The 111,528-nt window shown below is 60.0% G+C and carries 111 protein-coding genes, 2 tRNA genes and 1 pseudogene (2 of these 114 running past the window's edge); 66 read left to right on the top strand and 48 right to left on the bottom strand.

Features of this window, described 5'->3' with window-relative positions:
* Nucleotides 1–178, bottom strand: the 5' end (the start) of a protein-coding gene (mntR, locus tag ACJ8MK_RS01480) for a manganese-binding transcriptional regulator MntR (protein WP_060429075.1). It extends 311 nt beyond the left edge of the window; only the first 178 of its 489 coding nucleotides appear in the window; its start codon is at nt 176–178; its stop codon lies beyond the left edge, outside the window.
* A 230-nt stretch (nt 179–408) separates the two neighbouring features.
* On the opposite strand from mntR, the gene ACJ8MK_RS01475 reads away from it, so the two are divergent.
* Nucleotides 409–1,713, top strand: coding sequence for an Nramp family divalent metal transporter (locus tag ACJ8MK_RS01475; protein ID WP_019455828.1), 1,305 nt, complete (start codon nt 409–411; stop codon nt 1,711–1,713).
* Nucleotides 1,714–1,750: 37 nt separating this feature from the next.
* Here ACJ8MK_RS01475 and ACJ8MK_RS01470 read toward each other — a convergent pair whose 3' ends face one another.
* Nucleotides 1,751–2,500: an SDR family oxidoreductase gene (locus tag ACJ8MK_RS01470; RefSeq protein WP_060429077.1), complete on the bottom strand. Its 750-nt coding sequence runs from the start codon at nt 2,498–2,500 to the stop codon at nt 1,751–1,753.
* Between the two features lie 99 nt (nt 2,501–2,599).
* Between ACJ8MK_RS01470 and ACJ8MK_RS01465 the strand changes: the two genes are divergently transcribed.
* Entirely contained in the window at nt 2,600–2,977 is a 378-nt protein-coding gene (locus ACJ8MK_RS01465; protein ID WP_072265263.1) for a winged helix-turn-helix transcriptional regulator, read from the top strand.
* On the opposite strand, the gene ACJ8MK_RS01460 is transcribed toward ACJ8MK_RS01465, so the two are convergent.
* On the bottom strand, nt 2,974–3,879 hold the full coding sequence (locus ACJ8MK_RS01460) for a transporter substrate-binding domain-containing protein (RefSeq protein ID WP_033655056.1): 906 nt from the start codon (nt 3,877–3,879) through the stop codon (nt 2,974–2,976). The two genes, ACJ8MK_RS01465 and ACJ8MK_RS01460, sit on opposite strands and share 4 nt — an antisense overlap.
* 221 nt (nt 3,880–4,100) lie before the next feature.
* On the opposite strand from ACJ8MK_RS01460, the gene hinT reads away from it, so the two are divergent.
* The 9 genes from hinT (at nt 4,101) to ACJ8MK_RS01415 (ending at nt 11,271) form a co-directional block, all read left to right on the top strand.
* Nucleotides 4,101–4,451, top strand: a complete 351-nt coding sequence (hinT, locus tag ACJ8MK_RS01455) for a purine nucleoside phosphoramidase (protein WP_004928776.1) — start codon at nt 4,101–4,103, stop codon at nt 4,449–4,451.
* Between the two features lie 11 nt (nt 4,452–4,462).
* On the top strand, nt 4,463–4,852 hold the full coding sequence (locus ACJ8MK_RS01450; RefSeq protein WP_033646437.1) for a YcfL family protein: 390 nt from the start codon (nt 4,463–4,465) through the stop codon (nt 4,850–4,852).
* 26 nt (nt 4,853–4,878) lie between these two features.
* Nucleotides 4,879–5,469: a penicillin-binding protein activator LpoB gene (lpoB, locus tag ACJ8MK_RS01445; RefSeq protein ID WP_033646436.1), complete on the top strand. Its 591-nt coding sequence runs from the start codon at nt 4,879–4,881 to the stop codon at nt 5,467–5,469.
* Nucleotides 5,450–6,316, top strand: a complete 867-nt coding sequence (gene thiK, locus ACJ8MK_RS01440; protein ID WP_060425623.1) for a thiamine kinase — start codon at nt 5,450–5,452, stop codon at nt 6,314–6,316. The genes lpoB and thiK overlap by 20 nt, the downstream gene beginning before the upstream one ends.
* Nucleotides 6,317–6,354: 38 nt before the next feature.
* Complete coding sequence (gene nagZ, locus ACJ8MK_RS01435) at nt 6,355–7,374, top strand: beta-N-acetylhexosaminidase (RefSeq protein WP_442517449.1); 1,020 nt, start codon at nt 6,355–6,357, stop codon at nt 7,372–7,374.
* A 79-nt stretch (nt 7,375–7,453) separates the two neighbouring features.
* Entirely contained in the window at nt 7,454–7,996 is a 543-nt protein-coding gene (gene ycfP, locus ACJ8MK_RS01430) for an alpha/beta hydrolase YcfP (protein ID WP_015377468.1), read from the top strand.
* A 332-nt stretch (nt 7,997–8,328) separates the two neighbouring features.
* A complete protein-coding gene (locus ACJ8MK_RS01425) occupies nt 8,329–9,633 on the top strand; it encodes an NAD(P)/FAD-dependent oxidoreductase (RefSeq protein WP_442517448.1) in 1,305 nt (434 codons plus the stop codon).
* Nucleotides 9,634–9,990: 357 nt separating this feature from the next.
* On the top strand, nt 9,991–10,527 hold the full coding sequence (locus ACJ8MK_RS01420) for a glycine zipper 2TM domain-containing protein (protein ID WP_004928798.1): 537 nt from the start codon (nt 9,991–9,993) through the stop codon (nt 10,525–10,527).
* A 264-nt stretch (nt 10,528–10,791) separates the two neighbouring features.
* Entirely contained in the window at nt 10,792–11,271 is a 480-nt protein-coding gene (locus ACJ8MK_RS01415; RefSeq protein WP_025302433.1) for an RrF2 family transcriptional regulator, read from the top strand.
* Nucleotides 11,272–11,336: 65 nt separating this feature from the next.
* Here the strand turns inward: ACJ8MK_RS01415 and sdeB are convergent, their stop codons facing one another.
* Both sdeB and sdeA read right to left on the bottom strand, forming a co-directional pair.
* Nucleotides 11,337–14,480, bottom strand: coding sequence for a multidrug efflux RND transporter permease subunit SdeB (sdeB, locus tag ACJ8MK_RS01410; protein ID WP_442517447.1), 3,144 nt, complete (start codon nt 14,478–14,480; stop codon nt 11,337–11,339).
* 24 nt (nt 14,481–14,504) lie between these two features.
* Nucleotides 14,505–15,692 carry a multidrug efflux RND transporter periplasmic adaptor subunit SdeA gene (gene sdeA, locus ACJ8MK_RS01405; protein ID WP_079656424.1) on the bottom strand — a complete coding sequence of 396 codons (1,188 nt, stop codon included), beginning with the start codon at nt 15,690–15,692 and terminating at the stop codon, nt 14,505–14,507.
* Nucleotides 15,693–15,986: 294 nt separating this feature from the next.
* On the opposite strand from sdeA, the gene ACJ8MK_RS01400 reads away from it, so the two are divergent.
* Nucleotides 15,987–16,343 (top strand): helix-turn-helix domain-containing protein, encoded by a 357-nt coding sequence (locus ACJ8MK_RS01400; RefSeq protein ID WP_004928813.1) that lies wholly within the window; start codon nt 15,987–15,989, stop codon nt 16,341–16,343.
* A gap of 219 nt (nt 16,344–16,562) precedes the next feature.
* On the opposite strand, the gene ACJ8MK_RS01395 is transcribed toward ACJ8MK_RS01400, so the two are convergent.
* Both ACJ8MK_RS01395 and ACJ8MK_RS01390 read right to left on the bottom strand, forming a co-directional pair.
* Nucleotides 16,563–16,652: transfer RNA gene (locus tag ACJ8MK_RS01395), tRNA-Ser, on the bottom strand.
* Between the two features lie 310 nt (nt 16,653–16,962).
* A tRNA-Ser gene (locus tag ACJ8MK_RS01390) sits at nt 16,963–17,052 on the bottom strand.
* Nucleotides 17,053–17,499: 447 nt separating this feature from the next.
* Here ACJ8MK_RS01390 and ACJ8MK_RS01385 point away from each other — a divergent pair.
* From ACJ8MK_RS01385 to ACJ8MK_RS01360, 6 genes are all read left to right on the top strand, one after another.
* The gene (locus tag ACJ8MK_RS01385; RefSeq protein ID WP_039567114.1) at nt 17,500–18,966 is read left to right on the top strand and encodes a peptide MFS transporter; all 1,467 of its coding nucleotides are present in this window, start codon (nt 17,500–17,502) and stop codon (nt 18,964–18,966) included.
* A gap of 126 nt (nt 18,967–19,092) precedes the next feature.
* Nucleotides 19,093–20,034, top strand: a complete 942-nt coding sequence (gene ghrA / locus ACJ8MK_RS01380; RefSeq protein ID WP_033646429.1) for a glyoxylate/hydroxypyruvate reductase GhrA — start codon at nt 19,093–19,095, stop codon at nt 20,032–20,034.
* An 89-nt stretch (nt 20,035–20,123) separates the two neighbouring features.
* Nucleotides 20,124–20,861: a phosphatase gene (locus ACJ8MK_RS01375; RefSeq protein WP_033638063.1), complete on the top strand. Its 738-nt coding sequence runs from the start codon at nt 20,124–20,126 to the stop codon at nt 20,859–20,861.
* Between the two features lie 42 nt (nt 20,862–20,903).
* Nucleotides 20,904–21,482, top strand: coding sequence for a TorD/DmsD family molecular chaperone (locus ACJ8MK_RS01370; protein ID WP_033646428.1), 579 nt, complete (start codon nt 20,904–20,906; stop codon nt 21,480–21,482).
* A 150-nt stretch (nt 21,483–21,632) separates the two neighbouring features.
* Entirely contained in the window at nt 21,633–22,286 is a 654-nt protein-coding gene (locus ACJ8MK_RS01365) for a tellurite resistance TerB family protein (RefSeq protein WP_033638740.1), read from the top strand.
* A gap of 68 nt (nt 22,287–22,354) precedes the next feature.
* A complete protein-coding gene (locus ACJ8MK_RS01360; protein WP_103829400.1) occupies nt 22,355–24,388 on the top strand; it encodes a S9 family peptidase in 2,034 nt (677 codons plus the stop codon).
* Between the two features lie 35 nt (nt 24,389–24,423).
* Here the strand turns inward: ACJ8MK_RS01360 and exoX are convergent, their stop codons facing one another.
* A complete protein-coding gene (gene exoX / locus ACJ8MK_RS01355; protein WP_004928833.1) occupies nt 24,424–25,092 on the bottom strand; it encodes an exodeoxyribonuclease X in 669 nt (222 codons plus the stop codon).
* 423 nt (nt 25,093–25,515) lie between these two features.
* Here exoX and dksA point away from each other — a divergent pair, with 423 nt between their 5' ends.
* On the top strand, nt 25,516–25,941 hold the full coding sequence (gene dksA / locus ACJ8MK_RS01350; protein WP_033653830.1) for an RNA polymerase-binding protein DksA: 426 nt from the start codon (nt 25,516–25,518) through the stop codon (nt 25,939–25,941).
* 192 nt (nt 25,942–26,133) lie between these two features.
* Nucleotides 26,134–27,087: a prolyl aminopeptidase gene (pip, locus tag ACJ8MK_RS01345; protein WP_033646426.1), complete on the top strand. Its 954-nt coding sequence runs from the start codon at nt 26,134–26,136 to the stop codon at nt 27,085–27,087.
* Nucleotides 27,088–27,118: 31 nt separating this feature from the next.
* On the opposite strand, the gene ACJ8MK_RS01340 is transcribed toward pip, so the two are convergent.
* Complete coding sequence (locus ACJ8MK_RS01340; protein ID WP_033642715.1) at nt 27,119–27,349, bottom strand: DNA polymerase III subunit theta; 231 nt, start codon at nt 27,347–27,349, stop codon at nt 27,119–27,121.
* Nucleotides 27,350–27,694: 345 nt separating this feature from the next.
* Between ACJ8MK_RS01340 and ftnA the strand changes: the two genes are divergently transcribed.
* The 4 genes from ftnA (at nt 27,695) to ACJ8MK_RS01320 (ending at nt 30,216) form a co-directional block, all read left to right on the top strand.
* Nucleotides 27,695–28,213 (top strand): non-heme ferritin, encoded by a 519-nt coding sequence (gene ftnA, locus ACJ8MK_RS01335; protein WP_025302449.1) that lies wholly within the window; start codon nt 27,695–27,697, stop codon nt 28,211–28,213.
* A gap of 324 nt (nt 28,214–28,537) precedes the next feature.
* Nucleotides 28,538–28,921: a CopC domain-containing protein YobA gene (yobA, locus tag ACJ8MK_RS01330; protein WP_004940886.1), complete on the top strand. Its 384-nt coding sequence runs from the start codon at nt 28,538–28,540 to the stop codon at nt 28,919–28,921.
* A gap of 2 nt (nt 28,922–28,923) precedes the next feature.
* Nucleotides 28,924–29,805: a copper homeostasis membrane protein CopD gene (gene copD, locus ACJ8MK_RS01325; protein WP_060438795.1), complete on the top strand. Its 882-nt coding sequence runs from the start codon at nt 28,924–28,926 to the stop codon at nt 29,803–29,805.
* Nucleotides 29,806–29,874: 69 nt separating this feature from the next.
* A complete protein-coding gene (locus ACJ8MK_RS01320) occupies nt 29,875–30,216 on the top strand; it encodes a YebY family protein (protein WP_025302452.1) in 342 nt (113 codons plus the stop codon).
* 316 nt (nt 30,217–30,532) lie between these two features.
* On the opposite strand, the pseudogene ACJ8MK_RS01315 reads toward ACJ8MK_RS01320, so the two are convergent.
* Nucleotides 30,533–30,805: pseudogene (locus ACJ8MK_RS01315) on the bottom strand (tyrosine-type recombinase/integrase); the annotation flags it as partial.
* Between the two features lie 43 nt (nt 30,806–30,848).
* Between ACJ8MK_RS01315 and ACJ8MK_RS01310 the strand changes: the two are divergent.
* From ACJ8MK_RS01310 to ACJ8MK_RS01290, 5 genes are all read left to right on the top strand, one after another.
* Nucleotides 30,849–31,430, top strand: coding sequence for a DUF1367 family protein (locus ACJ8MK_RS01310; RefSeq protein ID WP_243403423.1), 582 nt, complete (start codon nt 30,849–30,851; stop codon nt 31,428–31,430).
* A 154-nt stretch (nt 31,431–31,584) separates the two neighbouring features.
* A complete protein-coding gene (locus ACJ8MK_RS01305) occupies nt 31,585–32,751 on the top strand; it encodes a hypothetical protein (RefSeq protein WP_442517446.1) in 1,167 nt (388 codons plus the stop codon).
* Between the two features lie 31 nt (nt 32,752–32,782).
* Entirely contained in the window at nt 32,783–32,932 is a 150-nt protein-coding gene (locus tag ACJ8MK_RS01300) for a nuclease domain-containing protein (RefSeq protein ID WP_243403424.1), read from the top strand.
* Nucleotides 32,933–33,097: 165 nt separating this feature from the next.
* Complete coding sequence (locus ACJ8MK_RS01295) at nt 33,098–33,697, top strand: hypothetical protein (RefSeq protein ID WP_133160382.1); 600 nt, start codon at nt 33,098–33,100, stop codon at nt 33,695–33,697.
* 84 nt (nt 33,698–33,781) lie between these two features.
* The gene (locus ACJ8MK_RS01290; RefSeq protein WP_243403425.1) at nt 33,782–34,126 is read left to right on the top strand and encodes a VRR-NUC domain-containing protein; all 345 of its coding nucleotides are present in this window, start codon (nt 33,782–33,784) and stop codon (nt 34,124–34,126) included.
* A gap of 306 nt (nt 34,127–34,432) precedes the next feature.
* Here ACJ8MK_RS01290 and ACJ8MK_RS01285 read toward each other — a convergent pair whose 3' ends face one another.
* Nucleotides 34,433–34,558, bottom strand: a complete 126-nt coding sequence (locus ACJ8MK_RS01285) for a hypothetical protein (RefSeq protein WP_279338330.1) — start codon at nt 34,556–34,558, stop codon at nt 34,433–34,435.
* A 148-nt stretch (nt 34,559–34,706) separates the two neighbouring features.
* Nucleotides 34,707–35,294 (bottom strand): DUF6338 family protein, encoded by a 588-nt coding sequence (locus ACJ8MK_RS01280; RefSeq protein WP_103829404.1) that lies wholly within the window; start codon nt 35,292–35,294, stop codon nt 34,707–34,709.
* An 888-nt stretch (nt 35,295–36,182) separates the two neighbouring features.
* Here ACJ8MK_RS01280 and ACJ8MK_RS01275 point away from each other — a divergent pair.
* The gene (locus ACJ8MK_RS01275; protein WP_133160383.1) at nt 36,183–36,587 is read left to right on the top strand and encodes a DUF6979 family protein; all 405 of its coding nucleotides are present in this window, start codon (nt 36,183–36,185) and stop codon (nt 36,585–36,587) included.
* Between the two features lie 146 nt (nt 36,588–36,733).
* Complete coding sequence (locus ACJ8MK_RS01270; RefSeq protein WP_133160384.1) at nt 36,734–37,222, top strand: hypothetical protein; 489 nt, start codon at nt 36,734–36,736, stop codon at nt 37,220–37,222.
* A gap of 464 nt (nt 37,223–37,686) precedes the next feature.
* Here the strand turns inward: ACJ8MK_RS01270 and ACJ8MK_RS01265 are convergent, their stop codons facing one another.
* Nucleotides 37,687–38,340 carry a hypothetical protein gene (locus tag ACJ8MK_RS01265; protein WP_133160385.1) on the bottom strand — a complete coding sequence of 218 codons (654 nt, stop codon included), beginning with the start codon at nt 38,338–38,340 and terminating at the stop codon, nt 37,687–37,689.
* A 287-nt stretch (nt 38,341–38,627) separates the two neighbouring features.
* On the opposite strand from ACJ8MK_RS01265, the gene ACJ8MK_RS01260 reads away from it, so the two are divergent.
* On the top strand, nt 38,628–39,032 hold the full coding sequence (locus tag ACJ8MK_RS01260) for a hypothetical protein (RefSeq protein WP_049235094.1): 405 nt from the start codon (nt 38,628–38,630) through the stop codon (nt 39,030–39,032).
* On the opposite strand, the gene ACJ8MK_RS01255 is transcribed toward ACJ8MK_RS01260, so the two are convergent.
* Together ACJ8MK_RS01255 and ACJ8MK_RS01250 are read right to left on the bottom strand one after the other, a co-directional pair.
* Nucleotides 39,029–39,247, bottom strand: coding sequence for a hypothetical protein (locus ACJ8MK_RS01255; RefSeq protein ID WP_004940942.1), 219 nt, complete (start codon nt 39,245–39,247; stop codon nt 39,029–39,031). The genes ACJ8MK_RS01260 and ACJ8MK_RS01255 overlap by 4 nt on opposite strands.
* A 73-nt stretch (nt 39,248–39,320) precedes the next feature.
* On the bottom strand, nt 39,321–39,665 hold the full coding sequence (locus tag ACJ8MK_RS01250; protein WP_060438791.1) for a hypothetical protein: 345 nt from the start codon (nt 39,663–39,665) through the stop codon (nt 39,321–39,323).
* A 292-nt stretch (nt 39,666–39,957) separates the two neighbouring features.
* On the opposite strand from ACJ8MK_RS01250, the gene ACJ8MK_RS01245 reads away from it, so the two are divergent.
* From ACJ8MK_RS01245 to ACJ8MK_RS01225, 5 genes are all read left to right on the top strand, one after another.
* Nucleotides 39,958–40,308: a DUF4377 domain-containing protein gene (locus tag ACJ8MK_RS01245; RefSeq protein ID WP_033638116.1), complete on the top strand. Its 351-nt coding sequence runs from the start codon at nt 39,958–39,960 to the stop codon at nt 40,306–40,308.
* A gap of 183 nt (nt 40,309–40,491) precedes the next feature.
* The gene (gene fabV / locus ACJ8MK_RS01240) at nt 40,492–41,691 is read left to right on the top strand and encodes an enoyl-ACP reductase FabV (RefSeq protein ID WP_033638117.1); all 1,200 of its coding nucleotides are present in this window, start codon (nt 40,492–40,494) and stop codon (nt 41,689–41,691) included.
* Between the two features lie 227 nt (nt 41,692–41,918).
* Entirely contained in the window at nt 41,919–42,137 is a 219-nt protein-coding gene (locus tag ACJ8MK_RS01235) for a hypothetical protein (RefSeq protein ID WP_033646423.1), read from the top strand.
* A gap of 171 nt (nt 42,138–42,308) precedes the next feature.
* Nucleotides 42,309–42,614: a hypothetical protein gene (locus tag ACJ8MK_RS01230; protein WP_049196550.1), complete on the top strand. Its 306-nt coding sequence runs from the start codon at nt 42,309–42,311 to the stop codon at nt 42,612–42,614.
* A 43-nt stretch (nt 42,615–42,657) separates the two neighbouring features.
* Nucleotides 42,658–42,993 (top strand): hypothetical protein, encoded by a 336-nt coding sequence (locus ACJ8MK_RS01225; RefSeq protein ID WP_033653833.1) that lies wholly within the window; start codon nt 42,658–42,660, stop codon nt 42,991–42,993.
* A gap of 37 nt (nt 42,994–43,030) precedes the next feature.
* On the opposite strand, the gene dcuR is transcribed toward ACJ8MK_RS01225, so the two are convergent.
* The 3 genes from dcuR to ACJ8MK_RS01210 all read right to left on the bottom strand — a co-directional run bounded on the left by dcuR (nt 43,031) and on the right by ACJ8MK_RS01210 (nt 46,324).
* Nucleotides 43,031–43,750, bottom strand: coding sequence for a two-component system response regulator DcuR (gene dcuR / locus ACJ8MK_RS01220; protein ID WP_033638121.1), 720 nt, complete (start codon nt 43,748–43,750; stop codon nt 43,031–43,033).
* Complete coding sequence (locus ACJ8MK_RS01215) at nt 43,743–45,356, bottom strand: sensor histidine kinase (protein WP_442517445.1); 1,614 nt, start codon at nt 45,354–45,356, stop codon at nt 43,743–43,745. The genes dcuR and ACJ8MK_RS01215 overlap by 8 nt, the downstream gene beginning before the upstream one ends.
* Before the next feature lie 125 nt (nt 45,357–45,481).
* Nucleotides 45,482–46,324, bottom strand: a complete 843-nt coding sequence (locus ACJ8MK_RS01210; RefSeq protein ID WP_197805872.1) for an aldolase — start codon at nt 46,322–46,324, stop codon at nt 45,482–45,484.
* Between the two features lie 484 nt (nt 46,325–46,808).
* On the opposite strand from ACJ8MK_RS01210, the gene ACJ8MK_RS01205 reads away from it, so the two are divergent.
* From ACJ8MK_RS01205 to ACJ8MK_RS01185, 5 genes are all read left to right on the top strand, one after another.
* Nucleotides 46,809–47,738 (top strand): sugar ABC transporter substrate-binding protein, encoded by a 930-nt coding sequence (locus tag ACJ8MK_RS01205; RefSeq protein WP_103773949.1) that lies wholly within the window; start codon nt 46,809–46,811, stop codon nt 47,736–47,738.
* 75 nt (nt 47,739–47,813) lie between these two features.
* Entirely contained in the window at nt 47,814–49,298 is a 1,485-nt protein-coding gene (locus ACJ8MK_RS01200) for a sugar ABC transporter ATP-binding protein (RefSeq protein ID WP_033638125.1), read from the top strand.
* A gap of 15 nt (nt 49,299–49,313) precedes the next feature.
* Nucleotides 49,314–50,354, top strand: a complete 1,041-nt coding sequence (locus tag ACJ8MK_RS01195; RefSeq protein ID WP_025160279.1) for an ABC transporter permease — start codon at nt 49,314–49,316, stop codon at nt 50,352–50,354.
* 63 nt (nt 50,355–50,417) lie between these two features.
* On the top strand, nt 50,418–51,338 hold the full coding sequence (locus tag ACJ8MK_RS01190; protein WP_033638126.1) for a sugar ABC transporter substrate-binding protein: 921 nt from the start codon (nt 50,418–50,420) through the stop codon (nt 51,336–51,338).
* Nucleotides 51,339–51,477: 139 nt separating this feature from the next.
* Entirely contained in the window at nt 51,478–52,242 is a 765-nt protein-coding gene (locus ACJ8MK_RS01185) for an SDR family oxidoreductase (RefSeq protein WP_442517444.1), read from the top strand.
* 29 nt (nt 52,243–52,271) lie between these two features.
* Here the strand turns inward: ACJ8MK_RS01185 and lhgO are convergent, their stop codons facing one another.
* The 5 genes from lhgO to metQ all read right to left on the bottom strand — a co-directional run bounded on the left by lhgO (nt 52,272) and on the right by metQ (nt 58,182).
* The gene (gene lhgO, locus ACJ8MK_RS01180; protein ID WP_033638128.1) at nt 52,272–53,462 is read right to left on the bottom strand and encodes an L-2-hydroxyglutarate oxidase; all 1,191 of its coding nucleotides are present in this window, start codon (nt 53,460–53,462) and stop codon (nt 52,272–52,274) included.
* Nucleotides 53,462–54,181 (bottom strand): FadR/GntR family transcriptional regulator, encoded by a 720-nt coding sequence (locus ACJ8MK_RS01175; RefSeq protein WP_033638129.1) that lies wholly within the window; start codon nt 54,179–54,181, stop codon nt 53,462–53,464. Before ACJ8MK_RS01175 ends, lhgO begins: the two co-directional genes overlap by 1 nt.
* Nucleotides 54,178–56,133 carry a TRAP transporter permease gene (locus ACJ8MK_RS01170; RefSeq protein ID WP_060420644.1) on the bottom strand — a complete coding sequence of 652 codons (1,956 nt, stop codon included), beginning with the start codon at nt 56,131–56,133 and terminating at the stop codon, nt 54,178–54,180. The genes ACJ8MK_RS01175 and ACJ8MK_RS01170 overlap by 4 nt, the downstream gene beginning before the upstream one ends.
* 13 nt (nt 56,134–56,146) lie before the next feature.
* Nucleotides 56,147–57,181 (bottom strand): TAXI family TRAP transporter solute-binding subunit, encoded by a 1,035-nt coding sequence (locus tag ACJ8MK_RS01165; protein ID WP_033638131.1) that lies wholly within the window; start codon nt 57,179–57,181, stop codon nt 56,147–56,149.
* Nucleotides 57,182–57,366: 185 nt separating this feature from the next.
* Complete coding sequence (gene metQ / locus ACJ8MK_RS01160; protein ID WP_442517443.1) at nt 57,367–58,182, bottom strand: methionine ABC transporter substrate-binding lipoprotein MetQ; 816 nt, start codon at nt 58,180–58,182, stop codon at nt 57,367–57,369.
* A 236-nt stretch (nt 58,183–58,418) separates the two neighbouring features.
* On the opposite strand from metQ, the gene ACJ8MK_RS01155 reads away from it, so the two are divergent.
* Together ACJ8MK_RS01155 and ACJ8MK_RS01150 are read left to right on the top strand one after the other, a co-directional pair.
* Complete coding sequence (locus ACJ8MK_RS01155) at nt 58,419–58,937, top strand: hypothetical protein (RefSeq protein ID WP_033638133.1); 519 nt, start codon at nt 58,419–58,421, stop codon at nt 58,935–58,937.
* Nucleotides 58,938–59,084: 147 nt separating this feature from the next.
* Nucleotides 59,085–59,510, top strand: a complete 426-nt coding sequence (locus ACJ8MK_RS01150; RefSeq protein ID WP_033638134.1) for a universal stress protein — start codon at nt 59,085–59,087, stop codon at nt 59,508–59,510.
* A 43-nt stretch (nt 59,511–59,553) separates the two neighbouring features.
* Here ACJ8MK_RS01150 and ygjK read toward each other — a convergent pair whose 3' ends face one another.
* On the bottom strand, nt 59,554–61,929 hold the full coding sequence (gene ygjK, locus ACJ8MK_RS01145; RefSeq protein ID WP_103798630.1) for an alpha-glucosidase: 2,376 nt from the start codon (nt 61,927–61,929) through the stop codon (nt 59,554–59,556).
* 17 nt (nt 61,930–61,946) lie between these two features.
* Complete coding sequence (gene ygjJ / locus ACJ8MK_RS01140) at nt 61,947–63,017, bottom strand: protein YgjJ (RefSeq protein WP_103798629.1); 1,071 nt, start codon at nt 63,015–63,017, stop codon at nt 61,947–61,949.
* A 337-nt stretch (nt 63,018–63,354) separates the two neighbouring features.
* Here ygjJ and ebgR point away from each other — a divergent pair, with 337 nt between their 5' ends.
* From ebgR to ACJ8MK_RS01105, 7 genes are all read left to right on the top strand, one after another.
* On the top strand, nt 63,355–64,335 hold the full coding sequence (ebgR, locus tag ACJ8MK_RS01135) for a transcriptional regulator EbgR (RefSeq protein ID WP_047568001.1): 981 nt from the start codon (nt 63,355–63,357) through the stop codon (nt 64,333–64,335).
* 165 nt (nt 64,336–64,500) lie between these two features.
* A complete protein-coding gene (gene ebgA / locus ACJ8MK_RS01130) occupies nt 64,501–67,590 on the top strand; it encodes a beta-galactosidase subunit alpha (RefSeq protein ID WP_103798628.1) in 3,090 nt (1,029 codons plus the stop codon).
* Nucleotides 67,587–68,039, top strand: coding sequence for a beta-galactosidase subunit beta (locus ACJ8MK_RS01125; protein ID WP_033646409.1), 453 nt, complete (start codon nt 67,587–67,589; stop codon nt 68,037–68,039). The genes ebgA and ACJ8MK_RS01125 overlap by 4 nt, the downstream gene beginning before the upstream one ends.
* Nucleotides 68,040–68,097: 58 nt before the next feature.
* Nucleotides 68,098–69,600 carry an amino acid permease gene (locus ACJ8MK_RS01120; RefSeq protein WP_041034703.1) on the top strand — a complete coding sequence of 501 codons (1,503 nt, stop codon included), beginning with the start codon at nt 68,098–68,100 and terminating at the stop codon, nt 69,598–69,600.
* Between the two features lie 102 nt (nt 69,601–69,702).
* A complete protein-coding gene (locus ACJ8MK_RS01115) occupies nt 69,703–70,017 on the top strand; it encodes an ArsR/SmtB family transcription factor (protein WP_033646407.1) in 315 nt (104 codons plus the stop codon).
* Complete coding sequence (locus ACJ8MK_RS01110; RefSeq protein ID WP_033646406.1) at nt 70,014–70,343, top strand: SRPBCC family protein; 330 nt, start codon at nt 70,014–70,016, stop codon at nt 70,341–70,343. The genes ACJ8MK_RS01115 and ACJ8MK_RS01110 overlap by 4 nt, the downstream gene beginning before the upstream one ends.
* A 43-nt stretch (nt 70,344–70,386) precedes the next feature.
* On the top strand, nt 70,387–70,980 hold the full coding sequence (locus tag ACJ8MK_RS01105) for an ATP-dependent Clp protease proteolytic subunit (protein WP_033638144.1): 594 nt from the start codon (nt 70,387–70,389) through the stop codon (nt 70,978–70,980).
* A gap of 5 nt (nt 70,981–70,985) precedes the next feature.
* On the opposite strand, the gene ACJ8MK_RS01100 is transcribed toward ACJ8MK_RS01105, so the two are convergent.
* The 6 genes from ACJ8MK_RS01100 to ACJ8MK_RS01075 are packed head-to-tail and all read right to left on the bottom strand — an operon-like array spanning nt 70,986 to nt 77,916.
* Nucleotides 70,986–71,852 carry a hypothetical protein gene (locus tag ACJ8MK_RS01100; RefSeq protein ID WP_033638145.1) on the bottom strand — a complete coding sequence of 289 codons (867 nt, stop codon included), beginning with the start codon at nt 71,850–71,852 and terminating at the stop codon, nt 70,986–70,988.
* A gap of 44 nt (nt 71,853–71,896) precedes the next feature.
* Nucleotides 71,897–72,646 (bottom strand): fimbrial biogenesis chaperone, encoded by a 750-nt coding sequence (locus ACJ8MK_RS01095; RefSeq protein ID WP_103798627.1) that lies wholly within the window; start codon nt 72,644–72,646, stop codon nt 71,897–71,899.
* Entirely contained in the window at nt 72,646–73,986 is a 1,341-nt protein-coding gene (locus tag ACJ8MK_RS01090) for a fimbrial protein (RefSeq protein ID WP_043147257.1), read from the bottom strand. The genes ACJ8MK_RS01095 and ACJ8MK_RS01090 overlap by 1 nt, the downstream gene beginning before the upstream one ends.
* 29 nt (nt 73,987–74,015) lie before the next feature.
* On the bottom strand, nt 74,016–76,550 hold the full coding sequence (locus ACJ8MK_RS01085; protein WP_103798626.1) for a fimbria/pilus outer membrane usher protein: 2,535 nt from the start codon (nt 76,548–76,550) through the stop codon (nt 74,016–74,018).
* A 20-nt stretch (nt 76,551–76,570) separates the two neighbouring features.
* Entirely contained in the window at nt 76,571–77,323 is a 753-nt protein-coding gene (locus ACJ8MK_RS01080; RefSeq protein ID WP_223182005.1) for a fimbrial biogenesis chaperone, read from the bottom strand.
* A gap of 59 nt (nt 77,324–77,382) precedes the next feature.
* Entirely contained in the window at nt 77,383–77,916 is a 534-nt protein-coding gene (locus ACJ8MK_RS01075) for a fimbrial protein (RefSeq protein WP_015377562.1), read from the bottom strand.
* A 375-nt stretch (nt 77,917–78,291) separates the two neighbouring features.
* On the opposite strand from ACJ8MK_RS01075, the gene ACJ8MK_RS01070 reads away from it, so the two are divergent.
* Nucleotides 78,292–78,975: a helix-turn-helix transcriptional regulator gene (locus ACJ8MK_RS01070; RefSeq protein ID WP_243403111.1), complete on the top strand. Its 684-nt coding sequence runs from the start codon at nt 78,292–78,294 to the stop codon at nt 78,973–78,975.
* Nucleotides 78,976–79,154: 179 nt separating this feature from the next.
* Here ACJ8MK_RS01070 and ychF read toward each other — a convergent pair whose 3' ends face one another.
* On the bottom strand, nt 79,155–80,246 hold the full coding sequence (gene ychF, locus ACJ8MK_RS01065; RefSeq protein WP_033646394.1) for a redox-regulated ATPase YchF: 1,092 nt from the start codon (nt 80,244–80,246) through the stop codon (nt 79,155–79,157).
* A 334-nt stretch (nt 80,247–80,580) separates the two neighbouring features.
* On the opposite strand from ychF, the gene ACJ8MK_RS01060 reads away from it, so the two are divergent.
* The gene (locus tag ACJ8MK_RS01060) at nt 80,581–82,110 is read left to right on the top strand and encodes a SulP family inorganic anion transporter (RefSeq protein ID WP_164096380.1); all 1,530 of its coding nucleotides are present in this window, start codon (nt 80,581–80,583) and stop codon (nt 82,108–82,110) included.
* Between the two features lie 37 nt (nt 82,111–82,147).
* Here ACJ8MK_RS01060 and pth read toward each other — a convergent pair whose 3' ends face one another.
* Nucleotides 82,148–82,738, bottom strand: coding sequence for an aminoacyl-tRNA hydrolase (gene pth, locus ACJ8MK_RS01055; protein ID WP_004941053.1), 591 nt, complete (start codon nt 82,736–82,738; stop codon nt 82,148–82,150).
* Nucleotides 82,739–83,039: 301 nt separating this feature from the next.
* Here pth and ychH point away from each other — a divergent pair, with 301 nt between their 5' ends.
* Complete coding sequence (gene ychH, locus ACJ8MK_RS01050) at nt 83,040–83,318, top strand: stress-induced protein YchH (protein WP_025302491.1); 279 nt, start codon at nt 83,040–83,042, stop codon at nt 83,316–83,318.
* Between the two features lie 185 nt (nt 83,319–83,503).
* On the opposite strand, the gene prs is transcribed toward ychH, so the two are convergent.
* The 3 genes from prs to lolB form a co-directional block, all read right to left on the bottom strand.
* The gene (prs, locus tag ACJ8MK_RS01045; protein WP_004941061.1) at nt 83,504–84,451 is read right to left on the bottom strand and encodes a ribose-phosphate diphosphokinase; all 948 of its coding nucleotides are present in this window, start codon (nt 84,449–84,451) and stop codon (nt 83,504–83,506) included.
* A 174-nt stretch (nt 84,452–84,625) separates the two neighbouring features.
* Nucleotides 84,626–85,492, bottom strand: coding sequence for a 4-(cytidine 5'-diphospho)-2-C-methyl-D-erythritol kinase (ispE, locus tag ACJ8MK_RS01040; protein WP_060420667.1), 867 nt, complete (start codon nt 85,490–85,492; stop codon nt 84,626–84,628).
* Nucleotides 85,489–86,112: a lipoprotein insertase outer membrane protein LolB gene (gene lolB, locus ACJ8MK_RS01035; protein WP_442517442.1), complete on the bottom strand. Its 624-nt coding sequence runs from the start codon at nt 86,110–86,112 to the stop codon at nt 85,489–85,491. Before lolB ends, ispE begins: the two co-directional genes overlap by 4 nt.
* Nucleotides 86,113–86,580: 468 nt before the next feature.
* On the opposite strand from lolB, the gene hemA reads away from it, so the two are divergent.
* The 6 genes from hemA to kdsA are packed head-to-tail and all read left to right on the top strand — an operon-like array spanning nt 86,581 to nt 91,955.
* Complete coding sequence (gene hemA, locus ACJ8MK_RS01030; protein ID WP_033638164.1) at nt 86,581–87,843, top strand: glutamyl-tRNA reductase; 1,263 nt, start codon at nt 86,581–86,583, stop codon at nt 87,841–87,843.
* Between the two features lie 31 nt (nt 87,844–87,874).
* Nucleotides 87,875–88,960 carry a peptide chain release factor 1 gene (gene prfA / locus ACJ8MK_RS01025; protein WP_033646391.1) on the top strand — a complete coding sequence of 362 codons (1,086 nt, stop codon included), beginning with the start codon at nt 87,875–87,877 and terminating at the stop codon, nt 88,958–88,960.
* Nucleotides 88,960–89,793 carry a peptide chain release factor N(5)-glutamine methyltransferase gene (gene prmC, locus ACJ8MK_RS01020; protein WP_033646390.1) on the top strand — a complete coding sequence of 278 codons (834 nt, stop codon included), beginning with the start codon at nt 88,960–88,962 and terminating at the stop codon, nt 89,791–89,793. The genes prfA and prmC overlap by 1 nt, the downstream gene beginning before the upstream one ends.
* Before the next feature lie 41 nt (nt 89,794–89,834).
* Nucleotides 89,835–90,236 carry a SirB2 family protein gene (locus ACJ8MK_RS01015; protein ID WP_170310367.1) on the top strand — a complete coding sequence of 134 codons (402 nt, stop codon included), beginning with the start codon at nt 89,835–89,837 and terminating at the stop codon, nt 90,234–90,236.
* The gene (sirB1, locus tag ACJ8MK_RS01010; RefSeq protein WP_033646388.1) at nt 90,233–91,042 is read left to right on the top strand and encodes an invasion regulator SirB1; all 810 of its coding nucleotides are present in this window, start codon (nt 90,233–90,235) and stop codon (nt 91,040–91,042) included. The genes ACJ8MK_RS01015 and sirB1 overlap by 4 nt, the downstream gene beginning before the upstream one ends.
* A 58-nt stretch (nt 91,043–91,100) precedes the next feature.
* Nucleotides 91,101–91,955: a 3-deoxy-8-phosphooctulonate synthase gene (kdsA, locus tag ACJ8MK_RS01005; RefSeq protein ID WP_004941087.1), complete on the top strand. Its 855-nt coding sequence runs from the start codon at nt 91,101–91,103 to the stop codon at nt 91,953–91,955.
* 47 nt (nt 91,956–92,002) lie between these two features.
* On the opposite strand, the gene dauA is transcribed toward kdsA, so the two are convergent.
* The 4 genes from dauA to ACJ8MK_RS00985 form a co-directional block, all read right to left on the bottom strand.
* Nucleotides 92,003–93,691, bottom strand: coding sequence for a C4-dicarboxylic acid transporter DauA (dauA, locus tag ACJ8MK_RS01000; RefSeq protein ID WP_033646387.1), 1,689 nt, complete (start codon nt 93,689–93,691; stop codon nt 92,003–92,005).
* Nucleotides 93,692–93,923: 232 nt separating this feature from the next.
* Nucleotides 93,924–94,409 carry a heme-degrading domain-containing protein gene (locus ACJ8MK_RS00995; RefSeq protein ID WP_060420679.1) on the bottom strand — a complete coding sequence of 162 codons (486 nt, stop codon included), beginning with the start codon at nt 94,407–94,409 and terminating at the stop codon, nt 93,924–93,926.
* A gap of 138 nt (nt 94,410–94,547) precedes the next feature.
* Complete coding sequence (gene mfd / locus ACJ8MK_RS00990) at nt 94,548–98,021, bottom strand: transcription-repair coupling factor (RefSeq protein ID WP_047567961.1); 3,474 nt, start codon at nt 98,019–98,021, stop codon at nt 94,548–94,550.
* Between the two features lie 22 nt (nt 98,022–98,043).
* Nucleotides 98,044–98,292, bottom strand: coding sequence for a hypothetical protein (locus tag ACJ8MK_RS00985; protein WP_060430037.1), 249 nt, complete (start codon nt 98,290–98,292; stop codon nt 98,044–98,046).
* Between the two features lie 38 nt (nt 98,293–98,330).
* On the opposite strand from ACJ8MK_RS00985, the gene lolC reads away from it, so the two are divergent.
* Genes lolC through cobB form a run of 5 tightly spaced genes read left to right on the top strand, consistent with a single transcriptional unit; the run spans nt 98,331 to nt 103,299 of the window.
* Entirely contained in the window at nt 98,331–99,533 is a 1,203-nt protein-coding gene (gene lolC, locus ACJ8MK_RS00980) for a lipoprotein-releasing ABC transporter permease subunit LolC (protein WP_048321472.1), read from the top strand.
* Nucleotides 99,526–100,230, top strand: coding sequence for a lipoprotein-releasing ABC transporter ATP-binding protein LolD (lolD, locus tag ACJ8MK_RS00975; protein WP_033638178.1), 705 nt, complete (start codon nt 99,526–99,528; stop codon nt 100,228–100,230). The genes lolC and lolD overlap by 8 nt, the downstream gene beginning before the upstream one ends.
* On the top strand, nt 100,230–101,477 hold the full coding sequence (lolE, locus tag ACJ8MK_RS00970; protein WP_033646382.1) for a lipoprotein-releasing ABC transporter permease subunit LolE: 1,248 nt from the start codon (nt 100,230–100,232) through the stop codon (nt 101,475–101,477). Before lolD ends, lolE begins: the two co-directional genes overlap by 1 nt.
* A gap of 53 nt (nt 101,478–101,530) precedes the next feature.
* A complete protein-coding gene (gene nagK, locus ACJ8MK_RS00965) occupies nt 101,531–102,451 on the top strand; it encodes an N-acetylglucosamine kinase (protein ID WP_060418454.1) in 921 nt (306 codons plus the stop codon).
* A gap of 11 nt (nt 102,452–102,462) precedes the next feature.
* Nucleotides 102,463–103,299: a Sir2 family NAD+-dependent deacetylase gene (gene cobB / locus ACJ8MK_RS00960; protein ID WP_033638183.1), complete on the top strand. Its 837-nt coding sequence runs from the start codon at nt 102,463–102,465 to the stop codon at nt 103,297–103,299.
* A gap of 48 nt (nt 103,300–103,347) precedes the next feature.
* Here cobB and potD read toward each other — a convergent pair whose 3' ends face one another.
* A complete protein-coding gene (potD, locus tag ACJ8MK_RS00955) occupies nt 103,348–104,391 on the bottom strand; it encodes a spermidine/putrescine ABC transporter substrate-binding protein PotD (RefSeq protein ID WP_033638184.1) in 1,044 nt (347 codons plus the stop codon).
* The gene (locus ACJ8MK_RS00950; protein WP_442517441.1) at nt 104,321–104,638 is read right to left on the bottom strand and encodes a hypothetical protein; all 318 of its coding nucleotides are present in this window, start codon (nt 104,636–104,638) and stop codon (nt 104,321–104,323) included. The genes potD and ACJ8MK_RS00950 overlap by 71 nt, the downstream gene beginning before the upstream one ends.
* On the opposite strand from ACJ8MK_RS00950, the gene ACJ8MK_RS00945 reads away from it, so the two are divergent.
* On the top strand, nt 104,628–105,329 hold the full coding sequence (locus ACJ8MK_RS00945; protein ID WP_033638186.1) for a MurR/RpiR family transcriptional regulator: 702 nt from the start codon (nt 104,628–104,630) through the stop codon (nt 105,327–105,329). The genes ACJ8MK_RS00950 and ACJ8MK_RS00945 overlap by 11 nt on opposite strands.
* 17 nt (nt 105,330–105,346) lie before the next feature.
* Here the strand turns inward: ACJ8MK_RS00945 and ACJ8MK_RS00940 are convergent, their stop codons facing one another.
* The 6 genes from ACJ8MK_RS00940 to ACJ8MK_RS00915 form a co-directional block, all read right to left on the bottom strand.
* Nucleotides 105,347–106,732, bottom strand: a complete 1,386-nt coding sequence (locus tag ACJ8MK_RS00940; RefSeq protein WP_033646380.1) for a family 4 glycosyl hydrolase — start codon at nt 106,730–106,732, stop codon at nt 105,347–105,349.
* A gap of 24 nt (nt 106,733–106,756) precedes the next feature.
* Nucleotides 106,757–108,316, bottom strand: a complete 1,560-nt coding sequence (locus tag ACJ8MK_RS00935; RefSeq protein WP_033638189.1) for a PTS transporter subunit EIIC — start codon at nt 108,314–108,316, stop codon at nt 106,757–106,759.
* 218 nt (nt 108,317–108,534) lie between these two features.
* Nucleotides 108,535–109,317, bottom strand: a complete 783-nt coding sequence (gene potC / locus ACJ8MK_RS00930; protein ID WP_033638190.1) for a spermidine/putrescine ABC transporter permease PotC — start codon at nt 109,315–109,317, stop codon at nt 108,535–108,537.
* Nucleotides 109,314–110,174, bottom strand: coding sequence for a spermidine/putrescine ABC transporter permease PotB (potB, locus tag ACJ8MK_RS00925; protein WP_442517440.1), 861 nt, complete (start codon nt 110,172–110,174; stop codon nt 109,314–109,316). The genes potC and potB overlap by 4 nt, the downstream gene beginning before the upstream one ends.
* Complete coding sequence (gene potA, locus ACJ8MK_RS00920) at nt 110,158–111,273, bottom strand: spermidine/putrescine ABC transporter ATP-binding protein PotA (RefSeq protein ID WP_033653862.1); 1,116 nt, start codon at nt 111,271–111,273, stop codon at nt 110,158–110,160. Before potA ends, potB begins: the two co-directional genes overlap by 17 nt.
* 25 nt (nt 111,274–111,298) lie before the next feature.
* Nucleotides 111,299–111,528 carry the 3' portion of a hypothetical protein gene (locus ACJ8MK_RS00915; protein WP_101456414.1) on the bottom strand. Its footprint extends 43 nt past the window's final position, so the window shows 230 of its 273 coding nt (coding positions 44–273); its start codon lies off the right edge, out of view; its stop codon occupies nt 111,299–111,301.

The raw sequence follows: 111,528 nt of genomic DNA, 5'->3' as shown, positions 1-111,528 counted from the left end.
CGGTGGTTCTGGCTTCGCGGGTGCTTTGCAGCAAATCGGCGATCAGCTCAACGTAATCTTCGATCAGCGCATTGGACTGCGCTTCGCGGGCGCGGCTAAAACGCAGGGCGTGCTCGGCCTCGTCCGGCATGTCGGTCTGGGCGTGGCGGTCGGCGTTATCTGGCGCGCGGGTAACCATAGCGTGGGGCGTCCTGTAAGCATAAAAATGGCGTCTCCCGGCAATGCGGGGAGGGTTGCCCTAAGTTAGTCCAAATAGCACACATTATCAATTCGATGCCACGCATTGTGGTAGTTAGAAATATCTCTACACAAAGCCAATGAATTTCGCCTGTTGCATAAAGTGTAGCCGATGCTACATTGTCGGCATGGTAGGTGGAAAAATAACCAGTAAAAGATTGAGGGTACTTCATGCGTGATGCGGCAACCACTCCATCGTTAACCGAACGGACCAACATTGCGATTGGCGCCGCCCTTGCCGGACGCAAGCGCGGCGCCTTTACGCCGTTGCTGTTCGCCGGCCCGGCGGTGATTGCCTCTATTGCCTATATGGATCCCGGCAACTTCGCCACCAATATTCAGGCCGGGGCGAAATACGGCTACAGCCTGCTGTGGGTGGTGGTGATGGCCAACCTGATCGCCATGCTGTTCCAGGCGCTGTCGGCCAAGCTCGGCATCGTCACCAACCGCAATCTGGCGGAGATGTGCCGCGACCAGTTTTCACGGCCGGTCGTGATCGGCATGTGGCTGCTCAGCGAAGTGGCGGCGATGGCCACCGATCTGGCGGAGTTTCTCGGCGGGGCGATCGCGCTGGCGCTGCTGTTCCATATGCCGCTGTTGGCGGGAATGGGGGTGACGGCGGTGATCACCTATGCGCTGTTGATGGTGGAAAAAAAAGGTTTCCGCCCGGTCGAGCTGATGATCGGCGGCCTGGTGGGCATCATTGCGCTGTGCTACCTGGTGGAGATGTTCATCGTACCGGTAGACTGGCAGGCGGCCGGGATCGGCATGGTGACGCCGCAGTTGCCGGACGCGCAGGCGCTGACCATCGCCGTCGGCATTATCGGCGCCACCGTGATGCCGCACGCCATTTTCCTGCACTCGGGGCTGACCCAGCACCGCAGCCCGGCCAGCGATAACGGCGAACGGCGCAAGCTGCTGCGTTTCTCCAATATTGAGGTGGTGATCGCGCTGGCGCTCGCCGGGTTGGTGAATATCGCGATGGTGATCATGGCCTCGAGTGCCTTCCACGCCGGTAACAGCGACGTGGCCGAAATTGGCACCGCCTACCATACGTTGACGCCGCTGTTCGGCGCGGCGGCCGCCGGTATCTTCCTCGCTTCGCTGATCGCCTCCGGCATTTCCAGCTCGGTGGTGGGCACCATGGCCGGGCAAATGATCATGCAGGGCTTCGTCGGTTTTCGCATTCCGGTGTGGGTGCGCCGCCTGGTCACCATGGTGCCGGCGTTTATCGTGGTGGCGATGGGCGTCAACGCCACCGACGCGCTGGTCTATAGCCAGGTGGTACTGAGCCTGGCGCTGCCGGCGCCGATGATTGCGCTGGTGATGTTCACCCGCCGCCGCGACATCATGGGCGAGTTCGCCAACGGCCGCTGGACCAGTCTGGCGGCGGTGGTCGGCACGGTGGTGATCGTGCTGCTCAACGTGGTGCTGCTGTTGCAGACCTTCGGCGTCGATATTCCCGGTTTGGGGTGATCTTGCGAGCCGCGCGGGGCGCGGCCGCGTCGCTAAATTATAAATTTCCCACACCACCGTCCATCTGCAGCTCGGCGCCGACCATAAAGGCCGACTCGTCCGCCGCCAGAAACACCGCCGCTTTGGCCAGCTCCAGCGCGCTGCCCATGCGGCCGATCGGTACCAGCGCGCGGATATCGTCGCGTAATGCCTGTTCATCTGCTTCCGCCAACCCCAGCTTACCCAACGCCGGGGTTTCGGTCGGGCCGGGGCTGAGGCCGTTAAGGCGAATGCCGCGCGCGTGCAGCTCGCCGGACAGCGTTCTGGCCAGCGACAGCAAGCCGGCTTTGCTGGCGGCGTAGGCGCTGCTCTGCGGCAGGCCGATATGGGCGCTGACCGAACCGCACAGGATCACCGAAGAAGGGTTGGCCAGCAGCGGCAGCAGCGCCTGGATCAGAAAAAACGGCCCCTTCAGATTGATGTCCATCAGCCGCTGATAGCTCTGCTCATCCCATTCCTGCAGCGGGCGATGCGTAACGTCGCCGGCGTTGATGTACAGCACGTCCAGCCGCGGCCACCGTTGCCCCAGCCGCTGCGCCAGTTCGCGCTGCTGCGGAATATCGCCGGCGTCGCTCAGCAGCAACAGCGTCTTGCCACCCAATGCCTGGCCCGCCGCGTCCAGGGCGCTTTGGCTGCGCCCGGTGATCGCCACCGTTGCGCCCTCGGCGATGAACTGGCGGGCGGTTTCCAACCCGATGCCGCTGGTGCCGCCGGTAATCAATGCGTATTTGCCTTGCAGTCGTGCCATAACCGATTCCTCTTTAGTGTCAGTTGCGGCATTATTTGCGCTATAGTTACTTTTGCATAGTAGGCACCTTTTGGATACTAAAGGACGAGGTGGGATGAAATGACGGCGCAAGCGCCATTTGCGGCGGAAAATAATTTGGCGGCGTTGCCGCCGGCGGGCGAACCCTGCCCGATGGTGGACTTCGTCAATCTGGTGTCGGGCAAGTGGGCGATACCCATCCTGTACCGACTGATAATGATCGACGGCCCGGTGCGATTCAGCGAGCTGCAGCGGGCGGTGGCGCCCATTGCGCAAAAAGAGCTGACGCGTCAGCTGCGGCTGTTCGAGCAGCGTGGCCTGGTGACGCGGCAGGTGTTTCCCGAAGTGCCGCCGCGGGTGGAGTATCAGGTCACCGCGCTCGGTAAATCGCTGCGGCCGACGCTGGATTCGCTGGCCGAGTGGATGCGCCGACACGCGCCGCAGCTGATCGGCGGCTAGTCGCCGATGCCCGGCGGGTTGATGGCGGAGCGCTCGACCTTTTCATCGCCTTCGCCCCAGCGCTCCAGCACCTGCGCGTATTCGCCGCTGACGATGACGCCGTTGATGGCGGCGTTGATGGCGTTCACCAACCCGTTGCCTTTTTTGGTGGTGACCGCGACGTAGGCCACGTTGGGGCCGATGCCGACCATTTTGGTCTTGCCGGTCAGCGCCGCCTTGTAGGCGCCGGTGGAGTGGGGGCCGAAGAACGCATCGGCGCGCCCGGACTGAATGCTCAGGTTGGTGGCGGCGTCGTCGGTCACGTAGATCGGCTGCACCGGCGGCAACCCGGCGGCGCGGTTTTGCTTATCCCATCCCAACAGTATGTTTTCCTGATTGGTGCCGGATCCGACGATGACCCGCAGCCCGGCGACGTCCTGCGGCCGGTTGATCGAGGTGATGTGGCTGGTGGATTTGACGTAAAAGCCCAGCGTGTCCACCCGATAAGTGGCGAAGTCGAATTTGGTCTTGCGCAGTTTGGTGACGGCGATGTTGAAGATCGCCGCGTCGTATTTGCCGGTGCTGATGCCCAGCGGCCAATCTTCCCACGAGGTAGGCACCAGATTCAGCTCCAGCCCAAGGCTGTCGGCCACCAGGCGGGCGATGTCCGGATCGCTGCCGATCAGCGTTTTATTGTCCTCGGCGAACAGCGCCAGCGGCGGAGAGTTCTCGAACGCCACCGCCACCGTCAGCTTGCCGGGCACCGCGAAGTGAAAGTTTGCCGGAATCAGTGCGATAGCGGCCGGGTTTTTCTCCGCGCGTATCGGCTCTCGGTTAGCCTGCAGGTCGATACCGCCCGCCGTGGCCGCCTGCACGGCGGCGCTCAGCAACAGCGCGCACAGCGCCGAAATTCTCAGTGGCATAGCACCCTCTATCCTTTGTTAATCATGGGGTTACTATTGGCGGCGGCGCGGGGCAAGTAAAGCAACAATAGTGAATAACCAAAGTGAAAAGATGCACAAGCGCGGCGCCGGGCTGCGCGAATCTGCAGCACTCGACGTGGAAAGTGCGCAATCAGGTTGAAAGCAGTAGAATTTGTCACTCATACTGCGTACAGCTAATTGTGTAAAACAAGGAACGCCAGATGGCCGAAGAAACGATTTTCAGTAAAATTATCCGCCGCGAAATCCCTGCTGATGTGGTTTATCAGGACGAACTGGTCACCGCTTTCCGTGACATCTCTCCCCAGGCACCCACCCATGTGCTGATCGTTCCCAACGTGCTGATCCCAACCGTCAACGACGTGACCGTGGAGCATGAAGCCGCGCTGGGCCGCATGATCACCGCCGCGGCGAAGATCGCCGAACAGGAAGGCATCGCCGAGGACGGCTACCGCCTGATCGTCAACTGCAACCGCCACGCCGGTCAGGAGGTCTATCATATTCACATGCACCTGGTCGGTGGCCGCTCGCTGGGGCCGCTGCTGTCACGTTAAGCGAGGAAATCATGCGCGGTAAAAAAACTCTCCGTGGTCTGATGGCGTTGGCGCTGCCCGCCGCGTTGCTGATGGGATGCAGTTCATCGCCCGGCATCGCGGTCAACCAAGGGCAGACGGTGGTGATGGATCCTTCGGTGCTGACCGCCGGCATTTTGGCCGATACGCCCTCGATTTCGAACGCCTCCGGGCGGGTGATGGCGACCTCGGTGCTCAACAACAGCCAAATGACGCCGGTCACCGTACATTACCGCTTCTATTGGTACGACGCGCAGGGGCTGGATATTCGCCCCTTCGAGAAACCGCGCGAGATCGTGGTGGCGCCCGACTCGGACGCCAAAATTTACTCGATTAACGGCAATCTGGACGCTAAAAGCGCGCGTCTGTATCTGTACCTGTAAGCGCTTGCCAGGTTTGGAGAAAAAGCATGAAAAAGTACGTCTTAGTGGCGCTGGCCGCATTAACCCTCAGCGGCTGTCTGTCGCGCCCGCCTGAGCCGGAACAACCGTTGCCGCCGGTCACCGTCGAACCGGAACAGCCGACGCCGCCGGTCGAGCAGCCACAGCCGCCAACCACCGAGCCGGTGCCGCAGCCGCCGAAAATCCAGCAGCTTGACTGGCTGGGCAGCGTTCAGCCGCTGGTGGGGCAGATGCTGAAGGCCGATGGCGTCACGGCCGGCAGCGTGCTGCTGCTGGACAGCGTCAAGAACAACACTAACGGTTCGCTGCAGATGGGCAAAGCTACCGCGGCGCTGTACAAGGCGCTGGCGTCGAACTCCACCTTCAGCGTGGTGCCGGAAGCGAAGCTGACCAGCGCCAGACAAACGCTGGGCCTGTCGGCGGATGACAGCTTCGGTTCGCGCAGCAAGGCGATTGGCCTGGCGCGCATCGTCGGCGCGCAGTACGTGCTGTACAGCGACGTCAGCGGCGACGTGAAGTCGCCGGCGTTGGATATGCAGCTGATGCTGGTGCAAACCGGCGAGATCGTCTGGTCGGGCAATGGCGCCGTTAAACGCTGAGGCCGCGCTGCGACGATTGATGGAAACCAGACTGCCGGCGGTGAATACCGCCGGTTGTCATTTCAGCCCGGTGCAGGGGCTGACCGGCGAGAGCTGGCGCATCGACGGCGCGGGCATCACGCTGTTGGCGCGCCAGCACAGTGCGGAAAAACGCGCGCTGGGCGTGAGCCGACGGCGCGAAGCGCGGGTCTTGCGCCGCTGCGCGCCGGGGCTGGGGCCGCGGGTTTTCGCACAGAATAATCAGTGGCTTATCCTTGAATGGCTCGAAGGTGACGTCGTCACAGATGCCGAGTTTGCGGCGCTGAATCAGCGCGGCGAGCTGGCGGCGATGGCGGCGGAACTGCATCGGCGGCCGCTCAGCGGTTACCGGCTGGATCTGCGGCGGCAGTTCCTCCGCTACTGGCCGCAGCTGGATACGCGGCGTGTAACCCCCGCCTGGCTGCGCCTGCAGCGCCATTTTTTGCTAAGTGTGCCGCCACGGCCGCTGCGCCTGGCGCCGCTGCACATGGACATCCACCCGGGCAATTTGCTCGCCACCGGTGAGGGGCTGCGATTGATCGACTGGGAGTATGCCGCCGACGGCGACGTGGCGCTGGATATCGCCGCGCTGTTTCGCGGCAATGGTTGGTCGGCCGGGCAGCAGCAGCGCTTTTTGCAGCACTACGCGCGCCAGGGCTATCACGACGCCGCCCGGCTGCAGGCCCAGGTGCGGGGCTGGCTGCCGTGGGTGGATTATCTGATGCTGCTGTGGTTTGAAGTGCGCTGGCAACAGAGCGGCGACGCCGAATTTTTACGCTGGGGCGCTGCAGTGCGCCGGCGATTCTGTTTATCATCATCCGAATTCTGAACGAACAATAATGAAGTGAGGTGCCCGTGGGCCCAGTAATGCTAGATGTCGCCGGCTATGAGCTGGATGCAGAAGAACGCGAGATTTTGAAACACCCGCTGGTTGGCGGATTGATCCTGTTTACCCGCAACTTCCACGATGCGGAGCAGCTGCGTGAGCTGGTGCGCCAGATCCGCGCCGCCTCGCACGATCGGCTGGTGGTGGCGGTAGACCAGGAGGGCGGGCGCGTGCAGCGCTTCCGCGACGGCTTCACCCGCCTGCCGGCGGCGCAGTCGTTCGCCGCGTTGCACAATGCGCAGGAAGGCGGCCGGCTGGCGCAGGAGGCCGGCTGGCTGATGGCGGCGGAAATGATCGCGCAGGATATCGACATCAGCTTCGCGCCGGTGCTGGACATCGGCCACGGCAGCGCGGCGATCGGCGAACGTTCGTTCCACAGCGATCCGCAGCAGGCGCTGGCGATGGCCGAACGCTTTATCCTCGGCATGCACAGCGCCGGCATGAAAACCACCGGCAAACACTTCCCTGGGCACGGCGCCGTCAGCGCCGATTCGCACAAGGAAACCCCGCGCGATCCGCGGCCGCTGGCGCAGATCCGCGAGCATGACATGGCGATCTTCCGCGAGCTGATCAACCGCCAACTGTTGGACGCCGTCATGCCGGCCCACGTCATCTATACTGAAGCGGACCCACGCCCGGCCAGCGGCTCGCCTTACTGGCTGCAGCAGATCCTGCGTCGGGAGCTGGGCTTCGACGGCGTGATTTTCTCCGACGATCTGTCGATGGAAGGCGCCGCCATCATGGGCAGCTACGCCGAGCGCGGCCAGGCGGCGCTGGATGCCGGGTGCGACATGATCCTGGTGTGCAACCACCGCGAAGGTGCGCTCAGCGTGTTGGATAACCTGTCCCCGGTCAAAGCAGAGAAGGTGAAGCGGTTATATCATCGCGGTCAGTTCACCCGTCAGGAACTGCGCGACTCCGAGCGCTGGCAGCAGGCGCACAAGGCGCTTAGCGCGCTGAGCGAACGCTGGGAGGAGCACAAGCAGCGTTCGCAGGGGTGAATCCAGGCGCCGCATCGCGGCGCAGAGCGGAAATGATGAGGGCCGCGCCCGCGGCCCTTGGCTTGTTGCGAGGATCCACATGATTATCTATTTGCACGGCTTCGATTCCACCAGTCCCGGAAATCATGAAAAGGTGTTACAGCTGCAGTTTATCGATCCGGACGTGCGCTTCATCAGCTACAGCACGCTGCATCCGCGTCACGACATGCAGCATCTGTTGAAAGAGGTGGACAAGGCGGTGCAGCAGGGCGGCGACGCGCACCCATTGATCTGCGGGGTCGGCCTCGGCGGTTTCTGGGCGGAGCGCATCGGCTTCCTGTGCGGCATTCGCCAGGCGATGTTCAACCCGAACCTGTATCCGGAAGAGCACATGCACGGCAAGATAGACCGGCCGGAAGAGTATCGCGATATCGCCACCAAGTGCGTGGAGGATTTCCGCGAGAAGAACCGCGATCGCTGTCTGGTGGTGCTGTCGCGGCACGACGAGGTGCTGGATAACCGGCGCAGCGCCGAATTGCTGCATCACTACTACGAGATCGTGTGGGATGAACAGCAGACGCACAAGTTCAAAAACATCTCCCCCCATCTGCAGCGGCTCAAGGCGTTCAAGGCGCTGGGTTAACAGTTTCATAACGCCGCCGCGAGCCGCGCTTCCCGTTTTTCACCGGCGGAAAGTGCGGCTTTTTTGTGCGCCCAGGCAAGATCTTGCGTGGCAATCGGCAAAATTTAAAACTGTGACTCAGCGCTAACTATTTGAATCACAATCGCCAAAAAATCCTCGCGTCCAGCCTTTAACCAAAAAAATTTGATGTACATCAATTTTGGTATGACCAAATAACCTCACATGTTATTCTGGCCTCAGAGAGCCGATTTATTTTAAGCGAACCCTATGTATTCTAAGGATATTATTTATTTACCCTGGAATAACAAATGGTTCACATTTAGGGGGGTATTTTGACAACGCCAAAGAAGAAAATCGTTATTGTTGGCGGCGGCGCCGGTGGCTTGGAGCTGGCGACCAGCCTGGGCCATAAACTTGGCCGCAAGAACAAAGCGGAGATCACGCTGGTGGATCGCAACCACAGCCATTTGTGGAAACCGCTGTTGCACGAAGTGGCGACCGGTTCCCTCGATGACGGCGTGGATGCGCTCAGCTACCTGGCGCACGCGCGCAACCACCATTTCAGCTTCCAACTGGGGTCGTTGACCAACATCAACCGCGAGACGCAAACGCTGCAGCTGGCGCAGATCTGCGACGAGCAGGGCGGTGAGCTGGTGCCGGCGCGCGAATTGCCGTACGACATCCTGGTGATGGCGCTGGGCAGCACCTCGAACGATTTCGGTACGCCGGGCGTGAAAGAGCACTGCATCTTCCTGGATAACCCGCATCAGGCGCGTCGTTTCCACAACGAAATGCTCAACCTGTTCCTGAAGTTCTCGGCGCAGCCGGGGCAAAAAGAGCGGGTCAACATCGCCATCGTCGGCGGCGGCGCCACCGGCGTCGAGCTGTCCGCCGAGCTGCACAACGCGGTGAAGCAACTGCACAGCTACGGTTTCGAAGGCCTGGACAACAGCGCGCTCAACGTGACGCTGGTGGAGGCCGGCGAGCGCATTCTGCCGGCGCTGCCGCCGCGCATTTCCGCTGCGGCGCACCAGGAGCTGATCAAACTGGGCGTGCGCGTGCTGACCAACACCATGGTGACTAGCGCCGATGCCAAAGGCCTGAGCACCAAGGGCGGCGAATTCATCGACGCCGATCTGATGGTGTGGGCGGCCGGCATCAAGGCGCCGGACTTCATGAAGGATATCGGCGGCCTGGAAACCAACCGCATCAACCAGCTGGTGGTGGAGCCGACGCTGCAGACCACGCGCGATCCGAACATCTTCGCCATCGGCGACTGCGCCTCCTGCCCGAAAGAGGGCGGCGGTTTCGTGCCGCCGCGCGCCCAGTCGGCGCACCAGATGGCCTCGCGCTGCGCCACCAATATCCTGGCGCTGATGAACGGCCAGACGCTGAAGCCATACGTGTATAAAGACCACGGCTCGCTGGTGTCGCTGTCGCGCTTCAGCACCGTCGGCAGCCTGATGGGCAACCTGATGCGCGGCTCGATGATGGTGGAAGGGCGCATCGCGCGCTTCGTCTACATCTCGCTGTACCGCATGCACCAGGTGGCGTTGCACGGTTACATCAAAACCGGTCTGATGATGCTGGTGGGCGGCATCAACCGGGTGATCCGCCCACGTCTGAAAATGCACTGATCCCGCCTTTGTCGACCAACCCGCGCCGGTTCGCCCGCGCGGGTTTTTTTATGGCGGCGCGAGGCGATCGGCGGCGGTTGCTTGATTCTTCAGCATAAGCTGTCGTTGGTATGGGTAAAATTCTTAAGATTCCTCCTAAACAGCGGAAAAACGGCCGTTTTCCCGCATTTTTGGTCCCCTTGTCTTATTGCGGGGCTTCAGATCATTGTGCAGACTTTACCTCGTTTACAGACGGCGCGTCGCGCACGCCGTAAACCGGGATACCGCAAGCCGCCCACGCGCAAAATAATAAGCGCGGTGCCATGCCGGTAACAGACCCCGGAAAAAATGCGTGGTAACACTTTCAGGAGGTTTCCTGTGAACAAGTCAATGTTAGCCGGTGTTGGGATTGGTATCGCTGCCGCTCTGGGGATTGCCGCGGTAGCCAGCCTGGACGTCTTTTCTGCCGGTCCGCAATATGCGCAGGTGCTCGCCGCAACGCCGATTAAAGAAACCATCAAAACGCCGCGTCAGGAATGCCGCAACGTCACCGTTACGCACCGTGCGCCGGTGCAGGATGAAAACCGCATCGCCGGTTCAGTGCTGGGCGCAGTGGCGGGCGGCGTGATCGGCCACCAGTTCGGCGGCGGCCGCGGGCGCGACGTGGCGACCGTGGTCGGCGCGCTGGGCGGCGGCTATGCCGGTAACCAGGTGCAAGGGGCGATGCAGAATAACGACGTCACCACCAGCGTGCAGCAGCGTTGCAAAACGGTCTATGACAAGTCTCAGAAAATGCTGGGCTATGACGTGACCTACAAGATCGGCAATCAGCAGGGCAAGATCCGCATGGATCACGATCCGGGCACGCAAATCCCGTTGGATAAAAACGGCCAGCTGGTGCTGAACAGAGCCTGATCGCCACATTCGAATTAAGCCCGCGGGCAGTGTTAGTTCTGATCGTTTAACCCGGTTAAGCGAGCGGCGTTAACATTGACGCGGGTTTCTGTTTTCTGCCCGCCCAACAATTTGCGATCGTTCTAATGTCTGCGTGCGATATCACTGGGCAAAACTTCAAAAAAGCCCCCGCGTTTGTTATATTATTGTGCAATTAAGCGGTGTTATCGGCGCCAATCGCCACACCGGCCAAACCTGAGTATTTCGTCTCGCAGAGATAACGACATGTTAGATTTTCGCTTTCCGACAGCGTTGCAAATGGTCCTTAGCGTCGCCGTAGCTGAGAAGCAGGGCATGCGTTCGACGAGCGCCACCCTTGCCGCCGCTCTGGAAGCCAACCCCAGCTTTATCCGCAAACTGATGGTGCCGCTGACCAAAGACGGCATCATCGTTTCCACCCTTGGCCGCAACGGCTCTATCCACCTCGGCCGCCCGGCGGAAGAGATCACCCTGCGGGACATCTATCTGGCGGTGATCGACGACAAGCGCATCTGGGCTTCCCGTCCTGAAGTGCCGGCCCGTTGCCTGGTGAGCGCCAACGCCTGCTGGTATTTCAAATCGGTGGTGAACGAAGCCGAACAGGCTTCGCTTGCGGTGCTGGCGCGCCATACCGTGGCCGATTCGCTGGCCGAACTGGAGCGGGGCGACAAGCGCGCCTGCGCGGAGTACGCCGCCGCGCAAGAGGCTGAAACCGCCGACAAATAATCGCGGTTCGCATGCATAAAAAAAGGTCGGGCAATGCCCGACCTTTTTGCATTTTAACGCCGCGTTCAGACGGTCTGCGGCTGCGCTTTGCGCGCCACCAGGCGCCGCAGCGTGACGTAGAACACCGGCGTCAGGAACAGCCCGAACAGGGTGACTCCCAACATGCCGGAGAACACCGTGATGCCGGTGACGCCGCGCACCTCGGCGCCGGCACCGTGGCCGAGGATCAGCGGGATGGTGCCGGCGATGAAGGCGATGGAGGTCATCACGATCGGCCGCAACCGCAGGCGACAGGCCTCCAGCGCTGCCTCGACGATGCCTTTGCCCTGCATTTCCAGCTCGCGGGCGAACTCGACGATCAGAATGGCGTTCTTGCAGGCCAGCCCCATCAGAACGACCAGCCCGACCTGCACGAACACGTTGTTGTCGCCGCCGGTCAGCCACACGCCGAACAGCGCCGACAGCATGGTCATCGGCACGATCAGGATCACCGCCAGCGGCAGCGTCCAGCTTTCGTACAGCGCCGCCAGCGCGAGGAACGCCAGTAGCACCGCCACCGGGAACACCACCAGCGCGGCGTTGCCCTGGGTTGATTGTTGGTAGCTCAGATCGGTCCACTGGATGTTCATGCCGTTCGGCAACAGCTTGCCGGCCATCTGCGTCAGCGCGCCCATCGCCTGGGTAGAGGAAAGCACGCGCGGATCGGCGTCGCCGATCAGATCCGCCGCCGGGAAGCCGTTATAGCGGATCACCGGATCCGGGCCGTAGGTAGTGCCGATGTTGACCATGCTGCCGATCGGCACCATTTCACCCTTGTCGTTGCGGGTACGCAGGTTGGCGATGTCCTCTACGCTGTCGCGGAACTGGCCGTCGGCCTGCGCCATCACCTTCCAGGTGCGGCCATAGCGGTTGAAGTCGTTGATGTAAGACGAACCGAGGTAGGTCTGCAGCGTGCTGAACAGCGCATTGAGCGGCACCCCCTGCGCCTTGGCCTTGTCGCGATCGATTTTGGCGTCCAGCTGCGGCACGTTGGCCTGATATGAGGAGATCGGGAACCCCATCCCCGGCGTTTGCATAATGGCGCCGGACATGGTGTTGATCGCCGTTTGCAACGCGCCGTAGCCCAGCCCGGCACGATCCTGCACGTACAGCGAATAGCCGGAGCCCTGGCCGATGCCGAGGATCGGCGGCGGCATGATTGAGAAGGCGAAGCCTTCCTGGATCTGTGAAATGCGCGCGTTGATCTCGGTGTTGATCTGCGCCGCGGTGCGGGTACGGGTGCTCAACGACTCCAGCGCGAAAAACACCGTGCCGGTATTCGGCGTATTGGTGAACTGCAGCGCGTTCAGGCCGGGGAAGGCCACCGCATCGGTGACGCCGTCCACGCTCAGGCCGATGGCGCTCATCTTGCGGATCACCGCATCGGTGCGTTCCAGCGAGGCGCCTTCCGGCATTTTCACGCCGCCGATCAGGTACAGCTTGTCCTGCGTCGGGATAAAGCCGCCGGGCACGGTCTTGAACATCACCCCGGCGGCGGCCAGCAGCAGCAGGTAGACGACAAACACCGCGCCGCGCCGGCCCAGCACGCGGGAGACGCCGCGCTGGTAGCGTTGCGAACTGCTGGCGAAGAAGCGGTTGAACGGCCGGAACAGCCAGCCGAACAGCCGGTCGATCAGGCGCGACGGCAGATCTTTCGGCGCGCCGTGCGGTTTGAGCAAGCGTGCCGCCAGCGCCGGCGACAGGGTCAGCGAGTTGATGGCGGAGATCACCGTCGAGATGGCGATGGTGACGGCGAACTGCTTGTAGAACTGCCCGGTAACGCCGGAAAGGAACGCCATCGGCACGAACACCGCGCACAGCACCACGGCGATGGCGATGATCGGGCCGGAGACCTCGCGCATCGCCTGGTGCGCCGCCGCCAGCGGCGACAGCCCCTCTTCGATATTACGCTCGACGTTTTCCACCACCACGATGGCGTCATCCACCACGATGCCGATCGCCAGCACCAGCCCGAACAGGCTGAGGGTATTGAGCGAGAAGCCCAGCAGATATAGCGCGGCGAAGGTGCCGACCACGGAGATCGGAACCGCCAGCAGCGGAATGATCGAGGCGCGCCAGGTCTGCAGGAACAGTATGACCACCAGCACCACCAGGATCACCGCTTCCAGCAGCGTATCCACCACCGCGCGGATCGAATCGCGCACGAACACCGTCGGATCGTAAGGCGATTTCCAGCTCATGCCGTCCGGGAAGCGGGTCGCCAGCTCGGCCATCTTGCCGCGCACCGCGTCCGACAGCTCGATGGCGTTGGCGCCCGGCGACTGGAAGATACCGATGCCGACCGCATCCTTGTTATTGAGCTGGGCGCGCAGCGCGTAGCTGCCGGAGCCCATTTCGATGCGTGCCACGTCGCGCAGCCGCACGATCTCGCCGTTGTCGCCGCTCTTGAGGATGATGTTGCCGAACTCTTCTTCGGTTTGCAGGCGACCCTGGGCATTGATCGACAGCAGATAGTCGCTGCGCGTCGGCATCGGCTCCGCGCCGAGCTGGCCGGCGGAGACCTGCACGTTTTGCTCCTGCATGGCGCTCACCACGTCGGAGGCGGTCAGCCCACGCGCGGCGACCTTGTTCGGATCGAGCCAGATGCGCATCGCATACTCACCGGCGCCGAAGATCTGCACCTGGCCGACGCCCGGCAGGCGGGCCAGCTCATCCTTGACCTTCAGGGTGGCGTAGTTGCGCAGGTACAGCGAATCGTACTTGCCGGAAGGCGAGACCAGATGCACCACCAGCGTCAGCGCCGGGGACTGTTTCTGGGTGGTGATGCCCTGGCGGCGCACGTCTTCCGGCAGGCGCGCTTCGGCCTGCGCCACGCGGTTTTGCACCTGCACCTGGGCCTGATCGGGATCGGTGCCGGGGCGGAAGGTGACGGTGGTCACCAGCACGCCGTCGGAACCTGCGACCGATTTCATGTACATCATGTTTTCGACGCCGTTGATCGCTTCTTCCAGCGGCGTGGCCACCGTTTCAGCGATCTCTTTCGGGTTGGCGCCCGGGTATTCTGCGCGCACCTGCACGCTGGGCGGCACCACGTCCGGGTACTCGCTGATCGGCAGCAGCGGGATGGCTATCACCCCGGCGACAAAAATCAGTATCGACAGCACCGCGGCAAAGATCGGTCGGTCGATGAAAAAGCGGGAAAAGTCCATGGGTCAGAAGTCTCTGCTGGGAGCTTAGTTAAGTGCGGAGGCGATAGGGTTCATGGCGACGGTTTTCGCGTCGACCGGCATGCCCGGCATAAACACTTTCTGCATGCCGTCGACGATCACCCGATCGCCGTTTGCCAACCCTTTCTGCACGATGCGCAATCCTTCGGCCATGCGGCCCACGTCGATGTCGCGGCGCTGCGCCTTGCCGTCTTTATCGACGATGTAAACGAACTTGCGGTTCTGGTCGGTCATCACCGCTTTATCGTCGATCAGCATGGCGTTGAACTCGGCGCTGCCGGGCATCTGTACCCGGGCGAACAGCCCCGGCGTGAAGCGGCGCTCGCGGTTATCGAGCAGGGCGCGCATGCGGATGGTGCCGGTCCCGGCGTTCAGCTGGTTATCGGTGAAATCCACCAGCCCCTGATGCGGGGTGCCGTCTTCGCCTACCAGGCCGACTTTCACCGGCAGGCGCGCGTCGTGGCGGCCCTGCTGCTGATAGCGCAGGAAGGTGGCTTCATCCACATCGAAATAGACGTAGACCTTGTCGAGCGACACCAGCGTCGTCAGCACGCTGGCGCTGTCGCCGGCGGTGACCAGGTTGCCGGCGGTGATCATCGCGCGGCTGGCGCGCCCGTCAATCGGCGCGGTAACGCGGGTAAAGTCGAGGTTCAGCTGCGCCATATCGAGCTGGGCCTGCGCTGCCAGCACGTTGCTTTGCGCCTGCGCGGCGGACGACCGGCGCTGTTCCCAGACTTCCTGAGAGATGGCCTGAGTGCCGATCAGTTTCTCGGTGCGCGAGGATTCGCTGCGCGCCAGGGCGGCCTGGTTGCGAGCCCGCACCAGCTCGGCCTGCGCCTGTTCGCGTGCGGCGCGGTAGGTGCGATCGTCGATGGTGAACAGCACCTGGCCTTTTTTCACCTCGTCGCCTTCGGTGTAGTTGACCCGTTCGATGTAGCCGGAGACCCGTGGGCGCAGCTGCACGCTCTGCACCGCTTCGACCCGGCCGTTGAAGGCATCCCACTGGCTGATCGGTTTGACCACCACGCTGGCGGCGCTGACCACCGGCGGCGGTGGCGGGGCGTTGTGCGCGACGCTGTTGTCGCACCCGGCGAGCAGGGCGGCCAGCAGCGCCACCCCGGAGAGCCGCTGGCCCAGAGCGACGGCGCGCGAGCGGCCGCCGGCGTTGAACGATGAGTTTGGTTGATTTGCCATTATTTTTATTCCGATAAGTAAGCGCGGTCAGGCCCCATACCCGGCCCTGTTCTCCGGGATTCGCCCCGCGCCGGCGTGCGGTGAGGGGGCGGCTGCGCCATGCAGCGGCGCAACGTTAGGTTTTGAAACACATTGGTGTCACATTAATGTATCAATATCGGTTACATTAATTGGGTGGAGTATAGTGGCGGCTTTCCGGTAAATGCAATAATAAAAATTGCATTTAAAGCGAAACTGTTGCAACGTATGTGCATCGGGCAGAGGGGAACCCTGCCAAATGATGGGAGCATCAGCATGAACACTACGGGCTTTATTACCGATTTGAAGGCGTGGATCGACAACAATCTGGAAGAGAAACTGGATATCAACACCGTGGCGGATCGAGCGGGCTATTCCAAATGGCACCTGCAGCGCATGTTCAAACGCCAGACCGGCTACGCGCTGGGGGAGTATATCCGCATGCAAAAACTGAAAGTGTCGGCGGAGCGCCTGGCCAACAGCGGCGAGCCTATCGTCAGCGTGGCGATTTCGCTCGGCTTCGACTCACAGCAGTCGTTCAACCGCAGCTTCAAACGCCAGTTCGGCCAAACGCCGGGCGACTGGCGCCGCGCGTTGGCGCAGCCGGCGTCTATGGGGCGCACGCACCACTGAGCGGTTGGCGAGTGGGGATAAAAAAGCCTGAATTTGCGTTCGGGCTTTTTTGTCTATGTGGAAGGAGGGATAGATTCGCTGCGCTCACCCTGCGGGCCGCCGTTGGCGGTCCAAAACGCAGGCGTTTTGTCGAACCCAGTCGAGGGTTCTCACCCTCCCGGTCGGTGCGCTATGCATACAAAAAAGCCTGAACGTGAGTTCAGGCTTCTTCGTAGAATATGGCGGTGAGGGAGGGATTCGAACCCTCGATACACTTTCGCGTATACACACTTTCCAGGCGTGCTCCTTCAGCCACTCGGACACCTCACCATATTTTTTTGTTGCGAAATCATCGCTGCAACGGGGCGCTACTATAGGGAGTGGGGCCGATCCGGTCAAGAATAATTTCAGTGTTTTTGTTCGTCCGCTCAAGCCGTGCGCACTTTGCTGAAAACTGCGGCGAACGGCAGGGCAGATGTCATGAATAGGCGAGAAAATCAGCGGTAAGGTTCGTGGATAACCGGCGGAAATGAGAATCGCGGTCACAGAGCGGGGGGAGATGCGCTGCGCGCACCCCTCTCGGCGGTGCGCCATGCAAATAAAAAAGCCTGGACGCGAATCCAGGCTTTCTCTTTGAATTTGGCGGTGAGAGAGGGGTTCGAACCCTCGATACACTTTCGCGTATACACACTTTCCAGGCGTGCTCCTTCAGCCACTCAGACACCTCACCGTTTTATTGTCGAAAACGCTTTGCGCTGTCGACGGGCGCTAATGTAGGAGAATCTGATCTCAGCGTCAACCCTCTTATTTCATTCTCATGACTGTTTAGCCAAACTTGCAGCAATTTGCTGATTTACCGAACGATATTCCCACTCGCGGCCGCCAGCGGGCAGGGCTGGCAGCGGTAAGAATCCATGAAAGACGATCGCTTGACCTTTTTCTGTGCAGATAGCTCAATATATCGCCATTGAGGTTGGGTTGTTTGCTGTTATATGCATTAATACTGGATTATTAGTCAGATGTGTCGCTAAATGGAATCATGTCGGCGCGGCGTTTTTGGCAAGGAACATCACGTCGCCGCGCAGATTGCCGGGTGACAGGCCGGCGATATCGCAGACAGGGACAGACTCATTACATAATAATGCAGTAGAGGTTCGTTGTGACTCCTTCAGATGCCATACCGGCGCCGCAAGCGCGCCATGCCATTCCCCCCGGTGCGGGGGCGCTGTTCTTCATCCAAATCTTCGCCACGCTAGGCTTCGCCGTGCTCTACTCCACGCTGGTGCTGTACGCCACCAAGCGATTGGGTTTCAACGAAAGCAGCGCCAACGCCATGATGGGCGTGTTCGGCGCCTTCAACTATGGCCTGCACATGTTCGGCGGTTACCTCGGCGGCCGATTCCTCAGTAACCGCAATCTGTTCGTGCTCGGCATGGTGCTGCAGGTGATCGGCTGCGCGCTGATTGCCGTCGCGGGCGTGTGGGGGCTGTACTGGGGGCTGGCGATGTTCCTGACCGGCAGCGGCCTCAACGTTACCTGCATCAATATGATGCTCACCCAGCGTTTCAAGCCGGACGATGATCGGCGCGAATCGGCGTTCCTGTGGAACTACGCCGGTATGAACCTCGGGTTCTTCGTCGGCTTTACCGTCGCCGGGTATTTCCAACTGACGGAAAACTACCGCGCGCTGTTCCTGTTCGCCACGCTGGGCAACGCGGCGGCGATCGTTGTCGCCGTCTGCCGCTGGCGCATTCTGGCGGATCTCAATACGCCGCTGCGCGACGCCAGCCGCAGCCAATACCGTTGGCGCATGCTGGTCGGGCTGGCGGTACTGGTGGCGCTGGTGCCGATCATCCGCGTGATGCTGACCCACGCCGAGTTCAGCGGCCACTTCGTGATCGTGCTCGGCGCGCTGATCTTCCTGATGCTGTGCGTGGTGACGCTGCGCCACCATCCGCGCGATGAGCGCCGCAGAATGGCGGCCTATCTGATTCTGGCGCTGGGCTCGCTGGTGTTTTGGGCGCTGTATCAGCTGGCGCCGATGGGGCTGATGCTGTTCTCCGAGCACAATATCAACCTGAACGTTTACGGCATTCAGGTGGCGCCGCAGTGGATCCAGAACATCAACACGCTGGTGATCGTGGTGGGCGGCCCGCTGCTGGCCTGGTGGTTCAACCGCTTGCGCGCTCGCGGTTGCAACATCGACATTCCGCTGCAGTTCTCCGGATCGCTGTTCTGTATCGGGCTCGGCATGCTGGTGCTGCCGCTGGGCATCAGCATGGCGGGCGGCGATGGGCTGGTGGCGTTTAAATGGATCGTCATCAGCTATGTGCTGCAAAGCGTCGGTGAATTGATGATCTCGCCGATCGGTTACGCCATGATCGGCAAGTTGGCGCCGCCGCGCTATCAGGGCGTGATGATGGGCTGCTGGATGATGGTGACCGGCGTCGCCTCGGTGCTGGCGGGCTACGTCTCCGGCCTGATGCCGGAAAACAGCGGCAGCACGCCGCTGCAGACCAACCCCGGCTACAGCGAAATCTTCAGCGCGCTGGGTTGGGGGGCGACGGGCGTCGGCGTCGCGATGCTGATTCTCATTCCGCTGCTGCGGCGCCTTATCCGGCGCGACGGCCCGTCTGCCGCCTGATTGGCTAACATGCACAACAGCCCCACTGGTCGGGGCTGTTTTTATTTTGGGCTTTAACGCTTGCATCCGGCGGCGAATCACGGAAGGCTGGAGGTAAACCAATAAAAACAAACGGGAGCCCGCAGTATGAACATCATTTATTACCACCCCTTGTTTAACGCCCAGGAATGGCTGGCCGGCATCAAGCAACGCCTGCCGCAGGCCGAGATCCGCGAATGGCAGCGCGGCGACGAGCGGCCGGCCGATTACGCGCTGGTGTGGCGCCCGCCGCACGAGATGCTGGCCAACCGCCGCGATCTGAAAGCGGTGTTCGCCCTCGGCGCCGGCGTTGACGCGATCCTCGATCAGGAGCGCAAACACCCCGGCACGCTGCCTGCCGGCGTGCCGCTGCTGCGGCTGGAGGATACCGGCATGGCGCAGCAGATGCAGGAATACGCGCTGAGCTATGTGCTGCGCTATTTCCGCCGTTTCGACGAGTATCAGGCGCTGCAGCAGCGGCAGGAGTGGCAGCCGCTCGATCCGCACTCGCTGGATGATTTCACCATCGGCATCCTCGGCGCCGGCGTGCTGGGGCAGAGCGTGGCGCGCAAGCTGACCGAGTTTGGCTTCAGCGTACGCTGCTGGAGCCGCAGCGCCAAGCAGATCGATGGCGTGCAAAGCTTCGCCGGGGAGGCGCAGCGCGCTGCCTTCCTCGACGGCGTCAAATTGCTGATCAACCTGCTGCCCAATACGCCGGAGACCGTCGGCATCCTCAACCGCGAGCTGTTCGCGCAGCTGAGTTCGGGCGCCTATCTCATCAACATCGCGCGCGGCGCGCACCTGGTGGAAGCCGATCTGCTGGCGGCGCTGGAGCAGGGGCAGCTGGCCGCCGCCACGCTGGACGTGTTCGCCCGCGAGCCGCTGCCGCAGGATCACCCGTTCTGGCGTCATCCGCGTGTCACCATTACCCCGCATATTGCTGCCATCACGTTGCCGCAGCAGGCGATGGATCAGATCGCCGCCAACATCCGCGCGCTGGAGGCTGGGCATGCCCCGGCCGGCGTGGTCGACAGGCAACGGGGGTACTGATCCTTCTGCCGCCGTTCGGTAGCTGATAAGCTGTTATCGTCATCGCGCCTGCCCGTGCCTTTGCGGGCGGCCCTCTGGAAGGAGAAACAATGTACCCCGTTGATTTGCATATGCACACCGTCGCCAGCACCCACGCTTACAGCACGCTGCACGATTACATCGCCGAAGCCCAGCAGAAGGGCATCAAGCTGTTCGCCATCACAGATCACGGCCCGGACATGGCCGATGCGCCGCACTACTGGCACTTTATGAACATGCACGTGTGGCCGCGCCTGGTGAACGGCGTGGGCATCTTGCGCGGCATTGAAGCCAACATCAAAAACCTGCAGGGCGATATCGACTGCACCGGCCCGATGTTGACCGCCACCGACGTCATCATCGCCGGTTTCCATGAGCCGGTGTTTGCGCCGCAGGATAAAGCGTCCAATACTGAAGCGATGATCGCCGCGATGGCGCAGGGGGACGTGCATATCATCAGCCACCCCGGCAACCCGCGCTACCCGATCGACATTCCCGCCGTCGCGGCGGCGGCGGCCAAATACGAGGTGGCGCTGGAGCTGAATAACTCGTCGTTCACCCACTCCCGCAAGGGCAGCGAGGCCAACTGCCGGGCGATCGCCGCCGCGGTGCGCGATGCCGGCGGCTGGCTGGCGCTGGGCTCGGATTCACACGTCGCCTTTTCGCTGGGTAACTTTGAGCACTGCGAGCGCATTATCGAAGAGGTGGGCTTCCCGCAGGCGCGTATTCTCAACGTCAGCCCGCGCCGGTTGCTGGACTTTCTCGAGCGGCGCGGCAAGCCGGCGATTGCGGAATTGGCCGATTTGTGACATCGTCCCGGCAAAATTTTCCGTATTGTATAAGGCATTATCATGAATGAGTTTTCCATTGTCTGCCGCGTGCTGGGTACGCTGTTCTACCGTCAGCCGCAGGATCCGCTGTTGGTGCCGCTGTTCGCGCTGATCAAAGAGGGCAAGCTGCAGCAGCACTGGCCGCTGGAGCAGGATGATCTGTTGAAGCGCCTGCAGCAGGGCTGCGACGTCAACCAGCTGGCGACCGATTTCAACGCGATGTTCGTCGGCAGCGAGTGCAGCGTGTCGCCGTTCCGCTCCGACTACGTCGAAGGCGCCAGCGAAGCGGACGTGCGCACCTTCCTGCAGCAGCGCGGCATGCCGCTGGCGGAGGCGCCGGCCGATCATTTCGGCCAGCTGCTGCTGGCGGCGTCCTGGCTGGAAGATCAATCGCAGGAAGATGAAGCGCAGGCGCAGATCGCCCTGTTCGACGAGTTCCTGCTGCCGTGGTGCGGCCGCTTCCTCGGCAAAGTGGAAGCCCACGCCACCACCGGTTTTTACCGCACGCTGGCGCTGATGACCCGCGACGCCATCCAGGCGATGCGCGACGAGCTGGCGGAGTACGAGCAGGACGACGAAGCGGGCGACGAAGAAGCGTAACGCCGCAGCTTACCCAGGCGGGCCGCCCGGCCCGCTAAACACAGGTTTGCATCCCCCAGACGTAAATTGACAAAAGATCCCTTAATCTGGCGGTTTACCGACGGCTCGGCCGCGCCTGCGCGCCGCGCTTTTTCACGCAAGGGGCAGATGATGAAAAGTAACTGGATGCAGCAGATTCAAACGTTGATCGGGCAGAAGGCCGGCGCGATGGGCGGGGCGGAAGGCATCGGCAAGCTGCTGGCGCCCACGGCGCTGGGCGGCCTGGTCGGCGTGCTGTTGGCCAACAAGTCCTCGCGCAAGCTGGTGGGCAAGTTCGGCAAGAATGCGCTGATCATCGGCGGCAGCGCGGCGGTGGGCGCAGTGCTGTGGAACAAGTATAAGCAGCGGGTGAAAGAGACCCATCAGGACGAACCGCAGTTCGGCCTGCAAACCACGCCGGTGGATCTGCGCGCCAAACGCCTGGTGCAGGCGCTGGTGTTCGCCGCCAAGAGCGACGGCCATATCGATGCCGACGAGCAGCGCGCCATCGATCACAGCCTGGCGCAGCTGCAGGTGGGGGAAGAGGCGCAGGGCTGGGTGCAGGAAGCGATCGAGCAGCCGCTCAACCCGGAATTGATCGCCCGCAGCGTGCAAAACGAAGACGAGGCGCTGGAGGTTTACTATCTGAGCTGCCTGGTGATCGACGTCGATCACTTTATGGAGCGCGGCTACCTCGACGCGCTGGCGCAGGCGCTGAAGATCCCGGCGGACGTCAAGCAGGGCATCGAGAGCGACGTCAACGAGAAAAAGCGCGAGCTGGCGTAGCGCCGCTTGGCAAGCCGGGGGGAATCGTGTCACTCTTGCCGCAATCTATGTAAGCGGATGATTTAGCAATGATGACCCCACCGAAAGCGGAAAAACGCCCTTATCCCATCACCATCCACGGCGACACGCGCGTGGATGACTACTACTGGCTGCGCGACGACGAGCGCGCAGACCGCCAGGTGCTGGACTACCTGCAGGCGGAGAACGCCTACACCGATGCGATGCTGAAGCCGCAGCAGGCGCTGCGCGAAACCCTGTACGAAGAGATGGTGGCGCGCATTCCGCAGCAGGAACATTCGGTGCCTTACGTGCGCCACGGCTATCGCTATCAGACGCGCTATGAGCCGGGCAATGAATACGCGATTTCCGTGCGCCAACCGCAGGCCGAGAGCGAGCGCTGGGAGGTGCTTATCGACGGCAACCAGCGCGCCGAGAATCACGAGTTTTACACCCTGGGCGGGCTGGACGTCAGCCCCGACAACCAGCGGCTGGGGGTGGCGGAGGATTTCCTGTCGCGCCGCCAGTATGATATTCGCTTCAAGAACCTGGCCGACGGCAGTTGGGCGGACGAAGTGCTGGAGAACACTTCCGGCAGCTTCGAATGGGCCAACGACTCCTCGACGGTGTACTACGTGCGCAAGCACGCCAAGACGCTGTTGCCGTATCAGGTTTATCGCCACGTGGTGGGCAGCGATCCGCAGCAGGACGAGCTGATTTACGAAGAGCTGGACGATACCTTCTACGTCGGGCTGGAGAAGACCACCTCCGAGTGCTTTATCCTGATCCACCTGAGTAGCACCACCACCTCGGAGATCCTGCTGCTGGACGCCGACCGTGCGGACGCCAAGCCGCAGCTGTTCGTGCCGCGCCGCAAGGATCACGAATACGCCATCGATCACTATCACCAGCATTTCTACATCCGCTCCAACAAGGATGGCAAGAACTTCGGCCTGTACCAAAGCGAACAGGCGGACGAAGCGCAGTGGCAGACGCTGATCGCCCCGCGCGCCGACGTGATGCTGGAGGGCTTCAGCCTGTTCCGCGACTGGCTGGTGGTGGAGGAGCGCAGCGCCGGCCTGACGCTGCTGCGCCAGATCCACTGGCAGACTGGCGAAGAGAAGCGCATCGCCTTCGACGATCCGACTTACACCACCTGGCTGGCGTACAACCCGGATCCGGAAACCGCGCTGCTGCGTTACGGATATTCGTCGATGACCACCCCGACCACGCTGTACGAGCTGAATATGGACAGCGGCGAGCGGACGATGCTCAAACAGCAGGAAGTGAAGAACTTCACGCCGGAAAACTACCGCAGCGAGCGAGTATGGGTGAAGGCGCGCGACGGCGTCGAGGTGCCGGTATCGCTGGTGTATCGCCAGGACAGCTTCCAGCGCGGCGCCAACCCGTTGATGGTGTACGGCTACGGTTCCTACGGCAGCAGCATGGATCCGGCGTTCAGCGCCAGCCGCCTGAGCCTGCTCGATCGTGGTTTCGTGTTCGCGCTGGCGCACATTCGCGGCGGCGGCGAGCTGGGGCAGCTGTGGTATGAAGACGGCAAGCTGTTCAACAAGCAGAACACCTTCAACGATTTTATCGACGTGACCGAAACGCTGATCGCCCAGGGTTACGGCGACGGCAAGCGGGTGTTCGCCATGGGCGGCAGCGCCGGCGGCCTGCTGATGGGCGCGGTGATCAACCAGGCGCCTCAGCTGTTCCACGGCGTGGTGGCGCAGGTGCCGTTCGTCGACGTGGTGACCACCATGCTGGATGAGTCGATCCCGCTGACCACCGGCGAATACGACGAGTGGGGCAACCCGAACGAGCAGGCCTATTACGACTACATCAAGCAGTACAGCCCGTACGATCAGGTGAAGGCGCAGGCATACCCGCATCTGCTGGTGACCACCGGCCTGCACGATTCGCAGGTGCAGTATTGGGAGCCGGCCAAGTGGGTGGCCAAGCTGCGTGAGCTGAAAACCGACGATCGGCAGCTGCTGCTGTATACCGACATGGATGCCGGCCACGGCGGCAAGTCCGGGCGCTTCAAGGCCTATGAGGATATTGCGCTGGAGTACGCCTTCATTCTGGCGCTGGCGGAGTAACGACATTCGGCGGGCGGCCTGCGCCGCCCGCCATGTTAGCCAATCAGATAGTATTTCAGCGTGTGTTTCATGTCCGGGCTCAGATCGTCGATGGATTTCAGCATCCAGCGCAGATAGCCGGGATCTTCCTGGGCGATGCGATCGATCTCCTGCCCGCGATACTTGCCGAATTTGAACTTCTTCAGCAGCACCGGTTGTTCGGTGATCTGCACCATTTGCTCCGGCGTCCAGCCCGAATCCTTGATGATGCGTTGCAGCAGCGCGGCGGTGACGTAGCAGTCGTACAGCGCGCGGTGCGGGTACAGCGTGGCGTCTGCCGGCAGCTGCACGTCCAGGTTCAGCGCGTAGCGCAGATATTGGTTGCCGTACTTGATGTCCGGATACAGCGTGCGCGCCAGCTTGAGCGTGCAGATCCAGGCGCCGTTCATCTCCGGCAGCACGCCGCGATCGAAAGCGGCGTTGTGCGCCACATAGTAGGGGCTGCCCTGATAGCGGCCGATCGCCACCGCAATGCGCGGTTTGCCTTCCACCATCTGTTCGGTGATGTGATGAATCGCCATCGCGTCGAGGCTGATGGGGCGATCCGGGCTGACCAGATCGCTCATCGGGTTGGTCAATTGGCCGTCGAGCAGATCGAGGGAGGCCACTTCCACCACGCCGCCGTCCAGCCCGCAGGTCTCGGTATCTATTACGCGTAACGTCATGCTTTCCTCCGCGTTGCCGTCAGGCTTCAGCTTAACCGCCGCAGGCGGCCGTGCCAACCGCGCCTTGCTGCTGGCAATAAAAAACCCGCCTTGGCGGGTTTAATGACGGATGGAAGGGCGCTTACTCACCAGACGGATGCGCTTTTTTGGCGCGTTTCTCCGCACGTTTCTCAGCTGGGGTTTTCAACGGCTTCTTCTTCGCATTCTTTTTGCTATCCATTCCCTTACTCATGATGGCCTCTCGTTACCTATGATTGGGTGGCTTGCTCAGCCATTAACCGCCTAAAGTCGGCAGGATGCAAGCGACAAAGTGCGAATTGTGTTTAACCGGCTGTTTGTGCGTGAAATTTTGTTTTTGGATGACCGGGTGCTAAAAATAAATATTATGTTATAATGTTACACTTTTGGTGTTGGGAGAGCGCAATGACAGTCATGACGTTACCGGATGCGCAGCAACTGCTGGCCATGCCGGATTCTGATTATATGAACTCGGTTCAACGGGCGTTTTTCCGCCAGCTGCTGCAAGATGAGCGGCAAAAGCTGCTGCTGCACATCGATGAGCTGAAAAAAGAGATCGACGGCGGTGAAGCGACGGGCGATGAAGCCGACAAGGCGGCGCGCGAAGAGGATCTGCGCCTGCTGTTCCGCCAGTTGGATCGCGAAAGCCGCCTGCTGCCGAAAATCGATGCGGCGCTGGCAAGGTTGCAGAACGGCGAGTACGGCTACTGCCGGGAAACCGGCGAACCTATCGGGCTGGCGCGCCTGCTGCTGCGCCCGACGGCGGAACTGAGCATCGAGGCGAAAACCGCGCAGGAGATGCGCGAGCCGCATATGCGCAAAGGTGGCTAACTGAGTTCCCGGGGGGCGAATGCGCCCCTCAACCGATAGGGCCTGTGGGCATTTTGCCGGCAGGTCGTTGCGATTTTGAGCAAACGCGCGCCGAGTTCTCGGCGCGCGTTCTAGTTTTCGGGTTTTACCGTTGACCTGCCGGGCGGCTTCCGCTTTGATGAAAGCATGACTCACAGAGAGACGGAAAGCGCCATGGAACAATTACGAGGTTTGTACCCGCCGTTAGCGGCATACGACAGCGGTTGGCTGGACACTGGGGATGGCCACCGGATCTACTGGGAGCTGAGCGGCAACCCGAACGGTAAGCCGGCGGTCTTCATTCACGGCGGGCCGGGCGGCGGCATTTCTCCGCATCATCGCCAGTTGTTCGATCCCGAACGCTACAAGGTGCTGCTGTTCGATCAGCGCGGCTGTGGCCGCTCCCGTCCGCACGCCAGCCTGGACAACAACACCACCTGGCATTTGGTGGCCGATATCGAGCGGCTGCGCGAAATGGCCGGCGTCGATCAATGGCTGGTGTTTGGCGGTTCCTGGGGGTCGACGCTGGCTCTCGCCTATGCGCAGACCCACCCGGAGCGCGTCAGTGAAATGGTGCTGCGCGGCATCTTCACCCTGCGCAAGCAGGAGCTGCATTGGTATTACCAGGACGGCGCGTCACGCTTCTTCCCGGACAAATGGGAGCGCGTGCTGTCCATTCTGTCGGATGAAGAGCGTAAAGACGTGATCGCCGCCTACCGGCAGCGGCTGACCTCGGCCGATCCGCAGGTGCAACTCGAAGCGGCCAAGTTGTGGAGCGTGTGGGAAGGGGAGACGGTCACGCTGTTGCCGAGCCGCGAATCCGCTTCGTTCGGCGAGGATGATTTCGCGTTGGCGTTCGCCCGGATTGAAAACCACTATTTCACCCATCTGGGCTTCCTGGAGAGCGATGACCAGTTGCTGCGCAACGTGCCGCTGATCCGCCATATCCCGGCGGTGATCGTCCACGGCCGCTATGATATGGCCTGCCAGGTGCAGAACGCCTGGGATCTGGCCAAGGCCTGGCCGGAAGCGGAATTGCATATCGTGGAAGGGGCGGGGCATTCGTATGACGAGCCGGGCATCTTGCACCAGCTGATGATCGCCACCGACCGGTTCGCCGGCAAGTGACGCAAAAAACCCGCCGTAACGGCGGGTTTTGTTATTTGGCCTTCGGCTCGTACGGCAGGCGCGAAAACTTGTGGGATTCCGCGCGGTAGTGCGCCACACGCTCGCGAAAATAGTCGCGCAGCGGTTCCGGCTGCTCGCGCTCCACCACTTCCGGGATCACCGGCATGTTGTAGCGCTCTTTATACGCCACGCCTGAGGCGGCGAGATCCACGTTCACCCTGTCCATCTCTTCTTTGGACAGCTCGGCCAGATTATAACCCACGCTATGCTCCTTACTTACTTTGCCGCATTGAACCTGCGCAGAAGGTAATCCACCCGGCGACGCTTGGCAAGCCCGTAGCGCCGCCGCGGCGGACGATATTTTCCAAAGAGTAATGCAATCTATTTATTCTTTTAAATAAGAATGATTCGCTTTTTGATTAAAATAAAAGATGGGAATAATTATCATAATAATTAGCGTGAATCTCTATATGTTTATATGTGATTGATTTTAATAAAATAAACAATTAATATTGATCGGATGTGAATAAGGTGTTTTTATTTTTACGGCAGCAGGGCATAATGCGCGGAAATTAAATTCATGACCTGCAAAATAAAAGGAATCATTATGCTGACGCAAGAAATGACTCAAAAGCTGAATGAGCAACTGAATCTGGAGTTCTACTCCGCCAACCTGTACCTGCAAATGAGCGCATGGTGCAGCGATAAAGGCTTTGAAGGCGCCGCCGCATTTCTTAAAGAGCACTCTCAGGAAGAGATGCAGCATATGCAACGTCTGTTCGACTACCTGAGCGACACCGGCTCTTTGCCGCTGCTGGGCAGCATCGCCGCGCCGCCGGTGGCGTTCGAATCGCTGGCGGACGTGTTCCAGCAGACCTACGAACACGAACAGCTGATCACCCGTCAGATCAACGAACTGGCGCACGCCGCCATGACCGCACACGATTATTCCACCTTCAACTTCCTGCAGTGGTACGTGGCGGAGCAGCACGAAGAAGAGAAACTGTTCAAATCCGTGCTGGATAAGCTGGCGCTGGTGGGCACCAGCGGCAAAGGCCTGTTCTTCATCGACAAAGATCTGAAGAAAATGGGCGCGATGGGCCAGGGCGGCAACGGCCAGGCTTAATCTGCAACAAAACACCGAAAAACCGCGCGCGGGCGAGCCTGACGCGCGGTTTTTTTTACCCTGCGTTTATCGCGGTTATGCGGCGATACGTGCTGCCGGATCGCAAAATGCCAGCGATGCGCTCGACTTGCCGCAGCACGGTCGTTATGATTTACCGCGATACGCTACAGGGATGGTAGAGTCAAAACAGCGGGTTAGCCGATACAACCCGTTTTTCTGTTTACCCGTGGCGCAATCATTTGCGGTGGGTTGGGGCCGCTGATACATCGCCTTGGCTGTGGCCTTAACCCTTATGACCCTCTTTTACTGTTAAGGGATACCACTGTGATCGGTAAAATTCGTTCCTCTTGTCGCCTGCTTTCCACCGTTTTCGTCCTGTTCGTCGGCCTGTCTTCGCAGCAAGCGCTGGCGCACGCCCACCTGAAAGTGGAAACGCCGAAGGCCGACGCCAGCGTCAGCCCGGCGCCGAAGGCGCTGACCCTCAGCTTCTCCGAAGGCATCGAACCGAACTTCAGCGGCGTGAAAATCACCGGCCCGGACAACGCCGTGGTGAAAACCGGCAAACTGCAGCTCGATCCGAACAACAACACCCAGGTCAATGTGCCGATCGAAGGTGAGTTGAGCGCGGGCAAATACAACGTCAGCTGGCATGTGGTTTCGGTCGACGGGCATAAAACCAAAGGCCAGTACAGCTTCACCGTAAACTGATCGTGAGTCTGGCGACCCTGTTCGTTCTGTGTCGCTTGGTGCACTTTGCGGCGGTGATGCTGATGTTCGGCATCAGTCTGTTCACCGCCTTATTGTCACCGCAGCGCCTCTCCCCGATCCTCTCCCGCGATGTGCGCCCGCTGCTGCTTGCCAGCACCTGGATTGCCGGGCTTTCCGCCGTGGCGCTGCTGGCCATTCAGGCCGGGCAAATGGGCGACGGTTGGGAAGACGCCTGGCGGCTGGAGGTCTGGTGGGCGGTGCTCGGCACCACCTTCGGCGAAGTGTGGCGCTGGCATCTGGGCCTGTCGCTGCTGGCGATCCTGAGCCTGCTGCTGCCGGAACGGCCGCGTGCGCAGGCGTTGGCGCTGTGCTCGGTACTGCTGCTGGTGAGCCTGGCGTTTATCGGCCACGCGGCGATGCACGAAGGCGCGCTGGGCGCGCTGCACCGCGCCAACCATGCGGTACACCTGCTGGCCGCCGGCTACTGGTTCGGCAGCCTGGCGCCGCTGCTGGTTTGCCTGCGCTATCTGCAGCCGCCGCAGTGGCGCAGCGACGCCATCACCACGCTGATCCGTTTCTCGCGCTGGGGGCACCTGGCGGTGGCGGCGGTGATCGTCACCGGTATCGTCAACAGCCTGATCATTCTCGGCGGTTGGCCGCTCAACCTCGGTTCGCCTTATCAGCGCCTGCTGCTGATCAAAACCGCGCTGGTGGCGCTGATGGTGATGGTGGCGCTGGCCAATCGCTACGCCATCGTGCCGGCGATGAGCCGCGTGCCGGCGCTGGCGCAGCGCGGCGTGGTGCTGGCCTGCTGGCTCGAAGTCGGGCTGGGGGTGGCGGTGCTGCTGCTGGTCAGTTTATTTGCAACCTATGCGCCGGTTTGACATTTCGGCTTGCCGCAACCGGGCAAGCTGCGGGAAAATCGACGTGAATAGCAACCTTAAGGCCAACACATGAAATCGGTATTACTCGGCATTACGCTGCTGGCAACCGCGACCGGCGCGCTGGCGGCAGACAAACTGGTGAACATCACCAAACTGGAGTACGGCAAACAGTGGGCGTTCACCAAGGAAGAAGTGACGCTGCAGTGCCGCAGCGGCGGCGCGCTGTTCGTGCTGAATAACAGCACCCTGATGCAATACCCGCTCAACGACGCAGCGGAGCAGCAGGTGAAGAAGGGCCATCAGCGTGCGCAGCCGCTGGAGGTGCTCCTGCTGGACGACCCTGCCGAACCGGGGAAAAAAATGAGCCTGGCGCCGTTTATCGAACGCGCCGAGAAGCTGTGCGCTGACTAACCGCTTGTTTGCCAACGCCTTGCCCAACGTGCGCGGATTGATGCGCATTTGCCGCATAGTTATTTCGTCACGAAACTATCACGCGGCCGCCGGGCGGCTGGCAAAACTGGCGCGGTAGGCTACTCTTAAAGTGCACGGCTGAACAAGCCCTGCATTAAATGCCAACTTTTAGCGCACGGCTCTCTCCCAAGAGCCATTTCCCTAGACCGAATATAGGAATCGTATTCGGTCTTTTTTTGAGTTGTTGATTTTAAAGGGTTTATTTTCGTTTGTCCGAAAATGTCCGAAATATGTCCGAATTTTGATATTCGGTCTTTTACAGCATCACGTACTCCTTCCCCCTCGTTTTGAGATATTTCAGCGTCATCATTTCTGTTGTATGCCCCAGCAGCTTTTGAGCAAATGCCTTGTCGTTCTGCTTTTCGTACAGGCGGCCGGACAGGCTTCGGATCTCGTGGAACGTCGGCGGGCTTTCCTGAAATTCCAAACCTGATGCTTTCCGCGCGGCGACAAATTTTTTCGTTAACCCGTCGGGATGGATTGAACCATCTGGGCTATTTTTCCTGATGCCGGCGCTGATCATGAAGTCTGTTGTGTCAGGGAAGTAATGCTAATGGCTGAGGAGGGGTCGTATGACAGCAGCGCCGCGAACTAAGTCCTCGAAAAAACTCAAAACTGAGGCGTTAGGTGTGTTGTTGTCAGGTGGCGGCATAGAATACGTGACAGATCACGAGAGGGATACGATGAAGGGGGGGCCTACGGGCACTCCTATCGCAATGCGGCCAGTCGGTGACCGCCGGAACCTGAATCTCCACCGTAAGTTCTGGAAACTGTTCTCGTGCTGGGAGCCGGATTGGACGTTCGCTAGCGATCCGGGGAAGTGGATAGCGCATGAGGTGGCAAAAACGCTGGCGACACAAGCCGGTGACCCACTGCTTTATGGCAACATCACCAAGCTGATAGCCGACAGCGTGTTGCAGCGCGTGGCAGCGCAGCGTCAGCGTCGTTTCGACGCGGAAGCCGTTAAAACGACGGAGGCTTATCTCAATTACGTCATGGTAAAGGCCGGTTTCTATGATCTAGCCACTAATCCGGACGGTGGAACGCTGAAGCATCGCCTTCGTCAACATGAGCCAAGAGAAGTTCGACAAGGTTCATCGAGGTGTTGCTGGAGTAATCTGGAACGAGACGCTGTAGCAACACTTTGCCGATGAAAATGAGATGGAACAGATAGTTAACCAATTTATGCAGTTCTGATACTATAAATTAAATCCAAATGTTAATGTTGTGAAATGGAAGTGATTATTCATGATGTTGCAATCAGAAAATTAATGCGATTTTAAATATAGTTTCACGGAGGAGTAAGTGATGGTGACGTTTATTAACGATGAATATGCAAAGGAAGTTGAAAAGACCAATGCTCACATTGAAGCTAGGTACAGCGATTATAACATGGATGTATATAAAATAACGGAGAAAACAAGTGGCGATACTTTTATTAAAGCGATAATTTACTCTTCCTGGAAGGGTTTTTATTTTAGATTTACAAATGACAAATTCTCTTTAGACAATAATACAGTATTTAATAAGAAGCATCTTGGTGAACGTGTGCTTCTGAATTTGGAGGCGTTAACCAACTCAGAGTCCTTATTCCTTAACATTCTCCTAAGAATAATGGGGGAATATCATTTTTGGTTAAATAGTCCTGGTGACTATCCTGGATACCTAAATTCTAGAGTGCTAGAAAGACTAGATCGTGAAATTCCGGAAAGCAACTTTACTGGTGAGTTTTTATGGATTGAGAGAAGCATGCCTGCCTCAATTGCTCGTGACTTCATTCAATCAAGTGATTTTAAAGACGTTATGAAATTAAAAGAAGATATTGCTTCCGTGGAGTCAAAAGTTAAAGGAGTAGTAGAAACTGAAATATCAAGTTTAGATGAAAATTTAAAGGGGAAAAAAGAGGAAGTTGAGAAATTGCTGGGCAAGACTGAAGAGTCAATGGTTAGTCTTCAATCGTACAAAGAAAAATTAGACAACTATAAAGGGGAGTTTAATTTTGTATTGTTAAGTAAAGCATTTAGCAGAATGAAGAGAGATAAAGAAAATGAATTTAAAGCTGCTCGCCGATGGATGAATGCATATACTGCTGCTCTTATTTCCATTCCAATTTTGATTTTAATAGCGGTGTTTAGAAAGATGTTAAATGTTAACTTTGATATTGAAATTTTAATATATGCAATTCCTTTGTTGACATTGGAGGCTTTAATATTTTACTTCATGAGAATTTACTATGGAGAGGTAAGGTCGATTCGCGCACAGCTTTTGCAAATAGATCTAAGGTTAAGTTTGTGTGAATTTATTCATGATTTTATAGATAAGAAAAATGAATCAAAAGATCACGGAGACTCATGGGGGAATTTTGAAAACTTAATATTCAGCCCAATACAGATGTCTGCGGAAAATATACCTTCGGTATTGGATGGTGCTAATGCTGTCGCAGATGTATTAGGTAAGGTTATGCCAAAAAAATAGAATTGGTTATGAATGTGGTGAGAGTTAGATTATGGGAAAGTCGCTAGCATTCAGAGGCAAAACCCGGCGCGATTCGGCGCGGGGTCATCGCTGCACATTGCTAATCCCCGGCATTTGCAATGGGAACTCGGAAACAACGGTTCTTTGCCACTTCCCCAGCAGCACATACGGCATGGGGTAATTGGGCAGTCTTTGGTTGTTCCAGTTGTCATGAAGTGATTGATGGGCGGGCGCCTTACGATTGGTGGCAGGGTGAACAGCAGGAAACTTATCCTCATGTACTTCATCAAACGTTGAGAATATGGTTTGATATGGAGATCATTTATTTGAATAGGGATAGCCGGTAGTGAATATTGAAACAGTTTTAGTTAGCACGCTAATAAGCATTGTTATTGCATGGCTAACAATGAGACTTGCATTGTACAGATTTTATCAAGAGAAATGGTGGGATAAAAGAGCCACTGCATATCTTGAATTAATCGATGTATTATATGATTTTAAAGAGGATTATGGAGTTATGGAAACTCATGAACAAGCTAAGTGTGGCTATAATCTAGACGGAAAAAATCCGTTTCCTGAGGATATTCTTAGCCAAGATGATGAGGTTAAACTTTGGGAGAGAATGTTAATTACACATGATAAATTGAAGAAAATAAAAGGACTTGGGCCATTGGTTTTCACTGACGTAGCATTGGAAAAAGTCTCAAGATTTATAAAAAGAGATGATGAAGTAAGACGAATGGCTATAGGTGATGAGATTGATAACGTTGATGCGTATAGTGAAATGAAGGCAAGTGCTGATGATTTATATAATGAATTTAAAACCATTGCCATTGTTGAACTAAAGCTAAAATCTGCGTTTAAGAGTAAATTAGACCGATTGCCACAATGGATTTTTACTCAATATATCCGAGCTGAGCATGAATACCGCAAGAATCTTCAATAGTATTGATGCCATTTCAGCTGTAGTCACGAAGTCAAAGCCGGAGCTGCATAGCGGGAAGGTTAAAAAGTACGTCATCAACCTGAGATGGAGGAGCAAGCTGCTCTGATTGAGTGGGCGGACAAAACGGTTATTGATGGTATCCGGATCGGAGATTACCTGATCCACATTCCCAATGAGGGCAAGCGTGGGCCAAAGGCAGCCATAGATGCGAAACGGCTTGGGGTTAGGGCTGGTGTACCAGATCTTTTCCTCGTATTGCCTCGAGGTGGTTACGCGGGACTTTGGGTGGAGATGAAGTCAAATACGGGTATACCATCATCGGTACAAATTAAATGGATGAATAAGTTGATATGTGAGGGATATGCGGTTGCTTTATGCCATGGATTCAGGAGAGGAAAAGATAGCATTATGAAATATATAGCAAAGTAAAAAGCCCAGCATTCGCTGGGCCTTAAATTTATTTATTTTTTAGCAGCCTGCGGTGGTGCTTGCGTTGGTGCTGGTTTTGTAATGTTAGCCGGTGGCGGCGAATTTCGACTGTCCTGGGCAATCCTGCTCGTTTGATTTCCAGACTTCGATTTATCAGACATCGACTTATCTCCTAACTACTTTTGTTTAGGTGGGGGTGCTGGCGTTGGTGAAGGTTTTACTTGGGTTGGAGGCGGCGGAGGATTGCGGCCATCATTCGTGCGTTGGCGGTTAGGGCTGGAAGGTGTTGGTGATTTATTAGTCATTTCATTTACCCTTCGGCGGTGGGGTTGGTGTTGGTGCTGGTTTTGCAAGGGACGGCGGCGGTGGTGGATTGCGACTATTATTAGCCAGTTCACCTTGCAGGTTGTTATTGGTAGGTTTTTCCGACATTCATTACTCCTGATTATTTTTGTTTTACCGGGGGGGGTGGAGGGGTTGGTGCCGGTTTAACTTGTGATGGGGGAGGTGGTAGATTCCGCCCCCCTTTTTCTATTGGGTACTGCTCATTCTGGTTAGGTTTGAAGGTCATCTTTTTTTCCTAAGATCGAAGGAATTCAACATACTCGATATCTGCCACGCTGATTGTTATGTATTCAGCGGACTCCAATTTAATATATTCACCATTAATAATCCACTCAGGATCTTGAAGGACTAGATGCCCTTTTGTTGGGTCTGAGGGGAATATTATTGGCCACCCAGAGATTCTGCGCTCATTCTTTAAGTTAACAATAACATATGTAGCGACTTGGTTGAAAATATCCTCCCACTCACTTGGGTATGGTGTTTGCTTAGTCACTTTCAACCTTGAGAGGAGTGAGTGGAGATATCCATTGTTTGCGAAGTATACAAATATGATACCAAGAGATACCGCGAAAAAAACAGACCACAGTAGTTCTGAGGTCTCATTCCAACTCCCTACGCTATAGTAGTGCCCAACCTTTAATAGAGAGTATTTAGTGATGCCAATCGCGCATTGTATAAACAATGTGAATATCAAGGCTTGAACTATTCGTTCAAATTGGTTTTGCTTGGGGTGAGCAGTCAGAGCGTGAAAAATCCAGGCAGTAACGAAACCGGGAAGCAGATACTTTAATATGTTAAATATTTCACTGCTAATTGATTCCATTTGACCGCCTTTGAGTAATAGTAATGAACTGCAGTAAACTTTTTTGTTCCGTTTATGGCAATGTATTTGGTAAATGTTGCGTTTGATGCAACGAACTATACAATCGACGGTACATTATAATATCAGGGCCGACCAATAACCAACGTAATAGAACAAATTATAGAAATGCATGAGCCGCGCAGTGTAAGCGCGGAGTCAATGAATGTAGGCTGTGGGCGTGCTTCTCTGACTAGGGAGCAGATTCTCGGAGCATTAGCCGCAGTACAGCACAGGCATTCAGTCGGCCTTGACCTGCTGATGACTAAGTACTGCAACGCTTACAAAGCGGAACAGCGGCTACGTGCAGCGATTAATGAATGGGTGCACCAGCTCGCATCATGAACGCGCGACGGCAGTATGTCAGTTAGCCCTCAGTATCGTGCTTGAGCGAAACCTTCCAGCCCAGATATCGCACATCGCAGCACTACTTCGCCGATATGGCCCGCGAACAGCTCAGACTCGGAAAAACATTGAGACGTTGCAATCCGAGATTGAATATCATGAGGCTGATTTCGAAATTATTGATATAACCAAACGGATTGAGCGGGAACGCGCGGTATTACGTGCCTGGTCTGAACAACTGGCTGCTGTAGCCAATTTATGCCCACGCTGCTCCGGTACGCACTGCTAGACCACATCCCGTAGAGTGTGAAGAGTGCGGTGGCAAAGGTAAAATTCCGGCCAACATGGAACATTTACGAAAGTCAATGCGCATCCTAGGGGCTGTAGTTGAGCGGGGTGACTGGGTAAACTAGTATTCGGATCTGGTTAAGCAGTGCATGAGCTGGTTGTATATCGAAGAATCGAATGCCACGTCATTGCTTGCCGATCGTATAGCAAATGAGAAATATGATGAAGAATGCTGAAAACACGGTTTATGGTTCAATTGCTCTGGTGGCAGTTAGGGCAATTATAGATAGTGGTGTTTCACCGGATACGGCATGGGATACAGCAGTACAAGGCAAAGAGAAAAGTTGTCCAAGAGGTGCGTTTCTTGGCCTTTGCCAAAATGGCTGGATAAATGGTGTTCCACGTGGGGATTACCTTCGTAAAGGGTATTTGAACCAGCAATATGCGATCAATGCCGCTCAATATTTACTGTCCAACTCAGATGTAAAAATTGGGGTAAGTAAGTTGTGGCAAGAAGCTATAAAAACTGCGCAAGATCGTGAGAAAGTGCACAATCAGCAGATGAATGTAGTTCTTGCTTTAAATGATGCAGGACTATTACAGCAAGGCGTTGACCTTACATAGAATACGCGCTAAATTTCCGAAGGATGCCAGAGTATGCTTAAAAGTTGCTTCTGCTTTTTTATTGGTCAGTCCAAAGCCTGCATGGTTCGCCCAGTAGGCTTTTCTATTGGTTCACGCTAAGACGCGATGAACCAAAAATAGACCCGATGAAAGATGTCTATTCAACTGGTTTAAATAATGCCATGATTGGTACTGGAGTAGATGTTGGTGCTGGGTTTATCGGCGGAGCGCGTAATCACCGGTCAACACATGAACAGCAGGGCGGCGAACAACCAAGTCAAACAGTTAATGCTGAAAATACCACTGATGAGCCGCAGCCGGTCAGCGGCAATAATCCAGATGTAATGCCAGAACAACCGGCACCGGCAGCACCTAGTCAGTTTGCCTCTGAAGAGGTTGCTGGCGCCGTGTCAACGCGTGCCGATGAGTTCAGAGACATTCCTGCATATCTGCGCCAAGACTCACGAATCCAAGGCTTCGCCGAGGATAACGATGTACAGCGTGCACTTGCGGAACAACAGCCATCGCCGACGGCGGACGAGTTAATCCAGCAGCAAATGGAGTCGGGCGATCAGGGATATTCCCCGGATGTGGCCCTGTTGCTGATAAGACCCTGCCAGCAGTCACGGATTTAAACGCGATAATCGCACCTGATGAATACTTCCAAAACGCGACCAGCAACTCCACGTTAGCCCTAAACTACCCAGAAGTTGTGGCTGTGCGCTAAAGTGTTTCGAGCAGAGGTGATGTTGGTACGTGCTGCCAGGTGTATATGCCGTACAACTCGACAGTTGAATACCGGCGCTACGTATTCGGCGACCCACTGGTGTTCTCTGCATGGAAGGCTTATTGATGAATCATGGCCGGCACTCGTCGGCCTAATAGCATCAATAACCTCGTAGCTTTTTGATGAGGCTGTCGCCGAGCCAACAAATGATACAAAATATTGCTATTGTCGATAAAATAGCAACGACGCGCTGAGTTATCGTGTCGAAGCTAAAGAAAAAATAGATACACAATAAAAATCCAATCCCCCCGATTAACTGATAGAAAAATTCAAAGAAAAAAGAGAGTAGGCGGATATGGATACTATCTTTTCTCATTTCATTTTTTCCTCAATGTTTTGCAGCAATGTATTAAACTCTGCATCCCCTTGGTTTCTACGTACAGCCAAAGCTTCTATGAATGGATCAACATAGGGTTGAACTAAAAAGTATATAAAGTCCAAATTCCCGGCACTTCTAAGCTTGTAATAAACCGCACTATGCATACGTTCGAGGCCGATTGATTTGTATATGCTTCGCTCTATCATTCCGCCAGCCATCAGTGTGAAGCTTGTAGCTACGCCTGTACCTCGAGTAATCATGGCCGCACCGCCTGCTGATATGATGCTATTCACTATCCTAGATGAAATTAGGGAGGTAGTAAGCATTCGGCCGGCGGATGCGGAGCTTGCACCTCTAAATATTTTGTCTTGCGTCTCTTGTGGGATGTACGCAGTGAATGCATCGATGATGATTTTAGTCGTTCTGATAACTTGATGATAGTTCAATAAACCGGACTTCATTGCCCGCATCATGCGAATGCGTTCGTCTTCCATCTTGCGACGATTGCTTGTGTCAAAAATGCCTATAGCTAGATAGCCAAAATCGACAGGCACAGACATTGCGCCGTCAAGCAGCCCCACAACTGTTTCTGGGGAGACAATAATTTTTACTATCCGTTCCACTATCTCTGTGTTGTTCACTTCCATCCCTCGAAATTTTTATGGTTGTAACATAACGGACGTGGGGAGATGTTTCAATGCTTGGCCAGTGTGGCCCGCCAGAGCGAAAATCACAATTTTGGATCTGGCGATTACATCCCAACCCGATCTCCATTCCTACCCCCACCCGCACATATCGCTAATTTAGCCGCACCAAAAGTCATTACGTCATTTATGGCGCTGATAAGCTCCGGTCATTGCTCCCATCACCGGTTAAACGAGAGTGACATTATGGGGAATATCAAGGCATTGGGCGTTGTAAAAGGAAACCTGTGTTGAACGATCGGCTGAGCCAGTTGAAGAGAGCGCTGCCAGGTTATCTCGAGGCGTGGCGTGAGGGCGCTTTACCCTCTGACTGGGGGCAGGTGGCTAATCCTGGAGTGGTTGCCGCCCTGTTGGCGGAGTGGGAGGCGCTAAGCGAATTGGCGTCGCTGTTCGAAACCGCGACTGAAACCCCAACCGATCCCGCCGCGTTTTGGCAGGCGCGCGCCGAGCTGATGGCGCAGCGCAATCGTGAGCTCAATGACCAACTGGCGACGCCAATCCGTTTGCCCGGCGCACGGGTAGCCTTCTTTGGCTATGTGAAAACGGCGGTGATGGACGCCAGGCAGGTGAAGGCGGCAATTCGCGATGCCGGTTTTACCATTGCGGGCGACAGCCAAAATGAGAACACGGCTTAACGCGGCTTCTTCTCAAATTTCTCGGCAAAAAAGAACCGCAGCAATTTATGGGTCCACAGCAGGATGGCGCCGACCACCACCAGCGAGACGACGAAATGCGACAGGTTTTTCGGCGCGGCGTAGCCGTGAGTAAAAGAAACCCCGGCGCCGCTGAGCAGCAGGGTGGCGATCCAAAAGCCGAGCAGCAGGCACAAGGTACGGAACAGTTTAAACATCGTTATCACCGAAATACTGAAAGTACCGACCGAGCGGAGAGACTCAGCCGGTGCTTTGATTAATTAAAACCGCTTAGCGAGAGCAGGTGTTGCCACCCTTGTTGCTATTGTTATTGCAGTTGCTCTTGTTGCCGCCTTGCCCCATGCCGACGTTGCCGCCACCTTTGCTGGCCTCTTTGAAACAGCCGCCGTTGAGCGCGCCCAGCGCCAGACCGCCAAGCCCCCCTAGTGAGCCGGTGATGATGCCGTTAATGCAGTCCGGGGAGGTGTGTTTCTGGTACATATTGCCGTCCGACGATTTACCGCCCCCGTTCTTGTTGCCACCGTTGTTGTTGACGCGGCCGTTGCTGCCGCGGTTGTCGGAAAAGTTACCTGCGCCGGCGATCAGGTGGAAGTATTTGGCCTCGATCTCTTGCATAAAACTCCCTCTTTATCGATACGGTTAAATAGCGTAAAGCTTGCGCAAGCCAACTGTTTTTAACAGAAAAAACAGCGGGGATAATTACCGGTTCGGATAAGAACAGGGGATTTATTTGCAGGTATTTACCAGGCTGATAAGCGTGCCGGAGATTGATATTCCTGCGTGAGTCATTTCGCTTAACAAGACGTTCTTTACGATGAATGGCGCCGCCACCGGCGCGCAGCAAGGTTCAATTCACCCGGCCAATTTGTTAGGATCGCCCGACCTACATGACTATTGGTGCAGTACATTGAAAATTAAAGCGTTGTTATTTGTTGCGTTGGCCGCACTGGCCGGCTGCAGCCAGGAGGGAACCTCGATGAATCAGCCCGCAAACGAGAAAGGCGGCCAAACGGAAGTGTTGCTGGTGAACAGTGCGCTGGTGGACTGCGTGGGCGTCGCCCCGATGAAGTGCATGCAGGTGCGCCGCTCCGCGCAGCAGCCGTGGGAGTTGTTCTATACCGGCATCGAAGGTTTCACCTTCGAACCGGGCTATCAGTATCGGCTGAAAGTGCGCGTTACTCCGGTAGAGAACGTGCCGGCCGATGCCTCATCGCTGCGTTACACGCTGATTGAGCAGTTGGAAAAGAACAAGGCGTGACCCTCGACAGGCCGGGTAATCGCAATCCGGCCTGCCATGATTATCCCTTTACCATCATGACATGCCTCGGCGGCGGGCTTGCCGACTGGTCTGTTCACTGCGCTTGTTTTCGCACTTTCTTAAGTATATTGAGAAAATCAGGTATATTGTCCTTCGGTTTTTAGCTACCAAGAAAAAATTACTATGATTATCAAACCTAAAATTCGTGGTTTTATCTGCACCACCGCTCACCCGGCAGGCTGTGAAGCCAACGTCCGTGAGCAAATCGCCTACGTTAAGTCGCGCGGCGAACTGAAAAACGGGCCTAAAAAGGTGCTGGTCATTGGTGCATCCACCGGTTACGGTCTGGCCTCGCGCATCAATGCCGCTTTCGGCAGCGGTGCGGCCACCATCGGCGTATTTTTCGAGAAGCCTGGCAGTGAAGGCAAAACCGGTTCCGCCGGTTGGTACAACTCTGCCGGTTTCGACAAGGCAGCTAAAGAAGAAGGCCTGTACGCGAAAAGCATCAACGGCGACGCATTCTCCAACGAGTGCCGTCAGACCGTGATCGATCTGATCAAAAAAGACCTGGGTCAGGTTGACCTGGTGGTTTACTCGCTGGCTTCGCCGGTGCGTAAGATGCCGGAAACCGGCGAAGTGGTGCGTTCCGCACTGAAGCCGATCGGCGAACCGTACAAATCCGTCGCGCTGGACACCAACAAAGACGTGCTGGTTGAAGCCGTGGTCGAGCCGGCCAACGAGCAAGAAATCGCCGACACCGTGAAGGTGATGGGCGGCCAGGACTGGCAGCTGTGGATGGACGCGCTGGACGAAGCGGGCGTGCTGGCGGATAACGCGCAGTCTGTCGCTTACTCCTACATCGGTACCGATCTGACCTGGCCAATCTACTGGCACGGCACGCTGGGCAAGGCGAAAGAAGATCTGGATCGCGCGGCGCACGCCATCAACCAGAAGCTGCAGGCCAAAGGCGGCGCGGCTTACGTTGCGGTGCTCAAGTCGGTGGTGACTCAGGCTTCCTCTGCCATTCCGGTGATGCCGCTGTATATCTCCATCGTGTTCAAAATCATGAAGGAGCAGGGCATTCACGAAGGCTGCATCGAGCAGATCCAGCGTCTGTTCGCCACCAAGCTGTACAGCGGCGCGGCGCCGGACACCGACGAAAAACACCGCCTGCGTCTGGATGACTGGGAACTGCGCGACGAAGTGCAGGAAACCTGCCGTGCCATCTGGCAGCAGCTGAACGACAACAACATCAACGAACTGACCGATTACCAGGGCTACAAGGCGGAATTCCTGCGCCTGTTCGGCTTTGGTCTGCAGGGCGTTGACTACGACGCCGATCTGAGCGGCGAAGCCAACTTCGACGTGATCGAGCTGGTCTAAGCGCGTCGAGCGGTCAAATAAGGTCGGGTTAGCCCGGCCTTTTTTATTGCCTGCGAATTATCGGGTGGCTAAGCGAAAATGTTTATTTTGGGTTAACAGACGAACCGGGTGATTAACATCGGCAGTCGGATGGTGAAATAACGGCGGTTATTAAACTAAAGAAAGTCATTTTTTTATTTACCCTTGCCGCCGGCTGCGGGTATTTTATTTCCTTTAAGGAGGAAATTATGACATGGCGTTATTGTGCCACGGTATCGTTGTTTTTGTTGAGCGGCTGCAGCGCGATTCAGCCGACATCGACGTCCCCAGACTGGTCTCAGCCGCAGCCTGCCACGCGGGAGCAGCGGCAACGCATCATGGCGGGTGAGTCCGCCTCCTCGGTATTACATGAAGGAAACGTCGGCATTGGCGGCACCTTTGATGGGGCGAAAATATTCGATCGTTAATCCGCTAAATATATTCAGCCAAATTAATGCGCGCATTCTGCCGATATTGTCGGAGGGTTTACCTTTCCTGCGTTATTCTGCCGTGGCCCAACCATTCATTGCGTTAACAGACAATTCGTTTTCCTTATAGGGAACCGCCGGTTTATTTCGGCGTAATCAAAGGAGTTGCCCATGGCGAAGGAGATGGCCGCGATCTTTCTCTTGCTGTTATTGCCGCTAAGCCAAAGCGCCGGCGCGGCGCGTTACGACAGGCCGTGCGAAGGCGTGTCGCCGGTGCTGTTTCAAAAGCGCCTGAAAGCGTTGGCGCAGGATCTGCGGCAGGAAATGAGTGAGGAAGCGACGCCGACAGAGCGCGATGCGGAGGAGCTGGCGCGCTTGGCGGAGTGCGGTATCGAGCCCGGCAAAGCGCCCGTCACCGGCGGGCCGCGAGCGCCGCATTCCGAGGAAAAACCGCCGGCATCGCCAAACGGTTGTTGAGCCGGCGTGCGCGCATAGTCAAGCGATGTAAAAGGAGTCATTGATGAAAAGGATTGTGTTGGCCGGCGTGGCCTTGTGTAGCTGCTGCTTCGCGCAGGCGCGGGTGGATTTGGAATACCATGCGGCGCCGCCGAAGGACAGTAAGGTCACCGAGGAGTACCAGAAAAAGCGCGACGCATTGCGCCACAAGGTGTGGAATGTCGATAACCTGACGCTGGCCAACGAGCAGGCGATTGCGCGCGAACAGCAGCGCGAGGCGGCAGAGACCGCCGAGCGGCAGCAGCGGAACCTGGAGCAGCAGCAGAAAAAGCAGCGCTGCCTGCGGAGACGCTCGAAAGATCCTCACCGCGAGGCGAAGTGTTACACGCACAGCTTCTAACATTAATCGTCCGGGCGCCATCAGCGCCCGGCGTCGTTTAGGCCGGGCGGCAATGCTCCTTCAGCATGGCGATCGCGTCCGGTTTCAGCTGATACAGATAGACCGGGCGGCCGGTGGCGCCGTACAGAATACGGGTGCCGAGAATGCCGCTCTCCGCCAGATAGATGAGGTACTTGCGGCAGGACACCCGCGAAATGCCGATGGCGTTGGCCAGATTGTCGGTGGAAAACTCGTTATCGTGCTGCTGTTCGATCCACTCGCAGACCGTGCTCAGGGTGATGCTGGTCAGCCCCTTCGGCAGCTTTTTGCTCTCCTGGCCGCCGGGCTGGCGGCGCAGCAGGCTGTCGACGTCGGCCTGCGAAAACTCGCGCTGCGCCAACAGCTGCGACTGCTGCCGGTAGTGGCTCAGCGCCTCCTTGAAGCGGCTGAACTGGAACGGTTTGATCAGATAATCCACCACCCCGTAGTGCAGCGCTTTTTGCACCGTGTTCACGTCGCTGGCGGAGGAGATGATGATCACGTCGGTCTTCTCGCCGAGCTCGCGCAGGCCGGGCAGCAGATCCAGCCCGTTCTCTTGCTGCATGTAGATATCCAACAGCACCAAATCGATGCTGACGCCGGCATCGGCCAGCAGCGCGCGCGCCTGGCTCAGAGTGGCGACCGTCGCCTGGCAGTGAAAACCGCCGACCTGGCTCAGGTAGTATTTGTTCAGCTCCGCCACCATCGGGTCGTCGTCGACAATCAGTACGTTAATCATGAGTTCTGCTCTTGGCCTGATAGGGAAGGTGCACGAAAAATTGGGTCAGCTCGCCCGGTTCGGACTCGAAATCGATGCTGCCGCCCAGTTTCTCCAGATGGCTGCGGATCAGCGCCAGGCCGATGCCACGTCCGGTTCCCTTGGTGGAAAATCCGTGTTCGAAGATGCGCGCGCCGATCGCCGGATCGATGCCGGGGCCATCGTCGCTGACGATACAGTGTAATTGATCGTCGTGATGATGGAAGCTCAGGCCGATCTCGTGGCCCTCAACGCCGTCGATGGCGTCGATGGCGTTTTCGATCAGGTTGCCGAGCACGCTGATCAGCACGTGGGTGGTTTCCGCATCGTCGGTTTCCGGCAGCAGGCTGGTTTCTTCGATGGTCAGTTCAATGCCGGCTTCGTGGGCGCGGCTGATCTTGCCGATGAAGAAGCCCGCCACTTCCGGCGAGTGGATCTTGCGCAGCAGTGCGCCGATCTCTTCCTGATAGTTGCTGGCGGTGTTGATGATGTAGTTTTCCAACTGCTGATAGGCCTTCATGTGCAGCATGCCGAGTATCACATGCAGCTTGTTCATAAATTCGTGCGACTGCACCCGCAGCGCATCGGCGTAGTGCGCCATGCCGCTCAGCCGCTGCAGCAGGCGGCTGACCTCGGTCTTGTCGCGGAAGGTGGCGATGGCGCCGGTCACCTGGCCGTTGACGATCACCGGCACGGTATTGGTCAGCAGTTCGCTGCCGTTGAAGCCGATCTGCCGATCGCGCAGCGGCTCGCCGTTGGCCAGCACCTCCGCCAGATGCAGCTGCGCCGGCCAGTGCTTGCTGGCGGCTTCCAGCAGCAGGTTTTCCACCGGGCCGCTCTGGCGCAGCAGGCGCTTGGCTTCGTCGTTGACGATGGTGATGCGGGATTCATTATCGACCGCGATCACGCCTTCTTTAATCGACTGCAGCATGGCGTTGCGCTGTTCGAACAGGTTGGAGATTTCGTAAGGCTCGAAACCCAGCATGATGCGTTTGAGCGCAGAGACCAGGAAGAAGGTGCCCAGGCTGCCGACCAGGGCGGCGAAGGCGATGGTCCAATAGATGATCCAGCGGCTCTCCGCCACCACCCGCTGCACGGTGTCCAGCGCGATGCCGAGCGCCACCACGCCGATTTGTTGTTTCTGCGCGTCATACACCGGCACGAACACCCGCAGCGCCGGGGCCAGCGTGCCGCGGTTGATGGCGCTGTTGACGTTGCCTTGCAGCGCGGGCGCCAGATCGTCGCCGATAAAATGCTTGCCGATCAGCCAGGGTTTGGGGTGCGAATAGCGGATGCCCTGCATATCCACCACCACCACGAACAGCAGCTCGTTTTGATGGCGCACCTGCTCGGCGAAGCGTTGAATGGCGCCGCTTTGATCGCGCCGCTGCAGGCCGTCAACCACGGTGCTGGAGAGCGCCAGCGTATTGGCGACGGCGATGGCTTTCTGCTGCAGCTGATCTTGCCCCTCGCGGCTCATCTGCACGAAAAACAGCGCGAACACCACCAGCAGCACCGAAGCGATGATGGCGGACACCATCAGCGTGATGGAGGTGCTCAGCTTGAGCGGCACCCGTTGTTTTGGCATGGCGGTTCTCCGAATGGCGATATCACGGCGTATTCTAGCGAGGAATGAGGCAAGCTGCAGTTACCGGCAGCAGGTTATAGCATGCTGCCGGGGAGCGGGGGGCTTATTTTAGTTACAAAAGCGGGTCACTGCTGGTGGTAGATCTCCAGCGCCTGTTGGCCGCTGGCGCCCTGATGGATGATTGCCATCAACGCGCGCACCACCTGCGACGGATTGCTGTGTTGATAGACGTTGCGGCCGTAAACCATGCCGGAGGCGCCCTGGGCCATCAGCGCGGCGGATTTCTCCAGCACCGGCCCCAGCTCCCCCTTGCCGCCGCCGCGCACCAGCGTCGGGCAGCGCGCCGCTTCCACCACGCGGTGGAAGTCTTCCACCCGTTCGGTCGGGTCGGCCTTGATGATGTCGGCGCCCAGCTCGCGCGCCAGCCGCACCAGCGGCACGATCTTCTCCACGTCGCCGAGCGAGCCGTAGGCGGCGCCCTGGCCGGCCGGCGCCATCACCAGCGGTTCGACCATCAGCGGCATGGCGTAGCGATCGCAGGCGTGGCGCAGGCGGCCGATGTTCTCCACGCACTGGCGGAAAATGCCGGGCTCATCCGGGATCATATACAGATTGACCACCACCGCGGCGGCGTCCATTTGCAGCGCCGCCAGGATTGGCGCCTCCGGATTGTGCAGCACTGCCCACATCTCGCGGTGGCGGGCGGCGTTATAGGCGTTGCCGACGTCGGTGCGCATCACCAGCGCCGGTTTTTCGCGCTGCGGCGCGCGCTGCAGCAGATCCGCCTGGCCGTAGTTGACCTGAATGGCGTCGGGGCGCGCGGCGATCAGGTTGCCCATCACCCGTTCGATATCTTCCAGGCCGATCAGGAAATCCGGTTCGTTGGCGATGCCGTGATCGATCGCCACGTCCAGGCACTTGCCGTTGTTGAACAGGCGGTTCATCCGCACCTTGCTGCTGAGCTGCATGTCAGGTCCTCTTGAGATAGGGATATGTCCATTATTGCCGAGTAAGGATGGTCGGGAAACGCGGAAACCGCAAACTGCGCGGCCGCTCGCAGTTTTTGCCGGCGCACGAAAGGAGCACGCTCGCCGGCGGCTTGCACTTCATTTGTTAGATCCGTGTCATGTTTTTGTTAATAAGCCATTCCAAAATGCATGTTTCGCTTGTTTGGGTTAAAAAGTTTCAATAACCTCAATTATGAAATAAACATTTAAAAAAGCGGTAAAGACGCCGTTTGTTGTGCCAGGGGTTTATTTCAATTGGTTGTTTTTAATCTGTTTTGAGACATCGATCACCATTTTTACAACGGCCTTGATACGGCGATAACGCGGTAAATTCGCCGTATCAAAGGGATAACACCGACCGTATTGTTGTTTGAATGTAAAAAATATTTTTCATTAGCTGTCAACCAACAGACCTCTTCATTCTAACGATTAAAGGGTAACGAACATGAAGCTGAAGAAACTGATCGCCGCCTCGGTACTGATGTGCATGCTGCCGGCCAGCGTGCTGGCGAAAGACATCAAGATCGGCGTTTCCATGGCTTACTTCGATGACAACTTCCTCACCATTCTGCGCCAGTCGATGCAAAACAAAATGAAGGCCGACGGCAACGTCAGCGGCCAGTTCGAAGACGCCAAGGGCGACATCGCGCAGCAAATTCAACAAATCGAAAACTTCGTCAGCCAGGGCGTCGACGCCATCATCCTCAACCCGGTGGATACCCAGGGCGTCAAGCCGATGATCAAGCTGGCCGAGAAGGCCAAGATCCCGCTGGTGTTCGTCAACCGCAAGCCGGAAGTGGCGCTGCCGGCCGGCATGGCCTACGTCGGCTCCGACTCCAAGCTGGCCGGCAAGCTGCAGATGGAGGAACTGGCCAAGCTGATGAACGGCAAGGGCAACGTGATGATCCTGATGGGCGAGCTGTCGAGCGAAGCCACGCGCGACCGCACCCGCGGCGTGGAAGAGGTGGCGGCCAACTACCCCGGCATCAAGATTATCGATAAGCAAACCGCCAAATTCTTCCGCAAAGAGGCGGTAGACGTCACCACCGACTGGATTTTGTCCGGCCAGCAGATCGACGCCATCGCCTCCAACAACGACGAAATGGCCATCGGCGCTATTTTGGCGCTGAAGCAAGCCAAGAAATCCGGCGTGCTGGTGGCCGGCGTTGACGGCACGCCGGACGCGCTGGAGTTCATCAAGAAGGGCGATCTGGCGCTGAGCGTGTTCCAGGACGCCAAAGGCCAGGGCGAAGGCGCGGTGCAGACCGCCGTTCAACTGGTGAAAGGCGAGAAAGTGGAGAGCAACGTGCTGATCCCTTACCAGCTGATCACCCAGACCAATTACCAGCAATTCGCCGATAAAAACAAGAAATAAGCCTTGAAGCCCGCCGCGGGCGCCGATGTGGGGCGAGCGCGGCGGAAAACGTGGGTCAGTGCGGAGGTAAGCGGTATGTACCCTTATGTTCTTGAGGCCGAAGGCATCAGCAAGCAGTTCCCCGGCGTCAAAGCGCTGGATAAGGTCTCGATTAAAATCAAACCCGGCAGCGTGCACGCGCTGATGGGGGAAAACGGCGCGGGCAAATCGACGCTGATGAAATGCCTGATCGGCATCTACCACCCGGACGAAGGCTCGATAAAAATCAAAGGCCGGCCGGTCACCTTCAGCGACACGCTGCAGGCGCTGCATTCGGGCATTTCCATGATCCACCAGGAGCTGAACCTGGTGCCTTACATGACGGTGGCGGAAAACATCTGGCTGGGGCGCGAGCCGGCGCGGCTGGGGTTCGTCAACCACGAACAGCTGAACGAACAAACCCGCGAGCTGCTGGCGCGGCTGAACATCAAACTGCAGCCGGACACGCTGGTGGGCGAGCTGAGCATCGCCAATCAGCAGATGGTGGAGATCGCCAAGGCGGTGTCCTACAACGCCGACGTGCTGATCATGGACGAACCGACCTCGGCGCTGACCGAAGGCGAAGTGGTGCACCTGTTCGCCATCATTCGCGAACTGCGCGAGCAGGGCAAAGGCATCATCTATATCAGCCACAAGATGGACGAGATCTTCGCCATTACCGACGAAGTGAGCATTTTCCGCGACGGCACCTTCATCGCCTGCGACAAAACCGAAAACCTGACCAAACAGTCGCTGATCACCATGATGGTGGGGCGCGAACTGACGCAGATGTTCCCAAAATTCAACAACAATATCGGCGAGGAAGTGCTGCGGGTGGCGGGGCTGCGCCGCAGCGGCTGGTTCCATGACGTGTCGTTCAGCGTCAAGCGCGGCGAGATCCTCGGCGTCGCCGGGCTGGTGGGCGCCGGGCGCAGCGAAGTGATGGAAAGCCTGTTCGGCATGCACCCGGCGGACGGCGGCGAGATCTTTATCGAAGGCCAGGCGGTGAAGGTGGATTCCCCGGCGAAGGCGATCGAGAGCGGGCTGGCGTTCCTCACTGAAGACCGCAAGAAATCCGGCCTGTTTCTGGTGCTGTCGGTGGTCGAGAACATGAGCATCGTCAACCTGTCGGAATACATCGGCAAGAACGGTTTCGTCAGCCACGTGCAGATGGCCAAAGACTGCATGGATCAGATTAAAAAGCTCAACATCAAAACGCCGACCATGGATCAGATCATCAATAACCTCAGCGGCGGCAACCAGCAGAAGGTGCTGATCGCGCGCTGGCTGCTGGCGCAGCCGAAAATCCTGATCCTCGACGAACCGACGCGCGGCATCGACGTGGGGGCGAAAGCGGAAATCTACCGCCTGATCAGCGAGCTGGCCAACCGCGGCGTCGCCATCATTCTGGTCTCCTCCGAGCTGCCGGAGATCCTCGGCATGAGCGACCGGGTAATGGTGATGCACGGCGGCCGCATCACCGGCATTTTGGACAAAGACGACGCGGACCAGGAGAAGATCCTGGCGCTGGCCTCAGAATAACGAAGGGTGAACATCATGAGTAACGTAAAGATTGAGAAGCCGCTCTCCGCCGATTCAACGGGCAAGGGAACGCTGTTCTCCGGGCTGAGCGGCAAAATGCCGAAGGATACCGGCATCTTCATCGTGATGATCGGCATCGCGCTGATCTTCGAAATCCTCGGCTGGTACATGCGCGATCAGTCGTTCCTGCTGAATCCGAACCGCCTGCTATTGATCGTGCTGCAGGTGGCGATCATCGGCATCATTGCGGTGGGCGTCACCCAGGTGATCATCACCACCGGCATCGATCTCTCCTCCGGCTCGCTGATTGCGCTGACCGCGGTGGTGGCGGCCAGCCTGGCGCAGACCTCGGACAGCATCTCGCCGATGTATCCGGGGCTGCTCGATCTGCCGGCGGCGATCCCGATCGGCGCGGGGATCGGGGTGGGCATCGTCTGCGGCTTTATCAACGGCTTCCTGATCACCCGCACCGGCATTCCGCCGTTCATCGCCACGCTGGGGATGATGGTGTCGGCGCGGGGCCTGGCGCAGTACTACACCAAGGGTAACCCGGTCAGCTTCCTGTCGGACGGCTTCACATCGATCGGCCAGGGCGCAATGCCGGTGATCATCTTCCTGGTGATTGCGGTGATCTTCCATATCGCGCTCAAGCATACCCGCTACGGCAAATACATCTACGCCATCGGCGGCAACATGACCTCGGCGCGGGTCTCCGGTATCAACGTCAACAAGTACCTGGTGACGGTTTACACCATCGCCGGCGGCCTGGCGGGGTTGGCGGGCGTGGTGCTGGCGGCGCGCGTCAGCAGCGGCCAGTCGAGCATGGGGATGTCGTATGAGCTGGACGCCATCGCCGCGGCGGTGATCGGCGGCAGCAGCCTGATGGGCGGCGTCGGGCGCATCACCGGCACGCTGATCGGCGCGGTGATACTCGGCCTTATCAAAAGCGGCTTCACCTTTATCGGCGTCGACTCTTACATTCAGGACATCATCAAGGGCGTGATTATCGTCGCCGCCGTGTCGATCGACATGCGGCGCAACCGCAAAAAACACTGATTGCCGTGAATTGCCGCCGGCGCCAGGGTTGGCCGGCGGCTTTTTTTACCTGGGGGGCACATCATGAACTACCTGAAAGGGCTGTGGCTGGCGGTGGCGCTGTGCGCGTCTACCCCGGCATGGGCGCAAACCATCGGCGTGTCGATGGCCTATTTCGACCAGAACTTCCTCACCATCATCCGCCAGGCGATCGACAAGGAGGCCAAGGCGCGCGGCATCACCGTGCAGTTCGAGGACGCGCGCGGCGACGTCGGCCGCCAGACCGATCAGGTGCAGAGCTTTATCAGCGCCGGGGTGGACGCGATTATCGTCGATCCGGTCAACTCGGCCAGCACGCCGGTGATGACCAAAATGGTGCAGGCCGCCGGCGTGCCGCTGGTGTACGTGAACCGCACGCCGGGCGATGCCAAACTGCCGCAGGGCGTGGTGTTCGTCGGCTCCGACGAGCGGGAATCCGGCACGCTGCAGATGGAAGAGCTGGCGCGGCTGGCCGGCTATCAGGGCAACGTGGCGGTGATGATCGGCAACCTGACCGACGCCGGCGCGCTGCAGCGCACCAAAGACGTGGAGCAGGTGGTGGCCAAGTACCCGAAAATGAAGGTGGTGCAGAAGCAGAGCGCCAACTATTCACGCAGTGAAGGCATGGATCTGATGATGAACTGGCTGACCAACGGCGAAGCGATCGACATCGTCGCCGCCAACAACGACGAGATGGCGATCGGCGCAATCATGGCGCTGCAGCAGGCGGGCAAGGCGGACAGGAAAGTGCTGATCGGCGGCATCGACGCCACGCCGGACGGCCTCAAGGCGCTGGCCTCCGGCAAGATGCAGGTCACTGTGTTCCAGGACGCGGTCGGCCAGGGCAAAGCCTCGGTCGATGTGGCGCAGCGCATGATCAACGGGGAAAAACTCGAACCGTATTACTGGATCCCGTTCGAGCTGGTGACGCCGGCCACGATGCAGAAGTATGCGGCCAGGCCGTGAGTTAACCGTCAGATTCGCGTTGCCGGGGCGCTGCTTGCAGCGCCTTTTTTATTGGCGTCAGTTACATGTCCGCTTGCGGCCAGCGCGGCGCCGGATCTTGCTTCACACTGAGGATCTTTAAACCGTGTGAGGATGAGCGATGAACGCATTAAACGGCAAGGTGGCGGTGATCGGCGGCGCCAGTTCGGGGATCGGCAAAGCGGCGGCGCTGCTGTTCGCCCGCCAGGGCGCAGCGCTGGTGTTGGGCGCGCGGCGCGAGCCGCTGTTGGCGGAGCTGGTGGAGGACATTCGGCGCGAGGGTGGCCGGGCGCTTGCGGTGGCGGGCGACGTGCGCGACGAAGCCTTCGCCGAACGGCTGACGGCGACGGCGGTCGACGAATTCGGCGGGCTGGATATCGCCTTCAACAACGCCGGCACCTTGGGGCCGCTGGGGCCGTCGCTGGCGTTGAGTGCCTCAGAGTGGCGCGAGGTGCTGGAAACCAACCTGTCCAGCGCCTACTACGGCGCCAAATATCAAATCCCCGCCATGCTGGAGCGCGGCGCGGGCTCGGTGATTTTCACCTCCACCTTCGTCGGCCACACCGCGGCGTTTCCCGGTACGGCGGCCTATGCGGCCGGCAAGTCGGGGCTGATCGGCCTGACGCAGGCGCTGGCGGTGGAGTTCGGCGGGCGCGGCATTCGGGTGAACGCGCTGCTGCCGGGCGGCACCGATACGGCAATGGGGCGGCAGATGAGCCATACCCCGGAGGCATTGGCACAGGTGGCCGAACTGCACGCGCTGAAGCGGCTGGCGGTGCCGGAGGAGATCGCGCAGGCGGCGCTGTATCTGGCGTCTGACGCTTCTTCATTCGTCACCGGCACCGCGATGCTGGTGGATGGCGGGGTGTCCATCCAGCGCGGCTGAGGCCACGGGCGCCGTGGCCTCAGTGGGCGTCAGAAAGCGGACAGGTGGCGGCGCACGATCTCGCGGCCGATCTCCAGCGAGGCGGTCGCCGCCGGAGAGGGGGCATTGCACACGTGCAGCGAGCGTTGGCCCTGCACGAAGTGGAAGTCGTCCACCAGCTTGCCGTCGGCGGTCAGCGCCTGGGCGCGCACGCCGGCCGGGCCGGGGCGAATATCCTGCTCCTGCAGCGCCGGGATCAGCCGACGGGCGTTCTCGGCAAAGCGGCGGCGCGACAGCGAACGGCGCATTTCCGCCAGCCCTTCGCCGAGGTAGTTGCCGGCGATTTTCCAAAAGCCGCGATAGCCGAGCACCTCGCTCAGATCGCGCAGGCTGAAGTCGCATTTGCGGTAGCCTTCGCGTTTGAAGGCCAGCACCGCATTGGGGCCGACGTCGCGCTTGCCGTTATACATACGGGTAAAATGCACGCCGAGGAAAGGGAAATCCGGGTTGGGCACCGGGTAGATCAGATGGTTGACCAGGTGGTTTTTCGCGTCGTCCAACACATAGTATTCACCGCGGAACGGCACGATCTTCATGCCGGTTTCGTAACCGGCCAGTTTGGCGATGCGATCGCTGAACAGCCCCGCGCAGTTGATCAGCAGTTTTCCCTCGAAGGTATCGCCGGCGGCGGTGACGGTGACGCCGCCGGCGTGTTCGCGGATGGCCTCAACCTGATGGCCGTAGGCGATCTCGCCGCCGCGCCGCACGATGATCTCCGCCAGCTTGGCGGCCACCTCCGCGTAGTTGACGATACCGGCGTCGGGCACCAGCAGCGCTTCAAGGCCATTGACGTGCGGTTCGCGCTCCCGCAGCTGCGCCTGCGACAGCCGGGTGACCTGCAGGCCGTTTTGCAGGCCGCGCTGATAGATGTTCTCCAGCCGATCCAGTTCGTTTAGCTGGGTGGCGACAATCACCTTGCCGCATTGGTCGTGATACAGGTCGTGTTCGCGGCAGAAGGCGAACATGCTGCGGTTGCCCTGTTTTGCCAACTGTGCTTTCAGGCTACCAGGCGTGTAGTAGATGCCGGAATGCACCACGTTGCTGTTGTGGCCGCTTTGGTGCGCCGCCGGGCCGCGCTCTTTTTCCAGGATCAGAATGCGCCGCTGCGGATCCGCTTCCTGCAGCGCATTCACCACGCCGAGCCCCACCAGGCCGGCACCGATAACGATCGCGTCGTACATCACGGCTCTTGCTCCTCGTTTTCCAGGCGGCGTAATTTGCCGCGTACGTTGTTCAGATGGCTTTGCATGGCGGCGGTGGCCGCCGCCGCATCGCCGTCGCGAATGGCGATAAATACCCGCTCATGTTCGTCGATCACCCGCTGGCGCTCGGCCTGCCGCCCTAGGTTTTTGCTGAGCGAGTACACCAGCACCCCCAGATACAGCTCGTGCATGTTATCGAGGATCTGCACGAAAAAGGGGTTATGCGAAGCCTGCATGATGGCGCGGTGGAACAGGTAGTCCTGCCGATAGCCGATCTGGCCGTCGTTCAGCGTACAGTCACGAAAGGCGAGGTGCGCCTGTTCGATCGCCTGCAACTCCTGTTCAGTGCGGCGTTCGGCGGCCATGCGCGCCGCCTGCTGTTCCATGACTTCGCGCATTTCCAGCAGCGCCTCCACCTCGCGGCGGTCGGCTACCTCCATCACCAGCGGTTCGTATTTGCTCAGCAGCGAATGCTGTTCCACCCGGTGGCCGCCGCCCTGGCGTGAGGAGATGATGCCGCTGACCTCCAGCACGCCGAGCGCCTCGCGCACCGGCACCCGGCTGACGCCGAACGCGTCTGCCAACACGTTTTCCGACGGCAGTTTCTCGCCGACCGGAAAGGTGCCGTCGTTGATGCCGGCTTTCAACTGCGCCAGCACCTGATGAGAGGCTTTCTGGCGCGTGACCTTGCGGATCATGACGCGCCTCCCGGCAGCGCGGCGCGCTGTTTATAGCGCAGCAGGTGCATGGCGGCGGCGGCGGCGATCAGGGCCGCGCCGCCCAGATCGGTCATCAGGCCCGGTTTGATCAGTAAAATCGCCGCCGCGGTAAACAGTACCCGCTCCAGCCAGTGGGTCTTCATCAGCCAGAAATTGGCGCTGGCGATCGACAGGGCGTAGATCCCCACCAGCGCGCTGATCACCATATGCAGCACCGACAGCGGGTTGAGATCGTCGCCCTGCATCAACAGCATCGGGTTGTAGACCAGAATGAACGGGATGATAAAGCCCGGCAGCGCCAGGCGCACCGCGTCCCACGAGGTTTGCATCGGATCGGCGCGGGCGATGCTGGCGGCGGTGTAGCTGGCCAGCGCCACCGGCGGCGTGATGTTGGACAACGCGCCGAACCAGAACACGAAGAAATGCGCCGCCAGCGGCAGCACGCCGGCTTTGATCAGGATCGGCGACACGGTCACCGCCACCACGATGTAGAGCGCGGTGGAGGGTAGCCCCATGCTGAGCACGATGCACACCAGCATCACCACCAGCAGGATCATCCACAGGGTGTTGTCGGTCATGGCGACGATGTTGAACGCCAGCGTGGAGCCGATGCCGGTCATGGTCACCACGCAGATGATCACGCCGATGGCGGCGCAGGCGATGGTGACCTGGATCGAGCCGCGCGCCGCGTCGTTCAAGGCCAGCGCGATTTTTTTCGGCGTCATGCGCACCGAACTGTCGGGGGTGAGCCAGCTGGCGACGATGATAGAAATGATGCCGAGGAAGCCGGCATAGATCGGCGTTTTGCCCAGCAGCAGCGTGCCGATGACGATGACGAGCGGCAGCAGCAGCAGCCCGCGCGCCTTCAGCACCGCGCGCACCTGAGGGATGTTCTCCTTGTTGATGCCCTTCAGGCCCTGTTTCTTGGCCTCCAGGTCGATAGCCATGATCAGCGCGGCGTAATAGAGCAGCGCCGGCACGATGGCGGCGATGACGATGGTAGTGTATGAGATGCCGAGGAAGCCGGCCATGATAAACGCCGCCGCGCCCATGATGGGGGGCATGATCATGCCGCCGGTGGAGGCGGTGGCTTCCACGGCGCCGGCGAAGCGGGACGACAGCCCGATGCTTTTCATCAGCGGAATGGTGAAGGTGCCGGTGGTGGCGACGTTGGCCACCGCGCTGCCGCTCAATGAGCCGGTCAGTGCCGACGAGATCACCGCCACCTGGGCCGGGCCGCCGCGGCGGCGTCCGGCGGCGGCCAGCGCCAGATCGTTGAACAGCGCGGTTGCGCCGCTGACGCTGAGAAAGGCGCCGAACAGAATAAACACCACGATGGCGGTGGAGGCGGTGGACAGGGTGATGCCGAAAATCCCCTCGCTGGTCATGAACAGCCGATATAGCAGGCGTTCCACCGAGAAGCCCCCGTGGCCGAAAATGCCCATGAAGTACTGCCCGAACAGCGCATAGAGGATGGCGAAAGTCGCCAGGCCGGGGATGAAATAGCCGGTGGTGCGCCGCGCGGCTTCGAACAGCACGCCGATACCGATCGCCGCCATCACATAATCGGTGGCGTTGGGGATGCTCTTGCGCACCACGTGCAGATCGACGTAGTTAACGTAGAAATAGCCGTAGCTGACCAGCGTCAGGATGATGAACAGATAGTCCCAGCGGTTGAAACTGCGGGTGGCGTGCCGGGCCGAGAAGGGGAACAGGATAAAGCCCAGGATCAGAATGCCGCTCAGGAACGTGGTGTTGCGGTAGAACTCCTGCGTGTTGGACAGCGCGTTGGCGTAGATGGCATAGGCGGAAATGGCGATCGCCAGGACGGTTGCCAGCTGCAAATAGATGCCGCTCAGCGGCCGGTTGCCGGCGCCGGCTTCCTTGTCCAGATCGACGGCGGGCTGCGGTGAAGAAGGGTGAGTGCTCATACGTCCTCCTGGGTTAGGGGTTGGCGGCCAGCGCGGCGGCTTCCGGCGGGATCAGATAATCGGGTATCTCGACGCCGGCTTCGCGGTAGTAGCGATAGGCGCCGAGGTGCAGCGGCACGGAAACGCCTTTCAGCGCATTCTCCAGCGAGATGTATTTGGCCGAGCTGTGCACCTGGTGCACTTCCGGCAGGTTCTCGAACATCGTTTTGGTCAGGTCGTACACCAGCTTTTCATCGAGCCGGCTGAGGGCCACCAGAATATTGGGCTGCGCGATGGTGGCGACCGCTTTGGGCTGGCGCGGGTAGGTCTCTGCCTTGATGTCGAAGCGGAACCAGGAGTTGGCGATGGCGTTGATGCTGGCCAGCTGTTCGTCGGTGACTTCCAGGATGCGTGCCGGCACGCCGCTGGCATACATGTCGGTGACGGCGGCGGCCGGCACCCCGGCGGGCAGGGCGCCGCCGTCCAGGCGCCCGTCGCGCATTGCGGAAACCGTATCGCCGTAGCCGAGGTATTCCGCCGATAGCGACTTCTTGGTCAGGTTGACGCCCTGCAGGATGATCATCGTCGACTGCTCGGTGCCGCTGGCCTGCGGCCCGACGGAAAAGCGCGTGCCGGCGATATCATTCAGCGTGCCGTCTTTCACCCGGCTTTCCAGCATCACGAAGTGTTCGACGTTGGGCCACAGCATGGAGATGGAGCGCAGATCGCCGTAGGCGCGGCCGTCGAAGTTGCGCACGCCCTGATAGGCTTCGACGGCGATCAGGCTCTGCAAAATCGCCAGCTGCGCCTCGTCTTTTTGCAGCAGGTCGATATTCTCGATCGAACCGGCGGAGGATTGGCCGGTGACCTGTATCCCCTGGCGTTTCAGCCGGTTGCTCCAGACGTTGGCCAACCCGACGCCCATCGGGTAGTAGGTGCCGCCGGTGGAGGCGGTGGCGACGGAGAGGAAGGTTTTATCGGCGTTCTCCGCTTTACCGGCGATGGCCAGCAACGCGGCGCCGACCACGGCGCAGGTAACAAGCAACGCTTTGATTTTTCTATTTTTCATTATTTTCCCCAGCGGTTTTTTGAAACAAATAGAAAACATTTACGCAAACTTGTATACAACATGGCAGCTTTATTCACCTAAAGCGCCGTGCTTGATTTGTGATCTGAGTGGGCGAAAATTGAACGGCGCGGCGGAGGGCGGAAATGAAAAACCCGTGGCGGGCGCCACGGGCATGCGGGGGAGGGTTACCAGCCTTTGACGGCGTCGCCCTTGTAGATGTCGGCGGCGCTGGCCGCCACTTCGTCGGTCTGATAGGCCTTGACCAGATCCTTCACTTTCTCGCTGTCTTTGTTGTCGATGCGGCTGGCGAAGATGTTGACGTACGGCGAGTTTTTGTCTTCGACAAACAGCCCGTCCTTGGCCGGTGACAGGCCGATCTGGCTGGAATAGTTGGTGTTGATGATCGCCAGCGTCACTTTCTGATCGTCCAGCGCGCGCGGCAGCTGCGGCGCTTCAATCTCGACGATCTTCAGCTTTTTCGGGTTGCCGACGATGTCCAGCGCGGTCGGCAGCAGGCCGACGCCGTCTTTCAGGGTGATCAGCCCCTGTTTTTGCAACAGCAGCAGCGAGCGGCCCAGGTTGGTCGGATCGTTCGGCACCGCCACCTGCGCGCCGTCCGGCAGCTGGCTGAGTGCGGTTATCTTCTTCGAATAGCCGGCGATCGGGTAGACGAAGGTGTTGCCCACCGCGGCCAGCTTGTAGCCGCGCTCCTGCATCTGCTTGTCGAGATACGGCTTGTGCTGGAAGGCGTTGACGTCCAGATCGCCGTTGTTCAGCGCTTCGTTCGGCAGCACGTAGTCGTTGAAAGTCACCACCTCCACGTCCAGATCGTATTTCTGCTTGGCGACCTTTTGCACCACCGCCCACAGCGACTGATCGATGCCGGCGCTGATGCCGACCTTGATGTGGTGATCGTTCTTTGCGGTCGGGCCACAGGCGGTCAGCAGCAGCGTGCCGGCGGCGGCCAGCGCCAGGGTGAGGTTTTTCAGCGTAAATGTCATTTTCCCAGGGTCCTTGTCAACATTGCCTGCTAATTTGGGCGGGCAGAATAGTGGCAGTGACTGTAGGTGAGCGTCGGGATAAAACAAAATACTGATTCACTATGACTCATAGCGATTAGCTATGAGCGGCCGCCGCCTGGCGCGGTGCGGATTGTTTTGACGGCGAATCGGCGGGCTTATTATGATAGCCGTTGGCCCGCGAGGGCAGACTGGGTACTGAAACGAAGGAAAAAACAATGCGATTGAACACTTGGAGCAAGGCGCTGCTGCCGCTGGTGGTGTTGGCCTGCGTCTCGGCGACTCAGGTTCGGGCGGCGGAGAGCGATACCGGGCCGATCCCCAAACAGCTGCTGGGCAACTGGCGCGTCAGTAAAATTGTGCCGACTCAGACCACCGGCTGCTGGGATCAACAGCAGGCGCAGAGCCTGATCGGCGGTAAAATCAGCTATAAGGCGGATGCATTCAGCTGGAACGGCACGGCGCTGAAAAGCGAAGGCGCCACCGTCAGCACCGTAGAAGCGCAGGAGTTCGTCGAGGACAATTCCGGCAGCAGTTCTTACATCGATTTCCCGATGCTGGGCATCAGCACGCCGTCGGTCGAGCGCGTGGCCATTCAGCACGCGGATACCGTCATCAAAGGCATCACCGATCAGGGCACCGATGGGGTGCCCGGCGATAACGTGCTGGTGAAAGACGCCAACACGCTGATCCTGTCTCTGTGCAACGTCTGGTTTGAGGCGCAGCGCGAGAAGTAATTTTTGCCTTCCGCCCCGGCAACGGGGCCTTCCCGCCGTTATCTCTCCCGCCGCGCGCGCCGTTTCTGAACTAAAATTAACCATAACGATATGACTCTGACGTGATATCGGAGCCTCGGCTCTACCGAGTCCATGACAGGAGGCGCTATGTGTTACCACCATATTGTCATCGCCACCGATCTGAGCGATGACGGCAAACGATTGGTCGAAAAGGGGGCGCTGTTAGCGGAGGCGCTGAAGGCCAAACTCTCGCTGATCTATGTGGACGTCCACTACGACACTTACCATGCGGCGATCGGCTTTTCGGAGCACAGCTATGAGGGCGCGTCGTTCGAAGAGAAGATCCGCAAAGAGCTGGAACCCACCACGCAAAACGTCAATTACCCGATCGCGGAAGTGATTATTGGGCGCGGCGGCTTTGTTGACGAACTGCGCACGGCAGTGGTGGATAAGAATATCGATCTGCTGGTGTTCGGCCACCACCACGATCTGTGGAGCAACCTGTTTTCTTCCACCCGCAACGCCATCAACCAGCTGAATATCGACGTGCTGGTGATCCCGATCCGCTCATAAACGCGGGCCACCGCCGGGCAACGATGGCGGTGGCCGCTGCGGCTTATTGCGTGAAGAAGTCGTTATACAGCATGTACAGGTGCGCCGCGCTCCAGGAGAAGTTCGGCGCGCCCTGTTGCTTGCCGGTGAGCGGGTTGTAGTTCTCGCGGATCGGCCCGTCGGCGACCAGGCCGTCGGCGTGGCGGAAGAAAGCCTGCGCCATCTCCACCGCATCGTCGCGATAGCCGTAGCGTTCCATGCCTTTGAGGCCGAAATACAACTGATCGACCCACACGCGGCCGCGCCAGTAGATGTCCGCGCCGAACGCCGGATTGGTCAGCGCCGCGGTGCCGAGCGGCACGTAGGTATTGAACTCGCGCGGATCTTTCATCACCCTGACCACCGCATCGGCGTGCGGCTGGCTGGCGGCGCCGTTGAACAGCGGCGACCAGCCTTCCGGCCCTTTGCCGCGTTCGACGATCGGTTTGCCGGCGCAGCCGTTGGCCAATGGCCGGTTTTCGATGCGGATGTCATAGAAGAAACCGCTGTGCTTGTCGAACATGCAGGTGTTGATGTAGGCCGCCAGCCGGTCGGCTTTGGCGCGGAAGGCGGCGGCTTCCGCGCCGTGACCCAGAATATCGGCCATCTCCGCCAGATAGCGGTTGTCGCTGTACATGTAGCTGGCCTGATCCACCGATTCCTGCAGCAGCGAGTAGCCGAGCAGCGTGCCGTCCGGCGCGCGGTTTTCGGCGAATTTCACCTGCCAGTCTTCGCGTTTGCCGCCCTGCGCCAGGTAGCGCGCCAATTGATCCGGATCGATAAAGCCGAATACCGCCGCATCGTCGCGGCCCGACTCCCAGGAGGCGGCGGTCTGCGCCGGGATCTCGATGCTGTCGTACTGCCCCTCGCGCACGATGCGATCGTAATTGTCGAGGCCGGCCAGCGTTTGCTCGCGCTGCCCGCGCTTGACGGTGAACAACATGCGTCCGTCGGGGGTATTGTGCGCTTTGTCGCGGGTGGCGCCGTACTCCGGCACGCCGTTGCCGTTGTGGTCACGGTTGCGCAGCCACCAGTCATGGTAGGCCACCAGCTTCGGGTACATCTCCGCCAGCCAGCCCTTATCGCCGGTGACGCGATACACCTCCATCACCGCCCAGGCCGCCAGGCTCGGCTTGGTGTTGCGCTCGTTCCAGTTGCCGCCGTCGCCGCCGCGCTCCGGGCTGGGGTTGTAGGCGATAAGGTCGGGCAGGAAACCGGCGTCCCACGGGCGCAGGGCATCGCCCGGCCGGATCTGGAAGGCGAACACCGCGCGGATGTTGTCCTTGGCCACGTCCGGGTTGAAGTGCGCCATGGCGTAGGCCTGTTTCCAGGTGTCCCACGGCCAGGTCTGGTTGCCGGAGAACCAGCGTCCGGTCACCGACGGGGTGACCGAGTCGAACTTCATCGCCCCGGCGGCGCCGCGCCAGTTGCCGTTCAGCGTTTCCATCGCTTTGACCGCCACGCGGGTTTGTTCCGCCGTGGCGTGCGGGTTGCTGAGCCCTGTGGCGAGATAGCGTTCCCAACGCTGGGCCGACGCGGCCATATAGCGCTGCGGGTGAGCGAGGATGTCGGCGATGGCGCGTTGTTCGCGCCGCGCTTCTTCGGCGGTAAGCAGGTGCGAGTAGGTGGTGTACAGGGTGGTGGAGCCGGCGATGCGCGCCGTGGCGCGGAAGCGATGGCCGTCGACCGTGGTGCGCTGCGGCAGCGATTTGTGGATCTGGTACTCGGACTGGCCGGAGGTCATCAGCTGCGACGGCGCGCGCACTTTGCCGAAGGTGACGCGCAGGCCGTCAGCCGTTGGCACAATGCGGCGCGTGTAGTCAGGAAATGCCTGCGCGAGGGTCGCCGGCGGTTGCGGCTTCTGCTCTTTGGCCGCATAACGTTCCAGCAGCTCGCCGTCCCACACCAGCTCCAGCGGCGTGTCGGTCAGGATTTGGGTTTCCAGCAGCGAGGTGCGCGCGCCAGCGAAGCGCAGCGTCAGGTTGACGGTCACGCCCGGCGCGCTGAGCCGCTGCACCAGCGCGCCGGGCAGGCTGTAGGCCGTCATGGTGAAATGCACCGGCTTACCGTCTCGATAGACGCTGAGCCGATCGAAATTGTTGGCCATAAAGTTGATGTACTCTTCGGTCAGCAGCGCCGGGCCGGGGAAACCGCCCATGCCCTCCGGCCCGCTCGGCAACAGGTGGCCGTGCCAGGCGCCGAGATCGAAGAACGGATTGAAGCGCTGGTGATCGTCGAAATCATAATCGAGCATAAAGTGCGGCGCGCCGCGGCGGTCGATGACGTTTTTATAGCGCTCGGCCAACGGGGCGTCGGCGTCGGGCGTTTTCGGCGCGCAGCCCGTCAGCGTCAGCGCGAGGGTGAGGGCAGTGGCCAGCGGGGTCAGGGGAGTCATGTTCATCGTAGGAGCCTCAACGGTTACCAATAGAAATATTGCATCAGGAACACCGAGTTGCTGGCGCCGGTGCTGTCGTTGCGCATGAAGAATTTGCTGTCCAGCGCGGTGGCCAGCTTGCCGCCGGCGTATTCATACCAGACGCCGAACTGGGCGTATGAGGTGGCGGTATCCGCCGCATTATCAAACCGGTGGCGGGCGTAGCTGTAGGCGGTGGAGAGATACAGCCCTTTGGCAGTTTCCGTCATCGCGCTGAGCATCAGACCCGATTCGCTGCCGGGATGGCCGCCGCTGTCGCCTTTGCCGGTGTGGTGCCAGACGCGGCCGGCCAGGTGTTGGCCGCGCAGCCCCAGCAAAAATAGCTGCCCCAGGCCGTCGGTCACTTCCAGGCCGTTCAGCAGCGTCAGATTGTCCTGCAGGTCGTACTGGGTGTAGCCGTTGATCATCGCCCGATAGGTATACTTGTCGGAATAGCGATCGTATTTACCGAAGTGCAGCAGCACCTTGCTCTCGTCGATGCGGCTTTCCGGCGCCGCCGTCACGCTGTAGCGAAAGCGCCCGGTCAGGTTTTGCAGCTTGGCGGCGTAGCTGAGATCGCGGGTGTTGGGGATCACGTAGCCGTATTCCGGCGTGAAGTCGCCCCACCATTGCAGGTCGTCGAGCGACGAGTCGTTGCGCACGCTGAGCATCATCTCGGTGCCGTCGTCGGTGCGGTAACCGCCGTAAAAGCGGTTCAACCCGCCCTCGAAGCCGCCCCAGCCATGGCCCGGCGTCCAGGCGTGGCCCTGGCTGTCCGCCTGCACGGTCCAGCTTTCGCCGTAAATCAGGCCGAACCAGTGGCCCCGTTTGATCTCCAGGCCACCTTCGATATAGGTGCCGTCGCTGTATTGATGCTGATGTTCGCCGTTCAAATAGACGCTGCCGCCGATGCCGAGCTCGCCGTAAAAACGCAGGGCGGTCGTGGCGCTATCGGGTAGCGGCGGCGGTGGGAGCTGATTGCGCTCCGCCGGGGTCACCGGTTCCTGCGCCGCCCAGGCGGGCGCGTTAACGAGCAGCAGCAAGGGCAACAGGGCGTGATGGCTTAGTGGTTTCATGGGGCATAGGCCTGATGTTGGATGGATCGGAACGTCAGCCGAGCGGCGGCTCACGCGAGGTCGCTCCCGGCTCCCTGGGAGAAGAGAAAAAGTCCGCCTTCACGGGGCGGTAAACGGCAGGTATATTAGTAAAGTTTTTAGTAAAAAATATGCTTTAATCAGTAAATCGTTAACTTGATCACAGCGGGCGAAATGGGTATCTTTCGCTGCAGACGCCCGGCAACGGCTGGCATGAGCGTGCTCTGGCCCGGTCTGGGAAGGAGAGGTCGCGAGTGGCGCTGTACGCCGCATCGCTATCCGATTAAGCTACCGTTTTTCGTCTGTGCATTGGGACTCTATGGCCACACTGAAGGAAATTGCTGAAGCCGCTAATGTGTCCGTCGCCACCGTTTCGCGCGTGTTGAATGACGACCCCACCCTGAGCGTGAAGGCGCAAACCCGCCAGAAGATCCTGGAAGCGGCGGAACGCCTCGAATACAAGATCGCGCCTTCCAAACGGCAAAGCGGGCAACGCCTGCATTTCGCCGCGCTGTTCACCTATACGCAGGGCGTGGAGATCAACGATCCCTATTACCTGGCGATGCGCTACGGCATCGAGACGCAGTGCGAAAAGCTAGGCGTGGCGCTGAGCGCCGGTTACGACTTCAACGGCGACAAGGCGCTGCCGGCGGCCGACGGCCTGCTGGTGATCGGCCGGCCACAGCCCGCGTTGTATGAGCAGCTCAGGCAGCAGGAAACGCCGGTGGTGTTCATCGACGGCGTGGTGGAGGATGAGCGGTTCGACTGCGTCAATGTCAACCTGTACAAGATCAGCCGTAAGGTGATCGACTACTTCATCGGCCGCGGCTATCAGCGCATCGGCTTTATCGGCGGGCGCGACCATCCGGCCGGCATCGACCAGCGCGAGCAGGCGTTCGTCGAGTATGGCCGGCAGCAAAACGTGGTGCGAGCGCAGGACATTTACCACGGCGATTTCAGCAGCCAGTCGGGCTACCAGTGTGCGAAAGCGATGTTGCAGAGCCAGAATGGCTATCCGCCGGCGCTGCTGGTGGCGACCGATTCGATCGCGATCGGCGTGCTGCGCGCGCTGCACGAACACGGCATTCAGGTGCCGGGGCAGATCGCGCTGATCAGCGTCAACGATATTCCCACCGCCCGCTTTATTTTCCCCGCCTTGTCCACGGTGCGCATCCCTTCGGAAACCATGGGCGCACAGGCCGTCAACCTGCTGACGGAGCGGCTGCGCGATGAGCGCGCCGTCCCGCTGTCGATCTTCGTTCCCAGCTCGCTGCAGCTGCGCGACACCACCGTCGCCTGACCGGCCCCGCCTCGGCGGGGGCGTTGGCGCTCAAAATTAACGTCATGATAAAAAAAGGCCTTTGAGATTTATTGTGATCCTGTCGTCATTTGGTAAATATCAACTGTAGTTTTTACTAAATATTTACTATCGTTTCCGCATTGCACAGGTGTCGGGAGACGTGACGTGAATAATTGGGAAAACATTGATAAACAGTCGGAGCACCGGTTGGCGCCGCGCGCGAGCTTCTTCAGCTACGCGGACGCCGGGCAGGCGCTGAGCTTCGATCGCAACGCCAGTCGGCGTATCCAACTGCTGAGCGGCCGCTGGCGCTTTCGCTTCTTCGAGCACCCGGCGCTGGTGCCGGCGGCGTTTTACCGGGAGCCGATGAACGACTGGGGCGATATGGCGGTGCCGGGCATGTGGCAGCTGGAAGGGCACGGCCACCTGCAGTACACCGATGAGGGCTTCCCGTTCCCGATCGACGTGCCTTACGTGCCGACCAATAACCCCACCGGCGCCTATCAACGCCACTTTACGCTCGACGCCGGCTGGCAGGATCAGCAAGTGCTGATCAAATTCGACGGCGTGGAAACCTACTTCGAGGTGTACGTCAACGGCGACTATGTCGGCTTCAGCAAGGGCAGCCGGCTGTGCGCCGAGTTCGACATCAGCCCCTATGTGCGGCAGGGCGAGAATCTGCTGTCGGTGCGGGTGATGCAGTGGGCCGACTCCACCTACATCGAAGATCAGGACATGTGGTGGATGGCCGGCATTTTCCGCGACGTCTATCTGATCGGCCAGAGCGCTACCCACCTTCACGATCTGACGCTGGTCACCACCTTCGATGAGCGCTATTGCGACGCGCAGTTGGCGATCGATGCCGAGCTGCGCCATCTCGGTGTGCAGGCCGCCGAGGGCTGCCGCCTGCAGGCGCAGCTGTTCGACGGCGATCGCTGCGTGGCGGAGCAGTGGCACGACGATCTGCGCATCGAGCGGGCGCTAAGCTGCCGTTTCGAATTGCCGGTCAGCTGCCCGCAGCAGTGGAATGCGGAAAATCCCTATCTGTATCAGCTGTTGCTCAGCCTGTATGACGGCGCCGGCAACCTGCTGGGCGTGGTGCCGCAGCGGGTGGGGTTCCGCGAGATTGCGGTGCGCGACGGGCTGATGTACGTCAACGGCCGCTACCTCAAGCTGCACGGCGTCAACCGGCACGATCACGATCACCGCAAAGGGCGCGCCGTCGATATGGCGCGGGTGGAGCGCGATATCGTGCTGATGAAGCAGCACAACATCAACTCGGTGCGCACCGCCCATTACCCCAACGATCCGCGCTTTTACGAGCTGTGCGATCTCTATGGCCTGTTTGTGATGGCGGAAACCGATTTGGAGAGCCACGGCTTCGCCAACGTCGGCGATCTGAGCCGCATCACCGACGATCCGCGCTGGGAGCAGGCCTACGTCGAGCGCATCGAACGCCACGTGGCGGCGCAGAAAAATCACCCGTCGATCATTATCTGGTCGCTGGGCAACGAGTCCGGCTACGGCTGCAACATTCGCGCCATGGCCCGGCGCTGCAAGGCGCTCGATCCGACCCGTCTGATCCACTATGAAGAAGATCGCGACGCCGAAGTGACCGACGTGATCAGCACCATGTATTCCCGCGTGGCGATGATGAACGCCTTCGGCGAATACCCGCACCCCAAACCGCGCATCCTGTGCGAATACGCCCACGCGATGGGCAACGGCCCCGGCGGGCTGTTCGAATACCAGTCGGTGTTTAACCGCCACGCCAGTTTGCAGGGGCACTACATCTGGGAGTGGTGCGATCACGGCCTGCTGAGCCACGACGAACAGGGGCGCGAACGCTACCAGTACGGCGGCGATTACGGCGACTACCCGAACAACTACAACTTCTGCATGGACGGCCTGATCTACCCGGACCAGCGCCCCGGCCCCGGCCTGCGTGAATACCAACAGGTGCTGTGCCCGGTGGAGGTGACGGCGGAGGAAGGCGCAGGCGACGTGCTGCGGGTGAAAAACCGCTATTGGTTCAGCTCGCTGGCGGACATCACGCTGAAGGTCAGCGTCAAGACCGACGGCCGCCAGGTGGCGAGTTACGAATTCAAGCTGCCGCACCTGCAGCCGGGCGAGAGCGAAGACATGCACCTGCCGGTGTTGGCGCTGGGGCAGGGGGAAACGCTGATCGACGTGGCGGTGCATAAGGATAGCGCCACCCGCTACAGCGAGAGCGGCCAGCGGCTGGGACATTATCAGCATCTGCGCCGGGCGGCGACGCGGCGACCGGCTCCACCACCGGCCGATGCGCCGGCGCTGCAATGCCGCGAGGAAAATCATCGGCTGATCGTCAGCGGCGGCCGGTTCCAGCTGGCGTTCTCGCTGCTGAGCGGCGAACTGCTGTCGTGGCGGGTAGACGATGAAGAAGTGGTGGGGCGCGCGCCGCGCATCACCTTCTTCAAACCGGTGATCGATAACCATAAACAGGAATATGAGGGGATTTGGCTGCCGCATCACTTCCCCATCATGCAGCAGCACTTCCGCCGCCTCACTCGGCAATGGCAGGGCGAGGATCTGCTGATCGAGGTACATAGCCTGATCGCGCCGCCGGTGTTCGACTTTGGCATGCGCTGCACCTACCGCTGGCGCATCTCCCCGCAGGGCTACGTCAGCCTGGATCTGGCCGGTGAGCCTTACGGCGATTTCCGCCAGATTATCCCGAAAATCGGCCTCGATTTCGGCATCAGCCGCCGTTTCGAACAGGTGGAATACTACGGCCGCGGGCCGGGCGAGAACTACCGTGACAGCTGCCGGGCCAACCTTATCGGCCACTACCGGCAGCGCGCCGACGCGCTGTTCGAACACTATCCGTTCCCGCAGGACAACGGCAATCGGCAGGACGTGCGCTGGCTGAGTTTGCAGGACGCGGCGGGCAAGGGGATCTTCATCCAGCCGCGGCGGCCGATCAACTTCAGCCTGTGGCCCTACAGCGCCGAGATGCTGCACCAGGCCCAGCACATCAACGAGCTGAAACCTAGCGACTGCCTGACGCTGAACCTGGACGACCAGATCCTCGGCCTCGGCTCCAACTCCTGGGGCTCCGAAGTGCTGGATACCCACCGGGTCTATCTGGCGCCGTTCAGCTACGGCTTCACGCTGGTGCCGTTCGACGGGCGGCAAACGCAGGGCGCCGCGCTCGCCGGTTATGACTTCGCGCCCTCTCACCACCACCCGCAGTCTGCGGAGGAAAACGCATGATCATTCTCGAATCCCTGGCGGAGTTCCAGCGCATCTATCACAGCGGCAAGAAGTGGCTGCGCTGCATGGAGGCGATCGCCAATGTCGATCGCATCAGCCCGAACGTGTGCCATTCGATCGGCGACTCGCTGACGTATCGGCTGAGCGTCGGTGCCGGCCGCCAGCACGGTTGGCTGGAGGGCAACCGACGCTACTTCGACGTGCACTATTACCTCGAGGGGGAAGAGACCGTCGAGGTGGCCGACAAACGGGCGCTGACGACGGTGGCGCCCTATCAGGACGAAACCGACCGCGAGTTTTTCAGCGGCGAAGGCGAGAGGCGCCGGGTCGGCAAAGGCAACGTGGCGATCTTCGAAAACCACCAGGCTCACCGCTTTACAGAAAGCGGCAAGGTAAAAAAAGTCATTTTAAAAGTGACGGTGGAAGACAGCTATTTTGTTAACAAATAGCGCGCTCGCCGATCGATAACAACAAACCGAAGTCCCCTACACCATTCGGAGAATCTCTATGGCTGCGTCGAACAGAAACACCATCGGCAAGTTTGGCCTGCTGTCGATGACGTTTGCGGCAGTGTTCAGTTTCAACAACGTGATTAACAACAATATTCAGCTCGGGGTCGCCTCGTCGCCGGTGTTCCTGGTGGCGACCATCATTTACTTCATTCCCTTTTGCCTGATCATCGCCGAGTTCGTCTCGCTCAACCGCAACTCCGAGGCCGGCGTTTATGCCTGGGTGAAAAGCGCGCTCGGCGGGCGCTGGGCGTTTATCACCGCCTACACCTATTGGTTCGTGAACCTGTTCTTCTTCACCGCGCTGCTGCCGCGCGTCATCGCCTACGCTTCTTACGCGTTCCTGGGCTATGACTACGTGTTTACCCCGCTGACCACGGCGATCATCAGCATCTTCCTGTTCGCCTTCTCGACCTACATTTCCAACAGCGGCGCAAAACTGCTGGGACCGATGACCTCGGTGACCTCGTCGCTGATGCTGCTGCTGACGTTTTCCTACATCGTTCTGGCGGGCGCGGCGGTGCTGGGCGGCATCGAACCGGCCGACCCGATCAACGTGCAGGCGATGACGCCGAACTTCAACTGGGCGTTCCTCGGCATTACCGCCTGGATCTTCCAGGCGGCGGGCGGGGCGGAGTCCGTGGCGGTGTACGTGAACGATGTGAAAGGCGGTAGCCGCGCCTTCGTGAAGGTGATCATCGTTTCCGGGCTGTTCATCGGCGTGCTGTATTCGGTGTCTTCGCTGCTGATCAACGTGTTCGTCCACCGCGCTGACCTGCATTTCACCGGCGGCACGGTGCAGGTGTTCGAAGGCCTGTCGGCGCACTTCGGCCTGCCGACGGTGCTGATGAACCGCTTTGTCGGCATCGTCTCCTTCACCGCCATGTTCGGCTCGCTGCTGATGTGGACGGCGGCGCCGGTGAAGATTTTCTTCACCGAGATCCCGAAGGGCATTTTCGGCGAGAAAACCATTCGTCTGAATCGGCACGGCGTGCCGACGCGCGCCGCCTGGATCCAGTTCTTCATCGTCATCCCGCTGATGCTGATCCCGACGTTGGGTTCCAGCAGCGTGCAGGATTTGATGAACACGCTGATCAACATGACCGCCGCCGCCTCGATGCTACCGCCGCTGTTCATCATGCTGGCCTATCTGAATCTGCGCCTGAAGTACGACCGGGTGGCGCGCGATTTCAAAATGGGCTCGCGCCTGCAGGGCATCGCCATCGTCAGCGTGCTGATCGCCATCTTCACCGTCGGCTTCTTCGCCTCGACGTTCCCGACCGGCGCCAGCATCATGACCATCGTGTTCTATAACGTCGGCGGGCTGGTGGTGTTCCTCGGCTACGCCTGGTGGAAGTACAACCGCTACGCGAAAAGCCTGAGCGCCGAGGCGCGCTACCATGAAGACATGCCTTTGGCGCGCCTCGCGCTCGAAGCGCAGGAAGGGGCGCAGGCCGGGCAATCCGCGCTGACCACGCCCGTTTGCAATAAACCGCTGTAATTTCTCCTCTATCGGCTCCGTGCCCCGGCGCGGAGTCTCGCTTTGCGCAAAAATCCTGCCCTGGCGCTTGCATAATACATAAGTGAATACTAATGTGTTTGTATGAACGAAAATGACATCTTCAAGGCGCTGGCCGATCCGACTCGCCGCACCATCTTCGACAAGCTCGCCGTCGGCAGCATGAACGCCAGCGCGCTGCGCGAAGGGCTGCCCATCAGCCAGTCCGCGATGTCGCAACACCTGGCGGTGCTGCGCAATGCCGGGCTGGTGCGCGAGACGAAGCAGGGGCGCTTCGTCAATTACCAGGTCGACCCGGAAGGGCTGGCGCAGATCGCCGATTGGCTGGCGAAGTACCGCGCCTGGTGGCCGGCGCGCATCGACGCGTTGCAAACCTTGCTGAAGGATATGGATCAATGAACAAACAGGCTGAGCAGCCGCCGCGCGATCGGCTGATATTGGAGTATTCGCTCGATGCGCCGCCGGAAAAAGTGTGGCGAGCGCTCAGCATTCCCGAGCTGCGCGAGCAGTGGCTGCCTCCGGGGGATTTGGCGCAGGCCGAACCGCTGGCCGCCACGCCGGGCGAAGCGGTGAGCTACCGTCTGCGTGACGACCGGCCGCCGTTCCTTGAAAGCGTGGTGACGCTGCAGATAGTGCCGGACGCCGCTGGCGGCAGCCTGCTGCGGATTATCCACCAGCTCGACGCCGCCAATGACGGTTCGGTGACGATGATGCTCGCCGCCTGACGCGTTAAATTCATTTCCCTTTTGCCAACCCAGGAGTTCACCGATGCGTGAGAAGATGATGCTCGTCCCGATGGTGGTGGAACAGACCAGCCGGGGAGAACGTTCCTTTGATATTTATTCGCGCCTGCTGCGCGACCGGATCGTTTTTCTCAATGGCGAAGTCAACGACGACGTGGCCGAAATGCTGTGCGCCCAACTGCTGTTTCTGGAAGCGGAAAACCCGGAGAAACCGATCCACCTGTACATCAACTCGCCGGGCGGGGTGATCACCAGCGGGCTGGCGATTTACGACACCATGCAGTATATCCGCGCGCCGGTGCATACGCTGTGCATGGGCACCGCGCGCTCGATGGGCTCGTTTCTGCTGATGGCCGGAGAGCCGGGCCACCGCATGGCGCTGCCCAACGCCAGCCTGCACGTGCACCAGCCGCTGGGCGGCTTTCAGGGGCAGGCCTCCGACATCTTGATTCATGCCGAAGAGATGAAACGCACCAAAGACACGGTGATCCGGCTGTACGCCAAACATTGCGGCCTCAGCTACGAAGAGGTGGAGCGGGTGTTGGATCGCGATCGCTTTATGACCGCCGACGAAGCGGCGGCTTGGGGGTTGATCGATCGGGTGCTGCGGGAAAGGTAAACGGCTCAGCGGGGCTCGGCGGCCTGCGGCGTGTGCCAAACCCGTTCAAGCCCGAATTCGACCATCGCGAAATAGAGGCTGAAATAGCGCTCCGCCATGATAAAGAACGAACTGTTGAGTTCGATCACCACGTTATTGGTAGTGGTCAGCAGGCCGGATTTTTCCGCCGCCTGCAGAATGCGATTTACGTGCGCGCGTGAGACGGAGCACGACTTGGCGATTTTCGCCGAGGAGAGCAGCAGAAAGGGGGAGTCCTGCCGGATGCTTTCGATATGCAGCATCAGCAGCACCATGTGGCCGGCGTCTTTGCTGATAAACAGCCCGGATTGCGGCACCAGATCGATCAGGTAAATCTCCTTGAGCATCAGCTGCCCGTAGGCGGCGAAAAAGGTGGGCAGAAAGTCGGGCGCCGCCAGCAGCGCCGCGATAGGCATCTGTGGCGCCAGCGCCTGGTAGGGCCGCGCCATCGAGGCGATCAGCGCCTGGGTTTCCGCCAGCGCGTGCGGCGTAGGCTTATAGCGCAGCTGGCGCTTGTCATGTTCACAGGGTTTGACCTCCAGCCGGCGGCCGACCCGCAAAAAGAACAGAAAGGAGTCCAGGGAGTTCTCGCTGATGATGTTCTTCCCTTTAAAAAAGGCTTTGATGTCTTTCAGCCCGGCGGCGGGCTGGTGGTAGTAAATGGACAGGATGGTGGAACAAATGATGAACCGGCTGTTCCTGAAGATGATTTTGTAAAACAGCGGATGCTTCTTGTAGGTCTCCTTCAATAATTCCCCGTGTTTGACGATGGCGGTATGAAATGCCGGTGACTGCCTGATGTTGTTGGCCTGTTTCTCCAGGTGAAACTGTAGCTGGAATCTGCTTAGACTCATTTTTCCCTATTTCCTGTACTTAAAAAATGTACTGCTTTTTATCGTTATGGGGTTGCTGTGTATGACTTGACGATCTGCTGGCCCTGGTCGTTGATGAAGGTGGCCTGAACGGTGATCTGAGAAGGGAGCGTCGGCGCCGCAACGCCGTCGAGGTGATAATCCCGCATGCTGAACGGTGCGGTCATCATGTCGCTTTCTTGCCGCACCGGGTAATCGCGCCTGCCGGTTTGCACGGCGATGCGGGCGAAGGAGAGATAAAACGCCGACCGGTTGTGACAGCGCAGCAGATAGCCGCCCGGCGATTTTTGCAGCGAGAACGAGACGGCCTCGGCCGCGTTTTCGGCGTTTCCCTTTAGCGTTTTGGGGCGGTAGAAGATTTTCATCTGCGTGTTCATCGCCAGCGTCACGCGCGACGTCAGCGGCGGCCTGGTCGGCTGGCTGGGCGGGATCTCATACAGATTAAGCCAGAACACCGACTCCCGGTCGGTGGGCAGGTTCGCGCCGGCAAACAGGATCCGCAGCCCTTTCAGCGCCGAAGGCGGCAGGGCGAATACGCTGGGCAGGGTGACAAACGGCGCGCGCGACAGTTCGGGGGCGGCGTTGACGTCGCCGTTATCGACCCAGGTTTGCGCCACGATCGGATAGCCGTTGGTGTTGAGCAACATCAGGGTTTTTTCCGTGTCGCCCTCGCGGAAAATCACCCGGGTGGCGGAGGCGATGATGCCCGCCTGCGCGCCCATGGCCGCCAGCGCCAGCAGCAGGGCGCATCCCATCGTCAGATATTTCTTTCTCATCATTGCACCTTAACCCAGACGTAGGCCCTGGCGTCCACTTTGCCGGCGGTGACGGTTTGCCCGGGCAGCCGGGCGAGCGTGGCGGTGAGCTGGGTGGTGTAGTGGGTGAACCCCGCCGCGGTGCTGCCGCCGCCGCTGGCGCCGTTGAGCACCGGATACCAGCCGGCGTCGTTGCCCTGCGGGCATTGCCCGGCGCTGCAGCGCGCCCAGCCGACGAAATTCATCGGCGCGCCGTTGCCGGCGTTGGCGAGCGCGATGCCCACGCCGGTGGCGACGCTGCTGTCGGTGCCGTAGCCGCTGGAGAGCAGGTAGCTCACGCCGCCGTTGGCGCTGACCAGCCCAAGCTGCTGCGCCGCGACATAGCTTTCATACGGCACCTGCAGGCCGAGGGCGGTATTGTTGCTGCTGACGCCGGACACGGCGGCATTGTCGCATTCGATATTGATGGTGAACTGCGCCTGTGAGGTTTGCCCGGCGGTCAACTGGCTGACGGATATGGTCGGCAGGATCACCAGCGGCGTGACGTTGCGCGCCACGCAGGTGGCGGTATAGGTCAATGAGGAGATTGGTGCGGTGCCCATGCCCATCGCGTTCCAGCGCCCGGTGCCCCAGGTGGCGTAGTTGGTGGCGGAATCGCTGCCGATAGGATCCGAGGCGATGCCGGGCCCTTGAAAGGTGACATACCCGTTCGGCTGCGTGCAGGTATAGTTCGAATTGCCGGTGGTCGAGGCCATGCCCACCAGCGGGTTGCTGGCGCTGTAGCCGCAGTAGTTGCTGGCGCCCGCGCCCGGCAGCGAGCTGATGCGGATCAGATCGGCGCGGATGGCGCTGAAGTCTTTCACCCGGATCTGAATTTTGCTGCCGACGGTGGCGTAGCGGGTAATCGGCGCCGACTGCCAGTAGCGGGTAAAAACCTTGCCGGAATCCAGATGGGTCAGGCGGATGCCGACGTAGGGGAAGTAGGTGGCGTAGTAGTTGGGGTTACCGTCCTGGGCACCCAGATCGTAATAGCCGCCGACGCGATCGTCGCCGTTGGTGGCGAAGACTTCATAGATCTGCCCCGCGTCGCCGGCGTCGCACTCATACAGCACCTTGTTGGGATCGGGATAGCGCGTGCCGGAGGTGAGATCGAACACGCTGGTGCCCAGCGGCGTGCCGACGGGCTGCAGGTAAGTGCTGGTCAGGTTAACCCGGCCCAGCGCCGTGCCCACCCCGCAGGGATCGCAACCGGAATCGATCCAGGGGGCGACCCGGGTGCATTGCGCCAGCGCGGCGGGCGCGCCGTACAGCGACAGGGCGAGCAGAGCAAGGGCGGCGATCGGGTAAGAAATGCGTTTCATCGTCTCTCCTGAGAATCAGTGTGAACGGGCTAGCGGCACGGGGCGCTGAGCCGTTGAATCGGGCCGTCTTCCCCGGCGGGCAGGCGGTAATGCAGCGTGCACTGTTGGCCGGGCGCGTCGCCCCAGTTCAGCGTCAGCGCGCCGGCACTCCGGTCGCTGCGCAGATACACCTGATTGGCTTGGCCGACCATGCCCACGCTGTTGCCCGCTGCGTCGAGGACGTTGGCGCCCATCGGGATCGGCGCGTTATCGGGCCGCTGCGCGGTGATCAATAGCGCCTGGCCGCGCACGGTGTTGAAGCGCAGGCGCACCGTGGCGCCGGCGTACGGGGCGACGCGCCGCTGGCCGTCTTCCAGCTCCGCTTTGTCGTTCATGCCCTCGGGGTTCAGCGCGACGGTGTTGTAGTGATAGGGCACTAGCGACGGCGCCAGCGCGTAGCCAAAGCGATCGACGCGCGCCCCCTGGCCGTCCATCACCCGTGCGCCGCTGGCGCCGGGCGCCTCGATCAGGGCGAAGGTATCGCCGACATACGGCCCTAATGTCACGCCGCCGCGGTGCGCCACCACCGCCCCCTGCAGTGACAGGGAACCTTGTCGATACTGGCGCGCGGTGGAGAACGAGCCGGTGACGTTGGCGTAAGGCAGACGGGTTTGCAGGTTGCCGCCCCAGATGCTTTGTTGGCGATCGTCGTCGGTGGTGAAGTTCAGGCCGTAGCTGACCGGCTGTTCGTCGCCGACGCTGCCCGACAGCGCGGCCTGATAGTTGCCGCCCTGGCCCTGGCTGTGGTTGGCCAACAGCGAGACGCTGGGGGCGGATGATGAACGCCCGAGCGGGAAGCTCAGCGACAGGGCGGTGACGGTCTGCGCGCTCTGCGCCAGCGGCGCGCTGTAGACGTTATCCAGCGGCCCGTAGCCGCGGTAGTCGCCGTTGCTGGAGCCCAGGCTGCGGGTGCGGGTGACGGAGAGGTTAAGCGCCACGCCGTTGCCGAAGGTTTTTCCCCAGCCCAGCTGGAGCTGATTGTCGCGGCCGCGCTGATCGCGGTAGTCCTGAGTCGAGCCGGACATCGTCAGGCTGCCGAACGCGCCCATTCCCTGATTGACGGCGACCTCGAAACGCGACCGCTGGCGGTAGGAGTCGGACTGCCAGTTTTGGCCGGTGGTGGCGGCGCGGCGCACGCCGAGCACGTCGCTGAGATCGCGAAAGCCTTCGGTGGAGTAGCGGTAGCCGGCGATGGACAAGGTGGTGTCCGTCGGGCTGAAGGTTCGGCTGTAGGAGAGGTGCAGCATCCAGCCAGCGGCGCCGCCGTCCGGCAGGCTGGCGTGGGAATAGGTGGTATCCATGCCGAAGGCGCCCAGCCAGCTGCTGTACACGCCGCCCAGCATCATCGCCTGATAGCCGTCCGCCAGCTGGTTGCCGAGGTTGAAGGTCAGGGCGTTGGTCAGGCCGTGCTGCCAGGTCACTTCGCTGAACAGATCGTTGTCGCCGACGTAGCGGGAATGGCCGACGATCGCCGAGTAGCGCGACTGGCCGGGGCGGATGGATTCCGGCACCGCGGCGAACGGCACGGTGAAGGTGCTGACGCTGCCGTCGGCTTCCGTCACCACCACGGTGAGATCGCCGGCGTAGTTGGTGGCGTACAGATCGTTGATGGCGAACGGCCCCGGCGCGACGGTGGTTTCATACAGCGTGCTTTTGCCCTGCAGCACCGTCACGCGCGCGTTGCTTTTCGCCACGCCGCGCACCACCGGCGCATAGCCGCGCTGCGAATCCGGCAGCATGCGGTCGTCCGAACTGAGCTGAATGCCGCGAAAGCCCAGGCCGGAGAAGAAGTGCCCGTCGGTAAAGCCTTCGCCCAACAGCATTTCGCTGCGCCAGGGCAAGATCGCGCGCTGCACGTAGCGGCGGCTGGTGTCCAGATGGCCGCCGAACTCCCGATCGTAGCGGTAGCTGGACTGCTGGCGGTAGCGCCATAGCCCGAGGTTGAAGCCGCCGTTCAGGTTGGCGTAGGTCGAGTCGAGATCGCGGGTTTGCCCCTGTCGGTAACTGACGTGGTACTGGTTGAGGTTGTAATTGACGAAGGCCATCGATTCGCCGCTGTCCAGGCTGGCGGGATTGACGCTGCCGCGCGGCCGGCCGTTCAACAGCGCCTGCGGAATGCTCAGATCCAGCCGCAGCCGCGAGATATCGGCGTTCACCGTGATGTCCTTCAGATCCCGGCCGGGCAGCAGGCATTCCGCTTCGGCGGCCGCCGGCGGATTTTTCAGCCCGAAGCGCGCCAGCTGCGCCCGATCGAAACAGGGCAGCACCTGCTTGCCTGCGCGTACGAAGCGAATTTGATCGCGTTCGAGAAACTGGCCATTGAGGTACAGATCGATCTGATAGCTGCCGGGAGCGACGGCGTCCTGTTGGTTGAACTGGCTCAGGGCGCTGTTGCTCAGCACGCTGCCGCGCAGCAGCGCGGGATCGAAGGTATAGCCGTCGGCGGCGGCGCAGCCCAGCGGCAGCGCCAGCAGCGCGCAACACCAGCGTGTGGGCAGCGGCGTCGCCTTGCGAGCATCGAACATGAATACCTCCCTGTCTGGTTTCAGCGCGCGACGTTCAGGGTGCGTGAGATTTCCACCCCATAGTCATTGATGACGCGCAGTGCGACCTGCCGCACCTCCCCATTCACCGGCCAACTGGCCTGTGAAAACGGCGGGATCAGATCCGCCTGCGGGATGGCGATGCGCTTCGCGCCGCTCAGGATCGCGGCCTGGCTGACGTTGGCGTAGTAGCCGGTCGGGTTGTCGACACGCAGCGCGTTGCCGGCCTGGCGCAGGCTGAGCCGATCGATGACGTGGTTGGCGTCGCCGGCCAGCCCGGCGGGGCGATAGAACACCTTCAGCCGATTGGTGACCACCAGCAGCAGTTTGTTCTTGTCGCTGTCCGTCTGGCGCACGGCGGGCACCTGCAGGAAGTTGAGATAGAACAGCGATTCGCGATCGCGCGGCAGCGGCTGGCCGACGAACGACAGCCGCACCATCTGCCCGCTGTGCGGATTCATGCGGAAGATCTGCGGCGAGGCGACGAAAGGTGCATCGGCGTTTTCCGGCGTGGATTTGGGGTTATTGATGTCGAGCCAGATCTGCATCAGCGCCGGGGTGCCGTCGTCGTTGGTGAACTGCAACGTTTTTTCCCGCGCCTCGGCGGGGTAGATCACGCGGTTGCCGAGCAGCGTCACGCTGGCCGAGGCGTGGGTAGCGGCAAAACTCATCAGGCAAAGCGACAGGGCGGCCCATCGGCGGGCGGAGCGGGTTATCTGCGGCATAAACGTGAACCGATAAAGGGAGCGAGTCATTCAGCGCCGCCCGGCGAGAGGCGGCGCTGGTATCAACAGGTATGGCGCCTGACGCCGGCTTATTTGTAGCTAATGGCGAACTGTGCGGTGGCGATCACCGAACCGGCCGCCACGCCGGTGTCTTCCGCGTAGTAGCGAGCCACCAGGTTCTGCGAGGTGGAGGTGGCGTCTTTGGCCAGCGTCATCGCCGACGTGGTGACGGTCGAACCGCTGGCGAACGACAGCGGCGTAGTGGCGTCGCTGTCCAGCAGTTGAATGGACACCTTGGCCGCATCGCCCGCGTTGCCCAGGTTGCCGTTGGTGGTCGGGTTGTTGCCCGCCAGCACGGTTTTGATCGCCGTATCGCTGGTTGCCGCCGCACAGCCGGTCACGTTGACGGTGAAGGTGGTATCGCCGGCGGTGGCGCCTTTGGTGGCGAGTTTGCTGGCGGCGACGGTCGGCAGCAGAACGACCGGATTGGATTGGTTACCGTTAATATTCACCGAGCAGGTTTGCGTGCTGACTTCGCCTTTAAATTGCACCGTATTGGACGAAGCGGCCGCACAGGCGCCGGAGAGAGCCAGCATGGATAATGCGACTAATTTAACATTCATGTGAAATGCCCTTTAATTTACTTTAGATAAAAGCTTTCCTGACAGTAATAAATTACTGACGTGCGGTTGTTGATTAATCATGTTGCGCAATTGTTTTTTAAACGCGTCGGCAAACATGGATTTTCATCCTAACAAACTAAGAATTTTCCCTATAGATGTTTTGAATGAGGTAATAAGGTTGTGGCGCCCGTTGTTACATTTTTTTTCATTTCCGCTTATATCATACAAAATAGAAAATAGATCTATATCATTGCGTTGCGTTTTTATTGGATCGCCAGTTTTTTCTGTGGAAATAATTTGAAACATTCATGCCTTTTTTGCGTATTAATCAACATGCTGACGGTTGCGTGATTATTTGAAAAACATGTTATCAAGATGTTTTATATCGGTGTGATTTGCAGGCGAATTACCCCAAAAAAGAGCAGCGACAAGCCGCCTGAGGTGTGGAAGCATGCTTTCATGCTGATAAGGAGAATTAAAGTGAGAGTGATTTATATCGACGGTTCACCGCTGTGCCGGCTGGCTATGAAAACATTACTGGGCGGCGGCGTGATAACCTTATCCTCACCCAATATGAATATTATTAAAAATATAAGCCGGGTGCCTGATTTAATTATTATGGAGTTTCCTCAGGAGATTTACCGGTTCGAGACGTATTTAAATTTCATTAAATATTCACGTGGTGAATATAAAGATGTCCGGTTACTGTTCTTTATCGATAAGACTTCGCCGCTGATCCTGGCGTTTATCGCCGCGGCGCAGCCGGATGCGATTTTGCACAAACGGGAAACGCTGCAGATGGTGCGGGAAACCTGCGCGGCGCTGGTCTGCCGTGAGGAGGAAGGTGAGCGGCGCGTGATGAACCGGCAGCAGGCGGCGGCAATCACGCCTGGCGAGGCGGCGGTGCTGTGTGAAACCGCGCGCACGGAAGATATTCGCCTGACCGCGCGGCGGTTGAACCTGCACCCGAAAACCGTTTATTCGCACCTCAACAATGCCGGGAAGAAGTTCGGCACCCGCAATCGGGTGGAACTGCTGAAGATGATTGCGCTGCTGTAGCGCGCCGCTAACGGGTTTTGCGGCGGCAGCGATTCGCCGGTCACTCGGCGGCAAACCGGCCCTCGGCGTGGAAGGGGGAAATGGGGGAGTCTGAGTCTGGGGAGATAAAAACAAAAATCCACGCCGAAGCGTGGATTTTTCCGTTTCCGGCAGCCGAGAGCAATGCTGCGGGGAAGGGCTTAGACGTTGAACAGGAAGTTCATCACGTCGCCGTCTTTGACGATGTAGTCTTTACCTTCGGAGCGCATTTTGCCGGCTTCTTTGGCGCCTTGTTCACCCTTGTAGGTGATGAAGTCGTCATAAGAGATGGTTTGCGCGCGGATAAAGCCTTTTTCGAAGTCGGTGTGGATCTTGCCGGCCGCCTGCGGAGCGGTGGCGCCGACCGGGATGGTCCAGGCGCGCACTTCTTTCACGCCGGCGGTGAAGTAGGTCTGCAGGTTCAGCAGCTCGTAACCGGCGCGGATCACGCGGTTCAGGCCCGGCTCTTCCAGGCCCAGCTCGGCCATGAACTCGTCGCGTTCTTCGTCTTCCAGCTCGGCGATGTCGGATTCCACCGCGGCGCACACGGCAACCACCACGGAGCCTTCGGCGTCGGCGATTTTACGCACGGTGTCCAGGTACGGGTTGTTCTCGAAGCCGTCTTCGTTGACGTTGGCGATGTACATGGTCGGCTTCAGGGTCAGGAAGCTCAGGTATTTGATCGCCGCTTTGTCTTCGTCGCTCAGATCCAGCGCGCGCAGCATGCCGGCGTTTTCCAGGTGCGGCAGGCATTTCTCCAGCGCCGCCAGCTCGGCTTTGGCGTCTTTGTCGCCGCCTTTGGCTTTCTTCTGCACGCGGTGGATGGCGCGCTCGCAGGTGTCCAGGTCAGACAGCGCCAGCTCGGTGTTGATCACATCGATGTCTTCGGCCGGATCGACCTTGTTGTTGACGTGAATGATGTTGTCGTTCTCGAAGCAGCGCACCACGTGGCCGATGGCTTCGGTTTCGCGGATGTTGGTCAGGAACTGGTTGCCCAGGCCTTCACCCTTGGACGCGCCTTTCACCAGGCCGGCGATGTCGACGAATTCCATGGTGGTCGGCAGAATGCGCTGCGGCTTGACGATCTCGGCCAGCTTATCCAGACGCGGATCGGGCATCGGCACCACACCGGTGTTCGGTTCAATGGTGCAGAACGGGAAGTTGGCTGCTTCAATGCCCGCTTTGGTCAACGCGTTGAACAGGGTGGATTTGCCTACGTTAGGCAGGCCGACGATACCGCATTTGAATCCCATGTTGTAATCACCTTAAATATCTTAACTATCAGCCGGTTAGGTTTAATCGGCTGCATAAAGGGCAAAATAATGCCGCCATTATACACGTAATGGGCGTTTATCTCGATCAGACTTGTTTGGCCGGGGCGAGCCCAGCGCCCGCGGCCGGTTTTTGATTGAGATTTGGATCACATTTACCCATACTGGCCGTTCCGATTAACCGACAGGAAACGCGCCGGATGTATTTCTTGCCTACGCCACCCTGAGCTGTGCCCGCCTGCAGTCTGCCGCACCTTGCGGTACCCCATACCCGCTACGCGGGGAGATGATGTCATCTGTCATAAGTGAATAATGCATGTTTAACTTGAGTAACGTCAGGATCGCGGACGTTAAAAATGAAGTCCTGGCGGGCTTTGTGGTGGCGGTTTCGATGATCCCAGAGGCGGTCGGCTTTTCGCTGGTCGCCGGTCTTTCGCCGATCGTCGGTTTGCATACCGCGTTTATTATCGGCCTGGTCACGGCGCTGTTCGGCGGCAAGCCGGGCATGGTTTCCGGCGCCGCCGGCTCCATTGTGGTGGTGCTGATGAGCCTGGCGGCGCAGTACGGCATGGGCTACGTGCTGTGGGCCACGCTGTTTGCCGGGGGCATTCAAATCCTGATCGGCGCCTTCCGGCTGGGCAAGTTCATTCGTCTGGTGCCGCTGCCGGCGATCCACGGCTTCGTCAACGGTCTGGCGATCGTCATCATGCTGGCGCAGCTGAAGATGATCGCCGGGCAGGGGCCGCTGATGTACGGCCTGGTGGCGCTGGCGATTGCGGTGGTGGTGCTGTTCCCGCGCCTGACCAAAGCCATTCCGTCTTCGCTGGCGGCGCTGCTGGTGGTTTCGGCGTTAGCGATCGGCCTCAATCTGCACACGCTGCGGGTGGGCGATCTGGCGGACATTTCCGGCGCGCTGCCGCACTTCAGCCTGCCGACGGCGCCGTTCACCCTGGAAATGGTGCGGGTGGTGCTGCCCTATGCGGTGGTGATTGCCCTGGTTGGTTTGATTGAATCGCTGCTGACCATGACGGTGCTGGATGAAATGGGCGGCAAGAAGGGCAACGGCAATCGCGAAAGCATCGCGCAGGGCGCCGGTAACGCGGTGTGCGGCCTGTTGGGCTGCTTCGCCGGCTGCGCGATGATCGGCCAGTCGATCATCAACTTCACCTCGGGCGGGCGCGGGCGCCTCTCCGGCACGGTGGGCGCCATCCTGCTGATTCTGTTCGTGGTCAGCCTGTCGCGCTATATCGGCCTGCTGCCGGTGGCGGCGCTGGCCGGGGTGATGCTGGTGGTGTGTTACAACACCTTCGAGTGGAGTTCGCTGCGCCGTTTGCGCCGTATGCCGAAGGCGGACGCGCTGGTGATGCTCGCCGTCACGCTGATCACCATCTTTACCGATCTGGCGGTGGCGGTGATCAGCGGGGTGATTATCTCGGCGCTGGTGTTCGCCTGGCAGCAGGCGCGCATTCGCGTGCGCCAGCGGCAGGTAACGGGCGACGTGGCGGTGTATCAGCTCGATGGCCCGCTGTTCTTCGGCTCTGCCGCCGCTTTCGCCGAGCTGTTCGAGCCGCAAAGCGATCCGCAGAACGTGGTGCTGGATTTTGCCGGCACCCGGGTGATGGATTCCAGCGGCGTAGAGGCGATCGATAAGCTGACGGCGCGTTACCTGGCGGCGGGGAAAAGCATTCGGCTGCGCCACCTGAGCGGCGACTGCGTGCGTTTACTTAAGCGCGCCGGGCCGTTTTGCAGCCATGAGCTGGACGATCCGCAGTATTACGTGGCGGAAGAGGGCTTCACCGCCGATGACCGCCGCGTGAGCGAGGAGACCTTCAACCCGCGCGGCTAGAAGCAGGCAGCGGGCAGGGCGCCCGCTGCGGCAAGGTTCAGGCCTGCGCCTTGAAGCTGTGCAGGCGCTGAACGGTTTTTTCCAGCCCGTCCTTCATCAGCATCTCGGTGCAGCGCAGCGACTCGTCGATCGCTTCGTCGATCATCTTCTGCTCGCTGGCCGGCGGCTTGCCGAGCACGAAGCCCACCACCTTGTTCTTGTCGCCCGGATGGCCGATGCCGATGCGCAGGCGGTAGAAGTTCGGGTTGTTGCCGAACTTGTTCTGGATGTCTTTCAGGCCGTTGTGGCCGCCGTTGCCGCCGCCGAGCTTGATTTTGGCGACGCCGGGCGGCAGATCCAGCTCGTCGTGCGCCACCAGGATCTCGTTTGGTTCGATGCGGTAGAAGTTGGCCATCGCCAGCACCGCTTTGCCGCTCAGGTTCATGAAGGTGGTCGGCACCAGCAGGCGCACGTCGTTGCCCGCCAGGTTCAAACGAGCGGTATAGCCGAAGAACTTGCTCTCTTCTTTCAACTGCTGATTGTGGCGCTGGGCCAGCAGATCGACGTACCAGGCGCCGGCGTTGTGGCGCGTTTGGGCATATTCCGCGCCCGGGTTGGCCAGGCCAACTATCAATTTAATACTGCTCACTGGGAGATTCACTATGATCAGGGTAATGGAAAGGGCCTTAGTCTACCTGCCGGGGCGGCGAATGACAAAATCCGATCCCCGCCGTCGCCTTAGGTAAGAAAGACGAATGATTCATTAGCTGAATAATTCAATTTGTCCGCTAATTTTCAGCGGCGCGTTAAGAAGTGTCAATAATTCTTTACCATTTGTGATCGCCTCCGCAATCCCCTTGCCGCAACAAGGACTATACTTAACTTATCAAAGTGGGTTAACAAGTTGCAGCGTTATCCCGGTTGGCACATGGCAATCATGGAGGTGGCATATGAAACGTAGAAGCGCGGACAGAATGGGCAACTTTTTTATGGGGCTGGGGCTGGTCGTGATGATCGGCGGCGTCGGATACTCCATTATTGCTGAAGTATCCCAGTTCAATTTACCGCAATTTTTCGCCCACGGCGCCATCATGAGTATCTTCGTCGGCGCGCTGTTGTGGCTGGTGGGCGCGCGTATCGGCGGCCGCGAGCAGGTGGCGGATCGCTACTGGTGGGTAAAACACTTTGATAAACGGTGCCGCAACGACCAACATCGTTCGTCGCATTGATTAAAAAATCAGAAGGGAAGCGAGAGCAGGGCAAGGGAAAATCTGCCGTGCATTAAGGTTTGAGGTCATGTTGGACTACGAGTAGAAAACCCGTTGTTGCTTACGCACCAACGGGTTTTTCTTTTTCTGCTGTCGGGCTCGCTATCTTTCCGGCGCGGTGGGCGCCGCACCGGAAAGACGACGCATCAATGCTCGAACATTGCAGAGATCGACTCTTCGTTGCTGATGCGGCGGATGGCTTCAGCCAGCATGCCGGACAGGGTCAGAGTGCGAACGTTTTTCAGTGCCTTGATTTCCGGCGACAGCGGAATGGTGTCGCAGACGATCACTTCATCAATCACCGAGTTCTTGATGTTGTCCACGGCGTTGCCGGAGAAGATCGGGTGCGTCGCGTAGGCAAATACGCGCTTGGCACCGCGTTCTTTCAACGCTTCAGCCGCTTTACACAAGGTACCGCCGGTGTCGATCATGTCGTCGACCAGCACGCAGTCGCGGCCTGCCACGTCACCGATGATGTGCATCACCTGAGACACGTTCGCGCGCGGGCGGCGTTTGTCGATGATGGCCATGTCGGTGTCGTTCAGCAGTTTGGCGATGGCGCGGGCACGCACTACGCCGCCGATGTCCGGGGAAACCACGATCGGGTTTTCCAGGTTCTGCTGCAGCATGTCTTCCAGCAGGATCGGGCTGCCGAACACGTTGTCTACCGGAACGTCGAAGAAGCCTTGAATCTGCTCAGCATGCAGATCCACCGTCAGAACGCGGTCAACCCCTACGCTGGAGAGGAAATCGGCAACCACCTTGGCGGTGATCGGCACACGCGCGGAACGCACGCGGCGATCCTGGCGGGCATAGCCGAAGTAAGGGATAACGGCGGTAATACGACCTGCGGAGGCGCGACGCAGGGCGTCGACCATCACAACCAGTTCCATCAGGTTGTCGTTGGTCGGGGCACAGGTGGACTGGATGATGAAAATATCACCGCCGCGTACATTTTCGTTGATTTGCACGCTCACTTCGCCGTCGCTAAAACGACCTACAGCGGCGTCACCAAGGCTGGTGTACAAACGGTTGGCAATACGTTGTGCTAGTTCCGGGGTGGCGTTACCAGCAAAAAGCTTCATATCAGGCACGAGAAGAACCTCAGGCTTGCGTCCAGAGAAGATATTGTCATACGACATCGCCAAGGGGCAGTCGGCGACGCCGGCGCAATATACATACGGGTATGTAAAACTAAAATTGAGACCGCAGGCAGCGCAGGGATAACAGGGCCAGGTGTGCATGACCCTGCGCAGCGAAACGTTGAGCTACGACTCAAACCGCCCGGAACGAATGCGATGTAGTGGGGAGACGTTAACGCCGCGCGCTACAAAACCACACAACCACTCCGGGGCTTGATTTAACACCTGACGGGCGGCGATTTCTGTGTCGAATTCAGCAAACACACAAGCACCTGTGCCAGTCAGGCGTGACGGGGCGTATTCTAACAGCCATGAAAGAAGCTGTTCAACCTCGCGAAAACGTTTTCTTGCGATCGGTTCGCAATCATTTGCGTACGGTGCCTGCAACAGCTCACTTAAGGAGCGAACCGGGGTGTCTCTTTTCAATTCGGGGTCGCCGAAGATAACCGGCGTCGGGATGCCGACGCCGGGATGCGCCACCAGATACCATTTTTCCTGCGGCTCGGCCGGCTGCAGGCGCTCGCCGATGCCTTCGGCGAAGGCGGCGTGGCCGCGCACGAACACCGGCACGTCGGCGCCGAGGCTGAGCCCCAGCTCGGCCAGTTGGTCGTCGCCAAGACCGCAGCGCCACAGTTCGTTCAGCGCCACCAGCACGGTGGCGGCGTTGGAGGAGCCGCCGCCCAAACCGCCGCCCATCGGCAGGCGCTTGTCGATGCTGATGTCGGCGCCGCGCGGTGCGGTCTGCAGGCCGCGCTCATCGCAATAGCGCTGCAGCAGGCGGGCGGCGCGCACGATCAGGTTCTGCTCGTCCGGCACGCCGTCGACCGGCGTCAGCAGGTTAATGCGATCGTCCTGGCGCGGGTCAATGGTCAGGGTGTCGCCGTAGTCCAAAAACTGGAACAGCGTCTGCAGCAGGTGATAGCCGTCTTCACGACGGCCGGTGATGTACAGAAACAGGTTGAGTTTCGCGGGGGAGGGCCACTGGCGGATCATTTGAGCGTCCAGTTATCCATTTTCAGCTTGATGCGCTGGTCGCCCTGCTGCAGCTCCAGGCGGTTCGGCAGCGTCGGCTGCATCTCGTTGCTGTAGCCCTGGTAATCCACTTTCCAGGTCTGGCCGCCTTGCTGGTAGGTCAGCTTGCTCAGGCGATATTGGTCATCCAGCGCAAAATCGCCGGCTTCGCCCGGCAGGCCGAGCATCCACTGGCGCAGGTTGTTCAGCGGGATCGCCATGCCGGTCAGCTTGCGGATCATCTCTTCCGGATTGTCGCTGACGTAGCGTTTGCCCTGGTTGTCGGTCAGCTGCACCACGTTTTTCTGCACGTTGAGATCCATTTCCGTGCTGCCGAGCGGGTTGGTCAGCAGCAGGCGGTAGCGCTCCGGCGAGAACTGCTGCCAGAAGAAGCGGGCGTAGACTTTTTTCTGATCAGACAAGTAGGCGAAGGAGCCGCGGGTCTGATAGGTGCTGAGCTGCTGCACCGCCTGCTCATGGGCGCGCCACTGCGGTGAGGTCGGGCTGGTGGCCGGGCCGGTCGGCTTGGTGGTGGTACAGGCGGCCAGCACCAGGCTGGCCAGCGGGATCAGACGGAGCAAACTAACTTTGCGTATTGGCATAACTTTCTCTTGTCCTTTTGTCCTTGCGGGCATGCGCGACGAAACCCGGATTCAGCGCTCACGCTAACGGGGCGGCGGCGGCGCGTCAATTTTTTGCTGCATCGCGTTGAATCTTGCCGCTTTTACCGGCGCAATGCCAACCCGGCACGCGCGTCGGGGTCGCCATTAAGCGTAACACAATCGCCTGAAGGCGGGGGAGGCGCGCCCGATAAGCGGTGCCTTCGTTGCGCAAACGCCGCCGTTGTGTACGCCGAATAGCGTGCGCGTTATCGCAAACTGCGCTAAAATTTAAGCAATCGACCTACCTCATGACTATTTATCCTGCTGTATTTATTGCTTATTCATTAATTGATGTCATCTATGACAGCGATTGAACGGAAGATGCGGTTGTTACTTTTATTGATCCCGCGCATCAAGTAGAATGCCGTTCAACGAGAACCCGTACCAAGATAAGTATTACTCGAAGCAATGACCCTGCTGGCGTTAGGTATAAATCACAAAACCGCTCCGGTTTCTCTGCGTGAAAGGGTGACCTTCTCGCCAGAGTCCATCGATGAGGCGCTGACCAGCTTGCTCCAACAACCGTTGGTGCAGGGCGGCGTCGTGTTGTCCACCTGCAACCGCACCGAGTTGTACCTCAGCGTAGAGCAGCAGGAACACATGCACGAGCAACTGGTCGCCTGGCTGTGCGCCTATCACAACCTGCGTCCGGAAGAGGTGAAGAAAAGCCTGTACTGGCATCAGGGCAACGACGCGGTCAGCCATCTGATGCGGGTGGCCAGCGGGTTGGACTCATTGGTACTGGGCGAACCGCAGATCCTCGGTCAGGTGAAAAAGGCCTTCGCCGAGTCGCAACGCGGCCAGTCGCTCTCCGGCGAGCTGGAGCGTCTGTTCCAGAAATCCTTCTCTGTCGCCAAGCGCGTGCGCACCGAAACCGACATCGGCGCCAGCGCGGTCTCCGTGGCGTTCGCCGCCTGTACGCTGGCGCGCCAGATCTTCGAATCGCTGGCCGATCTCAACGTATTGCTGGTGGGCGCCGGCGAAACCATCGAGCTGGTGGCGCGCCACCTGCGCGAGCATAAAGTGCGACACATGATCATTGCCAACCGCACCCGCGAGCGCGCGCAGCTGCTGGCGGACGAGGTCGGCGCGGAGGTGATCACTCTGCCTGAGATCGACGAACGCCTGGCGGACGCCGACATCATCATCAGTTCCACCGCCAGCCCGCTGCCGATCATCGGCAAGGGCATGGTGGAGCGCGCGCTGAAGGCGCGCCGCAACCAGCCGATGCTGCTGGTGGATATCGCCGTACCGCGCGACATCGAGCCGGAGGTCGGCAAACTGGCCAACGCCTATCTGTACAGTGTGGACGATCTGCACGCCATCATTCAAAGCAATCTGGCGCAGCGCAAAGCGGCGGCGGTGCAGGCGGAATCGATCGTGCAGCAGGAAAGCACCAACTTCATGGCCTGGCTGCGCTCGCAGGGCGCGGTGGAAACCATCCGCGACTACCGTTCGCAGGCCGACCAAATTCGCGCAGAGATGGAGGCCAAAGCGCTGGCCGCCATCGCGCAGGGCGCCAACGTGGAGCAGGTGATACACGAGCTGGCCCATAAACTGACCAACCGTCTTATTCATGCCCCCACCAAATCCCTCCAGCAGGCCGCCGGCGACGGCGACGTGGAGCGGTTGCAGTTATTACGCGACAGCCTCGGGCTGGATCAGCATTAGTTTTCTCTATTAACAGGGTTTATTACCACGCATGAAGCCTTCTATTGTTGCCAAACTGGAAGCGTTACAAGAGCGCCATGAAGAAGTGCAGGCGCTGCTCGGCGATGCCGGCGTTATCGCCGACCAAGACCGGTTCCGCGCGCTGTCGCGAGAATACGCGCAGCTGACCGACGTCAGCCGCTGCTTCCTGGAATGGCGTCAGGTGCAGGAGGATCTGGAGACGGCGGAAATGATGCTGGACGATCCGGAGATGCGCGAGATGGCGCAGGAAGAGCTGAAACAGGCGCGGGCGGCCAGCGAAGAGCTGGAGCAGCAGCTGCAGGTCTTGCTGCTGCCGAAAGATCCGGACGATGAGCGCAGCTGCTTCCTCGAGGTGCGCGCCGGCACCGGCGGCGATGAGGCGGCGATCTTCGCCGGCGATCTGTTCCGCATGTACAGTCGTTACGCCGAAGGCCGCCGCTGGCGCGTCGAGGTGATGAGCGCCAACGAAGGCGAACACGGCGGCTTCAAGGAAGTGATCGCCAAAGTCTCCGGCGATGGCGTGTACGGCCAGCTGAAGTTTGAATCCGGCGGCCACCGCGTGCAGCGCGTGCCGGAAACCGAATCCCAGGGGCGCATCCACACCTCCGCCTGCACCGTGGCGGTGATGCCTGAAGTGCCGGAAGCCGAGCTGCCGGACATCAACCCGGGCGATCTGAAAATCGACACCTTCCGCTCCTCCGGCGCCGGCGGCCAGCACGTTAACACCACCGACTCGGCGATCCGCATCACCCACCTGCCGACCGGCATCGTGGTGGAGTGCCAGGACGAACGTTCACAGCACAAAAACAAAGCCAAGGCGATGTCGGTGCTGGGCGCGCGCATTCGCGCCGCCGAGATGGCCAAGCGCCAGCAGGCCGAGGCGTCCACTCGCCGCAACCTGCTGGGCAGCGGCGATCGTTCCGACCGTAACCGCACCTACAACTTCCCGCAGGGGCGGGTGACCGACCACCGCATCAACCTGACGCTCTACCGTCTGGACGAGGTGATGGAAGGCAAACTGGACATGCTGATCCAGCCGATCGTGCAGGAGTATCAGGCCGACCAGCTGGCTGCGCTGTCCGCCGAGCAAGAGTGATGGACTATCAACACTGGCTGAAAGCCGCCGCCGCGCGTTTGACCCACAGCGACAGCGCCCGGCGCGACGCGGAAATCCTGTTGGGTTTCGTGACCGGCAAGGCCAGAACTTTCCTGATGGCGTTCGGGGAAACCCTGCTGACGCCGCCGCAGCAACAGCAACTGGAGACGCTGCTGGCGCGCCGCGAACGCGGTGAGCCGGTGGCCTATCTGGTGGGCGAGCGCGAGTTTTGGTCGCTGCCGCTGTCGGTTTCGCCCGCAACGCTGATCCCACGCCCGGATACCGAATGCCTGGTGGAACTGGCGCTGGCGCGCCTGCCGCCGCAACCCTGCCATTTCCTCGATCTCGGCACCGGCACCGGCGCCATCGCGCTGGCGCTGGCCAGCGAGCGCCCGGATTGTTCGGCAATCGGCGTCGATGTGCAGCCGGAGGCGGTCGCGCTGGCGCAGCATAATGCGCGCAAGCTGAAGATCGACAACGTCCGATTTCTACAGGGCAGCTGGTTTGCGCCGGTGGCGGGGCAACGCTTCGCGCTGATCGCCAGCAATCCGCCCTATATCGACGCCGCCGATCCGCATTTGTCGCAGGGCGACGTGCGCTTCGAGCCGGGCAGCGCGCTGGTCGCCGCCGATCATGGGCTGGCGGATCTGGCCGCCATCGTGGGCCAGGCGCCGCACCATTTGCAGCCGCAGGGTTGGCTGCTGTTGGAACATGGCTGGCAGCAGGGCGAGAGCGTGCGCGCGCTGCTGCAGGCCGCCGGATTTTCCGCTGTCGCCACCCACCGCGATTACGGCGACAACGACCGCGTGACGCTCGGCCAATGGCCGGGATAATCGCCACTGATAATAACGACGCCCGGGCCATTTAAGGGAGCATCATGACTGCATACACCGCGTTGAAACATTTCCATTTGCTGACGGTCGCCATCAGTATTACCTTGTTTGTGCTGCGTTTCTTTTGGCAGTGGCGCCGCTCGCCGATCATGGGCCGCCGCTGGGTCAAGGTAGCGCCGCACCTGAACGACACGCTGCTGTTCGTCAGCGGCATCGCGCTGGTGGTGACGTTCGGGTTTTATCCGCTGCTGGGTATGGACTCATGGCTGACCGAGAAGCTGTTTGGCGTTATTATCTATATCCTGCTTGGCTACGTCGCATTGGGCAAGAAGACCAAAAGTCAGCGGCTGCGAACCGTGGCGTTCGTGCTGGCGTTGGGCTGCCTGTACCTGATAATTAAACTTGCCACGACGAAAATACCGTTTCTGATGGGATACCTATGAGTAGCATTGCTGATTTTGAATTTAACGCCTCGCCGCTGAGCGAAGGGGTGATCCTGGTGTCGCAGTCGGTGCGGCGCGATTTCCCGGCTGCCGACGTGGAGCGCAAGCTGCAACAGCTGGTAGACGAAGCGCGCGCGGCGGTGCCGGCCGATATCACTCAGGAGCAGCAACTGGATGCGCTCATCGAGCTGTTTTACAAGACCTGGGGCTTCGGCGGCGCCAGCGGCGTGTACCGCCTGTCGGACGCCATCTGGCTGGACAAGGTGCTGGAAGGGCGGCAGGGCACGCCGGTCTCGCTGGGCACCATTTTCCTGCACATCGCCAACGCGCTGGATCTGCCGCTGCTGCCGGTGATTTTCCCCACTCAGTTGATCCTGCGCGCTGACTGGCTGGACGAAGAGCTGTGGCTGATCAACCCGCTGAACGGCGAAACCCTTAGCGAACACCAGCTGGAAGTGTGGATCAAGGGCAACCTGGGGCTGGGCGCCGAGCTGGAAGACGACGATCTCGATGAGTCGGAGAACATCATGGTGGTGCGCAAGATGCTCGATACGCTGAAGGCCGCCCTGATGGAAGAAAAACAGCTGGAAATGGCGCTGCGCACCAGCGAAACGGTGCTGTGCTTCGATCCGGAAGATCCGTACGAGATCCGCGACCGCGGGCTGATTTACGCCCAGCTGGAGTGCAACCATATCGCGATTTCCGATCTCAACTATTTTGTCGAGCAGTGTCCTGAAGACCCGGTCAGCGAAGTGATCAAAGTGCAGATCCATTCGATTGAGCCGAAACAGGTGACGCTGCATTAATTCAATGACTCCGCGCAGTGTGCAAGGCGACGGTTACAACCTTAACAAAGGCGAAAGCATGAAACAGAAAGTGGTTAGCATTGGCGATATCGACGTAGCAAACGATCTGCCGTTTGTGCTGTTTGGCGGTATGAACGTGCTGGAATCGCGCGATCTGGCGATGAGCATCTGCGAACACTACGTCACCGTGACGCAAAAACTGGGCATTCCTTACGTATTCAAGGCCTCTTTCGACAAGGCCAACCGCTCTTCCATCCACTCGTACCGCGGTCCGGGCCTGGAAGAAGGGATGAAGATCTTCGAAGAGCTGAAAAAAACCTTCGGCGTGAAAATCATCACCGACGTGCATGAAGCGGCGCAGGCGCAGCCGGTTTCCGAAGTGGTTGACGTGATCCAGTTGCCGGCCTTCCTGGCGCGCCAGACCGATCTGGTGGAAGCGATGGCGAAAACCGGCGCGGTGATCAACGTCAAGAAGCCGCAGTTCGTCAGCCCGGGGCAGATGGGCAATATCGTCGACAAGTTCAAAGAGGGCGGCAACGACCAGGTGATCCTGTGCGATCGCGGCAGCAACTTTGGCTATGACAACCTGGTGGTCGACATGCTGGGCATCAACGTGATGAAAAACGTGACCGGCGGCCATCCGGTGATCTTCGACGTGACCCACGCGCTGCAGACCCGCGATCCGTTCGGCGCCGCGTCCGGTGGCCGTCGCGCTCAGGTGGCCGAGCTGGCGCGCGCCGGCATGGCGGTCGGTCTGGCCGGTCTGTTCCTCGAAGCGCACCCGGATCCGAACAACGCCAAGTGCGACGGCCCGTCCGCGCTGCCGTTGGATAAGCTGGAGCCGTTCCTGGCGCAGATGAAAGCCATCGACGACCTGGTGAAGAGCTTCCCGGAGCTGGATACCAGCAACTAAGCGCTCGTCACCATAAAAAAAGCCCGACTCGTCGGGCTTTTTTACGTTTAGGCACCGGTGGCCGCCAGCGCTTCCGGCAGCGTCGGGTAGAACTGCAGGCGGCCCTCTATCGGTTGCACCCGCGCGCGCGCCAGGGTTTTCAGCGGCTGGAACGGCACGTCGGTGATCACCAGCTTTTTGTCCGCCGGCAACTCGTCGATAAAGCGCCGCAGGGCGCTCAGGCCGCCGGCGTCGAGCACCGGCACCGCATCCCACTGCAGCACGATCGTGCGGTAGCCTTCGCTGCGCGCCAGCAGTTCGGTAAAGATGCGCTCGGCGGCGGCGAAGAACAGCGGGCCGTTCACCCGCAGCACCAGGCGGCCGTGGTCGGCGCTCAGCTCACTCAGCTTTGTCATACGGGCGATACGGCGCATAAACAGCAGCGACGCCAGCACGATGCCCACGGTAATGGCGATCACCATGTCGAACAGCACCGTCAGCGACATGCACAGCAGCAGCACCAGAATGTCGTCCTTCGGCGCCCGGCGCAGCAGGTAAACCACCTTGTGCGCCTCGCTCATGTTCCAGGCGACCATCAGCAGCAGCGCCGCCATCGCCGCCAGCGGCAGGTAAGAGAGCCACGGCGCCAATACCAGCAGCGCCAGCAGCACCAGCAGCGCGTGGATGATGGCGGACACCGGCGAGGTGGCGCCGGCGCGCACGTTGGCCGCCGAACGGGCAATCGCGGCGGTGGCGGTAATGCCGCCGAAGAACGGCGCGATGATGTTGCCCGCGCCCTGGCCGATCAGTTCGCTGTTCGAGTTGTGCTTCTTGCCGGTCATGCCGTCGAGCACCACCGCGCACAGCAGCGATTCGATCGCGCCGAGCATCGCCATCGAAAACGCCGCCGGCAATAGGGCGGAAACGGTTTGCCAGCTCAGGGTGAACGGCTGCCCGCCGCCGCCCGGCAGATCCCAGGGCAGCAGCAACTGCGGCAGGATCGGCGGGATGCCCTGGCCGCTGCTGCCGTCGGCCAGCAGGTAGCTGAAGCGCGAGCCGATGGTCGCCACCGGGTGATCAAACAGCGCCAGCAGCCCCATTAGCGCGGTGCCCGCCAGCAGCGCCGGCAGGTGGCCAGGCACCCGCAGGCCGAGCTTGGGCCAGAAGATCAGGATCAAGAGCGTCACCGCGCCGATCAGGGTATCGCCGAAATCCAGCGTCGGCAGCGCCTGCAGCAGGGCGTGCAGTTTGCCGACGTAATTTTCCGGCGTGTGCGCCAGCTGCAGGCCGAAGAAGTCCTTGATCTGCATGGTGGCGATGGTGATGGCGATGCCGGAGGTAAAGCCGAGCGTCACCGGCAGCGGAATGTACTCGATCAGCCGGCCCAGGCGCGCCAGCCCCATCAGCAGCAGAAATACTCCGGAGATCAGCGTGGCGACCAGCAGGCCGGCCAGGCCGAACTGCTGCGAAACCGGATACAGGATCACCACGAAGGCGGCGGTGGGGCCGGAGACGCTGTAGCGCGAACCGCCGCTGACGGCGATGACGATGCCGGCGATGGCGGCGGTATACAGGCCGTATTGCGGCGGCACGCCGCTGGCGATCGCCAGCGCCATCGCCAGCGGGATGGCGATAATGCCGACCGTCACCCCGGCGATAGCGTCTTTCAGCAACCGCGCCAGGCTATAAGGTTCCCGCCAGCAGGCGTCTATCAGCGCGCTGAAGGGGCGAATTCTGTTTATTTCATGCGTTTTCATCTACGGTGCGTACCAAATCTTCAAAAGTGAAAGGAATGGCGGGCCCGATGAGGTCCGTCTTGTCACGTGACAGATACCATACGCCTTTTACTCAGCGGATTACCAGACCTGTATCAATTTGGCGCAGGAAATCAGAGAGTCGCCCTTTTGTTTGGGGCTAAATGCCGATAACAGATAAGTCAGCCGCAGATTCTGCGGCTGAAAAGGAAAGGAATAATCAAGGTTTTAACGGCTAGTGGAGCGCGGGCAGGGATAAGCCGAGAAAGTTCGCTAAAGTACTCACCAGCAGCTGATGGTCTTCTTTCTGCGGCGCGCCGGAAATGCTGATGCTGCCGACGCAGCCGAGGCCGGTCAGAGTGAGCGGGAAGGCGCCGCCGTGCACCGAATAGTCGCGCACGCTCAGCCCGTAGCGTTCCTCCAGCGACGTTTGCCGCTGCTGCAGGCGCAGGCCGATGGCGTAAGAGCTTTTGTGAAAATGGTTCACCAGATTACGCTTGCGCCTCACCCAGTCGGCAATGTCCGGCGTGGCGCCCGGCATGGCGTAATAAAACAGCGTTTGCCCGGCCAGTTGGATCTCGATGGCGATGCTCAGGCCGCGCCGCTCGGCGGCGGTTTTCAGCGCCGCGCCCAGTTCCCAGGCGGTGGCGGCGTCAAAATGGGTAAAGGCCAGCGTCGCTTCCTGTTCGCTGAGCGCCTGCAGTTCATCGTCGATATTCATGCGGTTCTCCCCCAATAACACAGGGCACAGAGTAGCCTGAAGCGCCTGGGGAGGGATAGAAGGCTTGGCGATAAGATAGAACCGCCCGGCCGCAGCCGGGGATGGGAGTGTGCGCCCCGGCGAGCGGGGCGCGTGGCCTCAGGCCGCCAGCGTGTGTTCGCGGAAGGCGTCCAGCAGCTCTTCGGTGAACGTCAGGCGTTTTTGGCGATCGGCCAGATCGAGCGTGAACTTCAGCTTGCTCGGGCCGTCCAGGCGGTAAACCTGCGGATTGCCCTGCAACAGGCCAATCAGATAACCGGGATCGACGCGGTTGTTGTCGCCGAACTCGATAAAGCCGCCGCGCTCGTTGCTCTCGATGCGTTTGATGCCCAGCTTCTGCGCATGCAGGCGCAGCGCCGCGCACTGCAACAGGTTGCGTGCCGCGTCCGGCAACTGACCGAAGCGGTCGATCAGCTCGACTTTCAGCTCATCCAGCTCGCCGTCGCTCTTCGCGCTGGCGATGCGCTTGTACAGCGACAGGCGGGTATTGACGTCGGGAATGAAATCTTCCGGCAGCAGCGCCGGCATGCGCAGTTCCACCTCGGTCTGGCTGCTGGTGAGATCTTCCAGCGACGGTTCGCGGCCATTTTTCAACGCATCGACGGCGCTTTCCAGCAGCTCCATGTAGAGCGAGAAGCCGACGGTGGTCATCTGGCCGCTCTGGTCTTCGCCCAGCAGCTCGCCGGCGCCGCGGATCTCCAGATCGTGGGTCGCCAGCGCGAAACCGGCGCCGAGATCTTCCAGCGATGCGATGGCTTCGAGCCGTTTATGGGCGTCGGTGCCCATGGCTTTCGGGTTTGGCGTCAGCAGATAGGCGTAAGCCTGGTGGTGCGAGCGCCCGACGCGGCCGCGCAGCTGGTGCAGCTGCGCCAAGCCGAAGCGATCGGCGCGCTCGATGATGATGGTGTTGGCGCTGGGAATATCGATGCCGGTTTCGATGATGGTGGTGCACACCAGCACGTTGAAGCGCTGGTGGTGGAAATCGTTCATCACCCGTTCCAGATCGCGCTCGCGCATCTGGCCGTGGCCGATGGCGATGCGCGCTTCCGGCACCAGCTCCGCCAGGCGCTGCGCCGCTTTCTCGATGTTTTCGACGTCGTTGTAGAGGTAGTAAACCTGGCCGCCGCGCAGCACTTCGCGCAGGATCGCCTCGCGCACCACCAGGCTGTCGTATTCGCGCACGAAGGTCTTCACCGCCAACCGGCGCGCCGGCGGGGTGGCGATGATCGACAGATCGCGCATGCCGCTCATCGCCATGTTCAGGGTGCGCGGGATCGGCGTGGCGGTCAGCGTCAGGATATCGACGTCGGCGCGCATCGCCTTGATACGTTCTTTATGGCGCACGCCGAAGCGGTGTTCTTCATCGACGATCAGCAGCCCCAGGTCTTTCCAGCGCAGATCGCTCTGCAACAGCTTGTGGGTGCCGATGATGATGTCCACCTTGCCTTCTGCCGCGTCGTCCAGCACCTGCTGCTGCTCTTTGGCGCTGCGGAAGCGCGACATCATCTCGATGCGGATCGGCCAGGTGGCGAAGCGATCGCGGAAGTTGTCGAAGTGCTGCTGCGCCAGCAGGGTGGTCGGCACCAGCACCGCCACCTGCTTGCCGTTTTCCACCGCCAGGAAGGCGGCGCGCATCGCCACTTCGGTTTTGCCGAAGCCGACGTCGCCGCACACCAGGCGATCCATCGCCAGCGGCTGACACATGTCGCTCAATACGGCATTGATCGCTTGTTCCTGATCCGGCGTGGTTTCGAACGGGAAGCTCTGGCAGAACAGCTGATACTGTTCGCGGTTGTGTTTGAAGGCGAAACCGGCTTTGGCGGCGCGCTGGGCGTAGATATCCAGCAGCTCCGCCGCCACGTCGCGCACCCGCTCGGCCGCTTTCTGCCGCGCGCGCGTCCAGGCATCGCCGCCCAGTTTGTGCAGCGGGGCGTTTTCGTCCGCGCCGCCGGCGTAGCGGCTGATCAGATGCAGCGAAGAAACCGGCACGTACAGCTTGTCCTCACCGGCGTAGGAGAGGATCAGGTACTCGGCCTTGATGCCGCCGGCCTCCAGCGTGGTCAGGCCGACGTAGCGGCCGACGCCGTGCTCCAGGTGCACCACCGGCTGGCCGGGATGCAGCTCCGCCAGGTTGCGGATCAGGGTATCGGTGTTAATGGTGCGCCGGTTGTCCTGCCGGCGGCGGCTGACGCGCTCGCCGAGCAGATCGCTTTCGCAGATCAGCGCCCGCCGGCGCAGGCCGTCGAGGAAGCCGTGTTCGGCGGCGCCGACCATCATGTAACGGCCCGCCGTTTCCGTCTGATCGAGGCGTTGAATCAGCGCCGGCGCCAGCTTGATGCGGCCGAGCAGATCCTGCAGCGTTTCACGCCGCCCCTCGCTCTCGACGGAGAAAATTACGCTGCCGTCGAAGCCTTCGATAAAGCGCCGCAGGTTATCCAGCGGGGATTTATGCTGCGCCTGCACCGCCAGATCGGGCAGGGCATGGTAGTCCAGATTGGTATTGCCGGCCTTGGCCGGCAGCTCATCGGTTTTCAGCGCGATGCGCGGCCAGGCCTTCAGCTCGCCGAACAGCGCGTCGACGCGCAGCCACAGCGTATCCGGCGCCAGCAGCGGGCGCATCGGATCGACGCGGCGGCTTTCGTAACGCTGGTTGACGTCTTGCCAGAAGCGCTCGGCGGCGCCCTCCAGATCGCCGGTATTGACGATCAGCGTGTTGGCCGGCAGGTAGCTGAACAGCGACGGCAGCGGCTGGCTGAAGAACAGCGGCTGCCAGTATTCGATGCCGGCCGGCCAGGCGCTTTTGCTGACCTGCTGATAGATGTGTTCGGCGTCGCGGCGCACCTCAAACTGCTCGCGCCACTGGCTGCGGAACAGCTCGATGGCGTTCTTGTCGGTGGGGAACTCGTGGGCCGGCAACAGATTGATGGCCTCGACTTCGCTCAGCGTGCGCTGGGTATCGACGTCGAAGATGCGCAGGCTGTCGATTTCGTCATCGAAAAAGTCGATGCGGTAAGGCTCATCGCTGCCCATCGGGTAAAGATCGAGCAGCGCGCCGCGGGTGGCGAATTCGCCGTGTTCCATCACCTGATCGACGCTGCGATAGCCGGCCTGTTCCAGCTGCGCGCGCAGCTTGTCGCGCGACAGGCGCTGGCCTTTCTTCATCACCAGCGCGTGGCCGTGCAGGAACTCGTGCGGGCAGACGCGCTGCATCAGGGTATTGACCGGCAAAATGATCACGCCGCGCGCCATGGTCGGCAGATGATACAGGCTCGACAAACGATCCGAGATGATTTCCTGATGCGGCGAGAAGCTGTCATACGGCAGGGTTTCCCAGTCGGACAGCGTGGTCACCATCTGGTCGGTGAACTGCTGGATCTCGTCGCGCAGCCGCAGGGCGTTTTGCATGTCCGGCGCGATCAGCATCACCGGGCCAGGGTGGCGTTCGACGATCTCGGCGCACTCCACGGCGCAGGCCGCGCCGGTCAGTTGCCCCAGCTGGCGCAGATCGCCTGCGCGATCGGGCAGAGAATAACGAGGGGATGAGGAACGGTTACGGCTATCGGAAGTGCTCATTCAGGTATCTTTAATCAATGTGTTAGAGGGCGTTCCGGCACGGATAACCCAGCGCCTTTATGCTGTTTATAGTAGCCCAGCGGCCGGCAAACTGACACAGCAAAAAGCGCTGCTCATCGCTTTTTTGCCGATTATTTAACCGGTTGACGCCGTCGACTTTTTGCGGCGACGGGGCAATATTGCGCTCATCTGCCGCCGCTGTTCTCCTCTGCGCCACGCAATAAAAGGCCGTCGGGTGTTCCCTAAACGAGGGAGAGCCTTTATCATCCATGATCACTTTGCTTAAGCCACGGCTATCAAACGGATTTCATGTATCAACCTGTCGCGTTATTCATTGGCCTGCGCTACATGCGCGGGCGAGCCTCAGACCGCTTCGGGCGGTTTGTTTCCTGGCTTTCCACCATCGGCATTACGCTGGGGGTGATGGCGTTGGTCACCGTGCTGTCGGTGATGAACGGATTCGAAAAGGATCTGGAGAACAACATCCTCGGCCTGATGCCGCAGGCGTTGATCACCAGCCCGCAAGGATCGGTCAACCCGCAGCAGCTGCCGGCCTCCGAGGTGCAGAAGCTGCAGGGCGTCACGCGCGTCGCACCGCTGACCACCGGTGACGTGGTGCTGCAAAGCGCCCGCAGCGTGGCGGTTGGGGTGATGCTCGGCGTCAATCCCGACGAGGCCGATCCGCTGACCCCGTATCTGGTCAACGTCAAGCAGCTGCAGCTGCAGCCGGGCCAATACAACATCATCATCGGCGAACAGCTGGCGGGGCAACTCGGCGTCAAACGCGGCGATTCGCTGCGAGTGATGGTGCCGAGCGCCAGCCAGTTCACGCCGATGGGCCGCATTCCCAGCCAGCGTCTGTTCACCCTTATCGGCACCTTCCACGCCAACAGCGAGGTGGACGGCTATCAGCTGCTGGTCAACCAACAGGACGCTTCGCGCCTGATGCGCTACCCGGCCGGCAACATCACCGGCTGGCGCCTGTTCCTGCAGCAGCCGCTGGCGGTCGATACCCTCAGCCAACAGCCGTTGCCGGCGGGCACGGTCTGGAAAGACTGGCGCGATCGCAAGGGCGAGCTGTTCCAGGCGGTGCGCATGGAGAAGAACATGATGGGGCTGCTGCTCAGCCTGATCGTGGCGGTGGCGGCGTTTAACATCATTACCTCGCTCGGCCTGCTGGTGATGGAGAAGCAGGGCGAGGTCGCCATTCTGCAGACCCAGGGGCTGACCCGCCGCCAGATCATGTCGGTGTTTATGGTGCAGGGCGCCAGCGCCGGCATCATCGGCTCGCTGCTCGGCACGCTGCTCGGCGTGTTGCTGGCCACCAACCTGAATAACCTGATGCCGATCCTCGGCGCCCTGATCGACGGCGCTTCGCTGCCGGTGGCGGTCGATCCGCTGCAGGTGACGATCATCGCCGTGGTGGCGATGGCGGTTTCCCTGTTGTCCACGCTTTATCCTTCATGGCGCGCTGCCGCCGTACAACCCGCTGAGGCTTTACGTTATGAGTAACCATCTTTTGCTGCAGTGTGACAACCTGTGCAAGACCTATCAGGAAGGCAATCTGCACACCGACGTGCTGCGCAACGTCAGCTTTGCCATGCAGCAGGGCGAGATGATGGCGATCGTCGGCAGCTCGGGTTCCGGCAAGAGCACCCTGTTGCACCTGCTGGGCGGGCTGGACTCGCCGACCTCCGGCGAGGTGATCTTCAAGGGCGCATCGCTGAACGCCATGTCTTCGGCGGCCAAGGCCGAGCTGCGCAACCGCCAGCTCGGCTTCATCTATCAGTTTCACCATCTGCTGCCGGACTTCACCGCGCTGGAAAACGCCGCCATGCCGCTGCTGATCGGCGGCGCCAAGCCGGCGCAGGCGCAGGAGAAGGCGCGGGAGATGCTGGCGGCGGTCGGGCTGGAAAAACGCAGCAAACACCGCCCGTCCGAGCTCTCGGGCGGCGAGCGTCAGCGCGTGGCGATCGCGCGCGCGCTGGTCAACAACCCGGCGCTGGTGCTGGCGGACGAACCGACCGGCAATCTGGACAAACGCACCGCGGACAGCATCTTCGATCTGCTGGGCGAGCTGAACGTGCGTCAGGGCACCGCTTTTCTGGTGGTGACGCACGATCTGCAGCTGGCCAAGCGCCTGAGCCGCCAGCTGGAAATGGCCGACGGCCACCTGCAGGCGCAGCTGACCCTGATGGGGGCCGAGTAATGGCGGGAGCCTCACTGTCCTTCCTGACGGCCCTGCGTTTCAGCCGCGGCCGTAAACGCGGCGGCATGGTGTCGCTGATTTCGGTCATCTCCACCATCGGCATCGCGCTGGGGGTAGCGGTGTTGATCGTCGGCCTGAGCGCGATGAACGGCTTTGAGCGCGAGCTGAAAAACCGCATTCTGGCGGTGGTGCCGCACGGCGAGCTCGAGCCGGTCAATCAGCCGTTCAGCGGCTGGCCGTCGATTCTGCAGCGGGTGGAGAAGGTGCCGGGCATTGTGGCCGCCGCGCCGTACATCAACTTTACCGGCCTGATGGAGAACGGCGCGCAGCTGCGCGCGGTGGAAGTCAAAGGCGTGGATCCGCAGCAGGAGAGCCGGCTGAGCGCGCTGCCGCAGTATGTGCAGGGTGATGCCTGGGCCAACTTCAAGGCCGGCGAACAGCAGGTGATCCTCGGCAAGGGCGTGGCCGACGCGCTGGGCGTGAAGCAAGGCGCCTATGTGACGGTGATGATCCCCAATAGCGACCCGGAAATGAAGCTGCTGCAGCCGAAGCGCATTCGCCTGCACGTGACCGGCATTTTGCAGCTCAGCGGCCAGCTCGATCACAGTCTGGCGCTGGTGCCGCTGGCCGACGCGCAGCAGTATCTCGATATGGGTGACAGCGTCACGGGTATCGCCCTCAAGATGAACGATGTGTTCGCCGCCAACAAACTGGTGCGCGACGCCGGCGAAGTGACCAACGCCTACATTTACATCAAGAGCTGGATCGGCAAGTACGGCTACATGTACCGCGATATCCAGATGATCCGCGCCATCATGTACCTGGCGATGGTGCTGGTGATCGGCGTGGCCTGCTTCAACATCGTTTCCACGCTGGTGATGGCGGTGAAAGACAAAAGCGCCGACATCGCGGTGCTGCGCACCCTGGGCGCCAAAGACGGCTTTATCCGCGCCATCTTCATCTGGTACGGGCTGCTGGCCGGGCTGCTGGGCAGCCTGAGCGGCGTGGTGATCGGGGTGATCGCCTCGCTGCAGCTGACCAACATTATCCGGGGCATCGAGAAACTGGTCGGCCACTCCTTCCTGTCGGGCGATATCTACTTCATCGACTTCCTGCCTTCCGAGCTGCACTGGCTGGACGTGCTGATCGTGCTGGCGACCGCCATCGTGCTGAGCCTGTTGGCCAGTTGGTATCCGGCGAGGCGCGCCAGCCGCATCGATCCGGCGCGGGTGCTCAGCGGACAATAAAACCCACGGGGAGGCAGCGATGCCGCCCCGTTTTTTTAGCCTGGGGATGGGTTATGTACTACGGTTTCGATATGGGCGGCACCAAGATTGAGCTGGGGGTATTCGACGACAACCTGCAGCGCATTTGGCAAAAGCGGGTGCCGACGCCGCGTGAAGACTACCGGCAGCTGCTGGCCACGCTGGGCGATCTGACCCTCGAGGCGGATGCGTTTTGCGGCCGGCGCGGCAGCGTCGGCATCGGCATTCCGGGCCTGCCCAACGACGATGACGGCACGCTGTTTACCGCCAACGTGCCGGCGGCGATGGGGCGGCCGTTGCCGCGCGATCTGGCGGCGCTGATCGGGCGCGAGGTGCGCGTCGACAACGACGCCAACTGCTTTGCGCTGTCGGAGGCCTGGGACGACGAGTTTCGCCGCTACCCGACGGTGCTGGGCGTCATCCTCGGCACCGGCGTTGGCGGCGGCCTGATCGTCGACGGCAAGACGGTGCCTGGGCGCAACTATATCGCCGGCGAGTTCGGCCATTTGCGCCTGCCGGTGGATGCGCTCGAGGTGCTGGGGCGTGATGTGCCTCGCGTCGCCTGCGGGTGCGGCCACCAGGGTTGCATTGAAAATTACATATCGGGCCGCGGTTTCGAATGGATGTACGCCCATTTCTATGGCCGGCACTTGCCCGCCACCGAGATCATTGCGCATTATCAGGCGGGTGAGCCGCAGGCGGTGGCTCACGTCGACCGCTTTATGGACGTGCTGGCGATCTGCCTGGGCAACCTGCTGACGGTGCTGGATCCGCACCTGGTGGTGATCGGCGGCGGGCTGTCGAACTTCGACGCCATTTACCAGGCGTTGCCGCAGCGGTTGCCGGCGCACCTGCTGCGGGTGGCCCGGCTGCCGCGCATCGAGAAGGCGCGCTATGGCGACGCCGGCGGCGTGCGCGGCGCAGCGTTCCTCAATTTGGTAAACAGGGAAAAGTAAGGAGAGAGTTAATGCACACTCGCCATCGGCTGTGTCAGTTTCGCAAGAGTAAGCATGTGCTGCATCAGCGCTTTCGTTCACGCATTTTTCACCGTGACACCATGGCGGCGGCCGAGCTGAAAAAGCCGTTTGTGGTGGTGTTGACCGGGGCCGGCATTTCGGCCGAGTCGGGCATTCGCACCTTCCGCGCCGCGGATGGGCTATGGGAAGAGCACCGGGTGGAGGACGTCGCCACGCCGGAAGGTTTTCAGCGCGATCCGGCGCTGGTGCAGGCGTTTTACAACGAACGCCGCCGCCAGCTGCAGACGGAGGAGATCGCCCCGAACGCCGCGCACCGCGCGCTGGCGGATCTGGAAGAGTGGCTGGGGGAAAACTTCCTGCTGGTCACGCAAAATATCGATAACCTGCATGAGCGCGCCGGCAGCAAGCGGGTGCTGCACATGCACGGCGAACTGCTGAAGGTGCGCTGCACCCAGTCGGGGCAGGTGTTCGAATGGCCCGGCGATCTCAGCGTTGACGACCGTTGCCACTGCTGCCAGTTCCCGGCGCCGCTGCGGCCGCACGTGGTATGGTTCGGCGAGATGCCGCTGGGCATGGACGACATTTACCAGGCGCTGAGCAAGGCCGATTTCTTCGTCGCCATCGGCACCTCCGGCCACGTCTACCCGGCGGCCGGCTTCGTGCATGAGGCGCGGCTGGGCGGCGCCTACGCGATGGAGCTGAACCTGGAGCCAAGCCAGGTGGAGAGCCAGTTCGACGAGAAGCACTATGGTCTTGCCAGCGAAGTGGTGCCGCGCTTTGTGCACAAGTTCCTGGTGGGCAAGGTGGCGCGGGCCGATAGGCCCTGATAAAGGCATCAGGGCGCACTGCGCGCCCTGATGGGATGGCGGGGCGTATTAGCGCCCGGCTTTCAGCTTTTGGAAGTAGCTTTCATACAGCGTGCTGGCGTCGCCGACGTCGTTTTGCCACTCGCCGTGCTCAATCACCGCCTTGTCCGGGTAGAGTGACTTGTCGTTGGCGATCTCCGGCGACAGCAGTTTCTTCGCCGCCAGGTTCGGCGTCGGGTAACCGATGGTTTCCGCCACCTGCACCGCGATTTCCGGCCGCAGCAGGAAGTCTATCAGCTTCAGCGCCCCCTCGACGTTGCGCGCGTTGGCCGGAATGGCCAGGCTGTCCATCCAGAAGATCCCGCCTTCCTTCGGCCAGACGATCTCCAGCGGCGTGCCGGCCTGGCGTGCCACGAAGGCCGAACCGTTCCACACCATACCGACGTTGACTTCCCCTTCCATAAACGGGTTGCCCGGGTTGTCGGAGTTGAAGGCCAGCACGTTCGGCATCAATTTCTGCAGTTCGTGATAGGCGGCTTCGATCTCTTTCGGGTCGGTGGTGTTGCCGGAGTAGCCCAGCTTGAGCAGCGCCATCTGGAACACTTCGCGCGCGTCGTCGGTCAGCAGCAGGCGGCCCTTGTACTGCGGCTGCCACAGATCGGCCCAGGCGGTAACGGTAGAGGGATCCTGCTCGTCGCTGTTGACGCCGATGGCGGTAGCGCCCCAGATGTAAGGAATGGAATAGTCGTTGTTGGGATCGAACGGCTTGTTTAGCAGGGTAGGATCGAGATCCTTGAAGTGGCTGAGCTTGCTCTTGTCGATTTTTTGCAGCATGCCTTCCTTGCTCATCTTGGCGATGAAGTAAGTGGAAGGCACCACCAGATCGTACGCGCCGTCTTTGTAGGTCTTCAGCTTGGCGTACATGCTTTCGTTGGATTCATAGGTGGAATAAATCACCTTGATGCCGGTTTCCTTGGTGAACTGCTCCAGCAGCCCCGGCGGGACGTATTCAGTCCAGTTATAGAAGTACAGTGTTTTGCCGTCAGAGGCGTTTGCAGAGCAGATACTCAGCGCCATCATCCCGGCTGCGAGCAGATGTGACCACTTTTTCATGCAGCGTATCCTTCAGCAGTAGTGAGCCGAACCCGTATGAGCCGCCGTTTTCGGCCGCGCCATACCCCAGAAAGGGGCCATTATAGGGGGCGGGGCGGGGTGGGTAAAGGCGGTTATCCCGCAGGCAAATCAAGGGGTTTGGCGGCTTAAAGCGCATCACAATTTGATTGTTTCGCGCTGGACAGGCGGTGAAGCGCGTGCGAAACAATAATTTTGGCGAATAAACGAGGGCGGCGATGAATTTCAAACAGGTCTTCAGCCAGGCGGAGCTCAGCAAGACGGATCTGACGATTTTGCACTGCATTCTCGATAATCCGGACGCCTGCATCGACGACGGCATCCGCGCGGTGTCGGCACGCTGCTACAGTTCCCCCTCGACGCTGGTGCGGCTGGCTAAAAAGCTGGGCTTTCGCGGCTATCTCGAACTGGTCTATTTCATCAAATTCAACCTGACGATGGCGCCGGCCTATCAGGCGGAGCGCGCTACGCCGGCGGCACCGCCGGCGCAGTTTCTCGATCTGCTCGACAGCGGCAAGATCCTGATCCACGGCAGCGGTTTTTCGCAATTGGTGGCGCAGTATATGTACAACAAGTTTATGACGCTGGGCGTAGACAGTTACCTGTCGCTGTGGCCGGATTTCGACATTCTTGATCGTGAGACGCGCTTTCGCTTCGATATGGTGATCGTGATTTCAAAGTCGGGCAACAGCGGCTCGGCGCTGAGCTGGAGCGAGGCGGTGAAGCGTAACCGCATCCTGTTGGCGGCCTTCTGCGGCGACGGCGACAGCCCGCTGGCGCAGCAGGCCGACATGACCTTTCTGTTTGAGGACCGGCAAAAATACGATCACGATATCTACTATCCCAATCCGTTTTTCGGCCACTGTCTGTTGGGATTCGAGAATGTGATCACCGCCTGGTTTGAACGACGTGGCCGCTGACGGCCGCACCGCGCCGTTTAGCGCCAGTGCCCGGCATACTGACGGTGAGCCTGCAGGTACTCCTCCACCAGCGTTTTCGCCAGCGAGTAGGAGTTGACCAGCGGGTGCACCATCAGCGCCTTGATGGCCAACTGGCGGTTACCGGTCAGGATCGCCGCCACCGCCAGCCGTTCGTACTCTTTCACCTGCGAAATCAGGTTCTTCTGGGTGTCGGGAATATCGCGCATTTTGACCGGCTGAATGCCGGCGCTGCTCAATTCGCAGCTGATTTCGATCACGTCTTCCGGGTGCAGAAAATCGAGCGTGTCGCGGTTTTGCATCGATACCACCACGCGTTTTTGCCGGCCGCTGTTGACCGCCTCCAGAATATCGATCGCCACCCCGGCATAGCCGCCGCTGTCAGGCTGTTCGATAAACTGTTGCAGCGTCAGCATCTCACGCGTTTTCACCTTGCCCTGGCTGGACTCGCGCTGCATATAGGAATTTTCGCGCTGCAGGTAATGGCTGAAGTAGACAGAGAAGGCATGCTCCAACTGACGGGGGATGTCCAGCTCGCCCAACGCCGACAGCATTTGGCGGTTGATCGCCGCGATCTGTTCGCCGCGGGTCTCGCCGCCCTCGACGATGGCGGCGATCGCCTGCTCACGGTAGTAGTAATAGTAGAGATACTCGTTGAGCATCAGGTTGTCCGACAGCGCCACCAGCTCCGGCGAGAAGTATTTCATGCAGGTTTCGCGATACAGGCGCGGATCCGCCAGCAACCGTTCCGTGACCGGCTCGCCGTTGACGCGCGCATTGCGGAACCAGGAAAGGTGATTGAGGCCGAAGCAGTCGACGCTCAGCTGGTCTTCGCGGCAGTCCAGCAGTTCGGCCAGTTCGCGGATGAACTCGCTGGGGGCGTCGCAGATGCCGTAGACCCGGCGCTGGAAGCCGGATTTGATGATCGCCTCGGTCACCATGCCGGAAGGATTGGTGAAGTTGAACAACACCGCGTCCGGCGAGGAAAGCTGCTCGATCAGGCGGCAATAGTCGAGGATCGCCGGAATCGAACGCATCGCCATGGCGAAGCCGCCGGCGCCGGTGGTTTCTTGCCCGAGCAACTGGTGATTGAGCGCGATGCGCTCGTCATGGATGCGGCCTTCCTCGCCGCCGATGCGCAGGGTGGTGATGATGTAGTCGGCGCCTTGCAGCGCCTGGCGCGCATCGCTGCTGAGGCTGAAAGCAATGTCGCCGCGAATGCGCTGGAATACGCCCTGCGCGAGGGCGCCGTAGATCGCCAGATGGCGCTCATCGGTATCCATAAACACCACTTCGGTAATGCCGATGCGATGGGCGTTATAGGCGATGGATTTGGCGAGGAACGGGGAACGCACGCCGCCGCCGCCGAGAACGGTTAATTTCATTCGATATCTCCCATTAATAAAGCGTTAGAGTGCCGCTAAATATTTCTCTACCTGATTTTTGACCTTGCCGACCGTGACGCCGTAAATCACCTGCACTTCACGGCGATTCTTCACCACGCCTTTGGCACCGGTGCTTTTCAACGCGGCTTCATCCACCCGCGCCATATCCTTTAATTCCACCCGCAGCCGGGTGAAGCAGTTGTCGACGGAAATAATGTTTTCCTTGCCGCCCAGCGCGCGAATAATGATGCCGCTCAGTTCGTCCGGGTTATTTTTGCGGTTCCGGTAATCCTGTTTGGAATAGAGTTTGACGTCCTGATCATCTTCGCGGCCCGGCGTCTTCAGATTGAGCTTCAGCACCAGCGTTTTGAACACCAGGTAATACACCGCAAACTGCACCAGGCCGATGACCACATACAGCGGCCAGCGGGTGAGGGAGACCGGCAGCGGCAGGTTGTAGGCCAGGAACTCGACCAGCCCGCTGGCGCCCCAGGGGCGCACCTGGAACAGGTTGCAGGCCACCTGCGACAGCGCGGTCAACACGGCGTGGATCACCCACAGCAGCGGAGAGATAAACAGGAAGGTGAACTCTATCGGCTCGGTGATGCCGACCAGGATCGAGGTGGTGATGGCCGGGATCAGAATCGCCTTGGCCAGCATTTTCTTTTCCGGTTTGGCGGTGTGATAGAAAGCCAATGCCGCGCCCGACAGGCCGAAGATGGTCACCATCCCTTGCTGCGAGAAGCGCAGCGCTTCGTTCATCAGCGGCGAGATGCTCGGGTCGCGCATATAGGCCAGGAAAATTGCCTGCGAGCCGGAGACGGTCTGGCCGTCCTGCACGATTGAACCGCCGATGCTGGTGAGCTGGAACGGCGACCAGATAAAGTGGTGCAGCCCGGTGGGGATGAGGAATTTTTCGAAGAAGCCGTAGACGAAAACCCCGAGCGAGCCGGAGCTTTTCATAAAGCCGGTCAGCGCGATCAGGCCCTGTGAGATGGCCGGCCACAGGTAGCTGAAGGCGACGGCGTACAGCATGATGATCGGCGTCATGGCGATCAGTACCAGTTTGGCGCCGCCGTAGACCGAGAACACGCCGTTGAGTTCGACGTTGCACAGGCGGTTGTGCACCCAGGCGATGGTGACGCCGAGGATAAGACCGAGGAAAATGCCCATATCCACCACGGTAAAGCCCAGCAGTTCCGTCTGCCCGGTACCGTAATATTCGCCGTTGATCTTGGCCGCGACGTGGCCGCTGAGTTGCAGATAAGACGAATTGGCGCCGAGGAACATGATAAAGCACATCACCGCAACCAGCGCCGCTTCGCTTTTTTTGTCTTTGGCCAGGCCGTAGGTAATGCCGATGCAGAAAATCAGCCCGAGATTGCCGAATAACGGCCAGAAGGTATCGCCGATCATTTTACCGATAGAGAACACGGCGGAATGTTCATTGATGAGTGTGGCATTGGTGAGAATAGAACTGAGCGCCAGAATCAGACCGATCACCGGCAGGAAAAATATCGGCCCCATCATTGCTTTGGAGAAAAGCTGCAGCTTGCTTAAGATATTATCGATAATACCTTTCATGGCAGTTCCTTTTTATATTTTAATGGATGACGACGTTGCTGAATAAACTCCCTGGAAGCGAGAAAAAATAAGGCACCTTGCCTGGGTTCAGTTATAGGGGGAAGTTTTCGCCGCTGCAATCGGCGGGGCGGAAATAGGCACCGATGGTCAGGGAGTGACAACCGGTGCCGATTGTGAAGGGGATCACAACCGGGCGCCGCAGCGCCCGGCGGGGAGGATTATTCGGCCTTGGGCGCGCGATCGCGCATCACCCACTGGCTGGCGATCACCAGCACCAGCGACAGCAGCAGCAAAATGGTGGCCAGCGCGTTGACCTCCGGCGAGACGCCGACTTTCACCATCGAATAGATCTTCAGCGGCAAGATCTCGTAGCTCGGCCCGGTAACGAAGGAGGAGACGACCACGTCGTCCATCGACAGGGTGAAGCTCAGCAGCCAGCCGGCCGCCACCGCCGGCATCGCCAGCGGCAGGATGATCTTGCGCAGAATGGTGAACTCGCTTGCGCCGAGATCGCGCGCGGCCTCCAGCATCTTCACGTCGAAGCCTTTCAGGCGCGCGTAGACGGTCACCACCACGAACGGCAGGCAGAAGGTGATGTGCGAGAACAGCAGCGACCAGAAGCCGAGCGAAATGCCCAGCAGCATGAACAGCACCAGCAGCGAGATGGCCATCACGATGTCCGGCGACATCATCACCACGAACAGCATGCCGCCGACGAACGGCTTGCCGCGGAAGCGGTAGCGGTACAGCGCCACCGCGGTCAGCGAGCCGATCAGCGTGGCGAAGGTGGCGGAGAGCACCGCCATGGTCAGCGAATGGCCGGCGGCCTGCAGCAGGCTGTCGTTATTCAGCAGCGTGCTGTACCACTGGGTGGTGGCTCCTTGCCAACTGATGCCGAAGCGCGAGGCGTTGAAGGAGTTGACGATCAGGATGACGATCGGGATATACAGATAGGCGTATACCAGCGCCATAAAGCCGCCGCGCAGCAGACGTCCGATCATGCCAGATCCTCCTTCTTGTTCAGCAGGCGGGCGGCTCGGTAATAGACCAGCAGCAACAGCCCCATCACCAGCGTCAGGCAGATGCTGGTGGCCGCGCCGAACGGCCAGTCGCGGATATTGAGGAACTGGCTTTTAATCACGTTGCCGATCAGCAGATTCTTGGCGCCGCCCATCAGATCGGCGACGAAGAACAGCCCCATCGCCGGCAGCACCACCAGCAGGCAGCCGGCGATAATGCCCGGCATGGTCAGCGGCACGATGATGCGGATAAAGGTCTGCAGCTTGCCGGCGCCGAGATCGCGCGCCGCCTCCAGGCAGGACTTATCGAGCTTTTCGATGCTGGAGTAGAGTGGCATCACCATAAACGGCAGCAGGATATACACCAGGCCGAGGATCACCGCTTCCGAGGTGTACATGATGCGCAGCGGCTTGTCGATGACGCCGATCCACAGCAGCGCGTCGTTGAGATAGCCGCGGGTGCTGAGAAACAGCTTCAGGCCGTAGATGCGGATCAGCGAATTGGTCCAGAAGGGCACGATCAGCAGAAACAGCAGCAGCGGCTGCACCTTCTGCGGCAACCGCGCCAGGATAAAGGCGAACGGATAGCCGATCGCCAGGCAGCACAGGGTGGCGATCAGCGCCATGTTCAGCGAGTGCAGCAGCACCTGGGCGTACAACGGATCGAACAAGCGCCGATAGTTGTCCAGCGTGAACACCATCTGCACCAGATTGGCGTCGTCGCGGGTCAGGAAGCTGGTGGCGATGATCATCAGGTTCGGCATGAACACGAACAGCAACAGCCAGGCGACGACGCCGACGATCACCACATTCTGGAAGACTTTACGCGATTTCTTCATCGGCCAGCACCACCTCCCAGCTTTCAACCCAGGTCACCGCCATCTTCTGATTGAGCGAGTGATCGACGTCCGGATCGTCTTCGTTGAAGAACTCGCTGACCATCACCGTTTTACCGCTCTCCAGCTCGACCACCGATTCCAGCGTCATGCCTTTGTAGTTGCGCTCGCGCACGTAGCCGATCAGCCCGTCGTGCTGCGCGCTGTCGTTCACTTCTTCCACCCGCAGGTCTTCCGGGCGCAGCAGCACCTTCAGCTTTTGGCCCGGCTCCACCGGCAGATCGGCGTAGATGTCGCACTCGCGGCCCTCGACGTTGGCGCGCACCCGCTGCGGATCGAGGCGCTGCAGAACCACCGCGTCGAAGATGTTGATCTCGCCGATAAAGCTGGCGACGAACAGGTTCTTCGGCTCTTCGTAGATCTCGCGCGGCGTGCCGTCCTGCTCGATGCGGCCTTCGCGCATCACCACGATGCGATCCGACATGGTCAGCGCTTCTTCCTGATCGTGGGTGACGAACACGAAGGTGATGCCCAGCTTGCGCTGCAGCGCCTTCAGCTCGTTCTGCATCTGTTTGCGCAGCTTATAGTCCAGCGCCGACAGCGATTCGTCCAGCAGCAGCACCTTCGGCTTGTTGACCACCGCGCGGGCGATGGCCACGCGCTGCTGTTGGCCGCCGGAGAGCTGGCCCGGCCGCCGCTGGGCGAAGGCATCCAACTGCACCATGCGCAGCGCCTCTTCGACGCGCGGCGTCAGTTCCGCCGCCGGCACCTTTTGCATGCGCAGGCCGAAGGCGACGTTGTCGAACACCGACATGTGCGGAAACAGCGCATAGCTCTGAAACACGGTGTTGACGTGGCGATGCTCGGCCGGAATGGCGGTGATGTCCTGGCCGTCGAGCACGATGCGGCCCAAATCGGCGTCTTCCAGACCGGCGATCAGGCGCAGCACCGTGGTTTTGCCACAGCCGGAGGGGCCGAGAATGGTGAGGAATTCGCCGTGGTTAATCGTCAGTTCGAGATCGGCAATGATGGTTTTGCCATCGAACGCTTTGCTCAGGGCATGCAGTTCAACAAGGGGTGCTCGAGAGGATGTCTCAGTCATTTATCGTATTACTCTATCCCGTGGGCTAATGCAGATAGAACCGCAACTGGAAAAGACTGCCGGAGCTTGCGGGATGCCCGCTGATCAAATGAAGCTCAAACCAGTTGCGCCAATGGAAATTTTTCGAGCGCGCATGATAGACGCTGAATGCCGGAATTGAAAGCCGATCCGGCCCAGATGCCGCGTTTTTCATCATGATAGCGACAAATGACCCTGTGATGACAGTGTTATTTCCCTCAGAAATCATCACAAAGA

The sequence above is a fragment of the Serratia sp. CY38905 genome (assembly GCF_052168875.1).
Taxonomy (GTDB): Bacteria; Pseudomonadota; Gammaproteobacteria; order Enterobacterales; family Enterobacteriaceae; genus Serratia; species Serratia sarumanii.
Note: the sequence above shows the minus strand (reverse complement) of the source record. Positions and strands in the feature narration are given on the sequence as shown.

What these genes read in the sequence shown, in the direction of transcription:
- ACJ8MK_RS01475 (WP_019455828.1), top strand. Translation starts at nt 409, where the DNA reads ATGCGTGATGCGGCAACCACTCCATCGTTAACCGAACGGACCAACATT.
- ACJ8MK_RS01470 (WP_060429077.1), bottom strand. Translation starts at nt 2,500, where the DNA reads ATGGCACGACTGCAAGGCAAATACGCATTGATTACCGGCGGCACCAGC.
- ACJ8MK_RS01465 (WP_072265263.1), top strand. Translation starts at nt 2,600, where the DNA reads ATGACGGCGCAAGCGCCATTTGCGGCGGAAAATAATTTGGCGGCGTTG.
- ACJ8MK_RS01460 (WP_033655056.1), bottom strand. Translation starts at nt 3,879, where the DNA reads ATGCCACTGAGAATTTCGGCGCTGTGCGCGCTGTTGCTGAGCGCCGCC.
- hinT (WP_004928776.1), top strand. Translation starts at nt 4,101, where the DNA reads ATGGCCGAAGAAACGATTTTCAGTAAAATTATCCGCCGCGAAATCCCT.
- ACJ8MK_RS01450 (WP_033646437.1), top strand. Translation starts at nt 4,463, where the DNA reads ATGCGCGGTAAAAAAACTCTCCGTGGTCTGATGGCGTTGGCGCTGCCC.
- lpoB (WP_033646436.1), top strand. Translation starts at nt 4,879, where the DNA reads ATGAAAAAGTACGTCTTAGTGGCGCTGGCCGCATTAACCCTCAGCGGC.
- thiK (WP_060425623.1), top strand. Translation starts at nt 5,450, where the DNA reads ATGGCGCCGTTAAACGCTGAGGCCGCGCTGCGACGATTGATGGAAACC.
- nagZ (WP_442517449.1), top strand. Translation starts at nt 6,355, where the DNA reads ATGCTAGATGTCGCCGGCTATGAGCTGGATGCAGAAGAACGCGAGATT.
- ycfP (WP_015377468.1), top strand. Translation starts at nt 7,454, where the DNA reads ATGATTATCTATTTGCACGGCTTCGATTCCACCAGTCCCGGAAATCAT.
- ACJ8MK_RS01415 (WP_025302433.1), top strand. Translation starts at nt 10,792, where the DNA reads ATGTTAGATTTTCGCTTTCCGACAGCGTTGCAAATGGTCCTTAGCGTC.
- sdeB (WP_442517447.1), bottom strand. Translation starts at nt 14,480, where the DNA reads ATGGACTTTTCCCGCTTTTTCATCGACCGACCGATCTTTGCCGCGGTG.
- sdeA (WP_079656424.1), bottom strand. Translation starts at nt 15,692, where the DNA reads ATGGCAAATCAACCAAACTCATCGTTCAACGCCGGCGGCCGCTCGCGC.
- ACJ8MK_RS01400 (WP_004928813.1), top strand. Translation starts at nt 15,987, where the DNA reads ATGAACACTACGGGCTTTATTACCGATTTGAAGGCGTGGATCGACAAC.
- ghrA (WP_033646429.1), top strand. Translation starts at nt 19,093, where the DNA reads ATGAACATCATTTATTACCACCCCTTGTTTAACGCCCAGGAATGGCTG.
- ACJ8MK_RS01375 (WP_033638063.1), top strand. Translation starts at nt 20,124, where the DNA reads ATGTACCCCGTTGATTTGCATATGCACACCGTCGCCAGCACCCACGCT.
- ACJ8MK_RS01370 (WP_033646428.1), top strand. Translation starts at nt 20,904, where the DNA reads ATGAATGAGTTTTCCATTGTCTGCCGCGTGCTGGGTACGCTGTTCTAC.
- ACJ8MK_RS01365 (WP_033638740.1), top strand. Translation starts at nt 21,633, where the DNA reads ATGAAAAGTAACTGGATGCAGCAGATTCAAACGTTGATCGGGCAGAAG.
- ACJ8MK_RS01360 (WP_103829400.1), top strand. Translation starts at nt 22,355, where the DNA reads ATGATGACCCCACCGAAAGCGGAAAAACGCCCTTATCCCATCACCATC.
- exoX (WP_004928833.1), bottom strand. Translation starts at nt 25,092, where the DNA reads ATGACGTTACGCGTAATAGATACCGAGACCTGCGGGCTGGACGGCGGC.
- dksA (WP_033653830.1), top strand. Translation starts at nt 25,516, where the DNA reads ATGACAGTCATGACGTTACCGGATGCGCAGCAACTGCTGGCCATGCCG.
- pip (WP_033646426.1), top strand. Translation starts at nt 26,134, where the DNA reads ATGGAACAATTACGAGGTTTGTACCCGCCGTTAGCGGCATACGACAGC.
- ftnA (WP_025302449.1), top strand. Translation starts at nt 27,695, where the DNA reads ATGCTGACGCAAGAAATGACTCAAAAGCTGAATGAGCAACTGAATCTG.
- ACJ8MK_RS01320 (WP_025302452.1), top strand. Translation starts at nt 29,875, where the DNA reads ATGAAATCGGTATTACTCGGCATTACGCTGCTGGCAACCGCGACCGGC.
- ACJ8MK_RS01310 (WP_243403423.1), top strand. Translation starts at nt 30,849, where the DNA reads ATGACAGCAGCGCCGCGAACTAAGTCCTCGAAAAAACTCAAAACTGAG.
- ACJ8MK_RS01305 (WP_442517446.1), top strand. Translation starts at nt 31,585, where the DNA reads ATGGTGACGTTTATTAACGATGAATATGCAAAGGAAGTTGAAAAGACC.
- ACJ8MK_RS01300 (WP_243403424.1), top strand. Translation starts at nt 32,783, where the DNA reads ATGGGAAAGTCGCTAGCATTCAGAGGCAAAACCCGGCGCGATTCGGCG.
- ACJ8MK_RS01290 (WP_243403425.1), top strand. Translation starts at nt 33,782, where the DNA reads ATGGAGGAGCAAGCTGCTCTGATTGAGTGGGCGGACAAAACGGTTATT.
- ACJ8MK_RS01285 (WP_279338330.1), bottom strand. Translation starts at nt 34,558, where the DNA reads ATGTCGGAAAAACCTACCAATAACAACCTGCAAGGTGAACTGGCTAAT.
- ACJ8MK_RS01280 (WP_103829404.1), bottom strand. Translation starts at nt 35,294, where the DNA reads ATGGAATCAATTAGCAGTGAAATATTTAACATATTAAAGTATCTGCTT.
- ACJ8MK_RS01275 (WP_133160383.1), top strand. Translation starts at nt 36,183, where the DNA reads ATGATGAAGAATGCTGAAAACACGGTTTATGGTTCAATTGCTCTGGTG.
- ACJ8MK_RS01270 (WP_133160384.1), top strand. Translation starts at nt 36,734, where the DNA reads ATGAAAGATGTCTATTCAACTGGTTTAAATAATGCCATGATTGGTACT.
- ACJ8MK_RS01265 (WP_133160385.1), bottom strand. Translation starts at nt 38,340, where the DNA reads ATGGAAGTGAACAACACAGAGATAGTGGAACGGATAGTAAAAATTATT.
- ACJ8MK_RS01255 (WP_004940942.1), bottom strand. Translation starts at nt 39,247, where the DNA reads ATGTTTAAACTGTTCCGTACCTTGTGCCTGCTGCTCGGCTTTTGGATC.
- ACJ8MK_RS01250 (WP_060438791.1), bottom strand. Translation starts at nt 39,665, where the DNA reads ATGCAAGAGATCGAGGCCAAATACTTCCACCTGATCGCCGGCGCAGGT.
- fabV (WP_033638117.1), top strand. Translation starts at nt 40,492, where the DNA reads ATGATTATCAAACCTAAAATTCGTGGTTTTATCTGCACCACCGCTCAC.
- ACJ8MK_RS01235 (WP_033646423.1), top strand. Translation starts at nt 41,919, where the DNA reads ATGACATGGCGTTATTGTGCCACGGTATCGTTGTTTTTGTTGAGCGGC.
- ACJ8MK_RS01230 (WP_049196550.1), top strand. Translation starts at nt 42,309, where the DNA reads ATGGCGAAGGAGATGGCCGCGATCTTTCTCTTGCTGTTATTGCCGCTA.
- ACJ8MK_RS01225 (WP_033653833.1), top strand. Translation starts at nt 42,658, where the DNA reads ATGAAAAGGATTGTGTTGGCCGGCGTGGCCTTGTGTAGCTGCTGCTTC.
- dcuR (WP_033638121.1), bottom strand. Translation starts at nt 43,750, where the DNA reads ATGATTAACGTACTGATTGTCGACGACGACCCGATGGTGGCGGAGCTG.
- ACJ8MK_RS01215 (WP_442517445.1), bottom strand. Translation starts at nt 45,356, where the DNA reads ATGCCAAAACAACGGGTGCCGCTCAAGCTGAGCACCTCCATCACGCTG.
- ACJ8MK_RS01210 (WP_197805872.1), bottom strand. Translation starts at nt 46,324, where the DNA reads ATGCAGCTCAGCAGCAAGGTGCGGATGAACCGCCTGTTCAACAACGGC.
- ACJ8MK_RS01205 (WP_103773949.1), top strand. Translation starts at nt 46,809, where the DNA reads ATGAAGCTGAAGAAACTGATCGCCGCCTCGGTACTGATGTGCATGCTG.
- ACJ8MK_RS01200 (WP_033638125.1), top strand. Translation starts at nt 47,814, where the DNA reads ATGTACCCTTATGTTCTTGAGGCCGAAGGCATCAGCAAGCAGTTCCCC.
- ACJ8MK_RS01195 (WP_025160279.1), top strand. Translation starts at nt 49,314, where the DNA reads ATGAGTAACGTAAAGATTGAGAAGCCGCTCTCCGCCGATTCAACGGGC.
- ACJ8MK_RS01190 (WP_033638126.1), top strand. Translation starts at nt 50,418, where the DNA reads ATGAACTACCTGAAAGGGCTGTGGCTGGCGGTGGCGCTGTGCGCGTCT.
- ACJ8MK_RS01185 (WP_442517444.1), top strand. Translation starts at nt 51,478, where the DNA reads ATGAACGCATTAAACGGCAAGGTGGCGGTGATCGGCGGCGCCAGTTCG.
- lhgO (WP_033638128.1), bottom strand. Translation starts at nt 53,462, where the DNA reads ATGTACGACGCGATCGTTATCGGTGCCGGCCTGGTGGGGCTCGGCGTG.
- ACJ8MK_RS01175 (WP_033638129.1), bottom strand. Translation starts at nt 54,181, where the DNA reads ATGATCCGCAAGGTCACGCGCCAGAAAGCCTCTCATCAGGTGCTGGCG.
- ACJ8MK_RS01170 (WP_060420644.1), bottom strand. Translation starts at nt 56,133, where the DNA reads ATGAGCACTCACCCTTCTTCACCGCAGCCCGCCGTCGATCTGGACAAG.
- ACJ8MK_RS01165 (WP_033638131.1), bottom strand. Translation starts at nt 57,181, where the DNA reads ATGAAAAATAGAAAAATCAAAGCGTTGCTTGTTACCTGCGCCGTGGTC.
- metQ (WP_442517443.1), bottom strand. Translation starts at nt 58,182, where the DNA reads ATGACATTTACGCTGAAAAACCTCACCCTGGCGCTGGCCGCCGCCGGC.
- ACJ8MK_RS01155 (WP_033638133.1), top strand. Translation starts at nt 58,419, where the DNA reads ATGCGATTGAACACTTGGAGCAAGGCGCTGCTGCCGCTGGTGGTGTTG.
- ACJ8MK_RS01150 (WP_033638134.1), top strand. Translation starts at nt 59,085, where the DNA reads ATGTGTTACCACCATATTGTCATCGCCACCGATCTGAGCGATGACGGC.
- ygjK (WP_103798630.1), bottom strand. Translation starts at nt 61,929, where the DNA reads ATGAACATGACTCCCCTGACCCCGCTGGCCACTGCCCTCACCCTCGCG.
- ygjJ (WP_103798629.1), bottom strand. Translation starts at nt 63,017, where the DNA reads ATGAAACCACTAAGCCATCACGCCCTGTTGCCCTTGCTGCTGCTCGTT.
- ebgR (WP_047568001.1), top strand. Translation starts at nt 63,355, where the DNA reads ATGGCCACACTGAAGGAAATTGCTGAAGCCGCTAATGTGTCCGTCGCC.
- ACJ8MK_RS01125 (WP_033646409.1), top strand. Translation starts at nt 67,587, where the DNA reads ATGATCATTCTCGAATCCCTGGCGGAGTTCCAGCGCATCTATCACAGC.
- ACJ8MK_RS01120 (WP_041034703.1), top strand. Translation starts at nt 68,098, where the DNA reads ATGGCTGCGTCGAACAGAAACACCATCGGCAAGTTTGGCCTGCTGTCG.
- ACJ8MK_RS01115 (WP_033646407.1), top strand. Translation starts at nt 69,703, where the DNA reads ATGAACGAAAATGACATCTTCAAGGCGCTGGCCGATCCGACTCGCCGC.
- ACJ8MK_RS01110 (WP_033646406.1), top strand. Translation starts at nt 70,014, where the DNA reads ATGAACAAACAGGCTGAGCAGCCGCCGCGCGATCGGCTGATATTGGAG.
- ACJ8MK_RS01105 (WP_033638144.1), top strand. Translation starts at nt 70,387, where the DNA reads ATGCGTGAGAAGATGATGCTCGTCCCGATGGTGGTGGAACAGACCAGC.
- ACJ8MK_RS01100 (WP_033638145.1), bottom strand. Translation starts at nt 71,852, where the DNA reads ATGAGTCTAAGCAGATTCCAGCTACAGTTTCACCTGGAGAAACAGGCC.
- ACJ8MK_RS01095 (WP_103798627.1), bottom strand. Translation starts at nt 72,646, where the DNA reads ATGAGAAAGAAATATCTGACGATGGGATGCGCCCTGCTGCTGGCGCTG.
- ACJ8MK_RS01090 (WP_043147257.1), bottom strand. Translation starts at nt 73,986, where the DNA reads ATGAAACGCATTTCTTACCCGATCGCCGCCCTTGCTCTGCTCGCCCTG.
- ACJ8MK_RS01085 (WP_103798626.1), bottom strand. Translation starts at nt 76,550, where the DNA reads ATGTTCGATGCTCGCAAGGCGACGCCGCTGCCCACACGCTGGTGTTGC.
- ACJ8MK_RS01080 (WP_223182005.1), bottom strand. Translation starts at nt 77,323, where the DNA reads ATGACTCGCTCCCTTTATCGGTTCACGTTTATGCCGCAGATAACCCGC.
- ACJ8MK_RS01075 (WP_015377562.1), bottom strand. Translation starts at nt 77,916, where the DNA reads ATGAATGTTAAATTAGTCGCATTATCCATGCTGGCTCTCTCCGGCGCC.
- ACJ8MK_RS01070 (WP_243403111.1), top strand. Translation starts at nt 78,292, where the DNA reads ATGTTTTATATCGGTGTGATTTGCAGGCGAATTACCCCAAAAAAGAGC.
- ychF (WP_033646394.1), bottom strand. Translation starts at nt 80,246, where the DNA reads ATGGGATTCAAATGCGGTATCGTCGGCCTGCCTAACGTAGGCAAATCC.
- ACJ8MK_RS01060 (WP_164096380.1), top strand. Translation starts at nt 80,581, where the DNA reads ATGTTTAACTTGAGTAACGTCAGGATCGCGGACGTTAAAAATGAAGTC.
- ychH (WP_025302491.1), top strand. Translation starts at nt 83,040, where the DNA reads ATGAAACGTAGAAGCGCGGACAGAATGGGCAACTTTTTTATGGGGCTG.
- ispE (WP_060420667.1), bottom strand. Translation starts at nt 85,492, where the DNA reads ATGATCCGCCAGTGGCCCTCCCCCGCGAAACTCAACCTGTTTCTGTAC.
- lolB (WP_442517442.1), bottom strand. Translation starts at nt 86,112, where the DNA reads ATGCCAATACGCAAAGTTAGTTTGCTCCGTCTGATCCCGCTGGCCAGC.
- hemA (WP_033638164.1), top strand. Translation starts at nt 86,581, where the DNA reads ATGACCCTGCTGGCGTTAGGTATAAATCACAAAACCGCTCCGGTTTCT.
- prfA (WP_033646391.1), top strand. Translation starts at nt 87,875, where the DNA reads ATGAAGCCTTCTATTGTTGCCAAACTGGAAGCGTTACAAGAGCGCCAT.
- prmC (WP_033646390.1), top strand. Translation starts at nt 88,960, where the DNA reads ATGGACTATCAACACTGGCTGAAAGCCGCCGCCGCGCGTTTGACCCAC.
- sirB1 (WP_033646388.1), top strand. Translation starts at nt 90,233, where the DNA reads ATGAGTAGCATTGCTGATTTTGAATTTAACGCCTCGCCGCTGAGCGAA.
- kdsA (WP_004941087.1), top strand. Translation starts at nt 91,101, where the DNA reads ATGAAACAGAAAGTGGTTAGCATTGGCGATATCGACGTAGCAAACGAT.
- dauA (WP_033646387.1), bottom strand. Translation starts at nt 93,691, where the DNA reads ATGAAAACGCATGAAATAAACAGAATTCGCCCCTTCAGCGCGCTGATA.
- ACJ8MK_RS00995 (WP_060420679.1), bottom strand. Translation starts at nt 94,409, where the DNA reads ATGAATATCGACGATGAACTGCAGGCGCTCAGCGAACAGGAAGCGACG.
- mfd (WP_047567961.1), bottom strand. Translation starts at nt 98,021, where the DNA reads ATGAGCACTTCCGATAGCCGTAACCGTTCCTCATCCCCTCGTTATTCT.
- ACJ8MK_RS00985 (WP_060430037.1), bottom strand. Translation starts at nt 98,292, where the DNA reads ATGGATGATAAAGGCTCTCCCTCGTTTAGGGAACACCCGACGGCCTTT.
- lolC (WP_048321472.1), top strand. Translation starts at nt 98,331, where the DNA reads ATGTATCAACCTGTCGCGTTATTCATTGGCCTGCGCTACATGCGCGGG.
- lolD (WP_033638178.1), top strand. Translation starts at nt 99,526, where the DNA reads ATGAGTAACCATCTTTTGCTGCAGTGTGACAACCTGTGCAAGACCTAT.
- lolE (WP_033646382.1), top strand. Translation starts at nt 100,230, where the DNA reads ATGGCGGGAGCCTCACTGTCCTTCCTGACGGCCCTGCGTTTCAGCCGC.
- nagK (WP_060418454.1), top strand. Translation starts at nt 101,531, where the DNA reads ATGTACTACGGTTTCGATATGGGCGGCACCAAGATTGAGCTGGGGGTA.
- cobB (WP_033638183.1), top strand. Translation starts at nt 102,463, where the DNA reads ATGCACACTCGCCATCGGCTGTGTCAGTTTCGCAAGAGTAAGCATGTG.
- potD (WP_033638184.1), bottom strand. Translation starts at nt 104,391, where the DNA reads ATGAAAAAGTGGTCACATCTGCTCGCAGCCGGGATGATGGCGCTGAGT.
- ACJ8MK_RS00945 (WP_033638186.1), top strand. Translation starts at nt 104,628, where the DNA reads ATGAATTTCAAACAGGTCTTCAGCCAGGCGGAGCTCAGCAAGACGGAT.
- ACJ8MK_RS00940 (WP_033646380.1), bottom strand. Translation starts at nt 106,732, where the DNA reads ATGAAATTAACCGTTCTCGGCGGCGGCGGCGTGCGTTCCCCGTTCCTC.
- ACJ8MK_RS00935 (WP_033638189.1), bottom strand. Translation starts at nt 108,316, where the DNA reads ATGAAAGGTATTATCGATAATATCTTAAGCAAGCTGCAGCTTTTCTCC.
- potC (WP_033638190.1), bottom strand. Translation starts at nt 109,317, where the DNA reads ATGATCGGACGTCTGCTGCGCGGCGGCTTTATGGCGCTGGTATACGCC.
- potB (WP_442517440.1), bottom strand. Translation starts at nt 110,174, where the DNA reads ATGAAGAAATCGCGTAAAGTCTTCCAGAATGTGGTGATCGTCGGCGTC.
- potA (WP_033653862.1), bottom strand. Translation starts at nt 111,273, where the DNA reads ATGACTGAGACATCCTCTCGAGCACCCCTTGTTGAACTGCATGCCCTG.